The sequence below is a fragment of the Providencia sp. Je.9.19 genome, assembly GCF_051129765.1.
GTDB lineage: Bacteria > Pseudomonadota > Gammaproteobacteria > Enterobacterales > Enterobacteriaceae > Providencia.
This window is the reverse complement of sequence record NZ_JBCPSS010000001.1, coordinates 230,686-346,028: the sequence shown is the minus strand read 5'-3', so window position 1 is coordinate 346,028 and position 115,343 is coordinate 230,686. Positions and strand designations below refer to the sequence as shown.

The 115,343-nt window shown below is 37.3% G+C and carries 112 protein-coding genes, 2 pseudogenes and 1 riboswitch (2 of these 115 only partly in view); of the genes and pseudogenes, 53 read left to right on the top strand and 61 right to left on the bottom strand.

From position 1 onward, the window contains the following. From infC (AAZR93_RS01715) to AAZR93_RS01685, 7 genes are all read right to left on the bottom strand, one after another. A protein-coding gene (infC, locus tag AAZR93_RS01715; protein ID WP_294107862.1) for a translation initiation factor IF-3 crosses the window boundary here: on the bottom strand, positions 1-61 show its start. The gene continues 479 nt to the left of window position 1, outside the view; 61 of the gene's 540 nt are visible here — the first part of the coding sequence; the start codon lies at positions 59-61; its stop codon lies beyond the left edge, outside the window. A gap of 453 nt (positions 62-514) precedes the next feature. Continuing rightward, complete coding sequence (infC, locus tag AAZR93_RS01710) at positions 515-1,057, bottom strand: translation initiation factor IF-3 (RefSeq protein WP_434719614.1); 543 nt, start codon at positions 1,055-1,057, stop codon at positions 515-517. 4 nt (positions 1,058-1,061) lie between these two features. Then, the gene (gene thrS / locus AAZR93_RS01705; RefSeq protein WP_294107464.1) at positions 1,062-2,990 is read right to left on the bottom strand and encodes a threonine--tRNA ligase; all 1,929 of its coding nucleotides are present in this window, start codon (positions 2,988-2,990) and stop codon (positions 1,062-1,064) included. Positions 2,991-3,422: 432 nt separating this feature from the next. Then, entirely contained in the window at positions 3,423-3,623 is a 201-nt protein-coding gene (locus tag AAZR93_RS01700) for a hypothetical protein (RefSeq protein WP_294107465.1), read from the bottom strand. A gap of 98 nt (positions 3,624-3,721) precedes the next feature. Continuing rightward, on the bottom strand, positions 3,722-4,171 hold the full coding sequence (locus AAZR93_RS01695; RefSeq protein ID WP_294107467.1) for a methyltransferase family protein: 450 nt from the start codon (positions 4,169-4,171) through the stop codon (positions 3,722-3,724). Positions 4,172-4,262: 91 nt separating this feature from the next. Next, positions 4,263-4,673, bottom strand: a complete 411-nt coding sequence (locus tag AAZR93_RS01690; protein WP_294107469.1) for a hypothetical protein — start codon at positions 4,671-4,673, stop codon at positions 4,263-4,265. A 203-nt stretch (positions 4,674-4,876) separates the two neighbouring features. Further along, complete coding sequence (locus AAZR93_RS01685; protein WP_434718804.1) at positions 4,877-5,389, bottom strand: GNAT family N-acetyltransferase; 513 nt, start codon at positions 5,387-5,389, stop codon at positions 4,877-4,879. 451 nt (positions 5,390-5,840) lie between these two features. On the opposite strand from AAZR93_RS01685, the gene AAZR93_RS01680 reads away from it, so the two are divergent. Next, complete coding sequence (locus AAZR93_RS01680) at positions 5,841-6,545, top strand: MarC family NAAT transporter (protein WP_434718803.1); 705 nt, start codon at positions 5,841-5,843, stop codon at positions 6,543-6,545. Here AAZR93_RS01680 and AAZR93_RS01675 read toward each other — a convergent pair. Further along, positions 6,539-7,198 carry a transglycosylase SLT domain-containing protein gene (locus AAZR93_RS01675; protein ID WP_434718802.1) on the bottom strand — a complete coding sequence of 220 codons (660 nt, stop codon included), beginning with the start codon at positions 7,196-7,198 and terminating at the stop codon, positions 6,539-6,541. The genes AAZR93_RS01680 and AAZR93_RS01675 overlap by 7 nt on opposite strands. A gap of 297 nt (positions 7,199-7,495) precedes the next feature. Here AAZR93_RS01675 and AAZR93_RS01670 point away from each other — a divergent pair, with 297 nt between their 5' ends. The 4 genes from AAZR93_RS01670 to AAZR93_RS01655 are packed head-to-tail and all read left to right on the top strand — an operon-like array spanning position 7,496 to position 11,048. Further along, positions 7,496-8,407, top strand: a complete 912-nt coding sequence (locus tag AAZR93_RS01670) for a metal ABC transporter substrate-binding protein (protein ID WP_434718801.1) — start codon at positions 7,496-7,498, stop codon at positions 8,405-8,407. 1 nt (position 8,408) lies between these two features. Continuing rightward, entirely contained in the window at positions 8,409-9,299 is an 891-nt protein-coding gene (locus AAZR93_RS01665; protein ID WP_336430824.1) for a manganese/iron ABC transporter ATP-binding protein, read from the top strand. Then, positions 9,296-10,186, top strand: coding sequence for a metal ABC transporter permease (locus AAZR93_RS01660; RefSeq protein WP_336430825.1), 891 nt, complete (start codon positions 9,296-9,298; stop codon positions 10,184-10,186). The genes AAZR93_RS01665 and AAZR93_RS01660 overlap by 4 nt, the downstream gene beginning before the upstream one ends. Beyond that, complete coding sequence (locus AAZR93_RS01655; protein WP_434718800.1) at positions 10,179-11,048, top strand: metal ABC transporter permease; 870 nt, start codon at positions 10,179-10,181, stop codon at positions 11,046-11,048. The genes AAZR93_RS01660 and AAZR93_RS01655 overlap by 8 nt, the downstream gene beginning before the upstream one ends. Positions 11,049-11,143: 95 nt before the next feature. Here AAZR93_RS01655 and AAZR93_RS01650 read toward each other — a convergent pair whose 3' ends face one another. The 5 genes from AAZR93_RS01650 to AAZR93_RS01630 are packed head-to-tail and all read right to left on the bottom strand — an operon-like array spanning position 11,144 to position 21,369. Then, entirely contained in the window at positions 11,144-12,499 is a 1,356-nt protein-coding gene (locus tag AAZR93_RS01650; protein ID WP_434718799.1) for a hypothetical protein, read from the bottom strand. Between the two features lie 11 nt (positions 12,500-12,510). Further along, the gene (locus AAZR93_RS01645) at positions 12,511-17,772 is read right to left on the bottom strand and encodes an AAA domain-containing protein (protein WP_434718798.1); all 5,262 of its coding nucleotides are present in this window, start codon (positions 17,770-17,772) and stop codon (positions 12,511-12,513) included. A 21-nt stretch (positions 17,773-17,793) separates the two neighbouring features. Then, the gene (locus tag AAZR93_RS01640) at positions 17,794-18,879 is read right to left on the bottom strand and encodes a protein kinase domain-containing protein (protein WP_434718797.1); all 1,086 of its coding nucleotides are present in this window, start codon (positions 18,877-18,879) and stop codon (positions 17,794-17,796) included. A gap of 17 nt (positions 18,880-18,896) precedes the next feature. Next, complete coding sequence (locus tag AAZR93_RS01635) at positions 18,897-19,526, bottom strand: 4Fe-4S single cluster domain-containing protein (RefSeq protein ID WP_434718796.1); 630 nt, start codon at positions 19,524-19,526, stop codon at positions 18,897-18,899. A gap of 4 nt (positions 19,527-19,530) precedes the next feature. After that, entirely contained in the window at positions 19,531-21,369 is a 1,839-nt protein-coding gene (locus AAZR93_RS01630; RefSeq protein ID WP_294107484.1) for an AAA family ATPase, read from the bottom strand. A 278-nt stretch (positions 21,370-21,647) separates the two neighbouring features. Between AAZR93_RS01630 and AAZR93_RS01625 the strand changes: the two genes are divergently transcribed. Beyond that, the gene (locus AAZR93_RS01625) at positions 21,648-22,517 is read left to right on the top strand and encodes a fructosamine kinase family protein (RefSeq protein ID WP_434718795.1); all 870 of its coding nucleotides are present in this window, start codon (positions 21,648-21,650) and stop codon (positions 22,515-22,517) included. Positions 22,518-22,613: 96 nt separating this feature from the next. On the opposite strand, the gene AAZR93_RS01620 is transcribed toward AAZR93_RS01625, so the two are convergent. Beyond that, positions 22,614-23,153, bottom strand: a complete 540-nt coding sequence (locus AAZR93_RS01620) for a YniB family protein (protein WP_294107490.1) — start codon at positions 23,151-23,153, stop codon at positions 22,614-22,616. Positions 23,154-23,488: 335 nt separating this feature from the next. Between AAZR93_RS01620 and hxpB the strand changes: the two genes are divergently transcribed. The 3 genes from hxpB to AAZR93_RS01605 all read left to right on the top strand — a co-directional run bounded on the left by hxpB (position 23,489) and on the right by AAZR93_RS01605 (position 26,495). Continuing rightward, the gene (gene hxpB / locus AAZR93_RS01615; RefSeq protein ID WP_294107491.1) at positions 23,489-24,154 is read left to right on the top strand and encodes a hexitol phosphatase HxpB; all 666 of its coding nucleotides are present in this window, start codon (positions 23,489-23,491) and stop codon (positions 24,152-24,154) included. 193 nt (positions 24,155-24,347) lie between these two features. After that, entirely contained in the window at positions 24,348-24,923 is a 576-nt protein-coding gene (locus AAZR93_RS01610) for a metal-dependent hydrolase (RefSeq protein ID WP_434718794.1), read from the top strand. Between the two features lie 180 nt (positions 24,924-25,103). After that, positions 25,104-26,495, top strand: a complete 1,392-nt coding sequence (locus tag AAZR93_RS01605) for an L-cystine transporter (protein ID WP_294107495.1) — start codon at positions 25,104-25,106, stop codon at positions 26,493-26,495. A gap of 232 nt (positions 26,496-26,727) precedes the next feature. Here the strand turns inward: AAZR93_RS01605 and AAZR93_RS01600 are convergent, their stop codons facing one another. Next, positions 26,728-27,699 carry a fimbrial protein gene (locus AAZR93_RS01600; protein ID WP_434718793.1) on the bottom strand — a complete coding sequence of 324 codons (972 nt, stop codon included), beginning with the start codon at positions 27,697-27,699 and terminating at the stop codon, positions 26,728-26,730. Positions 27,700-28,215: 516 nt separating this feature from the next. Continuing rightward, positions 28,216-28,761, bottom strand: a complete 546-nt coding sequence (locus tag AAZR93_RS01595; RefSeq protein WP_336430826.1) for an NADPH-dependent FMN reductase — start codon at positions 28,759-28,761, stop codon at positions 28,216-28,218. Between the two features lie 563 nt (positions 28,762-29,324). On the opposite strand from AAZR93_RS01595, the gene AAZR93_RS01590 reads away from it, so the two are divergent. Next, a complete protein-coding gene (locus AAZR93_RS01590) occupies positions 29,325-29,711 on the top strand; it encodes a YkgJ family cysteine cluster protein (protein WP_294107500.1) in 387 nt (128 codons plus the stop codon). A 68-nt stretch (positions 29,712-29,779) separates the two neighbouring features. On the opposite strand, the gene AAZR93_RS01585 is transcribed toward AAZR93_RS01590, so the two are convergent. Beyond that, on the bottom strand, positions 29,780-30,784 hold the full coding sequence (locus tag AAZR93_RS01585; protein WP_434718792.1) for a luciferase-like monooxygenase: 1,005 nt from the start codon (positions 30,782-30,784) through the stop codon (positions 29,780-29,782). Between the two features lie 276 nt (positions 30,785-31,060). On the opposite strand from AAZR93_RS01585, the gene AAZR93_RS01580 reads away from it, so the two are divergent. Together AAZR93_RS01580 and AAZR93_RS01575 are read left to right on the top strand one after the other, a co-directional pair. Further along, positions 31,061-31,369 (top strand): hypothetical protein, encoded by a 309-nt coding sequence (locus AAZR93_RS01580; protein WP_434718791.1) that lies wholly within the window; start codon positions 31,061-31,063, stop codon positions 31,367-31,369. A 435-nt stretch (positions 31,370-31,804) separates the two neighbouring features. Continuing rightward, positions 31,805-31,993, top strand: coding sequence for a YegP family protein (locus AAZR93_RS01575; protein WP_294107504.1), 189 nt, complete (start codon positions 31,805-31,807; stop codon positions 31,991-31,993). A gap of 93 nt (positions 31,994-32,086) precedes the next feature. Here AAZR93_RS01575 and AAZR93_RS01570 read toward each other — a convergent pair whose 3' ends face one another. Both AAZR93_RS01570 and AAZR93_RS01565 read right to left on the bottom strand, forming a co-directional pair. Continuing rightward, on the bottom strand, positions 32,087-32,407 hold the full coding sequence (locus AAZR93_RS01570; protein ID WP_434718790.1) for an AzlD domain-containing protein: 321 nt from the start codon (positions 32,405-32,407) through the stop codon (positions 32,087-32,089). A gap of 2 nt (positions 32,408-32,409) precedes the next feature. Then, positions 32,410-33,066, bottom strand: coding sequence for an AzlC family ABC transporter permease (locus tag AAZR93_RS01565; RefSeq protein ID WP_294107506.1), 657 nt, complete (start codon positions 33,064-33,066; stop codon positions 32,410-32,412). Between the two features lie 80 nt (positions 33,067-33,146). Here AAZR93_RS01565 and AAZR93_RS01560 point away from each other — a divergent pair, with 80 nt between their 5' ends. Together AAZR93_RS01560 and AAZR93_RS01555 are read left to right on the top strand one after the other, a co-directional pair. Continuing rightward, complete coding sequence (locus tag AAZR93_RS01560) at positions 33,147-33,707, top strand: helix-turn-helix domain-containing protein (protein WP_294107508.1); 561 nt, start codon at positions 33,147-33,149, stop codon at positions 33,705-33,707. 85 nt (positions 33,708-33,792) lie between these two features. Then, entirely contained in the window at positions 33,793-33,969 is a 177-nt protein-coding gene (locus tag AAZR93_RS01555; RefSeq protein WP_434718789.1) for a DUF2526 family protein, read from the top strand. 125 nt (positions 33,970-34,094) lie between these two features. Here the strand turns inward: AAZR93_RS01555 and AAZR93_RS01550 are convergent, their stop codons facing one another. The 6 genes from AAZR93_RS01550 to dalD all read right to left on the bottom strand — a co-directional run bounded on the left by AAZR93_RS01550 (position 34,095) and on the right by dalD (position 42,750). Further along, positions 34,095-35,279, bottom strand: coding sequence for a M20 family metallopeptidase (locus tag AAZR93_RS01550; protein WP_294107511.1), 1,185 nt, complete (start codon positions 35,277-35,279; stop codon positions 34,095-34,097). Between the two features lie 95 nt (positions 35,280-35,374). Further along, positions 35,375-36,610: a Zn-dependent hydrolase gene (locus AAZR93_RS01545; protein WP_434718788.1), complete on the bottom strand. Its 1,236-nt coding sequence runs from the start codon at positions 36,608-36,610 to the stop codon at positions 35,375-35,377. 5 nt (positions 36,611-36,615) lie between these two features. Then, complete coding sequence (locus tag AAZR93_RS01540; protein ID WP_294107515.1) at positions 36,616-37,839, bottom strand: hypothetical protein; 1,224 nt, start codon at positions 37,837-37,839, stop codon at positions 36,616-36,618. Between the two features lie 639 nt (positions 37,840-38,478). Next, the gene (locus AAZR93_RS01535; protein WP_434718787.1) at positions 38,479-39,771 is read right to left on the bottom strand and encodes an MFS transporter; all 1,293 of its coding nucleotides are present in this window, start codon (positions 39,769-39,771) and stop codon (positions 38,479-38,481) included. A 111-nt stretch (positions 39,772-39,882) separates the two neighbouring features. Next, positions 39,883-41,349, bottom strand: coding sequence for a xylulokinase (gene xylB, locus AAZR93_RS01530; protein ID WP_434718786.1), 1,467 nt, complete (start codon positions 41,347-41,349; stop codon positions 39,883-39,885). A 12-nt stretch (positions 41,350-41,361) separates the two neighbouring features. Continuing rightward, complete coding sequence (gene dalD, locus AAZR93_RS01525) at positions 41,362-42,750, bottom strand: D-arabinitol 4-dehydrogenase (protein WP_434718785.1); 1,389 nt, start codon at positions 42,748-42,750, stop codon at positions 41,362-41,364. Positions 42,751-43,028: 278 nt separating this feature from the next. Here dalD and AAZR93_RS01520 point away from each other — a divergent pair, with 278 nt between their 5' ends. Further along, positions 43,029-43,979: a sugar-binding transcriptional regulator gene (locus AAZR93_RS01520; RefSeq protein ID WP_434718784.1), complete on the top strand. Its 951-nt coding sequence runs from the start codon at positions 43,029-43,031 to the stop codon at positions 43,977-43,979. Between the two features lie 66 nt (positions 43,980-44,045). Here the strand turns inward: AAZR93_RS01520 and crcB are convergent, their stop codons facing one another. The 6 genes from crcB to AAZR93_RS01490 all read right to left on the bottom strand — a co-directional run bounded on the left by crcB (position 44,046) and on the right by AAZR93_RS01490 (position 50,044). Continuing rightward, positions 44,046-44,426, bottom strand: coding sequence for a fluoride efflux transporter CrcB (crcB, locus tag AAZR93_RS01515; RefSeq protein WP_294107527.1), 381 nt, complete (start codon positions 44,424-44,426; stop codon positions 44,046-44,048). 112 nt (positions 44,427-44,538) lie between these two features. After that, positions 44,539-44,606: riboswitch (Fluoride riboswitch) on the bottom strand. Between the two features lie 117 nt (positions 44,607-44,723). Continuing rightward, positions 44,724-45,686 carry a sugar-binding transcriptional regulator gene (locus tag AAZR93_RS01510; protein ID WP_434718783.1) on the bottom strand — a complete coding sequence of 321 codons (963 nt, stop codon included), beginning with the start codon at positions 45,684-45,686 and terminating at the stop codon, positions 44,724-44,726. A gap of 166 nt (positions 45,687-45,852) precedes the next feature. Next, positions 45,853-46,506: a dihydroxyacetone kinase subunit DhaL gene (dhaL, locus tag AAZR93_RS01505; RefSeq protein WP_434718782.1), complete on the bottom strand. Its 654-nt coding sequence runs from the start codon at positions 46,504-46,506 to the stop codon at positions 45,853-45,855. Between the two features lie 11 nt (positions 46,507-46,517). Then, positions 46,518-47,519, bottom strand: coding sequence for a dihydroxyacetone kinase subunit DhaK (locus AAZR93_RS01500; protein WP_434718781.1), 1,002 nt, complete (start codon positions 47,517-47,519; stop codon positions 46,518-46,520). 15 nt (positions 47,520-47,534) lie between these two features. Continuing rightward, the gene (locus tag AAZR93_RS01495) at positions 47,535-48,803 is read right to left on the bottom strand and encodes an MFS transporter (protein WP_434718780.1); all 1,269 of its coding nucleotides are present in this window, start codon (positions 48,801-48,803) and stop codon (positions 47,535-47,537) included. A 128-nt stretch (positions 48,804-48,931) separates the two neighbouring features. Further along, positions 48,932-50,044 (bottom strand): MDR/zinc-dependent alcohol dehydrogenase-like family protein, encoded by a 1,113-nt coding sequence (locus AAZR93_RS01490; protein WP_434718779.1) that lies wholly within the window; start codon positions 50,042-50,044, stop codon positions 48,932-48,934. Between the two features lie 321 nt (positions 50,045-50,365). Here AAZR93_RS01490 and rpiB point away from each other — a divergent pair, with 321 nt between their 5' ends. Together rpiB and tkt are read left to right on the top strand one after the other, a co-directional pair. Continuing rightward, positions 50,366-50,818 carry a ribose 5-phosphate isomerase B gene (rpiB, locus tag AAZR93_RS01485; protein WP_434718778.1) on the top strand — a complete coding sequence of 151 codons (453 nt, stop codon included), beginning with the start codon at positions 50,366-50,368 and terminating at the stop codon, positions 50,816-50,818. A gap of 32 nt (positions 50,819-50,850) precedes the next feature. Continuing rightward, positions 50,851-52,857, top strand: coding sequence for a transketolase (gene tkt / locus AAZR93_RS01480; RefSeq protein WP_434718777.1), 2,007 nt, complete (start codon positions 50,851-50,853; stop codon positions 52,855-52,857). A gap of 214 nt (positions 52,858-53,071) precedes the next feature. On the opposite strand, the gene AAZR93_RS01475 is transcribed toward tkt, so the two are convergent. After that, positions 53,072-53,833, bottom strand: coding sequence for an SDR family oxidoreductase (locus AAZR93_RS01475; RefSeq protein WP_434718776.1), 762 nt, complete (start codon positions 53,831-53,833; stop codon positions 53,072-53,074). 497 nt (positions 53,834-54,330) lie between these two features. Here AAZR93_RS01475 and fetA point away from each other — a divergent pair, with 497 nt between their 5' ends. Beyond that, positions 54,331-54,966: an iron efflux ABC transporter ATP-binding subunit FetA gene (fetA, locus tag AAZR93_RS01470; RefSeq protein ID WP_434718775.1), complete on the top strand. Its 636-nt coding sequence runs from the start codon at positions 54,331-54,333 to the stop codon at positions 54,964-54,966. 12 nt (positions 54,967-54,978) lie between these two features. Continuing rightward, on the top strand, positions 54,979-55,755 hold the full coding sequence (fetB, locus tag AAZR93_RS01465; protein WP_294107531.1) for an iron efflux ABC transporter permease subunit FetB: 777 nt from the start codon (positions 54,979-54,981) through the stop codon (positions 55,753-55,755). Between the two features lie 85 nt (positions 55,756-55,840). On the opposite strand, the gene AAZR93_RS01460 is transcribed toward fetB, so the two are convergent. Then, positions 55,841-56,863 carry a LacI family DNA-binding transcriptional regulator gene (locus AAZR93_RS01460; protein ID WP_336430829.1) on the bottom strand — a complete coding sequence of 341 codons (1,023 nt, stop codon included), beginning with the start codon at positions 56,861-56,863 and terminating at the stop codon, positions 55,841-55,843. A 253-nt stretch (positions 56,864-57,116) separates the two neighbouring features. On the opposite strand from AAZR93_RS01460, the gene AAZR93_RS01455 reads away from it, so the two are divergent. Together AAZR93_RS01455 and AAZR93_RS01450 are read left to right on the top strand one after the other, a co-directional pair. Beyond that, on the top strand, positions 57,117-57,845 hold the full coding sequence (locus AAZR93_RS01455; RefSeq protein ID WP_294107535.1) for an SDR family oxidoreductase: 729 nt from the start codon (positions 57,117-57,119) through the stop codon (positions 57,843-57,845). A 41-nt stretch (positions 57,846-57,886) separates the two neighbouring features. Continuing rightward, positions 57,887-59,515, top strand: a complete 1,629-nt coding sequence (locus AAZR93_RS01450; RefSeq protein WP_434718774.1) for an FGGY-family carbohydrate kinase — start codon at positions 57,887-57,889, stop codon at positions 59,513-59,515. A 111-nt stretch (positions 59,516-59,626) separates the two neighbouring features. Here AAZR93_RS01450 and AAZR93_RS01445 read toward each other — a convergent pair whose 3' ends face one another. Continuing rightward, complete coding sequence (locus tag AAZR93_RS01445) at positions 59,627-60,016, bottom strand: hypothetical protein (RefSeq protein ID WP_336430830.1); 390 nt, start codon at positions 60,014-60,016, stop codon at positions 59,627-59,629. A 1,009-nt stretch (positions 60,017-61,025) separates the two neighbouring features. Here AAZR93_RS01445 and AAZR93_RS01440 point away from each other — a divergent pair. Continuing rightward, positions 61,026-61,322 carry a hypothetical protein gene (locus tag AAZR93_RS01440; RefSeq protein ID WP_294107540.1) on the top strand — a complete coding sequence of 99 codons (297 nt, stop codon included), beginning with the start codon at positions 61,026-61,028 and terminating at the stop codon, positions 61,320-61,322. Positions 61,323-61,449: 127 nt separating this feature from the next. Here AAZR93_RS01440 and AAZR93_RS01435 read toward each other — a convergent pair whose 3' ends face one another. Beyond that, positions 61,450-62,349 carry an endonuclease/exonuclease/phosphatase family protein gene (locus tag AAZR93_RS01435; RefSeq protein WP_434718773.1) on the bottom strand — a complete coding sequence of 300 codons (900 nt, stop codon included), beginning with the start codon at positions 62,347-62,349 and terminating at the stop codon, positions 61,450-61,452. Positions 62,350-62,638: 289 nt separating this feature from the next. Beyond that, positions 62,639-63,673 carry a LacI family DNA-binding transcriptional regulator gene (locus AAZR93_RS01430; protein ID WP_434718772.1) on the bottom strand — a complete coding sequence of 345 codons (1,035 nt, stop codon included), beginning with the start codon at positions 63,671-63,673 and terminating at the stop codon, positions 62,639-62,641. A 238-nt stretch (positions 63,674-63,911) separates the two neighbouring features. Between AAZR93_RS01430 and AAZR93_RS01425 the strand changes: the two genes are divergently transcribed. The 3 genes from AAZR93_RS01425 to AAZR93_RS01415 are packed head-to-tail and all read left to right on the top strand — an operon-like array spanning position 63,912 to position 65,935. Beyond that, positions 63,912-64,358 (top strand): PTS sugar transporter subunit IIA, encoded by a 447-nt coding sequence (locus tag AAZR93_RS01425; protein ID WP_294107544.1) that lies wholly within the window; start codon positions 63,912-63,914, stop codon positions 64,356-64,358. A 21-nt stretch (positions 64,359-64,379) separates the two neighbouring features. Then, the gene (locus AAZR93_RS01420; RefSeq protein ID WP_294107546.1) at positions 64,380-64,667 is read left to right on the top strand and encodes a PTS sugar transporter subunit IIB; all 288 of its coding nucleotides are present in this window, start codon (positions 64,380-64,382) and stop codon (positions 64,665-64,667) included. A gap of 11 nt (positions 64,668-64,678) precedes the next feature. Further along, positions 64,679-65,935: a PTS ascorbate transporter subunit IIC gene (locus tag AAZR93_RS01415; protein ID WP_294107548.1), complete on the top strand. Its 1,257-nt coding sequence runs from the start codon at positions 64,679-64,681 to the stop codon at positions 65,933-65,935. Between the two features lie 53 nt (positions 65,936-65,988). Here the strand turns inward: AAZR93_RS01415 and AAZR93_RS01410 are convergent, their stop codons facing one another. The 4 genes from AAZR93_RS01410 to AAZR93_RS01395 all read right to left on the bottom strand — a co-directional run bounded on the left by AAZR93_RS01410 (position 65,989) and on the right by AAZR93_RS01395 (position 69,718). Next, the gene (locus AAZR93_RS01410; protein WP_434718771.1) at positions 65,989-66,798 is read right to left on the bottom strand and encodes a hypothetical protein; all 810 of its coding nucleotides are present in this window, start codon (positions 66,796-66,798) and stop codon (positions 65,989-65,991) included. 246 nt (positions 66,799-67,044) lie between these two features. Further along, on the bottom strand, positions 67,045-67,548 hold the full coding sequence (locus tag AAZR93_RS01405) for a DUF523 domain-containing protein (RefSeq protein ID WP_434718770.1): 504 nt from the start codon (positions 67,546-67,548) through the stop codon (positions 67,045-67,047). 304 nt (positions 67,549-67,852) lie between these two features. Then, positions 67,853-68,794 carry an SPFH domain-containing protein gene (locus tag AAZR93_RS01400; protein WP_434718769.1) on the bottom strand — a complete coding sequence of 314 codons (942 nt, stop codon included), beginning with the start codon at positions 68,792-68,794 and terminating at the stop codon, positions 67,853-67,855. 186 nt (positions 68,795-68,980) lie between these two features. Further along, entirely contained in the window at positions 68,981-69,718 is a 738-nt protein-coding gene (locus AAZR93_RS01395) for an aspartate/glutamate racemase family protein (protein ID WP_434718768.1), read from the bottom strand. Between the two features lie 120 nt (positions 69,719-69,838). Between AAZR93_RS01395 and AAZR93_RS01390 the strand changes: the two genes are divergently transcribed. After that, positions 69,839-70,723, top strand: coding sequence for a LysR substrate-binding domain-containing protein (locus AAZR93_RS01390; protein ID WP_434718767.1), 885 nt, complete (start codon positions 69,839-69,841; stop codon positions 70,721-70,723). Positions 70,724-70,824: 101 nt separating this feature from the next. On the opposite strand, the gene AAZR93_RS01385 is transcribed toward AAZR93_RS01390, so the two are convergent. After that, entirely contained in the window at positions 70,825-72,108 is a 1,284-nt protein-coding gene (locus AAZR93_RS01385) for a dicarboxylate/amino acid:cation symporter (protein ID WP_294107558.1), read from the bottom strand. A gap of 311 nt (positions 72,109-72,419) precedes the next feature. Beyond that, the gene (locus AAZR93_RS01380) at positions 72,420-73,877 is read right to left on the bottom strand and encodes a PLP-dependent aminotransferase family protein (protein ID WP_434718766.1); all 1,458 of its coding nucleotides are present in this window, start codon (positions 73,875-73,877) and stop codon (positions 72,420-72,422) included. A 196-nt stretch (positions 73,878-74,073) separates the two neighbouring features. Here AAZR93_RS01380 and AAZR93_RS01375 point away from each other — a divergent pair, with 196 nt between their 5' ends. From AAZR93_RS01375 to fhuB, 5 genes are all read left to right on the top strand, one after another. After that, positions 74,074-74,505: a carboxymuconolactone decarboxylase family protein gene (locus tag AAZR93_RS01375; protein WP_294107563.1), complete on the top strand. Its 432-nt coding sequence runs from the start codon at positions 74,074-74,076 to the stop codon at positions 74,503-74,505. 270 nt (positions 74,506-74,775) lie between these two features. Beyond that, positions 74,776-76,860: a TonB-dependent siderophore receptor gene (locus AAZR93_RS01370; protein ID WP_434719613.1), complete on the top strand. Its 2,085-nt coding sequence runs from the start codon at positions 74,776-74,778 to the stop codon at positions 76,858-76,860. 61 nt (positions 76,861-76,921) lie between these two features. Beyond that, the gene (locus AAZR93_RS01365) at positions 76,922-77,698 is read left to right on the top strand and encodes an ABC transporter ATP-binding protein (protein WP_434718765.1); all 777 of its coding nucleotides are present in this window, start codon (positions 76,922-76,924) and stop codon (positions 77,696-77,698) included. Beyond that, positions 77,689-78,612: an iron-siderophore ABC transporter substrate-binding protein gene (locus AAZR93_RS01360; protein ID WP_434718764.1), complete on the top strand. Its 924-nt coding sequence runs from the start codon at positions 77,689-77,691 to the stop codon at positions 78,610-78,612. The genes AAZR93_RS01365 and AAZR93_RS01360 overlap by 10 nt, the downstream gene beginning before the upstream one ends. Then, positions 78,609-80,582, top strand: a complete 1,974-nt coding sequence (gene fhuB, locus AAZR93_RS01355; RefSeq protein ID WP_434718763.1) for a Fe(3+)-hydroxamate ABC transporter permease FhuB — start codon at positions 78,609-78,611, stop codon at positions 80,580-80,582. The genes AAZR93_RS01360 and fhuB overlap by 4 nt, the downstream gene beginning before the upstream one ends. A 64-nt stretch (positions 80,583-80,646) precedes the next feature. On the opposite strand, the gene map is transcribed toward fhuB, so the two are convergent. Both map and AAZR93_RS01345 read right to left on the bottom strand, forming a co-directional pair. Further along, positions 80,647-81,417, bottom strand: coding sequence for a type I methionyl aminopeptidase (gene map / locus AAZR93_RS01350; protein WP_434718762.1), 771 nt, complete (start codon positions 81,415-81,417; stop codon positions 80,647-80,649). Further along, entirely contained in the window at positions 81,410-81,616 is a 207-nt protein-coding gene (locus AAZR93_RS01345; RefSeq protein WP_294107574.1) for a ParD-like family protein, read from the bottom strand. The genes map and AAZR93_RS01345 overlap by 8 nt, the downstream gene beginning before the upstream one ends. 327 nt (positions 81,617-81,943) lie before the next feature. Between AAZR93_RS01345 and AAZR93_RS01340 the strand changes: the two genes are divergently transcribed. Together AAZR93_RS01340 and AAZR93_RS01335 are read left to right on the top strand one after the other, a co-directional pair. Next, entirely contained in the window at positions 81,944-82,369 is a 426-nt protein-coding gene (locus AAZR93_RS01340; RefSeq protein ID WP_434718761.1) for a universal stress protein, read from the top strand. 180 nt (positions 82,370-82,549) lie between these two features. Further along, complete coding sequence (locus tag AAZR93_RS01335; RefSeq protein ID WP_434718760.1) at positions 82,550-82,978, top strand: DUF5339 family protein; 429 nt, start codon at positions 82,550-82,552, stop codon at positions 82,976-82,978. A 43-nt stretch (positions 82,979-83,021) separates the two neighbouring features. Here the strand turns inward: AAZR93_RS01335 and AAZR93_RS01330 are convergent, their stop codons facing one another. Continuing rightward, positions 83,022-83,417 carry a GFA family protein gene (locus tag AAZR93_RS01330; protein ID WP_434718759.1) on the bottom strand — a complete coding sequence of 132 codons (396 nt, stop codon included), beginning with the start codon at positions 83,415-83,417 and terminating at the stop codon, positions 83,022-83,024. A 224-nt stretch (positions 83,418-83,641) separates the two neighbouring features. Between AAZR93_RS01330 and AAZR93_RS01325 the strand changes: the two are divergent. Further along, a pseudogene (locus AAZR93_RS01325) lies at positions 83,642-83,949 on the top strand (ABC transporter permease subunit); the annotation flags it as partial. Between the two features lie 47 nt (positions 83,950-83,996). Here AAZR93_RS01325 and AAZR93_RS01320 read toward each other — a convergent pair. Further along, positions 83,997-85,199 (bottom strand): nicotinamide mononucleotide deamidase-related protein YfaY, encoded by a 1,203-nt coding sequence (locus AAZR93_RS01320; RefSeq protein ID WP_434718758.1) that lies wholly within the window; start codon positions 85,197-85,199, stop codon positions 83,997-83,999. A 380-nt stretch (positions 85,200-85,579) separates the two neighbouring features. Here AAZR93_RS01320 and AAZR93_RS01315 point away from each other — a divergent pair, with 380 nt between their 5' ends. The 5 genes from AAZR93_RS01315 (at position 85,580) to AAZR93_RS01295 (ending at position 90,896) form a co-directional block, all read left to right on the top strand. Next, a complete protein-coding gene (locus AAZR93_RS01315) occupies positions 85,580-86,293 on the top strand; it encodes an IclR family transcriptional regulator (protein ID WP_434718757.1) in 714 nt (237 codons plus the stop codon). A gap of 78 nt (positions 86,294-86,371) precedes the next feature. Then, complete coding sequence (locus AAZR93_RS01310; RefSeq protein ID WP_294107600.1) at positions 86,372-88,000, top strand: OPT/YSL family transporter; 1,629 nt, start codon at positions 86,372-86,374, stop codon at positions 87,998-88,000. Between the two features lie 24 nt (positions 88,001-88,024). Beyond that, positions 88,025-89,224 (top strand): aminotransferase class V-fold PLP-dependent enzyme, encoded by a 1,200-nt coding sequence (locus AAZR93_RS01305; RefSeq protein WP_336430835.1) that lies wholly within the window; start codon positions 88,025-88,027, stop codon positions 89,222-89,224. Next, complete coding sequence (pepE, locus tag AAZR93_RS01300; RefSeq protein ID WP_434718756.1) at positions 89,221-89,946, top strand: dipeptidase PepE; 726 nt, start codon at positions 89,221-89,223, stop codon at positions 89,944-89,946. Before AAZR93_RS01305 ends, pepE begins: the two co-directional genes overlap by 4 nt. Beyond that, on the top strand, positions 89,946-90,896 hold the full coding sequence (locus AAZR93_RS01295) for a DUF1177 domain-containing protein (protein ID WP_434718755.1): 951 nt from the start codon (positions 89,946-89,948) through the stop codon (positions 90,894-90,896). The genes pepE and AAZR93_RS01295 overlap by 1 nt, the downstream gene beginning before the upstream one ends. Before the next feature lie 149 nt (positions 90,897-91,045). On the opposite strand, the gene AAZR93_RS01290 is transcribed toward AAZR93_RS01295, so the two are convergent. From AAZR93_RS01290 to AAZR93_RS01270, 5 genes are all read right to left on the bottom strand, one after another. Beyond that, positions 91,046-92,065 (bottom strand): ABC transporter permease, encoded by a 1,020-nt coding sequence (locus AAZR93_RS01290; protein ID WP_294350714.1) that lies wholly within the window; start codon positions 92,063-92,065, stop codon positions 91,046-91,048. An 11-nt stretch (positions 92,066-92,076) separates the two neighbouring features. Then, positions 92,077-93,633, bottom strand: coding sequence for a sugar ABC transporter ATP-binding protein (locus AAZR93_RS01285; protein ID WP_434718754.1), 1,557 nt, complete (start codon positions 93,631-93,633; stop codon positions 92,077-92,079). Positions 93,634-93,689: 56 nt separating this feature from the next. Further along, entirely contained in the window at positions 93,690-94,613 is a 924-nt protein-coding gene (locus AAZR93_RS01280) for a substrate-binding domain-containing protein (protein WP_434719612.1), read from the bottom strand. A gap of 441 nt (positions 94,614-95,054) precedes the next feature. Further along, the gene (fabV, locus tag AAZR93_RS01275) at positions 95,055-96,254 is read right to left on the bottom strand and encodes an enoyl-ACP reductase FabV (RefSeq protein WP_294107616.1); all 1,200 of its coding nucleotides are present in this window, start codon (positions 96,252-96,254) and stop codon (positions 95,055-95,057) included. Positions 96,255-96,380: 126 nt separating this feature from the next. Beyond that, positions 96,381-96,713 (bottom strand): DUF1090 family protein, encoded by a 333-nt coding sequence (locus AAZR93_RS01270; RefSeq protein ID WP_294107618.1) that lies wholly within the window; start codon positions 96,711-96,713, stop codon positions 96,381-96,383. Between the two features lie 313 nt (positions 96,714-97,026). On the opposite strand from AAZR93_RS01270, the gene aes reads away from it, so the two are divergent. Then, positions 97,027-97,995 carry an acetyl esterase gene (gene aes / locus AAZR93_RS01265; protein WP_434718753.1) on the top strand — a complete coding sequence of 323 codons (969 nt, stop codon included), beginning with the start codon at positions 97,027-97,029 and terminating at the stop codon, positions 97,993-97,995. Between the two features lie 61 nt (positions 97,996-98,056). Here aes and AAZR93_RS01260 read toward each other — a convergent pair whose 3' ends face one another. The 4 genes from AAZR93_RS01260 to AAZR93_RS01245 all read right to left on the bottom strand — a co-directional run bounded on the left by AAZR93_RS01260 (position 98,057) and on the right by AAZR93_RS01245 (position 100,808). Beyond that, positions 98,057-99,154 (bottom strand): alkene reductase, encoded by a 1,098-nt coding sequence (locus AAZR93_RS01260; protein WP_434718752.1) that lies wholly within the window; start codon positions 99,152-99,154, stop codon positions 98,057-98,059. Positions 99,155-99,207: 53 nt separating this feature from the next. Beyond that, positions 99,208-99,807, bottom strand: coding sequence for a TetR/AcrR family transcriptional regulator (locus AAZR93_RS01255; protein ID WP_434718751.1), 600 nt, complete (start codon positions 99,805-99,807; stop codon positions 99,208-99,210). Positions 99,808-99,985: 178 nt separating this feature from the next. Then, a complete protein-coding gene (locus tag AAZR93_RS01250; protein ID WP_434718750.1) occupies positions 99,986-100,201 on the bottom strand; it encodes a YccJ family protein in 216 nt (71 codons plus the stop codon). 454 nt (positions 100,202-100,655) lie between these two features. Further along, positions 100,656-100,808 carry a hypothetical protein gene (locus tag AAZR93_RS01245; RefSeq protein ID WP_294107627.1) on the bottom strand — a complete coding sequence of 51 codons (153 nt, stop codon included), beginning with the start codon at positions 100,806-100,808 and terminating at the stop codon, positions 100,656-100,658. 720 nt (positions 100,809-101,528) lie between these two features. Between AAZR93_RS01245 and tsgA the strand changes: the two genes are divergently transcribed. From tsgA to AAZR93_RS01220, 5 genes are all read left to right on the top strand, one after another. Then, positions 101,529-102,728, top strand: a complete 1,200-nt coding sequence (gene tsgA, locus AAZR93_RS01240) for an MFS transporter TsgA (protein ID WP_434718749.1) — start codon at positions 101,529-101,531, stop codon at positions 102,726-102,728. A gap of 588 nt (positions 102,729-103,316) precedes the next feature. After that, positions 103,317-103,682, top strand: a complete 366-nt coding sequence (locus AAZR93_RS01235) for a GtrA family protein (protein WP_434718748.1) — start codon at positions 103,317-103,319, stop codon at positions 103,680-103,682. Then, positions 103,679-104,617 carry a glycosyltransferase family 2 protein gene (locus AAZR93_RS01230; protein WP_434718747.1) on the top strand — a complete coding sequence of 313 codons (939 nt, stop codon included), beginning with the start codon at positions 103,679-103,681 and terminating at the stop codon, positions 104,615-104,617. Before AAZR93_RS01235 ends, AAZR93_RS01230 begins: the two co-directional genes overlap by 4 nt. Then, positions 104,610-106,211, top strand: a complete 1,602-nt coding sequence (locus AAZR93_RS01225; RefSeq protein WP_434718746.1) for a DUF6056 family protein — start codon at positions 104,610-104,612, stop codon at positions 106,209-106,211. Before AAZR93_RS01230 ends, AAZR93_RS01225 begins: the two co-directional genes overlap by 8 nt. Positions 106,212-106,818: 607 nt before the next feature. Next, on the top strand, positions 106,819-107,844 hold the full coding sequence (locus AAZR93_RS01220; protein WP_434718745.1) for a glycosyltransferase: 1,026 nt from the start codon (positions 106,819-106,821) through the stop codon (positions 107,842-107,844). Positions 107,845-108,244: 400 nt separating this feature from the next. Here AAZR93_RS01220 and AAZR93_RS01215 read toward each other — a convergent pair. Beyond that, positions 108,245-108,517 (bottom strand): annotated as a pseudogene (locus AAZR93_RS01215) (hypothetical protein); the annotation flags it as partial. On the opposite strand from AAZR93_RS01215, the gene AAZR93_RS01210 reads away from it, so the two are divergent. Then, positions 108,454-108,636, top strand: a complete 183-nt coding sequence (locus AAZR93_RS01210) for a hypothetical protein (protein WP_434718744.1) — start codon at positions 108,454-108,456, stop codon at positions 108,634-108,636. The pseudogene AAZR93_RS01215 and the gene AAZR93_RS01210 sit on opposite strands and share 64 nt — an antisense overlap. Then, the gene (locus AAZR93_RS01205) at positions 108,636-109,652 is read left to right on the top strand and encodes a tyrosine-type recombinase/integrase (RefSeq protein ID WP_434718743.1); all 1,017 of its coding nucleotides are present in this window, start codon (positions 108,636-108,638) and stop codon (positions 109,650-109,652) included. The genes AAZR93_RS01210 and AAZR93_RS01205 overlap by 1 nt, the downstream gene beginning before the upstream one ends. A gap of 296 nt (positions 109,653-109,948) precedes the next feature. On the opposite strand, the gene AAZR93_RS01200 is transcribed toward AAZR93_RS01205, so the two are convergent. The 5 genes from AAZR93_RS01200 to AAZR93_RS01180 are packed head-to-tail and all read right to left on the bottom strand — an operon-like array spanning position 109,949 to position 113,751. Beyond that, positions 109,949-111,259: a hypothetical protein gene (locus AAZR93_RS01200; protein ID WP_434718742.1), complete on the bottom strand. Its 1,311-nt coding sequence runs from the start codon at positions 111,257-111,259 to the stop codon at positions 109,949-109,951. A gap of 3 nt (positions 111,260-111,262) precedes the next feature. Further along, on the bottom strand, positions 111,263-111,985 hold the full coding sequence (locus AAZR93_RS01195; RefSeq protein ID WP_434718741.1) for an ETEC_3214 domain-containing protein: 723 nt from the start codon (positions 111,983-111,985) through the stop codon (positions 111,263-111,265). Beyond that, the gene (locus AAZR93_RS01190; RefSeq protein WP_434718740.1) at positions 111,982-112,992 is read right to left on the bottom strand and encodes a phage integrase; all 1,011 of its coding nucleotides are present in this window, start codon (positions 112,990-112,992) and stop codon (positions 111,982-111,984) included. Before AAZR93_RS01190 ends, AAZR93_RS01195 begins: the two co-directional genes overlap by 4 nt. An 11-nt stretch (positions 112,993-113,003) precedes the next feature. Then, on the bottom strand, positions 113,004-113,345 hold the full coding sequence (locus tag AAZR93_RS01185) for a DUF2511 domain-containing protein (protein WP_434718739.1): 342 nt from the start codon (positions 113,343-113,345) through the stop codon (positions 113,004-113,006). A gap of 37 nt (positions 113,346-113,382) precedes the next feature. Continuing rightward, positions 113,383-113,751, bottom strand: a complete 369-nt coding sequence (locus tag AAZR93_RS01180; RefSeq protein WP_434718738.1) for a helix-turn-helix domain-containing protein — start codon at positions 113,749-113,751, stop codon at positions 113,383-113,385. 60 nt (positions 113,752-113,811) lie between these two features. Here AAZR93_RS01180 and AAZR93_RS01175 point away from each other — a divergent pair, with 60 nt between their 5' ends. From AAZR93_RS01175 to AAZR93_RS01150, 6 genes are all read left to right on the top strand, one after another. Then, positions 113,812-114,003, top strand: coding sequence for a hypothetical protein (locus AAZR93_RS01175; RefSeq protein ID WP_115164233.1), 192 nt, complete (start codon positions 113,812-113,814; stop codon positions 114,001-114,003). 1 nt (position 114,004) lies between these two features. Continuing rightward, the gene (locus AAZR93_RS01170; RefSeq protein WP_115164232.1) at positions 114,005-114,208 is read left to right on the top strand and encodes a DNA-binding protein; all 204 of its coding nucleotides are present in this window, start codon (positions 114,005-114,007) and stop codon (positions 114,206-114,208) included. A gap of 13 nt (positions 114,209-114,221) precedes the next feature. Continuing rightward, entirely contained in the window at positions 114,222-114,437 is a 216-nt protein-coding gene (locus AAZR93_RS01165) for a hypothetical protein (RefSeq protein ID WP_434718737.1), read from the top strand. 135 nt (positions 114,438-114,572) lie between these two features. Beyond that, entirely contained in the window at positions 114,573-115,004 is a 432-nt protein-coding gene (locus AAZR93_RS01160) for a DUF5347 family protein (RefSeq protein WP_434718736.1), read from the top strand. 69 nt (positions 115,005-115,073) lie between these two features. Continuing rightward, complete coding sequence (locus AAZR93_RS01155) at positions 115,074-115,334, top strand: DUF2732 family protein (RefSeq protein WP_434718735.1); 261 nt, start codon at positions 115,074-115,076, stop codon at positions 115,332-115,334. Beyond that, positions 115,327-115,343 carry the start of a TraR/DksA family transcriptional regulator gene (locus AAZR93_RS01150; RefSeq protein ID WP_115164227.1) on the top strand. Its footprint extends 205 nt past the window's final position, so 17 of the gene's 222 nt are visible here — the first part of the coding sequence; it begins with the start codon at positions 115,327-115,329; its stop codon lies beyond the right edge, outside the window. The genes AAZR93_RS01155 and AAZR93_RS01150 overlap by 8 nt, the downstream gene beginning before the upstream one ends.

Below are 115,343 nucleotides of genomic sequence, written 5' to 3'. Positions count from 1 at the left end.
CACGAATTTCATCGTTAATACGATTCGGTCGTATTGTTGGGATTCTTTTTCCGCCTTTAATACTTTATTCCTCCAACTGGATAAAGAGATTTGCTACATTCTCTAAAAACAACGAACTGATAGTGACACAAATTACAACAGTAAAACGGCTACTAATCAAAACGCAATATTCATTTTGCTTTATCAGTTTTTTTGTTTCCAAACTTAATAAAGGGATTCGACCGCGGATTTTAATGCTTCTTAACGGATTACTCAAGCAGATATTGAAATTATTCGCAGCCAATCACTTGAAATCATAGTAAGTCGACTAACGATCGCCATTAAAGACAAACATTTCTAAGTTCACATTTACTGATTCACGTATAAGTATTTACAGGCCATCGGGCAAATCATTCTTACTATTCGTTTCCGTATTATTTTTTAATGCTATATTTTTTGTAATTTCAAAATAGAAAAGTAGCGCTCATTTTATTGAACGCTACTTACTGTCTATATATCTACTAACTAATTGTTTTTATATTTTTTTCTTTGGTGACAATACCATAACCATCTGGCGGCCTTCAATTCTTGAAGGATATGATTCAACAACTGCCAGTTCTTCCAAATCAGCTTTAATGCGATTAAGCACTTCTAGGCCAATCTGTTGGTGTGCCATTTCACGACCACGGAAACGTAGTGTAACTTTAGCTTTGTCACCCTCTTCCAAAAAGCGGATCAGGCTACGTAATTTAACTTGGTAGTCGCCTTCATCTGTTCCCGGTCGGAATTTAATTTCCTTCACTTGAACAACTTTTTGTTTCTTTTTTTGTTCTTTTTGAGACTTGCTCTTCTCATAAAGAAATTTACCGTAATCCATGATACGACAAACTGGTGGCTCAGCATTTGGACTTATCTCAACTAAGTCGACACCAGCTTCTTCTGCTTTAGTCAGGCCTTCACGCACACTCATAATTCCGAGTGGTTCACCCTCTAAACCAGTCACACGAATTTCAGTAGCACGAATCTCATCGTTAATACGATTTGGACGTGCCGTTGGGAGTTTTTTTCCGCCTTTAATAACCTTATTCCTCCATCTGATTGAGTTGACGACTGCGAATTTCTTCCAACAGTTTAGTTGTGAATTCGTTAACATCAAGGCTGCCTACATCTACACCACGACGGGTACGGACAGAGACTTTTCCTGATTCAACTTCTTTATCACCACAAACCAACATGTAAGGAACACGACGCAGAGTGTGTTCACGGATTTTGAAACCAATTTTTTCGTTTCGTAAATCTGCTTTCGCACGAATGCCAACACTTTGTAACTTACTGACTAATTCTTGAACATAATCAGCTTGGTTATCCGTTATATTCATCACAACAACTTGCTGTGGTGCTAACCACGTTGGGAAGAATCCTGCATATTCCTCAGTTAAGATACCGATAAAGCGCTCAAGTGAACCGAGCACTGCACGGTGGATCATGACTGGCGTAATACGCTCGTTATTTTCACCAACATATGAAGCAGTTAAGCGACCTGGCAAGAAGAAATCTAACTGTACAGTACCGCATTGCCATGCACGGTCAAGGCAGTCATACAGTGTAAATTCAATTTTTGGACCATAAAAAGCACCTTCTCCAGGTTGGTATTCAAACTCAATACCTTTACTTTTCAATGCATTTGCTAAGTCCGCTTCAGCTCTATCCCACATATCATCAGTACCGATACGTTTTTCAGGACGAGTTGACAGTTTAACAACTATTTTTTCAAAGCCAAAAGTTGCATAAACATCATAAATCATTTGGATACAACTGTTTACTTCACTCAAAATTTGCTCTTCTGTACAGAAGATATGCGCATCATCTTGAGTAAAGCCACGCACTCGCATCAAACCATGCAATGCACCTGATGGCTCGTTACGGTGGCAACTACCAAACTCAGCCATACGTAAAGGTAAATCACGATATGATTTTAAACCTTGGTTGAAAATCTGTACATGGCCAGGGCAGTTCATTGGTTTTACACAATATTCGCGATTTTCAGATGAAGTAGTGAACATCGCATCTTTATAGTTTTCCCAATGGCCTGTTTTTTCCCACAGAACACGATCCATCATAAATGGACCTTTAACTTCCTGATAATGATACTCTTTTAATTTAGTGCGTACAAAAGTTTCAAGTTCACGGAAGATTGTCCAGCCATCATTATGCCAGAATGCCATACCTGGCGCTTCTTCTTGCATATGATATAAATCTAATTGCTTACCAATTTTACGGTGGTCACGTTTAGCCGCTTCTTCAAGACGTAACAGATAAGCAGCTAACTGCTTTTTATCTGCCCATGCAGTACCGTAAACACGTTGTAGCATTTTGTTGTCGCTGTTACCACGCCAATATGCACCCGCCAATTTTTGTAATTTAAAATGGTGGCAAAAACGCATATTAGGTACGTGCGGACCACGACACATATCTACATATTCTTCGTGATGATATAAACCTGGGCGGTCGTCTTGGCTTATATTTTGATCCAAGATTTCAACTTTATAGTCTTCACCACGCGCCACAAATGTTTCACGAGCCTCGCTCCATGAGACACGTTTTTTAATCACGTCATAATCCGTTTTGGCAAGCTCAAGCATGCGCTTTTCAAGCTTCTCCAAATCTTCCTGGGTCAACGTATAATCAAGGTCAATATCATAATAAAAACCATTATCGATAGTTGGACCAATTGCCATTTTAGTGTTTGGCCACAATTGTTTAATTGCATGACCTAACAAGTGAGCGCAAGAGTGACGAATAATTTCAAGTCCATCGTCATCTTTACTCGTTATAATGGACAAATTCGCATCATGTTCAATAATTTCGCAAGCATCAACTAGCTCACCATTAACACGACCAGCAATACACGCTTTCGCCAAACCTGCACCGATATCGCGAGCGACATCCATGACTGATACAGCATGGTCAAATTGACGTTGACTTCCATCAGGAAGAGTAATAACAGGCATTAAAAAATCCTTATCCGCAGTGGTGACCCGCACGTAAGATCACTTGCTTGATTATTCCAAAGTTTGTATATCAATACGTTACATTCGATTTCTCACTTCACTATGCGAGATATGTACATACATCATAAAACGATTACGCACATCAAAAGTAACTCCACAGCAATAATAACACAGACTCATTTATTCGCGATAGAAAGAAGGTGATTATCTCCCCCACCTAAATTTAGCTTTTAAAACAATCTACTCTAAAAACCATCTATTCTTAAAATAATTTGCTTTTAAATAATTCACTAAACACAGATGTGATCTATTTATCGTATTCTTTTCATTAAATCGATTCGTTTTTAGTTATTAAAAATTCAAGTGAATACTTCATATGCACTGACATTATTGAGTTTAGTACTGGTTCAACTACTTAGAGTAGTAAATAACTTATTTTTTACCAAAAAACCAAATTAGTGCCCCACACAGCGCAATAAGTGAGCTACCAATAATATAGTTTTGCCTGTCAAATGCTAAACCCGCATCTATAATTTTTTCACCATACGACACGACAATACTCGCATCCATGCTGAAAGATGCAATAGCAGCGACAATACCAAGAAGAAAAAGAACGACGCCAAATGTTTTCATTCGTCACCACCTTAAGTTAATTTCACTGTTATATATTATATACCACTTTGATTTGTAAAAGATTGCGACCTACGACACAATCAAGAGAATCTTGACATCTATAACCAACGACGAGTGTGTTGGCTATACTGTTGCCATTCATCTTTAAACAATTCAGATAAATATTTTTCTTCTTGAGGGATGGTATAAAGATCTGTAATTAACCAAAACACGAGACCTGACACTAAAAAATAAGGGGAGTGCGTAAAAAATGAAAATGCTAAACTCATAGAGGTAAATGCTAGGTATAATGGGTTTCGAGATAAACGAAATGGCCCCCGAGTAATTAAATAGGCGGCTTTAGTGGCTGGATTTGGCGAGGTTTTATAACGCATAAAATAATACAGACTGGCTGATATCCATCCTAAACTTTCTAGTGCGATTAATATTCCAAGTATTCCCATCCAACCCGAGAAGCCCCAATAAAATGCATCTCGCAAAAAAAGATAATAAACAGCGAAGCCATTTAAAATTAGCCAATTTAACAATGGAAATTTGAAAATGCTCATCACATTACCCTGTAAATAAAATGACGTTATAAGCATATCATGAAAACGTAAAGATAATGGTGACCAATTATTTACAATTAAATAAGTTTAACTAAAACGTATTTTGATTTGGATGGCCTAATGTGAAAACACTTTTTAATCCTTCTAATCGTGCATATTCTTGTTGGCAAACAATATTGCGAACCTCTCCTGGCATAGTATCTACACGTGTTTGTATGCGAGCTAATTGATCATCCAAACTATTCATTCCTTTTACATCAACAATATCTTGGTTCATTTTCAAATACTCTGCAAAGCTGCGCAGGTTTCCCTCTAAGCTGGAGCAAGCATTATTCTTTGTCATCATTGAAGGCACAAAATAACTAACAGATTCAGGTAATATCTGAGAAATATTCGGGTATATATTTTGTTTCCACTGTTGAGGAAAGAGAATAAGCAACATAGCGATAGCTAAAATAATCAACATAAATGTACCCGCTAGTGTCGCTACTATATTTTTCATTGGCCATCCTATAATTCGTTTACTATTCGACTTCAATTGAAATTGAAACTAAAAATAGGATATACCGCATTGCGTAAAGTGATTTTTAAAATCCAAAAATCTATGTAAAGAAAACTCTAGCTTTATACAGCTATCTATAGAATTGACGGCAAATAAATAGAAATCAATCAAAAAATGACCTAATAATTAGTTACTTATTCAATCTAATCACAAAGTGACTTATAAAATATCGTCGTGCTTTCAAATTCATTCTTTTCATTTGTCACAAATTTAGGGATTTTACCAACCTCAATATACCCTTGTTGGCAATATAAATATGAAGCTACATCGTTAGTTCGTGTATCTAAGACTAACAATGACCGACGGTTCTCTAAAGCAAACTTTTCTGCAAACTCCAGTAATTGCCTACCAATACCTTGCTGACGAAAATCAGAATGAACCATTAATTTTTCAACATCAGCTCTATGTAATCCATTCGCTTTTTGGCAAAATGATAGTTGTAATGCCCCTGCAATTTGTTTTTCTACATAAAATACCAATAACTTCCTGCTTCCAGCCAGTAAATCTGTTTCCACCTGTTGCCAATATTGCTTTGCGTCATATTGCTGTAATGGCGCAATAAAACCAACGGATGCACCACTTTTAACACAATCTATTAATAACGATTCAAGTGACTCTTCTTCATGTTGTATGGTTGAAAGTAATTTAATTGGCATATATGCACCTTTACGTTTAGCTACACCCTATTTCTTTTAACGAATTTACATAAAATATCAGTAAACGACATTACAGTCAGTATAATGAGTCCATATCGACATTATAGACACCCTGCTAATAGATGCCTTTGACCTTTTTATGACCCCCATAAAAAGGTTTTTTTTTGCCTTTCATTTTGGACACTTTTAACCCATACCCTCACTGCCTTGTTATATAAGATAATATTCAGGTTATTCACAACTGAACCCGACGGTTATCCACAGTTAATGTGAACAACTTTATTCATCAGTTGAATGATTTTTCTCCACGTAAACACTTAATCCCCAACTTGCTCCAACAACCTTAATCTGTAACCACCATTTGCTAATCTACAGATTCATAACAATTTTTGTTATAGTCCCATACATATAGTTTTTACATCGCACTTATTGATATCTGGAATTATTTACTATGACAAATTTCCTAGAGCTTTTTCAAGCTGTTGGTATAGGGCTCGTTTTACTGCTACCACTCGCTAACCCTCTGACTGCCATTGCCGTTATGCTCAGTTTGTCAGCTAACATGACCAAAGAACAACGAAATCATCAAGCATTTCTCGCATCGATTTTCGTCTTTATTATTATGACTGTTGCTTTTTATGCAGGCCAACTGGTTATGAATACTTTTGGTATATCAATACCAGGTTTGAGAATTGCTGGAGGACTTATTGTTGCATTCATTGGTTTTGGCATGCTGTTCCCAAGTAATGATAATTCTGATGAAAATAACTCCCCTTCTTTAGATGATCCTAATGTCTCGAAAAAACGTCAAGAATCACCCAGCATTGCATTTGTTCCTCTGGCGATGCCAAGCACTGCCGGTCCCGGAACGATTGCAATGATTATAAGCTCCACAGCATCCTTACAAGGTGATGTTGGCTTTGCACCTTGGATACTCAAGGTAGCACCTGTTATTACTTTCGTGATTACTAGCTTAATTGTTTGGATAGGTTTAAGAGGAGCAACTTCAATTATGCGTTGGCTTGGAAACAGTGGAATTGATGCAATTGGCCGGGTGATGGGTTTCTTGTTGATTTGTATGGGAGTGCAATTTGTTATCAACGGTATCGTTGAAATCGTCGCGCAGCTCCCACACCTCATAATGGAATATCAATAGTTCACGGCTAATGCATTATAGGCATTTTTAACTTTCCATAAATAACGTGGAGCCTGTGATGCGGGGTGTTTAGCCTGTACGTGTTGATAAAACTCTTCAGGGGATAAATTATTAATCATAGCAATAGCTCTGCCTTTATCATTATCAAAAGTTCTTAATAACGCTCCAGCGCCATTTACGTATGCAACAACCGTTGCATAGTACATTGTTTGCGGATGATTAATGCCTGCTAAATGTTGCTCTTTTAAAATACGAATATAAGTAGTGCCAATATCAATATTCTTTCGTGGATCTTTTAAATCCCCAGAGGTAGGTTCGCCAGATTTACCATGATAACGATATGCATCGCGCCCTGCCGTAGAAGCTTTTATTTGCATTAGTCCTATCGCGTTAGATTTACTCACAACTTCTGGCCTAAAATTAGATTCGACTTCAATAATGGCTCTGATTAAAGTCTCATCAACGCTATAGCGGGAAGCTGATTCTCGAATGAATTCATCGAATGGAGTACGAGGAAATGCCGTATTTTGTGTTGTGATTGGTTGTTGATTAGTGTTGTCCAACATACGCTGTTTTTTCACGGGGCGCTCGGAGGTACTTGAGCAACCAGCAAGTAGCAGAAGCACAAAGGCACTGCTTATCATTTTTTTCACTGTAGTAACCTCTGCGAATCAAGAAGATGAAAGAATAACTAATCACAAGAAAAATAAAATAATTTTTACTTAACTTTTACTAAAGGACGTGTTTTAGTCATAGATAATAGTAATCATAACCATAGATGAAATAACAAATTTAAATAGATAAAATGCTCTTTTCCATTATTTATACTCATTTTTCACAAATGATATTGATAATCATTATCAGTTGAGTTATAAAATATATTGGTTACATAACCACAGTAACAATACAGTTAAAATAATACTAAGCCAATAATATCAGGGTCAATTTTTATGAAGAACAAATTATCGCGATTATCTGCACCTCTACGAGCCATCCTATTTACTTTAGCTGCCATTTTATTTGTCAGCCAACCTGCTTTTGCTAAAAAGTTCAAAGTAGTCACTACCTTTACGATCCTGCAAGATATGGCTCAAAATGTAGCTGGTGATGCTGCCATTGTTGAATCAATTACTAAACCTGGTGCTGAGATTCACGGATATCAGCCTACTCCTAAAGACATTATGAAAGCTTATGACGCTGATCTTATTTTATGGAATGGCATGAATTTAGAAGTGTGGTTCCAGCGTTTCTTTGAAAATTTTCAAAATGTGCCAGCCGTTGTGCTAACTGATGGCATTGAACCAATGCCTATCCGCGAAGGTGAATATAAAGATAATCCAAATCCACATGCGTGGATGTCACCTGCAAATGCAAAAATTTATATCGAAAACATTCGCCAAGCATTCGTTAAATATGACCCAGAAAATGCTGAGATTTATAATGCAAACGCCAAAAAATACGCACAGCAAATCGCAGAACTTGATGCGCCATTGCGTGAACGTCTAAATCGTATACCAGAAGATGAACGTTGGCTAGTTTCAAGCGAAGGTGCCTTTAGCTATTTAACTAAGGATTACGGATTTAAAGAAGTCTATCTATGGCCAATAAATGCAGAAGAACAAGGTTCTCCTCTACAAGTAAAAAAAGTCATAGATACCGTACGCAAGCATAAAATTCCAGTTGTTTTTAGTGAAAGTACAATTTCGGATAAACCCGCACGTCAAGTCAGTAAAGAAACGGGCGCTAAATATGGCGGTGTCCTTTATGTAGATTCCCTTTCTACCGAAAATGGCCCTGTACCCACTTATATAGACCTATTAACGACCACTGTAGACACGATTGCTAAAGGATTTTCACAGTAATATGAGTAACTCAAATCAATACCAAAATCCAAATCTAGTCGTTGATAATGCGACAGTGACTTATAACAATGGTCACACCGCCATTTATGATGCAAGTTTTAATATCTCTGGTGGATCAATTTGCGCACTTGTTGGCGTAAATGGTAGTGGTAAATCAACGCTATTTAAAACGGTGATGGGCTTAGTGACCCCATCATCCGGTAGTGTCACCCTAAACGATCAACCAATAAAAGCCGCTTTGAAAGAAAACATAATTGCCTATGTTCCGCAAACAGAAGAAGTTGATTGGAACTTCCCAGTATTGGTTTCTGATGTGGTGATGATGGGACGCTATGGAAAAATGGGTTTTTTCCGTATCCCTAAAAAAGAAGATAAAGAAGCCGTCAAAGTAGCATTAGAGCGAGTTGACCTTTCTGGGCTTGAAGACAGACAAATTGGTGAGCTTTCCGGTGGCCAAAAAAAACGGGTATTTTTAGCTCGAGCCCTTGCTCAGCAAGGTAAAGTTTTGCTACTAGATGAGCCTTTTACTGGTGTTGATGTCAAAACGGAAAATGCAATCATTGACTTACTGCGTAGTTTGCGTGATGAAGGGCATTTAATCTTAGTCTCTACTCACAATTTAGGCAGTGTGCCAGAATTTTGTGACCAAGTTATTTTGATTAATCGTACCGTATTGGCAAGCGGTCCAACAGAGACCACATTTACACAAAGAAATTTACAACAAGCCTTTGGTGGTGTTCTGAGACACATTAACCTGTCAGGTCAAGAACTACATGACGATGATGATCCACGCTCAATTACCGTTATTACCGATGATGAACGAGCAGCTGTTTTCTATGGTCACGACCATGATGCACCGGTTAGGAAAAACCAGCCTAAGGAATCAGAATGATTGAGTTGTTACTACAGCCTTTTGAGTACAACTTTATGGCGAAAGCTATCTGGGTCAGTGCCATTGTTGGCGCAGTGTGTGCTTTTCTTTCGGCTTATCTGATGCTCAAAGGCTGGTCATTAATGGGAGATGCGCTCTCCCACTCGGTTGTTCCGGGTGTTGCAGGCGCCTATGCATTGGGCTTACCTTATGCCGCAGGGGCATTTTTTACCGGTATTCTGGCTGCACTTGCTATGACATTAGTTAAACATTTAACTCGTTTACGTGAAGATGCGGTCATTGGTTTTATTTTTTCGACTTTCTTTGCCGCCGGACTGTTAATTGTTTCGCTAAACCCAACTTCAGTAAATGTACAAAGTATTATTTTTGGTAATATTCTCGGAATTGCAGACGCCGATGTTCTGCAAGTCGAGATCATTATCGCTGTGTCGTTCGTGGTATTAATGTGCTTATGGAAAGATTTATTAGCTGTCTTTTTCGATGAAAGCCATGCCCGCTCGATTGGATTAAATCCGTTACGCTTAAAAATAATTTTCTTTACCTTATTAAGTGCCTGTACCGTTGCTGCATTACAAACTGTCGGAGCAATATTAGTCATTGCGATGGTAGTAACCCCAGGTGCAACCGCTTATTTGCTAACTGATCAGTTTAAACGTTTACTGATTATTTCGGTCACTATTGGCACAGTAACCAGTGCTGTTGGTGCTTATGCAAGTTACTTCTTAAATGGCGCGACGGGTGGCTTAATTGTCACATTGCAAACTGTTATTTTCTTACTTGCATTCTTCTTTGCCCCTAAACATGGTTTATTTGCTTCTCGCCGTAAGGCTCGAAAAGAAGTCGCAATCTTGCACCAAGAAAAACAACAAGGAGCCTCAAATGAGTGATTTTATTGACTTGTTGATGGCACCCTTTGCATTTCCATTTATGCAAAAAGCCTTGATTACCGCCATTGTGACAGGTACTGTCTGCGCCATATTGTCTTGTTTTTTAGTTTTAAAAGGTTGGTCTCTAATGGGAGATGCGATTTCTCATGCAGTGCTTCCCGGAATTATTCTTGCCTCTTTAATTGGGATACCTCTCGCCATTGGTGCATTTGTGTCAGGACTTTTTTGCGCAGTCGCAACCGGATACCTAAAAGAAAATAGCCGAATAAAAGAAGATACCGTGATGGGTATTGTCTTTTCGGGTATGTTTGCTATTGGTCTGGTTATGTTCGCAAAAATCGATACCGCACAGCATCTTACTCATATTTTGTTTGGTGATATTTTAGGTATTACCGATGATGAATTTAAGCAAATTTTATTATTTGCTGGCATCACAGTAGCTATCATTTTATTAAAACGAAAAGATTTCATGCTGTACTGTTTTGACCCTAATCAGGCTCGTGTCATCGGCCTTCCTGTCAAATTAATTCATTATGGATTACTTTCACTACTAGCCTTAACCATTGTGGCTTCGTTGCAAGCAGTTGGGATCATATTAGTCATTGCAATGCTAATATCCCCCGGCATCATTGCTTTCGTTCTATGTCGTAGCTTTGGCTGGATGCTGATTATTGCGGTAATTGCCTCTGTCACATCGAGTGTAATTGGGACTATTTTAAGTTTCCATATTAATGCAACCACAGGGCCGACTATCGTCGTGACTCAAGCGGTCTACTTTATTGTTGCATTAATATATAGCAAGTTAGTTTTAGCCCGGAAAAAATCAAAAATTTCGACTAATAATAAATTGCACGCTGCTTAAGATGTTATAAAAAATAGAACTAAATAAAAAAGGCCGAGTCAGGATATTTACCCTATTCGGCCTTTCTATTTGTCATTATCGTACTAGTAGTGAATTTATTTACTCATCGTACGAGGGCGGTTATATAGCACCTTATTGTGACTTTGATTTTGTTCATTCTGATTTTCATACACTTTCATTTCGCCACTGCCGGCAGCTAGCGCACGTTCAACAACTAATTCCCCGTCTGATGTACTAATAATTTCTTGCAACTGTTGATGCTGGCTACACCATATTGCATCTACATCTTTGTCTCGGTTAATATCTCTATCAGCTGAAAAAGCCACTGTACGTGTTTGAAAACGCGTTTGAGTTCCCCCTAATTCCAATCCATAACCTGGAGTTGAAGGATGTGTCACAACCACTTTTCCATCATCTAGCCATGACTTAACTGCATTATCGTTAACTTGATAACCTAATTGACTCAGACCATCTAATACCGTTTTTCTCTGCGCTTGAGCAATGATTTCCTGTTCCGCTTGCTCAATAATTATCTCAATTTTTTCAATCATTTGTGTATATTGAATCAAGGTACCACTATTCATCAGTTTTAATGCATCCTCAATCACTGTACGGTCTGCATTTTCAAAAATAGCTAATTCATCAATTAATTGTTCAATTCTATCAACTAATTCTATTTTTTGCTGACTCTCTCTCAGTTGAGAAGCCATTGTTAATAGGAGTGAATCTGCACGCAAATGACGTTTTGAGCTTTGTTCCATTGCCTGAATCAAATTAAGCTGTTGCTCACTACTTTGAACTTCCTGAGTTGTACCAATTTGTTTTAGTTTTTCAATCATCAGTGCAATTTGTTCGCACTGTAAAGAAAATGGACTTTGGGGTGCACCACTATGCCAGAATTGCTTAACCTCTTCCGATTGCGCTTTTAATTCGCTCAATAACTGCTTTTCAACATCAGTTGGTTGTGTCGAATTAATTTCTAATACAGAAAGTGCGCGGAAAACTAACAGATTCATCTGCTCGACACTTAAACTACTCGCTTGTTCTAGCGCTGAAATCAAATCCGTTTCTGTTGGTAACTGCTGGCGAAGAAGTGCAATGAGCTCAATATAATTACGTTGTCGATATATCTCAGTCCTTGCGTTTAACGCTTGTTGATCAAGCCTTTTTTCCCTGACATCACGCATTTCCTCCATCAAGACTACAGTAAATTCTTTTACATCTTTATTGAGTTGTACTAAATGACGAGACGTCTGTTTTGCAATTTCTAGGGCATCCCTCTCAATTTTTGTATATATCGTATTGAGTTGTGAAATTCGCTTTTCGTTATAGTTTCCCTGTTGACTCAATTTTTGCCATTGTTTGAACAAACGATTCATCACCGCAAGCTGGCGACGACATTTGATTTCATTCATTTCTCTAACGGTAATGCGGTGAACGGATGAACTCATCTCTAAGCTACCTAACTGTTTTGGTTACAAATGCTCGTCATTGACGTCTTTGTGGTGGATGAAAGTAATAAAGCTTGATTCACAGCCTCAAATAAACGTTGTTGTGCCATAGTGCGGTCATAATACCATTCCTTGATGGAGACACGATGACACACTGGAACCACTTGTTTTAGCACCATTTTACGCCATAATTCTCTTGCTCGCGCATTTTTCAATAAAGGATGAAAGGGCATATCGCACTCAATACCAATTAGAAAATTGCCGCTATTTTCATCCTCAATTAAGCAATCAAAATAAAATAAATCTGTCTGCTTTGATTGAGCAATTTTCCAGCCATTTAACTGAATAAATGCTTTAACAGATTCAATAAATGCATCTTGCTGATGATAACTAGATTCAATCGCAGTCTGAGTATGGCACATACGATTAAGCAAACGTTCATTCTCTTTTTGCATTAATGGGTTACATGCATTTGTCGCATAGGCTAAATAGCCTTGAAGATAATCGCGAGGGATATCAGGCTTTCTAAAGGTATTCAATAAGTCAGAAATTTCATCAATTGGCATTGATGACATAATAATGACTTGTTGACGGGCTCGCGTAATCGCAACATTTAAACGACGTTCCCCTCCTGTTTGCCCTAATACACCGAAATTTCGTCTAAATGTCCCTTGGGCATTTCGTCCAAAAGTGGTCGAGAATAAAATAACGTCCCGTTCATCACCTTGTACATTCTCTACATTTTTCACAAAAAATGACATGTCCTCATCATTTTTCTGCCGCTGGTTTTCTTGCGTATAAGCTTGTAAGAAATACTCATCTTGTTGCGCTTTAGCTCGAATATGTTGATTAATTAATAGTGCTTGCTTTTGATTAAACGTTACCACACCAATTGAAGGACGTTTTTCGAACGGCATTTGCCAAATTTTTTCTAGATGCTCAACAACTGCAATAGCTTCCGCTTCATTACTTTGATTAATATAAGTACCACCCACGGAGATTAAATGTAGTGGTTTTATTTTATTAATGGCGGTTGTTGAAAGCTGCGCTGGAATATTGAGACGATTTTCATAGAAAGCAAAATTTGAAAAATTAATTAGCTCTCGATAAGCAGAACGATAATGAATATCCAAAGTATGTACTGGTAATACAGTTCGGGCTAAATGCAATAAGTCTGGGCAATCTGTGATTTGACGATAGTCCCATTGAGCATCAGCTTGATCTTGCTGCTCATCAAATTCTTCATCATTGTCCTCTTCTTCTATCTGTTTACCCGTAAAAAACTTAGAAGGTGGCATCTGTTTTTCATCGCCACTTACAATAGCTTTTTTTCCTCTAAACAGAGTCGAAAGTGCAAACTCAATTGGCATTTGTGAAGCTTCATCATAAATTACGCTATCAAACATTGCCGCTTTAAGCGGTAAGACTTGGCTTGCAACATCAGGTGTCATCAACCAAATTGGGCGTAATTGCATTAATCCCATTTGGCTCCCTTCGCTAATAAATTCACGTAAACGCCTAGCACGAGGTCCAGCCAAACGCGTAATCTCTTCCCAATCCCGTCTCGACGCTAATTTCTCAATTTCAATATTTAGGGGAAGCGCTTGTTTATTAAAATCATGTAATTGCTTTTGAGCGTCTGTTAGTTGAGCCACATCTGACATAAACTGTAAATTATCCATTGCTAAAGCCGGTCTTTGCACTTCAAATTGTCTTTTTACGTAGATAAAAAATTCATATTTAATGGATTGAATTAATTCGTCAACCCAATCGCTTTCAACATAAGATGCCGTATCACCAAGCTTAGAATGCATTAAAGACAAGAAATACCAATGGCTATCAGTAAAATGCGCAATTTGCTCTCTAAATAGTTGAAATTTAGCTAGTTTAGGTAGCTCATCATTTAATTTCTCAAGCTCATTTGCCAGCGACTGTCCTAAATCGATCGCTTGACTAAATTGTTCAAAGCTCTCTTCTGTGAATGCATTTTGTAATACATGTAATAACCGTAAACTTTTTGCCTGCATTGTCGCTTTTAAAATAGCAGATTTAATTTCTAAGCATTGCTGAGTAAATATAAGCTGAGTAAATTCAGCCTGTGGCTGATTGGTTATCCCATTGATAATATGCTCCTGCTCGGGATATTGAGCTAATATCACCGCTGAGGATTCAACCTGTTTTAATTGTCCAATCAAAACATGCAATGCTTGCCGCCATTCACCATTTTGGGTATTAGTTTCAATGGACAATTGTTGATAAAAAGGTAAAAGCTCTTGATATAACAAGCGCCACTGTTGTTCAACTTTGATATTTTTAAGTAAAACAATGAGTTTTTCTTTATCGCCAAACATTCCACTGGAGGCGATAAAGTTATTTAATCGACCTAGACGCTGATAATAAAATGGATTGATGAAACGGAAGAATGAACCTTCGAGTTTATCGGTAATAGCCCATGATAATTGTGCTAAAACTTGATTATTTATTGGTGCCAATAATTGAAATAATAAAGGATCGCAACCTAAGTCATCAATGGCTAATAATCGTTGATTTAATTGTTCGAGTTGAGCAATTAGACTATTTTCCACCCGCTCATCATCTCTCCGATTTAGAAACAGTACTAACCATTTCGATAAACATTGCCACTGTTCCACTGATTGTGATAACAAATGTTCTTCACATTGCTTAATCGCTTGCTCATGATTAGTTAACTGTGTAATCGTTATTTTGTTATAAGCAGAAGCATAAGCCTGTTCACGTTCCTTTTCTATTTGGATAAATGGCACAATATATTGATTAACTAATTCATATTGCAGATCATTGACTGAAAATTGTGCTAACTTTCTTAACGCACTATTTTCATAGTCAAGTTGCCACCATTGTAGGCCATGTTGTCTTAAATCTTCGGTTAATACCTCAAGACTGTGTTTATTTAATAAACATAAATGTTCGGTAATTTTTTCGTTATCAAAATAATAATGTGATTTTTGCTCTAATTGAATTAGCCCTGTGAGCGCCTCTTTATATGACAACTTATATGTATTATCGACCTGATACATTGATTGATAATAATGGTCTAGTTTTTCTTCAAAACGTTGAACACGAGAAACAAGGTACAAACGCTGTTCTAGCCAATTTTTTTCATTACTTTCCTTTGCCCATATCTGCTCAATTTGTTCTCTAACCGCTAAAATAATCTCTCTGCTTTTTTGGTTCTGATTAACCATCAGCACTCTGTCTGATAAACCACTCGCAACCAACCGCTTATAAACTACCTCTAATGCAGCAGGTTTTTGGCAAATCACTAATGCTGTTTTTTGTAAACCAATTGCATCTGCAATTAAACTCACAATAGTTTGGCTCTTTCCTGTTCCTGGCGGCCCTTCAATCAATAGCCCAGTATTGGTACGAGCGGTATTTACAATTTGTTCCTGTGAAGGATCGAGTAATGAAAGTGTGAATTGATTGATTGTAGATGCGTCAAAATGGACATCAGTCGAGCTGGATTTTTCGTTATCGCTAGAATGTAAAGGCAAGTTCAACATTGTGGCTAGAGCGGTTTGGTTAATCGGCAATGAGGCGATTTGCTGTAAGTCACTGCTCATTGCTTGACCAATAAATGAAGTATGGAACAACACCGCCGAACACACAATTTCAGCACTATTATCGGCGATTGCGTCGTCAATTATCGGTAACGGGGTCAAAATTGATTGTTTTACAGGCAATAAAGATGACAACGTATCCATAATATCTTCAATACTTAACCCTGATTTCGATAGTAATTTATCTAATACTTTTTGCCATTCATTGACAGCAGGGATCCCCACAAAATTAGCTAACGCCGGATTTAAACGAATTGCTGCTCTTTCATTATCGAAACTTAATTGAATTGGACGATTTTGAGCAATTGATGACAACAATGATACTGGCCACAAAAATAACGGGGCAATACGTGGTTTCACAAGATTCGGCTGAGTGTTAATCAATAAGAATGGAAAGCCAAGATACATGCCATTAATACCAGTATCTCTTTGATATAACTGCGTATTAGACTGTAGAATACGTAAGCGATTATTGACACCACTGCGTTGTAATAATAAGTCACTATCAATAGATACGCCGCTTTTTTTTCGGTTAATAATATGTTCGAGTAACACACTAGCACTATGTGCTGATGAACTATGCAAAGAATTATCACATTCGGTTAGATCAACTCTGCCTGTATTTTGCGTTAAACGCATACGAACTAAACTACCGCGTTGGGTGACAGAAATGAGTTTTTGCGAGAAAAAATATAATACTTCTAAGATATATTTTTGTGACTCCGGAACTTGCCATTGATTTATAGGCACAGCCAACATCACTAATATTTTATTCAATGGTAAGCGACGAGTTAATAGATATCGTTCAGACCAGCTATCTAATTCTGCAATTCCAATTCTTTTAAAATCACTCAAACATTCACTCAATAATGAATATAACTCATTGCGAGGTAATAAAAGCTGCTGTCTCGCACTATCATCATTAAAATTATCAACATCATGTTGTTTCGCTAATACTGATGCTTCATTAATGATAGTTTCGAGGGATATTAATTGACCAATATCTGCACTTAATAACAAAATATAATCGACATCTTGTTTATTTTGACGATCAAATAGCGCTTGTAAACTTTCATTATGTGAATCAGGAAATTGCTGGTGAATAATATCCCAACGGGCTGCTAATTGGCTTATAGATGTAATCAGTAAATAAAGCCGTAAGCTTTGTTCACTCAATAATATATTTTGTTGTTGTGCCCGCTGACGAACTTGATTTTGGCGATAATACAGCTGAACCAACCAATGCTGAGCATCAATCGCTTGTATATATTGACTTAATGGTTCACAAATAAGTTGATAAGCTAATGAAGGATTATCAAGTAACCATGATGGTGTAATAATCTCGCCACGATAGACAAATGGCATATTAGGATTGAGTATCTTCAACGCCAAAGTAAGTCTAATACTGTCGTCCATATCTTGATGAACTTGCATATCAACCAAGTTCTGTAATTGCTTAATCACCTGATTTGCATTAGTAAATTTAGCGACCCATGAGCTAATTTCACCACGCATCAATAATTGAACAGCCTCATCCCAATGCTTTTTCTCACCCGCCACCATCGCAAATGCATCGAGTTGACTGAACTGAAAACTAGCAAATTGGATTTGATGATTTTGTGGTTGAAAATTCTCGATTGAAGATTCAGGAGCCTGGACAGGATGACCTTGCAACCAAGCAGAAACTTGTGGCCACTACCAACGCAAAAAGCGATCGCGACACAATAACCCACGAAGTAACAATTGTATATTGCTATCAATATCATCAGGTAAATCAATACCATTGGTCATAACTTGAATCAAAAAGGCATTATCTTGAATATGAGCAAAGCACTCACCTTGAGTCAATTGCTCAAGTAAAATAATCCCCAAACTCCACCAATCTGACGCTGCACTCACTCCCCCAGCCAATGTTTCAGGCGCGCTATAACGGGAAATATCTAAAGGAGATACAATATCAAGATCAAATTCAGATAAGCATGCAGAACTATATTCAATCACAACAATATCAAGAGGATCACGACTGCGGATCAATAAATTTGATGGACGCAAGTCGCGATGCCGCAATCCGTGTTCAGTAAAAGCAGCAATCGCTTGACCCATTTCTTCAATTAATTTTGGGATCTCAGTGGGCTGCCAAAAGTCACCTTGTTCGATAAATTGGCTCAATGAACCACCACTAAGGCGTTCAGTGACATGCCAAGCCCGTTGTTGCCAGCGACCAATTTGATAAAATTCAGGAACATGGTCGGTAGGAATTAATTTTAGTACTTGATAAACAGCAGGATCGGGTTCTTCACCTTTTTGATAAAGCGTGAGAATGCCACATTGCCCTGTCGTTATATGGTTAACCAGATAGCGTTCTCTTGTACTATCAATCCCATTAATACGCTGCTCTAATTGCCAATCACCAATAATTTGTTTTGGCGATTCAGGAGCAAGCACGTCTGTGTTTTCGTGTACATGGGATGGTGCAGCGTCAGCGCCACAAGTAAAGCAGATGAAATCACCGTCGTTCATAGGATGACCATTGGTACAAACAAGCGATGATAACGACGGATTATCTGTATTTATTGATTCCGTTTCAACAACTGGTATGTCAATAAGACCAACACTTTCACCAGTTAATGGTCGCCAACCGGACTCATGAATAGGCTCAAGCGTTAAATCCCAGCCACAGGTTTTACTGTTATTTTGTTCAAGATTAATCATCCCTGCGCAAAAAATTTCAGTTAAAGGGCGTTCTGTATGGCAATGGGGGCAAAAGCGTATCATGGTCATCCGTTGTTCCAATATCGTTATTTTTTTAGTTGTTTTAATGATTGTTCTTGCTGCTCAAGTAATAATCGTAAACGCTGCATATCATCACGCTGAGGTATACCGGTTAGAAAAATCCGTCCCGTTTCATCAACCGATAAATCCAAAATTTTATCTTTTGTAGTCATCGTTCTTTCGTACTGCTCAAAACGTTTTCGACCTAGCGCTGTTAACATATGTAATTGTTGGTTATCACTACCTCTGAGTATTTTAGTTTGTGTCGCTTTAACTTGAAAAGGCTCGCTGATCAGCGCATCTATTAATCCTTTCATAGCAGAAACTTGCGACTCAATTTTATGCCACTCATAACCGCTATAAACTAAAATATCTCCTTGAGAAATTTTGCGTATTGCAACTAACAAAGAATGCAATGCCTCGGGTTGCTCAAAGGGTTCTCCTCCAGAAATAGTGATACCATCGGCAAAAGGCAACCAATCTTTCATTTGTTCAACCAGTACCTCAACCGTGATGCCATTATTTTTTACAGACCAAGTATCCGGCGATAAACACCCTTTGCAGCGTAGAGAGCAACCTTGCATCCAAATACCAATACGGTTACCTGGCCCTAATGTTGTGACTGGAAAATGCATACGAGACAAACTAATTTCCATTACATTAATTCACCACAGGAGATAACGAAATTTGAGTAGTTCCGCCAAGAACAATATCAGTGATTTGATAAGCAGTACCGACTTGTAAATCGTTATCAAAAATTGCACGGGACAATGGATTAATTAAATGAGTTTCGAGTTGGTTGCGAATACCGCGCCCACCATTGGACAGGTCAGTTAAACAGCAGTTATTGAGTATTTGCTTAGCGTTATTTGATATCGATATAACCAATCCTTGCTTCTCTATACCTAAAAGAATACTACTCACCATTTGCTCGAAAATTTGTTCAGCAACATCAGGACGAATAAAATCAAAAACAATAATATTCTCACCAATACGATTAAGTAATTCAGGGCGATTCAACACTAATTTAAAATGACGTTCTATCTCGCTTTTAACATTTCGAGTCACGGTTTCAAAAGGTTCATGAGGCTGTACGTTGGCAACTCGTTCCCCATTACTATCAAGTCGATAGATACCTAAATTTGAAGTAAAAATAATTAAAGATTCAGAGAAATAAACACGGTCGCCTCGTCCCGATGTTAAAACACCATCGTCAATAATTTGAAGAAACTTATCCATTAAATGAGGATGTGCTTTTTCAATTTCATCAAATAGAACAACACTAAATGGCTTTTCTCGAATTGCATTAGTCAATTCACCGCCAGAATCATAGCCAACATAACCTGGAGGAGCACCAATTAGCCGTTGGTCAGCATGTTCGGCACTGAATTCAGACATATCGAAGCGGATATACGCATTTTCATCACCAAAAAGTAATTGCGTAACCGTTTTTGCGAGCTCTGTTTTACCAACCCCTGTAGGTCCTGCTAAAAATACCACGCCTCGGGGACGCCCGCCTTTATTGCTTCCCACGCCAGTCATTGCGCGTTTAATAATATCTAATAAATGGGTGACCGCATGTTGCTGGCCTTTAACTCGACGTTGAATAACGTCTGGCGCATGATGGATTTTTTGTTTATCAATTTTCTTCCAAGGGTCTTCGGTGATCCCGACTTTATAACGACGGACGGCATCACCGATTCGAATAACATCTACGTTTTCAATTCGTGCCAATTGGATAATTGCTGTTAAATCAAGTAATAACAATCCTTCTGTCTCATCGATAAAGTCATTTAAAAGACTTTCTTTTTCTGGCTCGCTGATTTGAGTAAAACCAGATAATGATCCTAACAATGTAGGCGCAAGTATACGCCGTATTTGACTATCCGGTTTTGCTACTGGAATTGCACGGATGCGTGGGTTATTCACCAAAAACCAATCAGGTAAATCCGTTTCTTTTTCAACAATCCAAAATAATGAATTATAAAACGGTAAGTTATTCTCTCCAGCAGGACGAGCTTTCACTTGGTGTGAAGCCACTAATGCGCGCGTAAACAAGCCGTGTTCTGCTGGTGTTAAGTTATCTCGATGAGAAATTAAACATGAGGCAAAATCAATACAAAGTGCAATAGGTTGCTCTTTATAGTTTACAAATTTATCTAATATGTGATTGAGCATATCAATGCCACCTGCCGCTTTATCATCTGTGGTATTAAGGCCCAGATTTTGCATCAGCAAAGCGCCCTCTTGCGCATTATGCGCTAGGTTTGGTACCCATTGAAAACCCAACAATGGCGTATAGGTAATGATATGCGTATAACCAATTTCAAATAAGCTATTAAATAGCGATTGATTAAACGGTAAAGGCGTCACAATATTTGGTGCTATTTCACTGGCTTGTAAATCTCGAACATTACCAAATAAAACAAACTGGCTTTTCAATGGAATAAATCGAATTAAATCTCTTAACCAGCGTGGTTTTTCAAAATCAGCGCCCATATCATCCCTTATCTCAATCTTGATTTTGTTTGTCAGTTTACCTTAGATTGTGAATCAAAAGCTCGCTGATATTGTTTTGTATCCAGATTATCTGAACATTCTCAATTTAGATAAATTGTGATGTACTTCATTTACTGTGTCTTAGATTTATATAAAGACAAAATATCCTGCCAGTTATTTCGTGATAGGCTCTTCTTTTTATACAATTATCACTATTAATTCCTAAACTGTCGCTATAGTATTGTATTAATGAAGACCAAAGCAAAGCGAGGTGGATCATGTGGCAAGCAATGTGTCGTTTATTAAGTGAACACTTAGGTGAAGCGGAGCTGCGTAATAAAGTCATGCTATCAGGGGGTGACATTCACCATACATTACGCATTGACTACGGTGAACACACCGTATTCATTAAGCAAAATCGACGCGAGTTTTTGCCGCTGTTTAAACAAGAGGCTGAACAGTTAGAAATATTAGCAAAAAGCCAGACCGTCACTATCCCTAAAGTGTATGGTGTTGGTAACAATAAACATCATAGCTTCCTCCTTCTTGAATATTTCCCATTAAAACCCTTTGACGCCACAAACGCTTGGCACTTTGGTCAACAACTTGCTCGCTTGCATCAATGGGAAGAACAACCGAGTTATGGTTTTGATTTTGACACTATGCTAAGTACCATCACCCAACCAAATGGCTGGGAAAAACGATGGAATTCATTTTTTGCAGAAAAACGCATTGGATTACAATTACAGCTTGCCTCTGAAAAAGGGATGGTATTTGGTGATATTCAATTGATTGTTGATATTGTTAAAAACCGTCTTTCGGGACATCAACCTCAGCCGTCTTTATTACATGGCGATTTATGGCCAGCTAATTGCGCAGTAACAAATCATATTGACGGTGTTCTCTATGATCCTGCCTGTTATTGGGGAGACAGAGAATGTGATATTGCTATGTTGCCTTTATATCATGAGCTACCAATTCAAATTATTGATGGCTATCAAAGCGTATGGCCGCTACCTAATGGTTTTTTGGAACGACAACCGATTTATCAACTTTATTATTTACTCAATCAAGCCAATATTTTTGGTAATGAACAAAGTTACCTGCAAGCAAGAGCGATCATCGATAAATTGATTGAAACACAATAAAATACTGCGCTAGCGTAATGCCGAATCACTTAACTTTTTAAGTGATTCGGATAACTTATTAGACTCAATAACTATAATTTCTACGGTTAATAGAACCTACCAATTTAAAAAATTCAACATAAAGAAAATACCAATTCCTAGCACAACTGGCCAAAAATATAAAATAAAGAATTGTGTAAAAATAGTGTGTCGAGGGATAGTCACTTTAGCTTCTAATTCTTCTTTTGAAATCTCTATACCTTTGGCTTTTTCCAAAATTACGTGATCTTCAAGACTTTCACGAATAAACTTAATTTGTCTGTACATCCGCAATCCTGAAGCACTTAAAGCAAGCCCAACAAATATAAAAACAAAAATTACCGTAAAACTAATATTGTTAGCAGATAAACCATCTGCGGCATGAGGTATTGGTGAGTTATTCCAAAAAATATTAAGGAATGCGGTACTTTGACGAGTCATTTCGGCCATCAATTTTATAAAATCATTCGCGACCGCATTAATCCCTTCACCTTCTAATCCTTTTATCGCTGCTAGTTTAATTAAAGAAGCTAACGTAGAAACTAACGCCACAAGAAATACAACCCACCCCAAAATACGTTTACCAATAGCGATATAACTAGCATTGCGGAAATTCATTGCAACTATTCCTTAACAATATTTATTTTTGTCACCCAATTTTCCTATTAATAATAGCTGAAATTGCCCATCCTCTACAAATTTCCATTTAGAAATGATAGTTTTGTTATCACTTTCAGATTATTCAAGTGCCCTATGCACTAATGGGTTCAATATTAGCGCTAGCTGTATATGTCTAATCGGGTGCTGACTTGCTACAATGCATCACTCAAAGTAGGCGCTAACACTTTCAAGTTGCCAATCACAATGAGAACACTGTCTATTGTGATGTTTTATTTAGATTCAATCACTTGAAATCTGGCAAGAATACACTCATACATGAATGGAGTTTTGACATGTACCATAAATTACCTATCCAATCCGTTATTTTTGATATGGATGGCTTGCTAATAGACTCAGAGCCTTTTTGGGCACAAGCAGAACATGAGGTTTTCTCACAGTTGGGGCTTGATCTTTCTATCGCTGATTCACTTCCAGACACACTTGGATTACGTATTGATCACGTTGTTGAACTTTGGTATCAAGCTTCACCTTGGCAAGGTTGTAGCCAAGAAGAAGCGAAACAACGAATTATTGACCGCGTTATTGGTCTAGTTGAAGAAACTCGTCCTGTTCTTCCTGGTGTCGAACATGCAATGGAATTATGTCGCTCTTTAGATTTAAAAATTGCCCTAGCCTCTGCCTCGCCGATGTATATGTTAGAAAGAGTTCTAGAGCTGCTTAATATTCGCCATTATTTTTCAGCGGTAGTTTCTGCGGCTGATTTACCCATGAGTAAACCGCATCCTGAAGTTTATCTTAAAGCAGCGGCACAACTGTCGACAAAACCAATCCATTGCGTCTCTTTAGAAGATTCATTCAACGGTATGATAGCGGCAAAAGCGGCAAGAATGCGCTCTATTGTGATACCGGATCGTCAACATTTCAACGATCCTCGTTTCGGATTAGCTGATGTGAAACTGGCATCACTCAATGACTTAACTGCTGAATATTTACGCTAATCATTGCCTCATAAATTAATAAGTGCGCTCCCCTATCCACTTTCGATAGGGGAATTTGCATCAGAGAATAAAATTCTTTTGTTATCTGCTAATAAATAAGAGTTTTTTTAACTTACTCCCTCTATCATATTCTTTTTAAACGTTTTATACTGCCATTTAACTGTATAGATAAACAGATGGTATTTTATCCACCATGACTGCTGAAGGGCATCTGCTTTTTTCCGTCGCCTCGTTAATAATGGCTCATAAATTACAATTAACGCCTGAGCTTGCTCAAGGTGATTGGCTGCACATGATCCCAGGAACGTTATTAGGTGCATTACTGCCCGATATTGACCACCCTTCATCTATCCCTGGGCGTCTGTTACGTATAGTCTCCCTTCCGATATCAAAACTCTGTGGCCATCGTGGCTTTACTCATAGCTTAATAGCATGGCTTATATTAATGATTTCCTGCTATCAATGGTTACCTGTTGATTGGGGTATTCCCAGTGATTTAATTCAAGCTTTTTTATTAGGTTATCTGAGTCATCTTGTCGCCGATATGCTCACTCCATCAGGGGTTCCTCTTCTATGGCCTTTACCTCAACGTTTTTGCCTACCATTATTACGCAGTAAAAATAGCAAACGAGGTGAGCGTTTTATTTCTGTGTTTTTGACTGTTTGTGCATGTTTGTTACCGGCAGGCTACCAGTTGGATTTTTACTTTCAAATTGAGAGCGCAATAAAATATATTCATAATCAAATGGATATACACTTGTCTACATAAACGCCGCTTTTGTAATATACTGTAAGCATGAATAAAACTATCTTATTACTTTTCATTATAAGAAATGTGTTTTATCACCTGATAACATATAACCAATTGTTAGAAGAAATATAATCCTTATAACCATGAAGGATTAAATAACAAGCAACGTAATTTAAAATCAGCGATTTGGAGTCCGGAATGAATATTCCTCTAATTATAAATTTACTCGTTTTTGTGGCATTACTAATACTGCTAGCAAAACTTGGTTCAAAAGGCTGGAGCCTGTCTAAAAAAGTATTGGTTGGTCTCGTTTTCGGTGTTGCTTATGGTGTCGTACTACATTTAGTGTACGGCAGCGGCCACCAAACAGTAAAAGACTCCATTCTTTGGTTCAATATCGTAGGTAATGGTTACGTTCAACTATTACAAATGGTCATTATGCCATTAGTTTTTGCCTCTATTTTGAGTGCGGTAGCAAGGCTACATAAGGCCTCATCACTAGGTAAAATTAGCTTTCTAACAATCGGCACGTTGTTATTCACTACGGCAATCGCTGCATTGGTTGGTATATTAATTGCCAATATGTTTGGGCTGACAGCTGAAGGCTTAGTTCAAGGCCAATCAGAAACAGCACGTCTAAGTGCTATCCAAACTAACTATATTGGTAAGGTTTCAGATTTAACGGTTCCACAACTGATTTTATCATTTATCCCTAAAAACCCGTTTGCTGATTTAACTGGCGCAAGTCCAACTTCTATCATCAGTGTTGTTATCTTTGCTGCATTCCTCGGTGTAGCTGCACTGCAACTATTTAAAGATGATAAAGAACGCGGTGAGAAAGCATTAGCGGCTATTGATGTGCTACAAGCGTGGGCAATGAAATTAGTGCGTTTAGTTATGCGTTTAACCCCTTATGGTGTTATGGCGTTAATGATAAAAGTCGTTGCGAGCTCTAATCTTGCAGACATCATTAACCTAGGGACATTCGTCATTGCATCTTATGTCGCTATTGCCATTATGTTTGTTATTCACGGCATATTAGTCGCGTCAACAGGTTTGAACCCTATTACCTTTTTCAAAAAAGCAGGGCCTGTACTAACTTTCGCATTTACTAGTCGTTCAAGTGCCGCAAGTATCCCGCTAAATATCGAGACACAAACACGTCGTTTTGGTATTCCTGAGTCGATTGCGAGCTTCTCTGCCTCTTTTGGTGCAACTATTGGTCAAAATGGTTGTGCGGGTATCTACCCTGCAATGCTTGCAGTTATGGTTGCACCGACAATGGGAATCAATCCATTTGACCCTCTGTGGATAGCAACGTTAGTGGGTCTGGTGACTATCAGCTCAGCAGGTGTCGCAGGTGTGGGTGGTGGTGCAACATTTGCAGCGCTAATCGTGCTACCTGCAATGGGACTGCCCGTCACACTTGTTGCTCTATTGATTTCCGTTGAGCCACTGATCGATATGGGCCGTACAGCACTTAACGTCAGTGGTTCTATGACAGCAGGTACTGTAACAAGCCAATTAATGGGCGAAACTGATAAATCAGTTTTCAATCAAGAAAATGATACTGAATTAAAACATGTTTAATTATTAGTTCAGCTAATAGACCTGCCTTCTTAGGCAGGTTTTTTTTGCTTTAAATTATTGATTCTTAGTGACTATATACAAAAAAGGCCACACAATGCGCAGCCTTTGATTAAATTGATACAAGTAAAGCTTAAAAATGAAACTAAAGCTTATTTAAAATACCTCACATATACTTTTGATTATTTTATCATCTTTCTATTTTCATCAACAATATTTGAAAACTATGTTTCTATTACCTATATGAGAATAAAACATTGACTGTATTACTAAAGGGGCCTTGTTTAATCGTTGAATTATTTTCTTTAGATAATTCCGCTGAATAAAGGTAATTACCCGGTTTTTGCTGAGAAATAACACCTTTATAATATTCTTGATCAAAGCGAATTTCTTGCCCTAAACTTCTGTCTGTAATCGCCATCTGTAAGCCATTATCAAAAACTAAATATTTATTATTGACTACGCCTTTATTACTTTGAAATTTAACACTAACTTCCAGTGCGGCTTCACATGTTGAAACAGGCGTTAATGTTAAATTAAAATTTTCTTTTACTGTTTTATTATTTTCAAATTGGTCTGTCGTCAGCTCTTTAAAATCGACCACCTCATCACTCATCGTAACAATAGGTGTCGGGCAATAGTTAACTAATGTTCCTACCAGACGGATAGTGTAATTATCACCAATACGATTTCCCACACCATCTGTGTGATAACCGAGAGTAAAATTACCTGTATCAAATGATTTTAATGGTCCCGCTCCGCGCTTTATAGTAAACGTATGCCACAAAGCTATTGAATAATTACCTGTATTCCAATACCCAACCATTAATCTAGGTGTATTCGATGCTGTAATTTCTACTTCATTAGTGCTATAAGCTGATTGATAAACTCTAACGCCACTAGAGAGAAGATAAGCTTTAGTTGATGCGGGCGTTTGATTGTAAAACCAGATAGTTCTATCCGCTTGAGATCCTGAAAAATTACAATTCCATGATATAGCTGAAAAACCACTACCTAATGTTGTTCCAGCAGGGATATTTCCTGGTATTGTATTCATATCAATAGATAGTAATGGCAAAGGGAACCACGCTCCTAGAGGAGTACATGTAACACCGGCATAAGAAAGCGCACTGAAAGTCAGTAATAACGAACTAAACACCCCTTTCTTAACTCTATTTTTTATTGTTTTGTTCATAAGGGATTTCATTTAAGTGTTCCTTAGCAGTTTTTATATATCTCACTGATATTTAGTAGGTTTGCATACTTTTTATCATTGCCATGTTAATGCAAATGCTAAATTTCACCTTGAACACATTTGCAATAATTTATTCTTAGCAAAATTGCATTCATGCTTTAGTAAACTTATAGTCACCAGTCGCTCTTCCATACTATTTTAGCTGTTTTAAATAAACATGCGTTGTTGGCTACGAAGAATACTACTCAGGTGGTGAGTAAATTGATATTCATAAGTTATTAATTTCGTCTATAGTGTGTAACTAAATATATTAACTGTATCAATACATATATCGTCTATATTTTCTATTAACGTTTCTTTAACTGGTCTAAATACTAACTCTGTTAATATTTGCATTATCAATTCCTCAGAAAACAGAAAATCCCGCGTTAAGCGAGGTTTCAATCTATAAATTATGTGGTAACCCATTAATTATTATCTAAATTTTTAATTAGTAATTTTGATAATGCAACGTTTTGACTTTTATTCTCAATAAGAATGAATATCATGCATCTGATTCATTGCCATTATAAGATTGTCTTCATAATGATAAAGGGATTCAGGGTAGTTAGTGACATCTTCAGACTGAGAAAATTTAATTTCTGAGAGTTTTATTTCTAAATTCGTATCAGTCACATTCATGTGAATTCCTTCCAGAACTTGCTGTAATTGATGTGCAGCTTTACCCCCTCCTCTATTTGCGTAGCTGACCATCATCGCCGGTTTTTTATTCCATTCTTTATACAAATGATCTATAGCATTTTTCAATGCCGCTGGGTAACCCCAATTATACTGTGGAAAAACGAATATATAGGCATCTGCTTCTTGAATTTTTTTGCTCCACGCAATTGTATGCTTATGCATATAAATACCTTCAGCAGGCAATCCAGGTTCATCATCCATTGGTAAATACCAATCTTTTAAATCAATAATTTCTGTAGAGTATTTTTGGCTTACCACATCTTTAACCCAGCATGCTATTTGTGGCCCAATACGCCCCTGACGAACACTACCAATTAAAATCTGAATATGCATACTTCAACACCCATAATTTTTAGAAATTTCATATCGTCAATAGAGATTTCCAGTAGAAAATAAGAACAGAGGCCAGCAACTGAATGAAAGCCCCCTGCATATAGTACAACGTCAAATGTCAGTCTTGTTTCTCTGTCATATAAATCTATGTTAAATGAAGCTTTAAAGTTTTGGTTGATTATTATGCATAACTACACATGCAATAAAGATCATTATCAAAAAAATTGTATCGATATCAAGGTATAAATACTCAAAAACTACTGGATCACAGTTCACAACAATTGACAGATAATTATGACGATGACCATAGAAAAGAATGGCAAATTGATGTAATTTTAATAGTCTACTTTCTGTACTATTTTGAGGGTGAATTTCGCTAAGGTTTTGGGTAACTTTTTTAGCTTCAAAGATAAATAAGCATATAGGATTATTTTTTACTTAAAAAGTAATACTGCATAACTCAGCAATAAAATACAATAGACTAGCCATCAACACTAAACAATTTAATTGCAGTTAATATTAATATTTCTAATGATTTTATAAATATGGACTCCTGTAATTATATGACCAATATTCATATACTAGAAACTAATTCCTCAAATAACCCTTGTATTAGCTGCGGTGCTTGTTGCGCCTATTTTCGTGTTTCCTTTTATTGGGCTGAAGCGCAAATAGGTGGCGGCACTGTACCACAACATCTAACAGAGCAAATCACACCATTTATGAGTTGTATGCAAGGAACTAATCAAAAACAAAATACACGCTGTACTGCGCTTAAAGGGAATATTGGGGAAAATGTTTCTTGTGCAATATATCACCAAAGACCAACGCCTTGTCATGAATTTGAGCAATCTTGGCTTAATGGGATACATAATGAAGCTTGCGATAAAGCTCGCGCGGCTTATGGATTAGCACCACTCGAGCCAAATCGACCGCAAATTGCTTGTTAATCGTCAATGACCCAGAGCGTTTCTGGGTTATCTTCCAAGCTAACTCAATTAGTATTGCAATCAACTCATCATGAGATTTCATTCATCACTTGCATTGCCAATTCAAATGAATATAACCGTGCTTGATGATCAAATATTTGTCCATTAACCATAATTTCATCAGCTTGCGTTTGACGTAATATCGATTCAAATCCATGATGAATTTTAGCTTTATCGCCGACCAAAGACATAGCGAGTGCCTGCTGAACCCCAAATTGTTCTGCTGGAGACCAAATAGTTTCCATATTTTCGACTGGCGGTGGGAGTTGAGAAGTTTGTCCACGACGCAACATAACAAAAGCTTGTTGCATAGACGTAAATAGAAACTCTGCATCACGATTGCTATCTGCGGCAATAATATTAATGCATACCATTGCATAAGGCTTAGCTAGCCTATCTGAAGGTTTAAAGTTAGCACGATATAATTCCAACGCTTGTAATAACAAATCGGGGGCAAAATGTGATGCAAAAGCAAAAGGTAATCCCATTTCAGCCGCAAGCCTTGCACTATATAAACTGGAACCTAATAACCATACGGGTACCTTTTCACCAAATCCAGGAACTGGACGCACGGCAGGATCAGGATCGGTCGCATCAAACCAATTCACTATTTGAGCAACATCTTGGGGAAAGTTATCGATATCATTATTCATATGGCGACGCAATGCTTGCATCGTTTGCTGATTACTGCCCGGAGCACGCCCTATTCCAAGGTCAATACGTTCAGGATACAGTGTATTTAATGTACCAAATTGCTCAGCAATGACCAAAGGTGAATGATTTGGTAGCATAATGCCACCAGAACCTAAACGAAGTGTGCTTGTATTCGCCGCAAGGTAACCAATCAAAACGGACGTAGCCGCACTCGCAATTCCCGTCATATTATGATGTTCTGCTAACCAATAACGATAATAGCCTTGCTTTTGTGCCATTTTCGCTAAATCTAGAGAATGAGAAAATGCCTCTTTTGCAGTCGAACCTTGAGTAATCGGCGCTAAATCGAGTAAGGAAAGTGGAATTTTTTTATCTGACATGACAACTCACTTAGTTAGTTTTTTATTAACTCTATAGCCATCCTAGACGATAACCTCCCTGTTCACCAGCTATTGGAATGTGCTCAGCACAACTGGACTAAAACTTAATATTTTGACTTTTAATCGGTACAGAAATAGCGAATAAATAGCAATATGAGCCAAACATGAATAAAAAGTGCAGTAATTATGAAGCTTCAGTCAACAGAGGTAAAAGCGATTGCGAGAAGAAATGAATTCATCGAGTATCTAGTTATCGAAAACATAGAGGGATAGATGATGAAAAAAATTAATTCAGGTTTACTTGCTTTAGTCTTAATGTCAGTAGGGTTTGTAGCAGTCGCTAACAGTGCGAATAATAACCATACTCCGCGCCAACATATGGGAAATCACCATAACATGGTGTATAGCGTAACTGAACAAACAACTACACCTAATGAAACAATAAAAAAAATAGCCAATAATGTGCCAAAAATTGAAGATGGTAAACGCTATATCGTTAAGGTTGCAGTAATTGAAGTTCCTGAAAATTCGAATAAATATACGATGCCTGCACCACTGCCAGTGAACAAACCCGTAACACAATAATCTGATTGTATTGGTGAACAAATGGTTGAATATAATTTAAGTGTTCGGTAATACCTTTCACAACGATATGTATAACCGCATAGTATCTATTGCCAATAAAATATATGTTAATCAGATAATAAAAATTTTATATATATCCTACGATTGCCTCTGTTTACAGAGGCTTTTTTTTGTACTTAATCCTAATTACTTTTTAAGCACTGGTAAAAATACATTATTACGACTAATCTTTAAATCGAAGTAACTAAAGATAATTTGTTGTAAACGTAATTTCCATTAATAGTATCTATAAAAGTTATTGATAATATTCCATTTTCTCATATAACTTGAATTACCTTATATATTGAATACCTTATACAAACTGAAGTTTTTATATAGATTAAATTTCCAACCTCAATCAACCTTAATATAGTTAAAATTATTTTGGAGCTAACCATGGGTTATTTTGAACTAAAAAAATCGACCAAAGATGTGGCTCAGCCTTATTACTTTGTTTTAAAAGCTGCAAATCATGAAATCATTGCGACAAGTGAAATGTATGCATCAAAACAATCAGCACTAAAAGGCATAGCCTCTGTCCAGAAAAATGGTTCCACCGAAACAATAAATGATTTAACTGCTTAAATGTCTGTTCCCTACCGATAAGGTAGGGACAGCTTTGACAATATCTATTTTAAAACCAAATGGTTATGATTACGCTATATCTCGATGTTACTACTAAAGAATCCAACGTAGCAACGCGGTTACCGCCGCCGCAGATAACACAATCAAAATAAATGGTTTTTTAAACCACGTTAAAATACCAGCCACCAAAACACCAACGACTTTAGGTAAATCAGACAGGTGACTTCCATCAAAGATTGTTGAAGTCACTGCAACAGAGAATAAGATCACAATCGCCGCCGCTGAAAATAGAGCCTGACTGTTGTCGGATAAAACTATTTTATCTTTTAGAATAGCGCCAGATGCGCGCATCAAATACGTACCAATAGCCAATATTAAAATACCCGCTAAAATAAGCCATGGATTATCCATCATAATTATTTCCTTATATAAATAACTAGGCTCAATAACGCGAGCAAAACGGGTATTCCCGCCGGTAATACTGGAGTTACAGCAACAGCAATCACAGCCCCAATAATTGCAGTGATCCTCAAACGTTTATCTTTTAGCGCCGGTAATGATAATGCTAAAATGATCGCGGGAAACATTGCATCCATTCCCAACACATGAGTATCATTAATGAAGCTACCCAGCGCCTCACCAATCAAAACACCTGCAGGCCAACAAATTAAGATCCCTATCCCACATAACCAAAATGCAGCACGTTTTTCTGTTTTATTTTCTTGTGCTAAACCAAATACGACACTTTCATCATTCATAATATGATATCCCAGTAGTGCTTTTGGCCCCTTTCCTGCCAGTTCGCTGACAGCAAAGCTAAATGGAATATGTCGCGAGTTTACTAATAGCCCCGCTAATGCCGCCGAAATAGGGCTTCCTCCCGTAAAAATAACACCAATAAATAAAAATTCTGATGCCCCAGCTAAAACTAAAATAGACAGAGTCAGGGGCACCCATAAATCAAATCCTTGCGAATGAGCCAGTGCCCCATACGAAATTCCAACAATAAGGTCTGCAATACACACCAGTGTAATATTTTTCACTGTGTTATTATTAAGTGTAGAAGTTAGCATAATTCAACCGTTCGATATATAATACGTTCGTTCATTATGTCGATGATTATCGCTAAGTCAATCAAAATAGGATATTAAAATTGAGCTTACTTTCGCCCCCTATCGAACTGATATCAAAAGCACTCGCCCGTGAGAGATTAAAAAGCGGGTTATCTTTATCTGAATTATCTCGTCAGGCAGGGATCGCTAAATCGACTTTATCCCAATTAGAATCAGGCCAAGGTAATCCCAGTATTGAGACGTTATGGGCACTTTGTATTGCTTTAGATATTCCATTTGCTCGTCTCATTGAAGATAAACGAGAAACAGTAACGGTGATCCGTCATGGTGATGGTGTCCAAATCAGTGCTGAACATGCTAATTATTTAGTTTTTTTACTTTCGTCGGCACCCTCTGATTCACGACGTGATATTTATACCGTGGTTGCTCAACCAGGTCGTGACCGCATTTCAGAACCCCATATGCACGGTGTGAGTGAACATATTATTTTGATGTCAGGTAGAGCCTTAGTCGGCCCGCTTGATAACCCAACAGAGTTACACCCCGGCGATTATATTCATTATCCTGGAGATGAACCTCATATTATGCGGGCACTTGAACCTGATACGATGGCTGTAATGGTTATCGATAAACAAAATTAGCACTTAATTAGATATAATTATCGATAATGCATTTAATATTTTCATATCTTATAATTTGACCTTTAAATTTACAGGACGATGCGCAATGACACATTACGAAGAAATAGTTAAAAAAGTTGATTTAAAATTAGACGAAAATATTGTTCATAACATGAATGAATTGCTCACACAGTTATCTCATGATGCGGGATTAACAGACGAACAGAGGTTTGAGCAGCAGCAACGTTTAAGAGACGCCATTTTTGTTCATCATAACCAATAAAGATTATTAGGGTTTCCACCCTAATAATCCATTAGCATCGTTTAAACAAAAAGCGCTGGCAATAGGGTTAACGCTAATCCTGGTATAGGTAATAATATCAATCCGAAAGCCATAATAGAGATCATTTAAAAGTTCTCTTGCTGTAAATATGACCAGGCGTACTGTGCATAAAGCTCTGCACCTGTTGCCATCGCGTCTTCATCAACATTAAAACAACCATGATGATGCGCCCATTGGGTATCTTTTTCTGCATTACCTGAACCTAATAAAGCAAAACAGCCCGGTATATTTTCGATATAGAAACTAAAATCTTCACCGCCCGGTGTCGGTTTTTCAAACATTAACGTTTCTTCGCCGAAAGCCTGTTTAATCACAGATTGTGCTAGCAGTGCACTACGTTCTTCGTTGATAACTGGTAATGTTCCATAAATGTAATCTACTTCTGCCGTTGCGCCATACATTGCAGCTGTATGCTCTGCATAACGACGAATAGCCGCTTCAATGCGGGTACGAGTTTCTAGATCAAAACAGCGAACAGTCCCGTCTAACACCGCATTTTCTGCAATAACATTAAAGCGGGTACCCACCTCCATTTTTCCGATGGTGACAACCGCAGAATCAAGTGAGGAAGTTTCACGGGAAACTATCGCTTGTAAGTTCATCACAAAGGAAGAGGCAACAATAGCTGCATCAACGGTAGCTTCAGGCATCGAACCATGTCCACCGCGACCTTTAAATTTTACAATAAGTAAATCCGCAGAAGCAAAAGTTCCGCCTACATTACAAGAAACCTTGCCTGACGCCGTAGTAGACCAAATATGCATACCAAATACGTTATCCACGTTTTCAATTGCACCTTGTTTGATCATTGCGCTTGCGCCTTTCGCGGTTTCTTCAGCCGGTTGAAAAATCAACCTAATATTGCCTTTTAGCTGGTCACGCACTTCATAAAGTGCTTTTGCGGCAGTCAGTAGCATTGAAGTATGCGCATCATGTCCACAAGCATGCATTTTACCTTTGATTGTCGATTTATACTCTAATGAATCATTCAACTCTAAAACAGGTAATGCATCGATATCCGCTCGCAATGCAACGGTTTTGCCTGGTTTACCGCCTTTGATTTCAGCAATAATTCCCGTTGGCTCGGTAAGTCGATATTCAATGCCAATTTTTGCCAGCTCTTGGGCGATGCGCTGGGTCGTTCGTACCTCTTCCCACGATAACTCAGGGTTTGCATGGAGCTCACGACGAAATGCAATCATATCTTGTGTATGTTTTTTGATTGCAGCTGCAATTGTTGTATTGACCATTTTTTACCTTTTGCCTTTTTTGCAAACACTTTAATTGAAATTTACTTTTTACAATTTAGTTATATGCAATTTATTGTTCTAATAATTTATAATGATTAACATTCAGTCAGCGATTTTACTGTAGCAAACATCAGATCCACACCGCGTGCGATTTGTGCATAATCAGTCCATTCATCAGGGTGATGACTTAAACCGTTACGGCTAGGAACAAAAATGAGTCCTGTCTGAGTAATGCCTGCAAAAATCATCGTGTCATGACCTGCACCGCTCACCATGGTACGAAAACGTAAATTTTGTGCACTGGCGTGCTGTTTCATTAATTCACAAATATCACTATTCAATACTGTCGGCTTCACATACAAAGGCTGAGCAATAGCGCTAGTAATATTGAATTTTTCACTTTCTTGCTCTGTTAATTCAATAACTTGCTCAATGACCTTTCGTAACGCAACATCATTTTTTGAACGAATATCGACACTAAAAATAACTTCACTTGGAATAACATTTGCACCATTAGGCATCACATTTAAGCGCCCCACCGTCGCTACCGTATTATCGCCCGCAGCTTTAGCAAGCACGGGTATATGACTAATAATATGGCTAGCACAAACTAATGCATCAGCACGCATATTCATTGGCGTAGTACCTGCATGGCCTGCTTTGCCCTGAAGTTTTATTTCTAATTGACTAATACCAACAATGGTATCGACAATTCCAACATCTTCATTGGCTTGCTCTAATACAGGACCTTGCTCAATATGTAATTCTAGAAATGCTTTCACCGACTCTGGTTTCAGCACCGCTTCATGGGCTTTATCTGCATTGAAGCCTACTGTCGCCATACGCTGCGCGGCACTAACACCTTGTCTATCTTTTAACTGATGAAGTTCTTTACTACCAATCAGTCCGGTTATCACACTAGATGCCATCAAACCACGACCAAAGCTCGTTCCTTCCTCTTCAACCAGTGCGATCACCTCAAGTGGATAACGTGGCTGGAGGTTTTGCTCACGCAGACGCGCGACCACATCCAATCCAGTGATAATACCTGCAGGGCCATCAAAAGCCCCACCATTAGGCACCGAATCAAAGTGAGAACCAATAATCACCGCCGGAAGCTCAGGCTGTTGTCCTTCTAATCGACCATAAATATTACCAATCGCATCTTCACGGACAAGCAAACCTAATGCAGTCATTTCCTGTTTTAAGTAAGCACGAGCTTGACTATCTTGCTCGCTATAGCTCATGCGCGTAGTACCTTGCCCAGGTGTTAATGTATATTCCGCCAATTGCTCTAAATGACGTTGTATTCTAGAAATACTTGTTTCCATAATAATTACCCTGCAACCGGAACAATGTAAGCAACCATAATTCCAGCTAAGACCACTGAAACCATCGTAACTGAAATGAAGCCACCGACTAACATAGGCCCTAACATGTGACTTGTAAGTATTTGACGCTCTTTCTCATCTTTGGTTAAGGCATTAATCGCTTCATTAGTGATAATATAATCTGCTGGAAAGCCATACAACGCTGTTAATGAAACCGCAAAAGCCATCTCTTTGGAAACACCTAAAATTCGACCTACTATCCATGAAGCAATATACATACCGATAACAGCGGCGACAATTAACACGACCATCGGATAAACAAGGCGTAATAGCATATCGGGAGTTGCATGATTTAATGTATCAAAAATAAATAACATTAATCCCATGATGGCAAAACCAAAGCCATTGGCTTTTTGCAATGGTTGTCTTTCTAAAAATCCAGCCGACGATGCAATAACACCAAATAATAAACATAATACAAATGGGCTAATGCTAACGTATGGCGCGGCCCATGAAGAAACAATGTAAGCGATATACCCCACAGCCGCTAATCGTAAAAATTTAAAGTAGCTAGTATTATAATGAGAAGGTATTTTTTTAAACATACGCGGCATTTCATCTTCTGAAACCAACGTTTTAACTTCAACATCATTAGCCCCTTCCGCAGCTAATGATTCATGCCATTTCCCACTACGATACTGCTCTAAAACACGACGCCCTTCTCTTTTTAACATAACTGCTGTTAGTGGATATCCCGCAAAGCCTTGCATTACATAAATTAAGATGGCAAAAACAGAAAGATCAACAAGACCCGCTTCCGCCGCACCCTTTGACATAATTAATGAAGAGACAATGCCGCCCACCAGCGGTGGTATTGCAACCAATACGGTATTTAAATCAAACAGTGCCATCCCGATGATATAAATAAAGACGATGATGCCTAAAATACCGGATAAGGAAATTAAAATTGTTTTCCATTGTCGCAGTAATTCCTTAAGCGATAATAAGGTTCCCATATTGGTTATCAATAAATACATCAGTGATACAGCAACAACTTGTGGAATACCGGCAATGCTGACAATATCTTTTGGAAATATAGTCCAATAGCCAACCAAAAATAAAACAGCACAAACGAAAACCGACGGGATCCATGCTTTGGTCCTCACCGCTATCGCATCGCCGATATACAATATCCCCACTATAAGAAACAGCGCTAACATCTGTGACATGACTTTTTCCCCGAATGTATCTTTTTTTAATTGTTTATTTTTAGTTTTACAAACTTTTTATCTTACATTGAGACAGATTAAAATTTTGCTTATGAATGTTATACAACCAATATTAAGAGTAATTATCTGTACTTATACAAAAACGCAACAAATTTCATAATATCATTGAAAATCCAGATGTATAGGTCACAAAACCAGGATGACAGAGATAGGAATAATCAGAGATAATAAATCTTATAGTCAGATATAATAAAGCTTAGCTATATACTTCCCACATCCTCTAATAATCCAATAGAGAATTAGTGTTAAATTCTTATTTATATATTTTTTTTAACGATATAATCTTCAGGTTAATTTTTAAACCATGAAATTATATTCTATTACCTAGGCTTATATTTTTAATTACACATGACAACAATCTAAAAAAGACACAACAATAACAATGAATTTTTTCTTTGAACCATATATTCTACTTTTTTATATTTTTGAGTTATTTCCCTTTCAACATAAACATAAAAGGCGTAAATATCTTTAAATGTAATAAATAAAAAAACCTCACAAATATATTAAATATCGATGAGGTTGTTTGAATTCGCAAAATCAGGTTTACGGCATTATTTGAGTTTAATCCCTAATACATTACTGATTTGCAGCTGACTGCTCTGATGAAACAATCACATTTTTAATTTTACGGTTATTTTCAAATCCAGGTTGTGGCACTTTAATAAAGAAAGTTAAAACGCCCGCAAATATATACAAACCAGTGTAAGCCCAAACAACACCGACAATATCAAAAAAAGGAAGAAATAAACTCGCAATAGCCGGCGCAGCAAAATTACTAAGACCAGCAGATAAGTTGTAAATAGATACCGCAGCACCTTTATGATGAGGCTCTATACTTGGGAATACTGCCGTCATAGGGACAAATGCGGCAACAAATATTCCTAACATAATGGCTGGAATTAATGCAATCGCGAAATTATGACCAAAATATACGGGTAGGTAATAAAACATTAAACTCGATACTGCCATACCTAAACAACCAAACCATCTTACTTGACGGATCCAGCCGATATGTTCTCCAACAATACCCCAAAAAATATTGGTGAAAATAGTCACAAAAAAGAACACTGCCCAAATTTGTAGCCACTCAGAAATAGTAAACCCTAATCTATCAACAAATAATAATGGCATAATAATCGCAAATCCAAATAGCGAAATTGTATTAATTATACGAATGATACTTGCCATAAGGATATTTTTATTGGTAAATAAAATTGTCGCAGCACGTGACAGCTCGGACATTTTATCTTTCATCGGTAAATTTACTTTCGAGCGATCAACAGGCACATTACGGAGACTAAAATAAGCAATTGCCCCCCCAATGGCAACCCAACCTATCGCCATCCAAAGTGTTCCCGTCTCCCCCATATATGGGATGGAAAAACTCGGTAAATAGCTACCAATAACACCGATACCCACTGAATACATCGCCCAAAACCACCCTGTCGCTGCTGCTAAATGCGCGCGAGGAATAACTTGAACCAACATCATCATAAATGAATAGATAAATAGTGGATAAGCCAAACCACGGATACCATAAAATAACAGCATCATTGAATAGCTTTTCATTCCGAGTCCAAATGCCATGAATAAAACATGCATTACGATCCACAACACGAAACCTATCATCATGGCTTTCAATGGAGTGATAATTTCAGCAACAACGCCCGACGCCCAAGCCGCTACCGCAGCCATTAATCCATATACAGTGAAAACCATCGCAGATTGTGTCGGTGTAAAGCCAAGATCAGTAATATGTTTAGATAGAAAGGCCATTTCAAAACCATCACCGCTCATAAAAATAGCGATAGCGATGAAACCCCAGAACAAATGCTTAGGTAATCCAAGCCAATACTGCTTTTGCTCCATTGCAGTTTCCTCTTTTTTAAATTGTAGTTTTATTAATTAAATGTTTTTTAAATCGAAAACACATAAAGTAACGACGGCTTGTAGGGTAAATAACCGCCGTTACTGGTCCTATCACGGCATTAATGCTCTTGCTTGTTTTTGCTGTTGATACAATAATCTAAACACATCTAAACGTTGCTTAAGCCAGACTTGGTTATCTTTACAAGGCAAAAAAGTGCTCAGAACATCGGGTTTACGGCACACCAGCTCTTCAATTCCACCATCCGCTAACCAAGCTAGGCGCGCAGCACCGAGTGCACCAGAAGAGCTCGCAGGATGGGTAACTATTGGAATATCAATTACATCCGCAATAAGCTGTGCCCAAATAGGACTCCGAGCCCCTCCTCCTGTTAAGCTACAACAGCTGACTTGTGTTCCTGTTTCTTTAAGCACCTGCATGCCATCTGCAAGTGCAAAAGTAACGCCTTCAATAACAGCAAAACCCAGCTGTCCACGAGTCGTTTCATTTTTCAGTGCAAAAAATGATCCTGTCGCAAAAGGGTCATTATGAGGCGTCCTTTCCCCTGAAAGATAAGGCAAAAATACGGGGGATTGTTTTTTCTGTTCTTCACTCAATTGACCAACTTCGTCCATCAATTGATTTTCTGTTGTCGACAATAGCTGGCACAGCCAACGTAAACAATTTGCTGCACTCAACATCACACTCATTTGATGCCAACGGTTAGGTAGTGCATGAGCAAAAGCATGTACCCCCTTATGTGGCGCGGCTTGTAATTGATTGTTAACCACAAAAATCACACCAGAGGTACCCAATGAAATTAAAGCATCGCCTTCATTAATCGCGCCAACACCAACCGCAGAAGCCGCATTGTCCCCCCCACCACCAGCGACGATGACATCTGCACTTAGCCCCCAATGCGAGGCAAGATCAGCGCTTAATACGCTACTTTTCTCAGAACCCTCCACTAATGATGGCATTTGTTCACGAGTCAAATTTGTTGCAGCCAATAATTCATCAGACCAATCGCGCTTTGCGACATCTAACCATAAAGTTCCCGCAGCATCAGACATCTCGCTAACAAACTCACGAGTCATCTTCCAACGCAAATAATCTTTCGGTAGCAATACCTTTCCAATTTGGCTAAAAATCTCAGGTTCATGACGTTCAACCCACAATAATTTAGGGGCAGTAAAGCCTGGCATGACCAAGTTTGCCCCTATGGTCAAAAATTGCGGGTAGTTTTCCATTAGCCAATTACATTCATTCGCACTACGGGTATCGTTCCAGAGGATGCAATCACGTAGCACATTATTTTTTTGATCAAGTAAAACAGCACCATGCATCTGCCCAGATAAACCGATAGCTTTTATCGCCGCCCATTCTTTAGGCGCCTTTTGTCGTAATGTTGCGGCAACCGCATTGGTCGCTTCCCACCAGCTATCAGGAGATTGTTCTGCCCACTGCGGATAAGGTCGTTGTACAGTTAAAGCCATATGACTAGACGCAACAATTTCACCGTCTCCATCAATCAATACCGCTTTAAGTTCTGAAGTGCCAAGGTCAATTCCGAGATACATGACAAATCTCCTTTACAATGTCTGTTCTGGCGATTTAAGCCAGTTTTCAATATTTGCCACGGTATTTATCATTAATGTATGAAATTCAGCCGAATTGGCTAATGAGCCAAATAACGTTTCATCTGCAACAAATTTATCGAGCGCATTATCAGCGTTCATCAGCGTTTGGTAATAGGCCACATCCAAAACACCATCTTGGTATTCATAAGGCAACTTTCCTTGCGCCCAACGTTTAAGGAATACAAAAAATAGTGCGGGTAGTACCGCTGTCGCACTTGGCGTTTGTTGTTGTGCATAACGTTCTTGCAATGTCGGCGTAATGAATCCTGGGATCTTAGATAAACCATCCGCGGCAACACGTTGATTTGTATCTTTAATATAAGGGTTACTAAAGCGCGCTAATACCACATCGCGATACTGTTCTAAATCTAACGGACTCGGAGACAATGACGGAATAACATCTTGGGTAACATAATTCCAAGCCATTTGTTTGATAGGTAGCTCACGGGTGCTGTCATCGATAAAGTTCAAGCCAATCAACGTTCCCGCCCAAGCGATACAGCTGTGGCTCGCATTTAAAATACGAATTTTGGCTTCTTCCCATGGCAATACAGAATCCACCATTTCTACATCAACTTTTTCCAGTGCAGGACGCCCATTGATAAAATCGTCTTCTATTACCCATTGAATAAAAGACTCTCCCATAACAGGGGCTTTATCATCCCATCCCGTATGTTGCTTCACACGCTCAGCAACATCTGGCGTTGGACGAGGTGTAATTCTGTCAACCATAGTATTCGGTGAACGAGTTTGATTTTTTACCCATTCATATAATTTGATTTCGCCCTTTAATTGTAGAAAAGAGAGAAAACCATGTCTAAAGCGTTCACCATTATGGCGTAAATTATCACAATTAAGTAAAGTAACCGCTTCCCCATGAGCCGCTAAACGTGCTCGTAAAATATGTGCTAGTGTGCCGTAAATAGTACGCAACTCACCTTTCAAATCTGCTTTAATATCAGATTGTTCACTATCTAATTCATGTTGAGGTGTTAAATAATAACCGCCTTCAGTCACAGTAAAAGCAATAACGCGAGTTTCTTTTTCACAACCTTGCTTAACTAATTCTGTTAATTTTTCGTCCCAATGCAAAATTTTACGCACCGACGTGATTTTTTCATATTTGCGTTCACCTTCAGGTGAAACCGTTTCAAGTGTGTATTCACCATTTTGTTTTGCTAAGTTGTCTAATAGTGTGTTGGCATCGTTACGAATATTCCCCAGCGCAATCGACCAACTATCATCCCCTTGCTGAATTAAACGGTGTAAATACCAAGCTTGATGCGCACGATGAAATGAACCTGCGCCGATATGCATCCACACCGATTTTTGTTTTAACATTGTGACTCCTCAACCTGAATTGGATATTTGTTTATTTATAGGGCATATGCCCATTTGTTATAGTTTAGTTTCAATAGCATTAATATTACTGCGATAGCGCTCACAGTATTAACTTTTGCCCTTTTAATAAACATTTGCCCAAAACTACAATAATCGCCATAATTAGGCTGAAGATAAATAATGGCTCATATCTCTTGTTCACTGACTCATAGTTCATTGACTAATTAATCATCCGTCCATGGCTCATAAACACAATAATAAAAAGTGGGGAAATACGAATGCTGCGAGAAATGAAAAAAATGGAGCAAGCCGCACGCGCAGCTTGGCTATATTTTGTTGCTGGCAAAACACAGCAAGAGATAGCCCATGAATTAGGATTATCAAGGCAGGTCGCTCAGCGCCTAATATCGCTAGCAAAAGAACAGGGAATGGTACATGTTCAGATAACGCACCCAATAACTGAATGTTTAAAGTTAGCCACTGAAATACAGGAAAAATATCAGCTAACACACTGTTATGTGGTTCCTTCGGGAGAGCTTGATGCAGAGTCAGTATTAGATATGATAGCTGTCGCGGGTGCAGAGTTGATGGAACAACTTATTGATAAAGAAGAGCCACAGGTGATTGGTATTGGATCTGGCCGAACTTTGCGCCATATTATTGATGCATTGCCCAATTTAAACACTCCTCAACATCAATGTGTTTCATTAATTGGTGCCATTGCACGAGATAGCTCTGCAACGCGTTATGATGTTCCCCTCAGTTTTGCTGAAAAATTACATTGTCGGCACTACATCTTACCGGTGCCATTATATGCAGATAGTCCTGAAGATAAAGCAATGTGGTGCCAACATCGTGTTTATAAAGACGTGACTGAAAAAGCTATCAATGCTGATATTACCTTTTTAGGCATTGGTGAGGTTGGTATTGGCTGCCCTTTGAATTCAGAAGGTTTTATTACTGATAAGCAAGTTGCAATGCTACTTGAAAAAGGCGTTGCAGCAGAAATGCTTGGGCATTTTATTCAAGCCAATGGAGAGCGACTGTCTACCGAACTTGATGATACACACACCAGCGTACCGCTAGAAGCACAGACAAAAAAGCCTGTCATAGCCTTTTCCGGTGGCATGCATAAATATAAAGCCGTTAAAGCTGTGCTTAATGGCCGTTGGATATCAGGGCTCGTCACCGATGAAGCCACCGCCCGTAAGTTACTTACAGATGCCTAACTCCATAGTTTGAATTAATTCAAGCGGTAATAGATTCAATCGCTTGAGCTAATTCAATTAGGTTATTTAGCCTTGAGCTAGCCAGTTATGACACAGCATTCCAAGTAAAGTAAAGAGTAGAGCACCGATAACATGAATGGCTATCGTGCTAAAAGCAAAGGCTAATTTTCCTTCTTGAATGAGCACCAAAACTTCCAACGAAAAAGTTGAGAAAGTCGTAAACGCACCACAAAAGCCTGTCACGATAAATAATTTATAGGTTGAACTGATATTGGCACTTGCAAAATAAGAGATAGCAAATCCAATAATAAACCCACCAATTAGATTAACAAATACGGTTCCAAGAGGAATATTGGGATAAAAGTGATTGAGTTTCAAACTGACAAACCATCTTAGCCATCCCCCTAAAACTGAACCGACGGCAATAGCGAAAAGCGCTGCATACATAGATAATTCCCTTAAAACATAACGGGGGAATAAATGAAAGGAAAAACCTTGAGATACATTTATGCCCTAAATTTAGGGCACATAATACCTACGTACCCTATCGATTGAAAAGGTTAACGTAGGCATCATCAGCCACAATGGGCGGTTTATCACAGGAGGAATGCCATCTCCCTAAATATTATTACCACAAAATAATATGGCAAATCATGAGTTCATGTAAACTTATTTCAACGTGTTCTCTAAAACACCACAAATATACTTATCTTACTCAGCTTTTAAAATATAATAGAAATCTTCTTATTGCGACATTTTTAAAATCGTACGTACATTACTCGCACTAGTTGCGATAATATCAATCGCACCAGTACGTAGTGCCCCCATTATTGCCATCGATTTTGAGGGTTCAGAAGCAATCGCTATCACACAAGGTATTTGTCTTAATTCATCAATGCTTAAACCAATAACACGATCATTCATTACCGTATCAACATGTTGCCCTTGTGAATTGAAAAAATCATATCCAGCAATATCACCTATGACACCTTGATTTAAACTTGCATCGACAATTTCACGCGGTGTAAACCAGCCTAATTTGACCATGTAACTATCTTCATTCATGTCACCAATACCAATCAACGCAATATCCGCTTTACGCGCTCGGTCAAGCGTTTCTTTAATTGTACCGTTTTTCATAAATGATTGCTTAAGCTCATTATTCTCAACATAAGCAGGTGCATACAGTGTCTCACTAGTACCACCAAATTTTTTAGCTAATCGACGGCTGATGTGATCAGCATTAATCGAATCACCAGGGCGATGAGTCCCGCCAATCCCACAAATAAAACGACAATCTTTCTCGGGTACCGCGCCCCCACTATCTGCAACAACAGCAACATTCCGCCCTTGTCCTACAGTCACAATCATGTTATCTCGCAATGTTGTCGAAAGATAATTGGCCACTAATGCACCGACCTGATAACGTTGTTCCTCTTCATCAGGATGATCTAAAGCAATCAATGCTCGGGATATAGGGAAGCGAGAAAGAAGCTGTTGTTCCAGTTGGGTACTAAATATAGGGTGGTAACGCACGTTAATTTCAACAATGCCTTCTTCTTTGGCACGTTTGAGTAAGCGTCCCACTTTGATGCGTGATATACCAAATTTGTTGGCGATCTCTTCTTGAGTAATTTCATCACGATAATAAGCTATCGCAATTTCAGTGAGCAGCTCGATATCGGAAGATGCTTTTGATCTCTCCATAAAGTAATGAATTCCTCTAATTGGTATTTATCGCAACAAGATTAAATAAGATTTCAGTATAGCGTTTCTAGCGCCAATTAATAAGTGAGTTATAAAATCAAGTTGATGCATACCCGCATTCATAGCATGGTATGCAGCAACATAAGTAATCAAATAGAATTAAGTGTTAAACATTAATTAACACATTTTGTTTTTCAACACTATCAGCAAGTTGGCATAACAATAAACAACATGAAGTCGCCCCCGCACCTAAAACACCACGAGAACGTTCACCTAATCGACTAGCTCGACCAATTTTAGCGACCAAATCAAGCGTAGAATCACGTCCTGCAATAGCGGCAGTTTGCATAGAATTAAGAGATTGTTTAAAATCATTACCTGCTAACATTGACGCTTCAAACGCATTAATCGCAGGAATGAGCGTATCCATCAAACACTTGTCCCCTACATTTGCACTACTGATATCTTGTAATTCGATTAATCCATTGTTTAGCATAGAGAAAAAATCTTGCTGTGTTAAGCAGGCTTTATCGGCAATACTGTCAGACATTCCCATAAAGAAACTACCATAAAGTGGCCCCATAGAACCGCCGATTCCCTCCATTAGCGCGTCAGATATCTCTTCAAAACCTTCACTTAATGATATTGTGCGCCCTTCGATCGCTTTAGCGCATAAATTAAATCCTTTCGCCATATTTATACCATGATCACCATCACCGATTGCTCCATCTATTTCGCTAAGATACTCACGGTTAGCCAAAATGATGTTAACTAAATCGAGCGTAATTTTATTCCCATAATCCGTTGAAATAATCTGCATAGCCAGCTCCTTTACTTAACTTGTGTTAAACCTAATGAATACGCAGGAACATCCATCAAATCTTTAAGCTCTTTATCTAATTTCATTAATGTCAGTGTCACGCCCATCATTTCAAGTGAAGTAAAATAATTACCGACATAATTACGTGCGATACGGACACCCTGCTCACTTAGCTGCTTTTCAACTTCTGCGTAATAAATGTAGAGCTCCATTACGGGAGTCGCGCCTAAACCCGATACCAGTACGACAACTTCATCATCCAATTGAACCTGCATGTCAGCTAATATAGGTTTTAGCATTGTAGCCGCCATTTGGGCAGCAGATTGTATTGGCATGATTTCAATTCCAGGTTCTCCGTGATGCCCAATGCCTAATTCCATCATGCCATCTTCAATGTGAAAATTAGGATGCCCAACCGCAGGGATAGTGCATGACGTTAATCCCACACCAATTGAATGACAGTTATTAATTGCTTTTTGCGCAGCGCTAATAACACCATCGAGGTCATACCCCTTACTTGCGGCTGCAGCGCCAACTTTCCACATTAATATTTCACCCGCAACACCACGGCGTTTTTCTTTTTCATTAGCAGGAGCTGAAGCCACGTCATCTGTAGCAACAACTGTTCTAATTTTCATGCCTGCTTTTTCGGCTTTTTTTATCGCTATTTTGACGTTCATGTTATCGCCAGCATAGTTACCATATAGGCAAGCAACACCAGCACCACTGTCCGCAGCTTTAAACGCATCTAAAAAAGAACCCGCTGTAGGTGATGAAAAAATTTCACCAATCGCCACAGCATCTAACATATTTTCACCCACATACCCTAAAAATGCAGGTTCATGCCCTGAACCACCGCCGGTCACAATACCAACTTTTCCTTGAATAGGTGCTTTCGGATACTTTAATACCCGAGCATTTTCCGTTTCAGCAAAATAAGTAGGATGTGCCTTCAAATAACCTTGAATAGCATCTTCAACAACATGGTCAGGTTCATTAATGATTCTGTTCATAATTCCCTCTTTTTATTAATTTTCTGGTGTTAGCTGCATCTGTTCAGACTGCTCAAGAAGTTCTTTTGGTACAGTAATAAATCTCATCAATATTGCACTAAGCAAGTAAAGTCCAGAGAAGATCCAAATCACCCCAAATGCGCCGAGGCTACTTATAAATAAGCCCACAAGTGCAGGACCAACAAAAGTACTAAGACCTGCACCTAAATTTAGAATGGACATAGCCGCACCTTTATTTTCAGGGGCAAGGCTTGGCATGATGGCTGATAACGGAACATAACCTGCTAGGCAAGCGCCGAATAATCCCGCTGCAATCATCATCAGCGAATAATTATGACCAAAATAATACGGTACGTAATAAAACATAAGTGTACAAACCATACAGCCCACACATCCGAACCAAATCACAATATTGCGCCAACCAATACGGTCACTGACTACACCAAAAATAAGATTAAAAGCAATATTGACCGTCCACAAAGTAGCATAAATATGTAACCATTCCGTACGTGTATAGCCAAAGTCCGCGAGGAACATTGGCATAAAAATAACAAAACCATAAGCTGCTGATGTATTAATGGTTCTAACGATCCCCCCCAAACCAATTTTTGGGTTCTCAAACGCAATAGTTATGCCCTTAAATAAATAACGAATGGAGACTTTTTCTTTTGGTTTTTCATTTGGGTAGCCAGCAGCGTGACGATTGAGCGCAATCGCAATAAAGGCCCCAATGGTGACAAAAATAAGCCCGCTCCATAATGTTGCCATTTCCCCCATCATCGGCAATGCATAACTGGAATACATCACACCAAGTACACCCAATCCACCACTGTACACAAACCAAAATATTCCCACCGCAGAACCGAGTTTTTTAATTGGTGCCTCATAAGCAACCCAGACTAGGAAGCCGTAAGCAAACATTGGATAACCAAATCCGCGCAAAGCGTAGGTAGGGATCATGATAGACAAGCTGTTACTTGGCAAACCAACAGATAGGAATATTATCGAACCTATAACAAACATGACAAAACCAAAGATCATCACCTTACGCGCGGTATAAACTTCGGCAAGAACTCCCGATAGCCAAGCTGCAACCGCGGCACAAAAGCCATAGACACTGAATAATAAGGATGACTCTTCAACCGTCATACCACGGCTAATAATAAAGGGAGATAGCCAGCCTTGTTCTAGCCCTTCCCCCATCATGAAAATAAGTACGCCAAAATAGCCAAGTAGTAGTTTGGGTGAAAAACCCGTTACTTTAGACAGTTTATTGATTATCATACCGTTAACCTCAGTGCTTGTTCGCTGGGTTTGGACCTGAGTAGGATGCCTTTGGTCGGGTAAAATTATTCAGGTCCAATTTTATAGTTTTATTTTGAATCCATGCTTACGTTGAGCCCACTACTGCATTACAGGTTTGGATCAAGAACCACTTTGATATGCGGGTCACCTTTGGCCATCATCGAAAAGCCTTCTGCAAACTGTTCTAATGGCAAAATATCGGTAACTACACCTTTTGTTGGAAAATCACCATTGCCAATTCCTTCAATAACGAGTGGATAGCAATATGGGCCAAGATGCGAGCCTAATAGGTCAAGCTCTTTACGGTCACTTATAATGCTCCAATCTACCGTTACGGGATCTTTAAATACGGAAAACTCAACAAAGGTTCCTAGCTTGCGAATCATTTTAAGCCCTTGTTCTACCGACTTTGGCGCACCTGTTGCTTCAATATAAATATCGCAGCCATAACCTTCCGTCATTTCTTTTACGATTTTATCGACATCATCACGCTTTGGATTCAGCACAATATCGGCTCCAAATTCTTTCGCCAATTCGAGTCGTTTATCAAACAAATCCAGTACCACTATTTTGCCTGCACCTGATTTTTTAATTGCACCGATCATACCTAGCCCCAATGTACCCGCACCGGAAAGCACAACCACATCACCTAATTTAACGTTGGCCCGTTGAACTGCATGTAATGAACATGCATAAGGTTCGATCAATATGGCGTCTTTAATTGGCATATCAGCAGGAACATGATAATTAATAGCTTCTTTTGTGAATCTCATATACTCCGCCATCCCCCCATTCACATTTTTTTGAAAGCCATATAAATCATGCTTTTCGCACATCCAATACTCACCCCGCTTGCAAAAACGACACGCCCAGCAAGGGACTATTTGCTCAGAAATAACACGGTCACCTAATGTAAAGCCTTCAACCTTTGAGCCTAAACCAACAATATGCCCAATAAATTCATGGCCTGGGATCATTGGTGCTTTAATGTAAGCAGGCTGCTCCGCATTTCCCCAAAAACTAGGAGCACCTTCAAAAGCCTTCACATCGCCTGCACAAATTCCACAAGCTTCGACTCGTATCAGTATCTCTTCTTCGCTGATCGTGGGTACATCAACCGTTTCTAACCGGTAATCTTTTGGTGCATAAGCGACAACAGCTTTCATTTTGGTCGGGATGCCTTCGCTCATAATTACTTTTGAATCACATTGTTCACACATAATGCTATCCTCAGAGGTTTTTTGGAATGAACATAAGTTCAACATCGATACAAATAAACCATACCCTCTTTTAATAATGATTGCCCATCACTAGATTCTCAAAGTGTGATTTAGTGCAAATATTCTCATTAAAGCATCATAAAATGACTAATAATTAAATTTATCGATAAGAAAGGTCAATTTAAGGTCATATATCACAAATTTGAACACTTTAAATCTAAAAACATTTGTACACCTATTGATTATTTGTTCATTACATCTTATTTTTAATGACAGCACATATGATTAATCAACGAACAAACGTTCAAAAGGAACTTACTCATGCTATCTATTGCTATTGGTGCCGATGATGCTGCATTTGAAATGAAAGATTTAATCAAATCTCATTTAGAGGCACTTAATTTTGAGGTTACCGATTATTGTTTAAATACAGGCGTTACAGATGAAATGTACCCTGATGTTGCACATGCAGTTGCGACTGCAATTCAACAAGGAAAGCATCAACGTGGGATTTTGATTTGTGGTACAGGCATTGGTATGTCGATAGTTGCCAATAAAGTTACCGGGATACGAGCGGCTCTTTGCCATGATACCTATTCTGCACAACGTGCTCAAAAAAGTAACAATGCACAAATTATTACCTTCGGTGCCCGAGTTATTGGTACCGAACTCGCAAAAGCTATTGTTGATGCTTGGCTCACATCTCACTATGAAGGTGGACGTTCAGCGCCGAAAGTAGCTCGGATCTGTGAATATGAAAATAGAGAGCGTTAATTCGACATACTGAATATTTTCAGGAGCTAGAGATGACCACACAAACACAAAATAAACTCGCAAATGCAATTCGTTTTCTTTCCATTGATGCGATTCAACAAGCCAATTCAGGGCATCCAGGCGCACCTATGGGAATGGCCGATATTGCTGAGGTGCTTTGGCGCGATTATTTAAAACATAACCCTATCGAGCCCAGTTGGCCAAACCGCGACCGCTTTATTCTATCAAATGGCCATGCATCAATGCTGTTGTATAGCCTACTGCACCTAAGTGGCTACGATTTATCTATTGATGATTTAAAACAATTCAGACAATTACATTCAAAAACACCCGGTCACCCCGAATTAGGCTATACACCAGGAATAGAGACAACAACAGGCCCCCTTGGACAAGGCATTGCCAATGCAGTTGGAATGGCCATTGCAGAAAAAACACTTGCAGCAACCTTCAATCGTCCCGGCTTTCCTATTATTGACCACTATACCTACGTATTTCTCGGTGATGGCTGTTTAATGGAAGGCATATCTCATGAAGTTTGTTCTCTAGCAGGAACATTAAAACTAAACAAACTCATTGTATTTTATGATGACAATCAAATATCAATAGATGGAAATACTGAAGGTTGGTTTACCGATAATACCGCAAAGCGTTTTGAAGCCTACGGGTGGCATGTGATTAAGCGTATTGATGGACATTCACGTTCCGCAATCAAACAAGCTATTGAACAAGCTCGCTTGCAGTCATCAAAACCAATCCTCATTATTTGTCGTACACAAATTGGTTTTGGTTCTCCAAATAAAGTCGGAATATCCAGTTCACATGGTTCACCATTAGGCCATGATGAAGTTGCACTAACACGTAAAAAATTAGATTGGATGCATCCGCCTTTTGTCATTCCTAACGATATTTACCAATCGTGGAATGCGCTAGAAAAAGGAGCTGAAGAACAATTACTTTGGGATCAAGCTCGACGAGAATACGCTAAACAGTACCCTGAGCTTTCCGAGCAATTAGAACAGCGTTTATCTAATCAATTACCTGACTCGTTTATGATTGAGCTCACCCAATACATTAATAACTTAAATGAAAATCCTGCAACGATTGCAACACGTAAAGCCTCACAAAATACGTTAAATATTTTAGGCCCATTACTACCCCAATTGATTGGTGGTTCGGCAGATTTAGCGCCCAGTAACCTTACTCACTGGCAGGGTTCTAAACCCATTAATTATGATCCGACTGGAAATTATATTCATTATGGTGTTCGAGAATTTGGCATGACTGCAATTGCCAACGGTATCGCATTACATGGCGGTTTTCGTCCTTACACCGCGACATTTTTGATGTTTTATGAATATGCCCAAAACGCAGTTCGTATGGCAGCATTAATGCATGTCCCCCAAATAATGGTGTACACCCATGATTCAATTGGGCTAGGGGAAGATGGTCCTACTCATCAACCAGTAGAACAACTGACATCATTACGCTCCACCCCAAATCTATCGGTATGGCGACCTTGTTGCCAAGTTGAAACGGCAGTAGCTTGGCAACAGGCGATACTGAACCAAAAAGACCCCACGGCCTTGATACTGTCGCGCCAAGAACTCAAACAATATCAACGATCATCAACTCAACTAGCGAACATTAAACGCGGTGGATACATTTTAAGAAGTAATAGTCATGAACCTCAATTATTATTAATAGCAACTGGCTCAGAGGTCACATTAGCGATAGAAGCTTGGCAACACCTAACAAATCAAGGTTATCAAGTTAATGTTATATCAATGCCATCAACTGAGCTTTTTGATAAACAGCCTGATGAATATAAACAACAAGTTTTACCCAATTATATTCGCCATAGGATTGCGATTGAGGCATCATTAGGCGATTATTGGTACAAATATGTTGGTCTCGATGGTTTAATTATGGGAATGAATGGTTTTGGTGAATCGGCACCTGCCGAAGTATTATTTAATCATTTTGGTTTCACTGTCGAAAATTTAATTAATATGTCACTTTCTTTATTACAGCCTAAGTAATTAAATTCATTATTCTACTTAGTAATAACCATATTATAGCCGAATAACGGAATAATTATTCGGCTTTTTTCATATTAAAAAACACAGCATAAATATAATGAAAATTTTCTACACAGTTTTAATGTAGACCATATAAATAAAACTCATCCTAGCATAGGATGAGCTAAAATAAATAAAACTAGCATCGTAATGGCACAAATTATAATGAGGATAATTATTGAATACTATACCCCCCATCAATAACTAAATTATGTCCCGTGATCATATCAGAAGCCTCACTCGCTAAAAAGAGTGCACACGCCGCAATTTCAGAGGGGTCAGCGAAACGTCTTGCCGGAATTTTATCTTTCATTTCATCACCTTTGTCGCCTTCCCACGCTTTTTTACCAAGCTCGGTTAATACTATCGTGGGTGAAATCGCATTCGTTTGTATTCCTTTGGGGCTCCACTCAAGCGCTAGAACTTGAGTCAAACCAATAATTGCAGCCTTACTGGCACAATAAGCTGCATGTTGCTCCAATGCAATAATACCCGCCTGAGATGCCATATTGATAATTTTACCTTTCCCTTGTTTTATCATGAAGTTACCTGCGCATTGGCAGACAAGGAATGTACCTTTTAAATTAACATTCATGGTTAAATCCCAATCATTTTCACTGAGCAATTCCGCAGGAGCTAAAGCAACGATGCCTGCACTATTAACGGCAATATCAAGACAACCGTAATGTTGAACCACCTTCTCAAACATCTGCGACACTGAAGGCGAATGAGTAATATCACATTGGATACCGATTGCATTTTTTAAATTATTCGCTATATCACAAACCATTTCTGATTTATCAATTAAAGCAACTTTAGCGCCTTTCTCAATAAACAATTTAGCAATAGCTAAGCCAATACCAGCAGCGCCTCCAGTAATCAGTGCAATTTTTCCTTCAAGCGAAAAACTTGTATTATATCCATTAAATGGTTTCATTTTTAAATCCTTAGTTTCATGATGAAATATTTACCCTGTAGAAAAAATAATAAAAAATGATATTAATAACACTTAAAGTACGAATTAGATGTCATTTAAATATAACCAAATGATTAGTTCATATCTACACTATATTTACACTACGTTTAAAATAGATGACTCATATCTCATATTAAATCACATAAGCAATTGCAAAAGAACATTTGTTCATAATTAAATTTAATGTGAATATTTGTTATTTTAAAAAAAGATTAAATAAATCCTCACCATTTATAGGAATAATCATTTGAATATAAATCATGTCTCCTCATCCTATTTCTAAATATAATATTGATAATAATACTCCATATCTCGACGATAAGATAAGCTGTCGCTATCACCTACATGCATCTTGAATTCTTTTGTGTATAATTAGTTATATCTAAGTTGACATAAAACAACGCACAAAATTAGATAATAGGATAAAACGAGTCAATACCTAACATGGATAAAAAAACGTGCTTTTACAACTGACAAATATTGGCTATCAAATTGATAAAAAAACCATTCTCGATAATGTGCAGATTGACTTAGCGGCAGGTGAATTCAAATTAGTTACTGGTCCTTCAGGCTGCGGTAAAAGCACATTATTGAAAATAATCGCTTCATTGATTCCACCGAGTAGTGGAAAAATTATTTTCGAAGGGCAAGATATCGATACCATATCACCTGAAAACTATCGTCAGCAGGTATCTTATTGCACTCAAACTCCGGCATTATTTGGCACCACGGTCTATGACAATTTATTTTTTCCTTACCAAATTCGCCATTTACCACTCAATAAAAGTAAGATTTTAGATGACCTGCACTACTTTTCGCTATCTGAAGATATTATTCATAAAGGCATAAATGAACTTTCAGGTGGAGAAAAACAACGAATATCATTAATTCGAAATCTACAATTCTTGCCAAAGATCCTCTTATTGGATGAAATTACCAGTGCTTTAGATGAAGACAATAAAACTAAAGTAAATGAGTTAGTTCATCAACTTGCTGTGCAAAATAACATTGCAATACTGTGGGTAACTCATGACCAAAATGAGATATCTCACGCTGATGATATTCTTGTTCTTCCCGTCCATCATATTGAATAATAGGAAATAACCGTGCATCAACCGACTATCTCAAATGAATCGCTTGGTTTTTCTATCATGTTAGTCTTAGTGGCTATTTTTATTAGCCATAAAGAAAAACTGTCACTGGAAAAAGATATTATCTGGAGTACCTGCCGAGCCATTATTCAGCTACTTATTGCAGGCTATATTTTAAAATACATATTTAATGTCGATAATAAAATTTTGACCATCGCACTGGTTATGTTTATTTGCTTCAATGCTGCGTGGAATGCGAAAAAAAGAAGTAAATATATTGATAAGATATTTGTAACGGCATTGATTGCGATTACCTCTGGAACCTTTTTAACCTTACTTGTTTTAATTGTGAGCGATGCTATTGCCTTCACCCCAATGCAAGTCATTCCGATTACAGGCATGATTGCAGGTAATGCAATGATTGCTGTCGGCTTGTGCTTTAATAATCTTGGGCAACGTTTTAGTAGCCAACAACAACAAATTCAAGAAATGCTCAGTTTAGGAGCCACACCAAAAATTGCTTCTGCCACCATTATTCGAGAAAGTATTAGAGCTTCGTTGATCCCAACAGTCGATTCAGCTAAAACCGTCGGTCTTGTTAGCCTTCCAGGGATGATGTCTGGTTTGATATTTGCGGGCGTTGACCCATTAGAAGCCGTAAAATACCAAATCATGGTCACTTTTATGCTATTAGCCACTGCTAGCCTTTCAACAATCTTAGCCGGCTATATGACGTACATTAAATTTTATAATCAACGCCATCAACTGCTTATCGAAACATTGAATAAATAATACCTCATATTTACCGCTTGGATTTTCCTATAACTCTGCATTAAATAAAAGGAAACCCTCAAGCGGCATATAAATATACTAATATTCATTGAGTTTTGCAGACCGCAATAGGTGAGACCTCAATAAGCTGTAATTTATTATTTTCTTCGTCAATCAGCCTGAAAATGTGATCCAACATAGTAGGAACATCTTGTTTCACCATTTCAATATCATTGCCCAATAAAGCGACAAATGGGTCCCAATCAAAACACCCCATTACCGGTTGGCGTGTGCCTATTAATGACATTTTGAGCAATCCGCTCATGACTCCTTCTAAGGAAATAGTAGAGTTGACAAATAAACCGCATTGCTCAATTTTTTGAATATTAACAAAGTTATATAATGCTTTCTCTGCTTTTTCTGCCGCGTAACCGCAAGTCAAAATATGTTGTTCAGGAACGATAATGCCTAACTCTCTATGTGCATCAATAAATCCACGAATACGTTCACGGGTGTTATGATCGCGTTCCCTCCCCCCAATAAAAATAAGGGATTCTAACGATGCCTTTTTATTCATTCTATTTAGCAAAATACGTTGGGTTAACGCTTTAGCACCACTAAAATTATCAGAAATAATTGATGAAGCTAGCGTTCCCGGTAAATCTAAGTTCAAAGTAGCTACTCCAGATGCATGGCATACCTCAGTAATTTTATCTGGATTAGTTGCCCCTGTTGATATAAGCCAATCAACTTGATGAGAAATCATTGTTCGAGCCGCTTCTAGCTCTAACACAGGATCACGTCGAGTACAGGTAATAATTGGAAATAATCCCCGTTCACGCGCCATTTCTTCAAAATGTTCAACAATTGAACCAAAGTAACGGTTATCGTATTTAGGCACTAGCATGCCGATAATTTTTGATTTATTACTGCGCAATAAACTCGCTTGTTTATTGACTGCATAATTTTGTTCCTGTGCGATACGAATTATTTTTTCAGCCAACTGCGCGCTAATACGCCTTTTTTGCCAATTACCATTAAGCACAGCGCTTACTGCACTGGCTGAAACGCCTGCCAGTTCCGCAAGGTCATAGATGGTTGTTTTCTTATTTTGTCTGATCTTTGTCACAAATATCTATCTCCATTTTTTGCTAGCTTGACACCAAAGATGAAAACTCGCAATACTGCTACATCGATTGAGCAAGGTTGAAATTGATGAAATGTTGAGTTGATATCCTCGTATTAGCTATTTCTAGCGCTATAAATAAATGTCAACACGTCTTCATAACAATCAAGCCAGCTTATGAATCATTTTCATTTCCTTGAATTCATCAAATTTTATTTTTATCTCTTTTTCTAAATAACCGATTGGAGTAATCATAATGGCCATATCACTTGAAAATAAAGTTGCAGCAATTACAGGCGCAGCTTCCGGCATAGGTCTTGAATGTGCTAGAACCCTTCTTAAAGCAGGTGCAAAAGTTGTTTTAATTGACCGCGCAGAAGAAAGACTTAATCAACTAGTCGCAGAGCTCGGTGAAAATGCAATTCCATTAGTCATTGATTTAATGAAACCCGAGCAAGTCGATGGCATGTTAGATGCTATTATTAAAAAAGCAGGCGGTTTAGATATATTTCATGCCAATGCAGGCGCATATATTGGTGGTCCTGTTGCAGAAGGTGATGCTGACGTTTGGGATAAAGTTTTAAATTTAAATATCAATGCGGCATTTCGCTGTGTTCGCACTGTGCTACCACATTTTATTGCTCAAAAATCAGGTGATGTTTTATTCACCAGTTCAATAGCTGGCGTAGTGCCTGTCATTTGGGAACCAATCTACACCGCTTCAAAATTTGCCGTTCAAGCATTTGTCCATTCAACTCGTCGCCAAGTTTCAGAACATGGTGTTCGCGTTGGTGCTGTATTGCCAGGCCCTGTTGTGACTGCTTTGCTCGATGATTGGCCAAAAGAAAAAATGGAAGAAGCTTTAGCGAACGGTAGCTTAATGCAACCAATTGAAGTCGCGGAAGCCGTATTGTTCATGCTAACTCGCTCGAGAAATGTCACTGTACGTGACCTTGTTATTTTACCAAATAGTGTCGACCTCTAGTTTTACTTTTTAAACGCTGAGATAAATACTCAGGAGGAAAAATGAATAGCCCAAAAGAACAACAAATAAAGAGTGATAAAGTGGTTATTGGCATTGATGTCGGCACAGGTAGCGCACGTGCGGGCATTTTTGATATGACAGGCAAAATGCTTGCATCAGCTAAACAAGATATTACTCTTTACCGAGACAGTGCTCATTTTGCAGAACAATCAAGTGATGAAATATGGGAAGCTGTATGCCATTGTGTCAGGCAAGCCATGGCCTCGTCTCATACTTCTGCACAACAAGTTTCAGGTATCGGTTTTGATGCGACTTGTTCACTTGTCGTACTTGGCCATGATAAACAGCCTATTTCTATTAGCCCAAGTGAAGACCCAAATCGTAATATTATTGTTTGGATGGATCATCGAGCAACCGAACAAGCTGAACGTATTAATAAGTTAAAACATCCTGTTTTAAACTATGTGGGAGGTAAAATCTCCCCTGAAATGGAAACACCTAAAATTTTATGGCTAAAAGAAAATCGTCGACAATCCTATGATAATACATGGCAATTTTTTGACTTAGCCGATTTTCTAACTTGGAAATCCACTGATTCATTAGCTCGTTCAACCTGCACAGTAACCTGCAAATGGACTTACCTTGCTCATGAAAAACGTTGGGATGCAGATTACTTCCAACAAATTGGTTTATCAGAACTCGCCGATGAAAAATTTGCACGTATTGGTCAACATATTGTTGAACCCGGCACACCTTGTGGCCAGGGTTTAACCCTGCAAGCCGCGCAGCAAATGGGACTTTTAGTAGGAACCCCTGTTGCCGCAGGGATGATTGATGCTCATGCAGGTGGAATAGGCACTGTCGGAGTAAATGGAGATGCCACAGCAAACATGGCTTATGTTTTTGGCACTTCATCTTGCACCATGACGACAACTCAAGAACCAGTATTTATACCTGGCGTTTGGGGACCTTATTATTCAGCCATGGTGCCAGGTATGTGGTTGAATGAAGGAGGCCAAAGTGCAGCAGGAGCTGCTATCGACCAACTACTTTCCCTGCACCCTGCCGCAATACAGGCAAAAGCACTGGCTAAAGAACAACACAAATCACTCCCTGTGATGTTGGCCGATATGGTACTGCAACAAGCTACCTCGCCCTCTCAAGCAGTGGAATCCGCTAAGGGTATCCATATAGTTCCTGAGTTTTTAGGCAATCGAGCTCCTTTTGCCGATCCACATGCACGCGCTGTTATCGCAGGTCTTTCAATGGATAACAGCATTGATAACTTATTATCATTCTACATTGCGGGCATTTGTGGGATTGGATATGGATTAAGACAAATTATTGAGGCTCAAGCACAATCGGGAGCTTCAATTGAAAATATCGTAGTTAGTGGAGGCGCAGGACAGCACCCGTTGGTACGTCAATTATTAGCCGATACATGCAGTGTGCCGGTCATTTCAACCCAAGCAAGTGAACCTGTTTTGCTTGGCTCTGCCATACTTGGCGCCGTTGCAGGTGGCCTTTGCAATACTGTAGCACAGGCAATGGATCAATTTTCAACTATTGATCTGACTTACCAACCCAACGGCGATTACCAAGAACAACATAATATTCGTTTCACTTCATTTTTGAATCTGCAGCAATGTGCAAGAGAACTAAAAGGTTAAGCACATTAAAAATAGAGAAAGCCTACTCAGGTTTTCTCTATTCTCACAATGGTTATTTTCAATTCTAACTAAGCACGTATCTTCCCAAAAGACACAAACTAATGACAAAAATCATTCACAATATTTATGCCACATCGACTCAATCATTTCCATCGGTAATAAATCATAATCACCTTCAACTAATGGTATTGATAGCGATACTCGCCCATCAAGATTATTATGCACCTTAACGATAAATTTTTTATACCCTTCTAGTTTCTCATTATTGACCCGAAATACTTCACCGCAAACATATCCCAGATCACCTTTATCTGATGTTTGGCGAACAAAATTATATTTAACATTTTTAAATGAAGCAGTTTCTGGATAGGATAAATAATCCTCAACAGTAATTTTTGCTAAGCTAACCAAATCAGGTTTAGGTGCATAGTTAACTGTAACTCCCAACAAAAAGGCACATCCTGTTAGCAAAAGGATCGTGAGCAATTTTATTATATTCATATATTAAGCTCTCATAAAACTAGGTTTTACACCAATTGCAAAAATCCAATACGATTATCGTAATAAGATAATAGTTAATCCCTATGTCAAATTTCGATATTTAACTTTAAAAAATCATCACTTACTTAAATATGTTTTATAAGCGATGGCCCATACACTAAAACTATCGTGCAAAGAGCTAACACTAATTAAAACAAATAGACATAATTAATAAAACGCTAATATTGAGTATTTATACAATTTTACCTATAAGGGGAGTAAGTATAACAGCATCACTAGTATAATATAAATAGCAAACAAAAGATTAACTATTACCAGTTGTATTTTTTATCTTAGAAATATTTCAACTCTTACAATATTAAATATAAAAACTTACCTTAACTATTAAACACACCTTAATTTTCCTATAGTTTTGGCATTATAAAACATAATAAATTAAGAATAAACATTTCCAATTGTTAATAAACAACCAACAATGGTAAATAAACTCAGCCAGAGAGTAAAATGTATTTTATACAAAAAAATTAAATATTAGTAATTTTAGAAAAAAACACAAAAATCACAATAATTCTTATTATTCATCATGATACAAAAGTAACTCTACTTTATTAAAATATAAAATCACATAATAAAAATATAAGAGCCATCATCCTAGAAAATCCATCTCTTTATTTTTCAATCAAGAAATTCACGTATCTCATTGATATTAATTAATTATATTCAGAAGGGAAATATAAAAACACCTTTAAACACCCACAACTTCGTATTTTTAACAAAAAACATACAAACTAAAAAATATAAGATTCTTTAATGCTATTTTTCTCACTTATCGTTTCTACACAACTTAAATTAAGAATTATAGATAGTTACAGAAACCATAATTCAAAAAAATTACAGAATATTCCTATCTAATATTAGGTAAAACGCAAATATAAAATTATCCGACTAATAATGATAAAAAAAAAAATTAAAATCGTGTAGCATTTGTTCTCAATAAAAAGGGTAAACCATGACAAATATTCAATTATTATTACTTGCAACCAATAACATAAAACAAAACATTAACTTAAGTCACTCACAGGAATCTTATGTATACCAATATTACCATGCCAATATTGCCAGCAAATACTCCAGTGTTAAAAGTTTCTTAGAAAATTTCATCCAACAAACAGCACACACACTAGAAAGTAATCCTGAATTAAGCCAGCAACGCCTTAAAATCTATAACGAAATTGAAAATTATTTGAATGCAGCTGAAGCTCGTTTTCTAAAGCGTCAAAGTCTTTTGCAAAATACTAATAAATAAAAAAAGGCCTCATAATAAGAGGCCTTTAAACATGAAATTTAAATACACCGAGTCAAAACAATTTCCAGCTCTAACTTTCCCTTTAAAGCCACATACTCTTTTTTATTGTAAATATCGATTCAATTTTTTATTGCTCTTGTAATTCTAGCTCAACAATAACAGGCAGATGGTCGCTTACACCTGACCATTGAAAATCTTTACTGTCCGTTGGGATCTGCATATTTTTAACATCCCACACTTGCCCCTTAAAGGTGAAAATATGGTCAATATCAATAGCTGGGTTTACCGCTGGCCAAGTACGATAATCAACACCTTTTTTCAGTACTGGATTCCATAAGTAATTAATTTCTTGGGTCGGTAATTCATTAGCCGTTGAATTAAAATCTCCTGCCAAAATTTTAATTGAAGCCGCAATATTATCAAAATCGGTCGAGGTATCACCAATACTTGCATCTAAAATATGACGCACTTGACCAATACGTACCGTTGGATCTTTCTGCCAATCCAAATGAGTCCCCATGATAATAATCGGTGTATCAAAGCCCGGCTTGGTGATTTGAGACAACAAAACCACACGTTGTTCAGCCTCCCCTGATGGCAAATTAATAACTTGAGATTTTTCAATTTTATATTTTGATAAAATACCTACGCCATACTCACCACCATCAAAATCTAAAGCTTTACCAAAAGCAAAATGCATTTTATTTGCTTTTGCGATTTCTTCTAATTGGTGTACTTTTTTACTCCGTGCCGTCTTATTATCTATTTCTGTTAATACAATGACGTCTGCATCTATTTTAGCGATAGCTTTATTCAAGTTGGTTAAATCAGCCACATCTCCTGAAAGCTCATTTTTACCTATATTATAAGTCGCTACTTTGATCGTTGGCTTATTCGCGGTATACACCTTATTTGGTGTTCCACCATTTTGAACCACAAGAACTTCAGAGCCCGTAGTTGCTGCTGTCGCACCACAAGAAACTAAAATTGCGGCTGAAACGAATGCTTTTAATAGTTTTATTTTCATAATTTCCCCTGTAACCATTTCACATGATTATATTTCCTAGCAAAATGACGTTAACGCGCCATAACGTAATGGCAAAAATCAACCATCTTGATACGCTATCATGAAATAGAAATGATGCAGTGACTCAGCTAGCAAACTTATTTTTAGACAAAAAAAAACAACCTATTTTATTATCATAAAGTGAGTCAAATCACTTTATGATGAATCATATTTAGATATTTCAAGATTAAATGTGAAGCTAAAATGGGCATCACAGATTCTCCGAAACTAAACCAGTAAAAATACCACGTTAGGCGCTTTGCCTTGCTTCGAATTTATAAGGGAAAACAATTTCTTCATGTAGAGCTTCAACATCACAATCGACATCTACCAACCATTTCTGTAATCTTTTCGCTGTTTCCCGCGCCATTTTACTGTAATCAATTCGCACTGAAGTCAAAGACGGATGAATATGATCGCAATTTGAAGAACCTTCTACACATGCTATCGCAAGCATTTTTGGTACTTTGATTAATCTTCTTTGACACTCAAAAATCACACCAAGTGCAATCATTTCATGGCTACAAATAACGGCCTCAAGCTCCGGCTGTCGCGTTAGCATTTCACTAATAGCTTGGCGACCAAAATCCATAGTCGCAATATAAGGCGTTGTAATACTTTGCTCGGCACTGAGATTATGGTTAAGCATAGCTTTATTCCAACCACTTAACTGCTGACTTTGCATTTTATTGTCCATTTGAGCACCAATATACCCAATTTTTTTATGTCCTTTTTGTAACATATAGTGAGTAAGAAAATTAACCGCATCACCAATATTACTTTTAATATTTAAAGCAAAAGGATGTATTGATTCCCCTGCTACACCGAGTACAGGAATATCAAGATTTAGAAGAGTGTTAAATACACTTTCAGAATTAATTGCGCCAAAAATTATCAGTGCTGCTGGGTTACTTTGTAATAACGTGAACAACACTTCTGATTCTTTTTTTTGCTGATAATCATGGCTACCAATAACAACCTGGTAATTATTTTTGTTTAACACTTCTTGTAATGATTGCAGGAATACTGAACTGGCGTTATCGCGAAGAGAAGGAACCAACACGGCAACAGTTCTGCTCTGCCCTGATGCTAAAATACCCGCCGCAGAGTTTGGGATATACCCTAGCTCCTCAATAGCTTCATTGATCTTCTCTCTAAGCTTATCTGAAACCAATTCAGGCGTACGCAAAGAACGAGATACCGTCATTGATCCCACGCCTGCATATTTTGCAACGTCTTGTAATGTCACTCTTCCTGTATTTTTTCTTTTTCGTATTTTTTGCATAGAATATTTTTTAGTTTCTCTAAAAGTATTGCCTATCCCGCCTAACTTACCACAGGTTGGATTTGTTAATTAACCGGCAATCATGCTTCTTTTCACTTTATTGTCTATATTTACCTAAAATGATAGCGCTATCACGAAAACGACAAATACTGCTAGATAGCGCTACCATAGATCACTACTATTCGTTTCATTAATAGAAAAGCTAAAAAGAACTGTAACGATACCAGGAGTAAGTTTTATGTTGACGACATTACTAACACCAAACGTCATCCAAGTCGTAAATAGCGCCACTGACTGGCGTGACGCGATAAAAATAGCCTGTACCCCCTTAATTAATAATAAGTTCATCGAACCACGATACATTGACGCCATAATTCAATCGCATGAAAAAATAGGCCCTTATTATGTATTAGGCCCTGGTATTGCGATGCCACACGCGCGTCCTGAAGATGGTGTAAACCAATTATCTCTTGGACTTACCGTGATTAAACAAGGTGTTGAGTTTGGCTCTGATGGAAATGACCCAATCAAATTGCTCATTGTTCTTGCTGCTACAGATAGTAATAGCCATATCGGCGCTATCGCTAAGCTTGCCGAGCTATTTGATAATCAAGAAGATATTGATAGCATCATGCAATCAGAAAACGTAGATGACATTCTTAAAATCATCGCTAAATATGAATAATTGGGTATTAAGGTAAATATTATGAAAATTACTGTTGTTTGTGGAAATGGTCTTGGTACGAGTCTAATGATGGAAATGAGCATTAAGACAATATTAAAAGATCTACAAGTTAATGCAGAAGTTGACCACGTTGACCTTGGCTCAGCAAAAGGTACCGTGAGTGATATTTTTGTTGGCACAAAAGACATCGCAGAACAACTTGTTGCTCAACAAGTTGATGGCGAAATCGTTGCACTCGAAAATATGATAGACAAAGTGGCGATGAAAGATCGCCTCAGTGCTGCGTTAATTAAACTCGGCGCAATGTAAGCGGAGGCAATATGTCATTTTTTCGTTTTCTGATGCAAGATGTTTTATCTGAACCAGCAATTTTGGTCGGTCTGATCGCATTAATTGGTTTGATTGCTCAAAAAAAACCCGTTACTGAATGCATTAAAGGTACTATCAAAACCATTATGGGTTTTGTGATCTTAGGTGCTGGTGCAGGCCTAGTTGTCAGCTCTCTAGGTGATTTCTCTGCTATTTTCCAACACGCATTTGGTATTAATGGTGTTGTACCGAACAATGAAGCGATTGTTTCTATCGCTCAAAAAAGTTTCGGTCGTGAAATGGCAATGATTATGTTTTTTGCGATGTTAATCAATATTTTGATTGCTCGTTTAACACCATGGAAATTTATCTTCCTTACTGGTCACCATACATTATTTATGTCCATGATGATCGCCGTTATATTATCAATGGCAGGAATGGAAGGAACAGCATTAGTTGCACTCGGTTCAATCATTGTAGGCGTTTGTATGGTCTTCTTCCCTGCCATCGCACACCCTTATATGAAAAAAGTAACTGGTTCTGATGATGTTGCTATCGGTCACTTTTCGACTATTTCATATGTATTAGCCGGTTTCATTGGTAGTAAATTTGGGAATAAAGCGCATTCAACTGAAGATATGAATGTACCAAAAAGCTTGTTATTCCTACGTGATACTCCTGTTGCTATCTCTTTCACTATGTTCATTATTTTTATCATTACCTGTTTATTTGCAGGCGGTGATTATGTTCGTGAAGTCAGTGGTGGCAAAAACTGGTTCATGTTCTCATTAATGCAATCCATTACTTTTGCTGCGGGTGTTTACATCATATTGCAAGGTGTGCGTATGGTAATTGCAGAGATCGTACCTGCATTTAAAGGTATCTCAGATAAATTAGTACCAAATGCAAAACCTGCATTGGATTGCCCAGTTGTTTTCCCTTATGCTCCGAACGCGGTTTTAGTTGGCTTTTTGAGTAGCTTTGCAGCAGGTGTCATTGGTATGTTTATTCTCTATGCCTTAAACATGACCGTGATTATCCCAGGTGTTGTCCCACACTTCTTCGTTGGTGCTGCGGCTGGGGTCTTTGGTAACGCAACGGGTGGACGTCGTGGTGCAATCTTGGGTGCCTTTGCTCAAGGTTTATTGATCACATTTTTACCTGTGTTCTTGCTACCTGTTCTTGGGGACATTGGTATTGCGAATACTACCTTCAGTGACGCGGACTTTGGTGCCATCGGAATTTTATTAGGTATTATTGTTCGTTAATCATCAAGCTCTCCGTTAGCACAAGCTTACGGAGAGCTAAAATATAAATAAAACTATTTTGAAATCCAAGCTCCATCTCTAAACAGAAACTCTTGTAACAATGCTAAATCATCAGGCGTTACATGGATTACGCCTTCCCCTGGAATATCAATCTCAGCAATCATAAATAATGCCAATGTCGTTAATGACGGTAAGATTATTATCAACCAATTCTTTCCTTTCGTTCCTCGAATGTTATAGCCGATTAAAATATTTGAACAAATCGCAAAGAAAATAAGTAAAAACCACGTTGCATTAGGTATTTGATGACGCCAACTAGCCATAGTTTTTTGCTGGGAGAGATATAAATCACTAAATGACGATAATACAGAGGCAACAATAGGATTCGGAGATTGATTTGCTTCTTTTACTGCAATATTCCACAGTTGGCTTTGTTTATCGAGAGATATCATTCGCCATTGATTATTTTCATCACTGACCCCTGACTTAAAAAACTCAATACGAGCTTCTAGATACTGTTGTAGTAATTGTGAAGCTTCAGCTTTATCAGTACTATTATTTAATAGTTGAGCTCGTTGATATGCAGTACCTATTGCTATTGCTTCATTTTCCTCAGTTTGTTGTCGATTATTGTAACCATTAATAGATATCGATAGCACAAAACCGATGAGCAAGCCTAGCAACGATAAAATAGCACCTAGAATAATTTTAGCTTCGTCATCTGATGCTTCTTCATTTGCCGCTTTGCGTTTAAAAATATACTTACCAATATAAGCGGCCAGCACTAATAAAATAAAAGTAACAACAAACAACAAAATTGAATCAATCGGTGAATCATTAATTAATTCAGAAATATTAAACATAGAATATACCCGCAGAATAGATTTTCCGATGATATACCATAATACTAATATAATTATCTAGTTATTAAGTAGTTACAGGCTCATTTCAGATATTATATCCAAGATTATATCTTTTAATGATGAAATACAGGTCGGCTACATATCCATATCCCATTAATATAGTATAAATGCGCAAAATATCAGATAAGTACTATTATGCTTTAGCTAAAAGCAATATTGGTATAAAAACGACCAATCTAAATATTATCATCCATTATCAACAATAGTAGTATTACGAATAAGATAATGGTGAATAATATCACTTAAAGTTGGGTTATTTTCATCGATAACCTCGATACCGTGCTGTTTAAAAAGTGCAGTACAAACGCCCATACCTACCTTTAAAGTCCCATCAAAATGACCACTATAGATATACTGACTTCCACATGAAGGACTATTCGCTTTGAGAACTACTAAATCTATTTTATTTTCTTTTAGCATATTTAGGGCAATATGAGCACCTTGAATAAACTGCTCAGTCACATCATTTCCTAAACTCTCTATGACTTTAGCGTTACCAGCTAAAACATCGTCACCATTTCCACCTATAATTTCTGCTGATGGTCTCGGAGTAGGTAAACCGCCCAGTACTTCAGGGCAAATACCGATAACTAAACCAAGATCATAAAGTTTTTTCAATGGGGAATATAATTGATGTTTACCATCATATCTAACGCAATAACCAAGTAGGCAGGAACTTACTGCTATCATTAGCAACCTCAAAGACTTTATCTATATTTATCGTACAGAGGTAAATTTTAATTCTCAGTGTAGACAACCAATTAGAGAACTAGCGCATTTATCTTCATACCAAAAAACCGCCAAAAATACTCTTTGCATAGTATCTATAAATAAAAGGCTAAACACTAACAAATTTATTAAATCATTATGATTACTATAAATAAAAAATAGCCCACTCTATTACTAGGTGAGCTATTTTATTCACTATAGTTTAAATTGATAACAATCTGCTATTAACTAAAGTAAAATTATAATAATAAACAAAATGTTATGATTAATTACTACGCATATCCATAATCATCTTACCATCATAATCTGCACCCACAACAATATTAGGGACTTCACCTTTATATTTTTGCGCTTTTATCTGTTCTATTTCCAATCTCTTCCAATTAATCATTTCTTGTGTAATTGTACGTTGCAATATGGCGTTTGATTCCGCTTCTTTTTGTGCTGCATATAATTTTGCATCTGCTTCTTGGCGCATAGCAAATGAACTTGCTTGCGCATTACGTTCTCTAGCAATAGCTTGTTGTTCTGATGATTCTCTTTCCGCCTCAGCTATTACTACCTTTTTCTGTGCAAGTTCACGCTCTTTTTCTGCTTCTGCTTTCGCTTGATTGATTTGCTCTTGGCGCATTTTTGTATTAACGACCTGCTCTTGAACTACCTCAGGTAAGGTAATATCTTGGATCATAATTTCTTTAATAGTATAGCCATAAGGGGATGCATAATTTTGAATAGCATCACGAATAGATTCTTGAAGTTTTCTTTGAGTATCAGCGGTATACAAATCCTGTGCATTAGCAACATCTTTACCAAATTCTAAAATAGTCGATATTAATTTCTGGCGAACATATTTATCAAGAGCTTCGCTTTCCGTTCCTCCATTAATTCGTAACATAGGCGCTTTTGCACCATCAAATTGCAACATAACAGTAATATCAACTATCGATTTTAATTTATCCTGCGAAGGCACACGTAATTCTTTTAAAGAAACTCGGATATCTTTTGTTGAGTAGGTATCAAAGTTAGTAAATGGATTAATTGGAAAATGTAGTCCTGCATCATAAGCCACAGGATCAACTTTTCCTAAAAAAGTTCCTACTTTAACTGAGCCATCTTGTACAATCGTATACGAATTTATACTTACCAATCCTAAAACTAATAATATAGCAGCAGCTATAACTAATTTTATCATCGATTTAAACTGCATCTTCTTATCCCTATCTAGTTATTGTCATTATAATAAAGCGCTTATTGTCCTTACTATAAAAATAACTACAAGTGTAACAATCCTAAAATAAATATTTTTAGCCATTGCAACGATGCGATAATTTTTTTTGATAAAGTAATAACTGTCTATTTAATAATCAAATATTTCAAGATAATTGTATAGATTTCATAATGCAGAAGATAGTTTATTATCTTCCGTTTCATTTACTATATTAGTTAGATTATACCAGCTCACTGTTTCCTTAATAAGTTCTTCAGTAGCATCAATAAAGTCATCGGGTGATTTAATTGATAACTCATTCAATATGATGGGGAGCTCGGTACATCCCATTATAAATTTATTCATACCTAATGATTTAAGTTGGTTAACATAAGGAAAGATTAATTCTTTAGCCAACTCCAGATCTCCTGACTTATATGAAATAATACTTTGCATTACCTTATATTGATTAACTTCATCTGGTACAAAGCATTCAATTCCATAATTTCTTAGTTTTTCTTGATATAATTTTGTATAAATAGTCGCGCTTGTTGCTAACAAAGCAACTTTTTTAATACCTGAGTTAATAATTTTATTACAGGCAGCATCAATAATACTAATAAAATGAATATTAACAATTTTCTTTAGATCTTCATACCAATAATGTGCCGTATTACAAGGCATAATAATACAAGATACACCTGCATTTTCGAGCAATTTAAGTGAATCTATCATTGCAGGTAAAGGTGATAATCCTTGATGAATAATATTTTCTGTTCTATCTGGAATATCAGGAATAGAAACGATAATAATAGGAATATGATCTTGGTCTTTTTTAGCATGTGTATTAGCTATCAATTTTGAAAAAGCATCAGCCGTTGCACCAGGTCCCATTCCACCTAGCATACCTATTATTTTTTTCATATACCCTCCTTGAAATTAAATATATTTTGACACAATGCTGCCTTTCAGTAATTGCAGAGTTTCGCTAAGGTATGCTAAATTTGCATAATAAATTAATAACTAAAATAATTTGGTGGAACAATGATCAGTAATTTAGAAATAAAATGGCTACATGATATTGTCGTATTAGAAGAATATCGAAGTTTCACTTTAGCAGCAGAAAAACGAAATATTTCTCAATCCTCTTTTAGCCGACGCATTCAATCTATTGAGTCTGCCGTAGGTTTTGAAATATTTGATCGAAATACAAATCCGCTTCAACTTACACCCCAAGGAAAAAACTTTATTGTTTATGCCAGAAACTTACTTGATGATATCTATTTCCAAATAAATAAAATTAAGGGCGTAGATAATAGCAAACAACGTATTAATATATCAGCCGCACATTCACTTTCTGTTTTTTTACTACCTGATTTTATTTCTCAGTTTTCTCATGATACTGACAAAATATTTTTTGTTGAATCTATCAATGTTGACGAAGCTGTTCACAAATTAAAAGATGGACAAAGTGATTTTATTCTTTCATTTTATAATGAAGAGCTCATGTCATCTCCATTCTTGCATGCGAAAATACTCGAAAGTCGCTTACATTTAGTCTCTTTGTGTGATGTCCATAAGCAACCTATTTTTAAATTAGGTGACCCATTATTACCCTTAATGAAATATACCGATGAAAGCTATATGGGCCGACAAGTTAATCAATTAATGAGTAAACTAGATAATTTGTCTTTTGAATTATCATTTGTTTCTTCTATGAGTGATGTATTGAAACGTATGGTACTCAATGGGAGTGGTGTTGGTTGGTTACCTGATTATTCAATTAAGAATGAAATTGAAAAAAAAGAATTATCTATTTTAGACGATCAACTTTCTATCACAATGGGAGTTTATATTTATCGTACCGAGGCGAGGCTAAATGTTTCTTCTGAGCGCTTTTGGCAATTTATGCGCAACCAAAAATTATAAATAATACGATTTTTATTACCCTCTTCCTTCTTGCGTAATTATTCACCTAATTCATTACGCTAAGAAGGAAGCGGTTTTTAAAGCGCTATCTAATATTGGAGTTATGATGTTGTGGTTACTTTTTCATTTAAAGTAACGTCAGGTTCTTCATGTAAGTTCCCTTTTCTCTCTTCTAATCGAGAGATCACAGCGGTTGAAATACTGTTGCCGACTACATTTGTTGCAGTTCGTCCCATATCAAGGAACTGATCGATACCAAGTAACAATAAAATTCCCGCTTCTGGCAAATTAAACATTGGTAAAGTTGCAGCGACAACCACAATTGATGCCCTTGCGACCCCTGCCATTCCTTTACTGGTAACCATTAAGGTTAATAAAATCAAGATTTGCTCAGTAATACTTAAATCTATGCCGTAAGCATTTGCGATAAATAAGACAGCAAAAGATTGATACATCATCGAGCCATCAAGGTTAAATGAATAACCTAAGGGTAAAACAAAACTAGTAACTTTCTTAGGCACCCCATATTGGTTCAATGCTTCCATCGTTTTCGGATAAGCAGACTCGCTGCTGGCAGTAGCGAATGCAAGAGCAACAGGTTCTCGAATTAATTTACCTAAATTAAAGACTGATTTTCCTAAGAAGAAATAACCCGCACTAAATAAAACCACCCATAATAAAGCAAGCGCCACATAGAATAGGCCAATTAACTTACCATAGTCATATAGTAACCCTAAACCTTCTACTGTTACCGCAGAGGCAATTGCTGCAAATACCGCGATAGGTGCAAAACTCATGACGTAGTCAGTCACGCGAAACATAATACGAGACAAATCTTCAATTAGTGTCACAATTGGGCTTTTTTTATCTTTACAAATAAACGCTAATCCTGAACCAAAAAATATTGAGAAAACTAATATCTGTAAAATCTCATTATTCGCCATTGCTTCTGCAAAACTTTTCGGAAAAATATGCGTAATAAAGGCTTTTAATGTAAATCCTGAAGTATTTAATCCACTATCAACCGCGACTGCTGGTACAGCTAAATTAAGCCCTACGCCTAATTGGAATACATTAACAAAAATCATACCAATCGCTAATGAAATAATCGCTGCGCTAATAAACCAAACCATTGCTTTAATTGTTATGCTACCTACGGAAGATGAGCCCCCCATAGAAACAAGACCTGAGACAATAGTCGCAAATACAAGTGGAGCAATAATCATTTTAATTAAACGCAAAAATACATCTGTAATAATATTCATATAAGAAGCAATATTTTTTGCCTCTTCTACCGATGCGGCGTAATTATGACATCCCCAACCTAATATAACGCCAAGCCCTATTGCAATAATAATTTGCTTCATCAATTTTTGTCTATTCATTCGGACCCCTATTGTATTTATCTAAAGTCTTTGATATTAACAAGACCCTTTTATTGAGGCGACTCTTGAGCCTAAAATGGATAGTTACATTTTTTTAACTTAAAGAGAAATGCAAATGGACGAAATAGTATGCAAAAAACGCATAGCCATCCAAGTAATTACAACCAATTGAATCATAACGAAATTAATAAAATTAATTTAGCATCACATTTTAATATTCAATATTTTTATCAGTTTTATTTAATTATCTTAATTGACGTTATGCTTTATTTTCTTAATTTAAAAATCAATCTTAAGCTAAATTACTCATTTTAAATTAACATTTTTGAACTTATTTCCCTTAATTGCTTACAGTATTGGTCAGCGATAGCCTCATTCTTAATATTTGTAAATCCTAGCATGAGTATTTGCTTATTACTGCTATTCATACTCCACTCATCAAGTGATTCTAGACCAAAACCATTTTGATTCGCGACTGCTGCAAATTGTTTTGATGATTGGCCATTAATAATTTTCACGACAATATGCATACCACCCGATTGCATTTGAATTTCAAAAATCTCTGATAGATTATGTACTATTGCATCAATCAAATATTGTCTTCTTTGACGATATAAATTTCGCATTTTACGTAAATGCCGAGCAAAATGCCCATCATGAATAAATCGATGTGTAATTTCTTGCTGCCAAATAGAACTTTGATTACTTATAATTTTAGCAACCGAATAAAACTGAGCTATCTGTGAGTTAGGAACAACAATATAAGATAATCGTAATGCAGGAAATAGCGCTTTACTCATCGTACCGCAGTAAATAACTCGCTCATGTTTATCTAAACTTTTCAATGCCGGTAATGGACGACCTTGATAACGAAATTCACCATCATAATCATCTTCGATAATCCAGCTTTGGTTACTATCAGCCCAATCAAGTAATTCTATTCTTCGAGCTAACGTTAACGAAACATTTGTCGGGCTTTGATGGGTCGGTGTAACTAAAGCAAATCTTGCTTTTGGCGCTACTTTTTCGCCCTGTTTAACAACTATACCGTGACTATCAACCTCGATTGGTGTCAATTTCATGCCAATATGCTGTAAATATGAACGCGCAATATGATAGCCCGGTTCTTCAAACCAACCTATGTCCCCGATTTTAAATAAACTTTGCATAATTAGCGTTAAGCTGGCGCAATAACCCGCACTAATAAATATTTGGTCCGGTGTACAATTGATCCCCCGAGACATAACTAAATAGCGAGCTAGATCTTCACGTAAACTGAATAAGCCTTGAGGGTCTGGGTAACTTAGCTGTGTTGTACTCGCTTCTCGTAAAATACTTGCTGATAGCCTTGACCATAATTTGACAGGAAATACATCTAATGCAGGAATTCCTAATTTAAATGGAGCAATATTTTGTGGATACTCGGTTATATTATACTGTTGCTTATTCTCCTGCTTTTGATCTTTTTTTTCTGATACGACAGCATCTACAACATGATATTTATTAGTCTGATGGTCTTGTATATTTTTCACCGACTGAGCAATAAAGGTTCCCTTAGCACCTTTAGCCACCAGCAATCCTTCACTAATCAGCAACTGATATGCGAGTTCTATCGTTCCTCGAGCCACATTTAATTCACTCGCAAGAGCTCGTATTGAAGGAATACGCTGGAAAGCCTGTAGCTGCCCATTATTTATTCCTTCATGAAAACGTTGATAAACTTGCAAATAAAGTGGTGTATTAGCTGCTGTATCAATTTGTAGAAACATTTTTAACACATCTTGTCCTAGTGATATTTTTTATTCTTGCCCCTTTATTATAGGCCAAGATGCTTTAATATGCGCTACAGTTATTTAAATGTGCTAAAACAGACAAAACAAGAATGTGTAGTATATAGACACCCACACCAATGAAGACAATAAGCTGCATATTATCTTGATGCTTTAATTATATGAGGAATTAGTTATGAGTACGTTACGTCTAGCCTACAACATACTGTCACCAGAAGCCTACAAAGGTTTAATTGATTGCAAAAATGCACTAGAAAAAAGTGGATTAGGTAAAGAACTCATCGAGTTAGTTTATCTTAGAATTTCTCAAATTAACGGCTGTGCTTTTTGCCTTGATATGCATGCCACCTCATTGCGCGCTGCGGGTGTTAGCAATAAGAAAATTGATACCTTAGCGGGTTGGCAAGTCAGCCATCATTTTACTGAAAAAGAACGAGCTGCATTAGCTTGGACGGAATCTGTCGCAAATATTGCACAAACAGTGGCTCCTGACTCACTATTTAATCATGTAAAACTTCACTTTAGTGACGTACAAATTTCTGATTTAACCCTTGCGATAGGCTTAATGAGTGCATTCAATCGTGTCGCAATTGCATTAAGACAGTAGCCGCTTTACGTTAAATTAACGGCAATCACTAAAAATAAAAAGGAGGTCAAATTCATGGCCTCTTTTTTGATATAGACGTTAATCAACTGATTAATTTTAATTTTTTTACTCGTCATACCATCTGTTACTTTTCAAATTCATGATTTTATATCCTGCAAAACTCTCTATTTCTCATCATTTACATAATAATTATGTCACTTAATACAATTATTAGTAATAATAGTCATTACTATTATCATTCTCTATTCGGATTTATACACTGTGAATAACATGACGCCTTTCAAACAACACCCGCTAACACCCGTTTTATTAAGTGCCATTGCCGCATCATTTTCAATTTCCAGTGCTTTTGCAGAAACGCCGAATAGTGAGAAATCTGACACCTTAGTCGTCAGTGCTCAAGCTCTTAAAGTGAATACATCACTACAAGAAACCCCTAAATCCGTTTCAGTGATCACCCAAGAAGAGCTAGAAACACGCGCACCACAAAAGCTTGATGAGGCGTTACGTTATACTTCTGGCGTAGTTTCACAACCTTACGGCGCCGATAACGATACCGACTGGTTTAAAGTACGCGGGTTTGATGCCGCAACTTATTTAGATAACAGCCGCCTATTTCGCGATGGTTATTACACTTGGCTATTAGAGCCTTATGGCTTCGAACGTATTGAAGTGGTTAAAGGGGCTTCTGCCGTTTTATTCGGTGAATCAACACCCGGTGGCGCAGTAAACGTCGTGACTAAAAAACCGTTATTTACCCCCAAAGGCGAAGTTTTCCTTGAGACGGGAAATAATGACCAACGAGGATTCGGTTTGGATGTCGCTGGTAATGCCAATGATGAAGGCAATGTACGCTACCGTCTTGTTGGAACAATGAAAAAAAGTGATGGTGAACTAAAAGGCACAGATAATGAACGTGTTTATATCGCCCCGAGCTTAGCCATTGATATCTCTGACGATACGATGCTGACATTAATGGGTACCTATTTACATGATGATGGTACTCCCACGAATCCATTCTTCCCTGCCGCAGGCACAACTATCAAATCACCTTTTGGTAAAATTAAACCATCAACTAATTTAGGTGAACCCGATTACGATAAATATAAACGTAGTCAATTATCCGCAGGCTATCTACTTGAACACAGTATTAATGATTCATGGCGCTTTTCTCAACGCTTAAATTACGGCTACAATAAATTAACCTTGCGCAGTGTTTATGCATTCCCTAATGCGGATACCTCCGTCAGTGAACTAAGCCGAGGTGTAGTATTTCGTGACGGTAAAAATCAAAGTATAACTTTTGATAATAATATTGTTGGTGAATGGGATTCTGAACGTTTCGAACATACCCTGTTGACTGGTGTTGAGCTCCAATATCACCAAACCAAAGGGGATGAACAAGACAACTATAATTTTGACAAAATTAATCCTTGGAACCCTATCTATGGTAAATACACCCCAATTGACCCTGCGAATAACATCAATCGCACCATTGATAAAACACAATCGAGCCTCTACTCACAGTACCAAGTGAAATTTGACAGCCAATGGATAGGTGTTGCTGGCCTTCGCTATGATTGGGTTAAAACTGAAAATAAAAATAAAACTCAGCAAATTAATAAATCACGTAATGATGGTGAGTTTAGCTTGAATACCGGAGTGATGTATTTAGCTGATAATGGACTTTCTCCTTATGCAAGTTACTCACAATCATTTGAAGTGCTAAGCACCATTGACCCAGAAACAGGTAAACTCTATGACCCACTAAAAGGTGAGCAAGTTGAAGTGGGTGTAAAATATACTCCAAACTATTTTGATGGATATATCAATGTTGCCTGGTTCGATATTGAACAAAAAAATGCGTTGGTGACTAATCCAAAAACATTTGTATCCACACAAACAGGAAAAGTAACCTCAACAGGTATTGAAACTGAGGCTATGGTGCAGCTAACGGACAATTTCAACGTTCAAGCCGCCTATACCTATACCAACGCAAAAACAGATAACACGGGTGACCGCGGCAAAAAGCAAGCAGGACTAATCCCTAAACATATGGCCTCTGCTTGGGCAAATTACACTATCCCACTGACAGATACCCAAGAAATCACATTAGGATCAGGCGTTCGATATTTAGGTCAGTCAAAAGATAATCCAGCTAATTTAGCCAGTAATATTACAGTACCGAGTGCCACACTTTGGGATGCCGCAGCAACCTATAAACTCAATAAACAATGGCAGTTACAGGTGAATATCAATAACCTACTCAATAAAGAATACGTTTCTGCCTGTGATTATTACTGCTATTACGGTCAGTCTCGTTCCGTTCTTATCCAAACAAAATACAACTGGTAATCTGCTTCGCTCACGCCCTATCATTTAATAGGGCGTAGTTTTTTTATTTGAGAAAATTTTTATGTTTGAACTTCGTGATATTCACATTGTACGAGATGGACGCCCGATTTTATCGATTCCATCACTAACGCTACCGACGACTGAATTAACCGTTGTATTGGGGCACAATGGCTCAGGCAAATCGACACTCGTTAATTTACTTGCAGGTCAAGCAGTACCAGACCAAGGCACCGTTCATCTTGATGGCAAAAACCTTGCACATTACAATAAAAAAATGCTCGCAAGGCAACTGGCTTTTTTGCCACAAAAATTACCTGCATCCGCAGGTTTATCAGTACGCGAACTTGTACGCTTAGGCCGATTTCCTTGGCGTGGCGCCTTCGGTCGCTGGCATCAAGATGATAAAACTATTGTCAGCCAAGCTATGGATAAAGCCGGTGTCTCTTTTTTTGCGGATACTCTCGCCGATAATTTATCCGGCGGTGAGCGGCAACGCGCTTGGGTTGCCATGTTACTGGCCCAGCAATCTCCTGTTTTAATATTGGATGAACCTACATCAGCACTAGATATTCATCACCAATATCAATTAATGAATTTACTACGTGAGCTCAATAGAACCCAAGATGTCGGTATTATCGTCATTTTGCATGACTTAAATTTAGCCTTACAGTATGCCTCGCATATTGTTGCATTGAAGAATGGTCAAATAGCATTTGAAGGTCCTGCAAACTTATTAAATGATGAACAACGCCTATCTGATTTATATGAAACGCGTGTTCGGTTAATCGAACATCCTGAAGGCCCTAAAGGCTGTAAAGTGGCGGTGATATGCGATTAATTCCGTTGCCATTTACGCATTTAATTGTGCTGTTTTCACTACTGTTCAGTTCTCTAAGTTTTGCTGAAATCACAATTAATGACGATAGAAGTACTCAAACCTTTATCACTTCACCTGAACGTATTGTGGTACTTGATTGGGATTTATTAGAGCAAGTTTTATCTCTTGATATCATTCCGGTCGGTGCAACCGAAATTAATAGCTACAATCAATGGGTTGTTATGCCAGCAGCGCCTGAGTCTATTGATGAAGTAGGTACTCGTGCAGAGCCTAATCTTGAAAAAATCGCCTCGTTAAAACCTGACGTGATCCTTGCGACTAGCGCACAACAAGATTTAATTCCGTTATTACAACGAATTGCACCGGTGGTCTATTTAACCAATTTTTCGGCTCAAGATGATGCAGCAATTGTTGCTATCCGTCATTTTAAAACTTTGGCGACATTGTTTAATAAACAACAACAAGCAGAAAAACAATTAGCCCAGTTAGATAAACAGTTTGAGTTATTACGCGCAAAACTAGCACAAGTCTATCCTAACAATACTGAAGTCACCGTCATCCGATTTTCAACGCTGACCTCGGTATTTCTGCCAACGGAAAATGCGAGTATCAATTATGTTTTACAACGCTTAGGACTGAAACCTGCCGTAAAATTACCAGCACGACCTTGGGGGATCACTCAGCGCCGTATTAATGAACTTAGTCGTATTGATGATGGCTATGTTTTATTTCTACGTCCTTTTCCTGATGAAAAAAAACTTGCCGATGCTCGTTTATGGCAAGCGATGCCGTTTGTACAAAAAAATCAGGTAAATGGGGTCATTCCTGTGTGGAATTATGGCGGTGTCTATTCGCTACAACGTATGGCGCAAGCGATCACCGATAGCTTACTGGAGATTGCACCAGCACCATGAAAATAACCTCCTTATTCGGTTTTATTTTATTGCTCTTGGTATTAGCCATTGGCAATCTTCAATTAGAACCTGGGCTCTCTATTAGCCAGCAAATTAGTCTTATTTTTTCGCCACAATCAGCACAAAATTTTTCAGAAATTTTTTATCTTTATGGGCAACTACCTCGCTTAGTGATGGCGTTATTAGTGGGTGCGACATTGGGTTTAGTTGGCAGCTTAATGCAGCAACTAACACAAAATAATCTCACCTCTCCACTGACTTTAGGAACATCTTCTGGTGCTTGGCTTGGGCTGGTTATCCTATCGATCAGTTTCACTGATTTAAGTGCGGATTTTGCACCACTAGTCGCAATGGGTGGTGGATTATTAGCGTTTGTACTTGTTGTGACGATCACCGGACTACGTAACATGACAGGCCTACCTCTCATTGTTTCCGGCATGGTTGTTAATATTCTTCTCGGCGCTATCGCAACGGCGCTTATTACGCTAAACAGCCAATTTGCTCAAAATATTTTTATGTGGGGTGCCGGTGATTTAACACAAGATGGTTGGTCGGCAGTCATTCGATTGCTGCCACAATTATTACCTGCGTTATTTATTATTATTGCAGCCCCTCGAATTTTAACTGTCTTACGCCTTGGACATGACGGCGCACAGGCAAGAGGATTATCAGTTTTACCCATTTTTATTTTATTTATGGTTGTTGCTACATGGCTAGTTGCTGCCGTAATAAGCACTATTGGTGTGATTGGCTTTATTGGTTTATTAGCACCAAACATTGTCAGAGCTTTTGGTGCAAGAACAGCGCTGAGTGAATTGTTAGCAAGTGCCTTATTAGGTGCATTACTTCTGTTATTCGCTGACACTTTAGCCATTGCCATAAGCCAATGGTTACATTCCGTAATCCCAACAGGCGTCATGGCCGCTGCAATCGGAGCACCAGCACTGATTGCTTTTAGTCGCAGAACCTTTAAAGCCCAAGATAGCCTCACCCTACTATTAAAACCCATTATTCGCCCACAATGGTTGTACCGTGCAGGCGGCTGTATCATATTTTTACTTGCAGTAGGAATGACGCTCTCTGTTTTTTTACAAAACTCAGAACATGCCTTAGTTTGGCAATTACCAGAAGCATTTCAATGGGCACTTCGGTGGCCACGATTGCTAACAGCACTAATAGCGGGTATCGCTCTTTCTGTCGCGGGTACATTATTACAGCGCTTAATCTACAACCCTCTTGCAAGTCCAGATATTCTTGGCGTCTCTTCGGGAGCTACTGTAAGTTTGATTATGGTAAGCATGATTCTAGGGACAACCATACAAACTTCATTATGGGGAGTGGCTTTATTAGGCAGTTTACTGGTGTTAGCCTTGTTACTTTTATTAGGCCGACGACATCAATTTGCACCTGCGAGTCTGATATTGATCGGGATTTCGCTAACCGCCTGCCTTGAGGCCTTTGTCCAATTTTTCCTCGCTCAAGGAACGCTCAGCAATTATCGTATTCTATTGTGGCTTTCTGGTTCAACCTATCGAGTCAATGATCAACAAGCCATTCTATTCTCAATCATTGTTGTATTACTTGTTATTGTCACATTATCGCTAAGTCGCTGGTTAACATTGTTGAGTATTGGTCGTGCATTTTCCCAAGCTCGTGGATTACATGCGGGGAAAGCGACAATGTTACTGCTAGGATTAGTTGCTCTACTATGTGCTTTAGTAACAGCAACTGTAGGGCCTTTGGCTTTTATTGGGTTAGTCGCGCCTCATATGGCCGCACTGTTGGGGGCTCAGAAAGTGAAATCACAACTGATTTTGGGTAGCCTACTTGGTGCAACCTTAATGGTTTGGGCAGATTGGTTAGGACAACTCATTATTTATCCGTCCCAAATTGCAGCAGGGACTTTAGTTGCCATTCTTGGGGGTAGCTATTTTCTAGCCTTAATGGTGATCAATCGGTTCCGTACTTAATACTCATATTCATGCCTTCAGCTTGCATATAGAAGGCATGAATATTATTTCACTTTAAGCTGAATTACTTTTCTTCATCACGTAAAGTCAACACTTCATAACCATCTTTAGTCACTAAAATGGTATGTTCCGATTGTGCCGACAGCTTTTTATCACGAGTAACAACGGTCCAGCCATCTTTTTTAGTTTTGATTTTCATGGCACCTTGGTTAATCATTGGCTCAATCGTAAAGGTCATGCCCTCTTTAAGTACCACCCCTTTACCACGAATTCCATAATGTAATACTTGCGGGTCTTCATGCATTTCACGACCAATACCATGACCGCAATATTCACGGACAATACTGTAGCCATTGGATTCTGCATGATGCTGTATCGCAGAGCCAATATCCCCTAATGTAGCACCCGGCTTGACCTGCTTAATCCCTTCCCACATAGCGGCATAAGTATCTTTAACCAGTTTTTTTGCTAATGGGGATGCTTCAGGCATCGCATACATTTTGCTTGAGTCTGCAATAAAACCGTTTTTTTCGAGTGTAATATCGACATTAATAATATCTTTGGCTTTCAAGTACTCATCATCTTTGGGCACACCATGACAAACCACTTCATTAACGGACGTATTTAATACATAAGGATAGTCATATTGCCCTTTACTTGCCGGACGCGCTTGCAACTCATTGACGATATAACTTTCAACTTTATCGTTAATTTCCATGGTCGAGATACCCGGCACCATAATAGAATCTAACATGTTGAAAACACGTGCTAATAATCGGCCTGACTCACGCATCAGCTCAATCTCATCAGCTGTTTTGATGGTAATATTATTCATGCGTTTTTCCTTTTTGTTCAATAACTTCTTTTTCAAGCATTTCATTAATTAACATGGTAAATGTTTTATTTGGATTCAATTCAGCCTGCATACCTATTTTGATCCAAAACTCCGCTTGTGAATTGATTGAGCGCGACATGACCTGACTCGCATATCGCAAATAATCATGCAGTTCATCTGAAATTTTAACTATTCCCAAAATCGCACCCTTGAACATACAAAATATAGTTGTTTCATATATAGATCATATACCAACGAGGTTATTGATAAAAGTCATCAAGTAACTGATAGCACAAATCAGTCATCTAATTCGTCAATTTAGCCCTTATATCTTTCCTAAGATGAATACACCGTCAAAGTATTTTTTATTTGAATCCGTTATCCTAAATGTCGGGACGATATCGCCTCCCGTGATTTAGAGATATTTATTAATATTATGGGTATCTCTTATTTTATATACCCTATATCGCTAAAAACTTATAATTCAATACAGCATGGACTCAATAAATGAGAGCTGGAGAAAAACATGTATAACAAAATTTTAGTCCCTATTGATATTACAGAGAAAAGCTTGGCACATTTAGTTCTATCTCATATTCAATATCTTGCTGAATATGAACATGCTCATATTCATTTTCTAGCCGTGATCCCAACAATCCCGTTCTATACCACAATGGGATTTGGTTTCGCAGAAAAAGCGGATAGCGAGCAAGAAAATGTCACTAAAAAATTAGCTGAAATAATTAATGAATTTAAAATTCCAGCAAGCAAATATAGTGCTCAAGTTGTCATGGGAACGCCAAGAGATGAAATATTGCGTGTCTCTGAAGAAATTTCTGCGGATTTAATTGTGATTGGTTCAAGACGCCCAGGTATGTCAACCTACTTCCTAGGCTCAACTGCATCCATGATCATCCAAAACTCAAAAATATCGGTATTAACCGTTCGCTAATTCTCCCTTTAAATCAAATAACAAGAAATCTACCTCAGTGGATTTTTTGTTATTATTTTATTTTTTCACTAATAATTCCCTATCCTCCAAAATATTAGATTGTATTTATACCTAAATCCATGCACATTATCCTTATTTGATAATTAACCTAACATCCACACTTTTCCCTCTAGGAATCTAATGAAAAAATATTTACTTGGTATCAGCATCGCAGTAAGCGTGGTATTAGCAGCACTTCTGATTGTTGCCGCTATCATGTTTTACAATATGAAAGACAAAGCGATTGAGATCTTAGAACAAGTAAAATCAGGTGATTATGCTGAATTAGTAAAACAAAATACTCAAGATTTAGTACCTGAATCATTGAAAAATTTACAGGCAATAACTATTGAAGGCGATCAATGTGAATATTTTTATCAAAAAGTGGATTCTGTAATTGCTTACTTAAATGATAACCCTGAGATTACGGGCTCAGAAATATATTCAAACCAACTTTCAACGCTTAAAAGTACGATTGAAAAAACACCATCCACATTCAAAAATGCAGCCTGTGAAAAAGGGATATCTAGTTTGAATTACATTATTAATACAGTATCCCCCAGCCAATAAAGCTCAACGGGACTAACCCATAATAAATTGATGACCTTCATTGCTATAACTCCACATTGTCATAGCACAATAATTTACACCACCATTTGGGTGCTAAATCTGTAAATGAATGGTATTCGAGTTCTAAATCGTGACTAGATAAATTATCCATCACACCAGTTAATAATGCGACTGTAGGTGCGTCATCAATAGCACCTATAGAGCTACCGCACTGTGGACAAAAAGCACGGCTTGAATATTCGGATGAGCGATAAACAGCAGGCTTCCCACCTTTACCTATCCATTCAACACGGCTTGCCGGAAATTCAATCCATACCGCCATTTGTGCGCCTGTATGTTTTTGGCAAATATCACATGAACAAGAATGCACATTCGATGGCTCAAATGCACGAAACTGAATATGACCACATAAACACCCACCAGCAATAACCTTATCCATTGCAAATACCTCAAAATAAAACAATAACGCTACCACAAGTCAATATAAATACGATTAATTTAAGCTTAAATATGTGGCTTTTTAAATATAAAAATAAAGCTCTCCAAAATAGAGAGCCTTAATGATTAATAGACACACTTATACTATTGAATACTTTTACCCTGAATGTTTTTCGCTGCTGATTAATATCTTCAAGTAGTGCATTCACTTGTTCTGAGGTAAATGCCCTTTATGCCTTATTTAATAGGTTAGGCCAATATATACCGATGATCGGGTTGAATACCCACGGCGGTATCATTTTCGCTTATTTAGGCGGGATTGCACTCCATGTATGGACGATTAAAGGTTATTTCGAAACGATTGATGGCTCACTAGAAGAAGCCGCAGCATTAGACGGTGCCACACCTTGGCAGGCATTCAGACTGGTTTTACTGCCGCAACAGTGTTATCCGCAATTCCAATTACTATTGTATTTTTACTAGCACAACGCTGGCTGGTTAATGGGTTAACCACAGGTGGCGTAAAAGGCTAAAACTGACAATGATTGCTCCCCTTATCAACCAAGGGGAGCAACAAAAATTACTCACTTACCCAAGTTTCTGATTGTACCAACCACTCATATTGTCCTATCACATCCCGTTGATTTAGCCAACGTGACAGCATATCTAACATCAACATTACACTGACGTCTTGTTTCTCTTTTAGGCTATGATTAGTTGGTAAATACTGCACTCGCTGGGCGTAACTTTTATTTGGCGTATGCAGCGCTAAAGCCAATTGTCCATCGTCAAAACACCCTATTGCTAATCCAATAGCGACATTTTGCTGAGCTGATATCTGCTTTGCCTGTTTGGCAAGCTGTTGCAGCGTTGGTTGAGCGTCTCGCTCAACCACTTCGCTTGGCGTAAATAGTCCATCAACTGAACGTAATATCCAACTCAATAAGCCTGCACTAAATTGTTCACTCACTGCCACTTGTAGCTGTTTTTCACGCAATTTTCGGCTAATCGCACTCGGTAAACCTTCGGTTCCTTCAAAAACAAGATTATCGCCAACCCCTTGTTTAATCACTTGCCAATGGGCTTCCATCTCATCACGCATTGACGCAGGACCTGTAAGTTTTAACTCTATAATCGGCATTGAAGAGCGATACCCCAAAACACAATTTTGAGGATGAGTTAGGCTATCAAACTGCTTTGCTAAACTGCTTTCGCTGCGACCAAAACTGGTTAATCGTAAGCAAATTGGAGGCTCAGGTAATGTAAAACGTTGTTGTAAACGAGGTAGGATCTGTTGGTTAATCATTACTTTGAATTCAGAAGGTACGCCCGGTGTAAAAAATAGCAAACAGCCATTGATCTCGACAGAAAACCCGCAAGCAGTACCCACAGGATTATCGATGAGCTCTGCATTTTCAGGTAATAACGCCTGCTTTCTATTCGTTTCAGGCATTACCCGCCCGCGAGCAACGAAGTAGCGCTCCATAACGTCAATCCACTCAGAATGCTCGACTAGTGGCACACCTGCCGCTTTTGCGGCAGCTAATGCACTTAAATCATCACTCGTCGGCCCAAGTCCACCATTTACAATTAAAATATCTGCGTGGAGGCTACGCTCAAGAAATATTTCAACTAAATGGGCTAGTTCATCACCAACGGTTGTTCGGCAACTTAAAGGAAGACCTTGCTGGAAAAAGCAATCTGCAAGCCATGCAGCATTTGTATCTATAATCTGCCCATGTAGCACTTCATCACCGGTACTTAGCATCTCAACAACTAACATTACGCATCCTTGGCTTATCCATTCATTATTTAACTAAACTACCCCATTATCACCATCACTAAAATCAATATTTAAACATAATAAATAATCGCCAAATAAGTAAAACGCAGTTACTGAGCAACTGTTTCGCTAGTAGGAACAGACGAAAAAACAAATAAAACAATAAAAATCAATATCTTAATCTTTAATTAATATCTATCCCTAAAATTTTAAAATCAATTCAGTGACCAGTTTAACAAAAATGCAATAACTCATTTACTTTATCAATCAATTCATCTAAATATAGTCATATTACGAAATGGAACACTGTTCCTTATAAGGGAACAATGAATATAACAATAATCCCATTTTACTTATTACCTTTGCATTCAGGGGGCATCATGAATAATCGGCTACAATCAGCAGGATTTGTTTTATTACTACTTAATTATTTTTCATTAAAAAAACCTGTTTGGGGTGTGCGCGAATTAGCTCGACACATAGATAAGAGCCCTTCTGTTGTTCAGCGCGGCTTTAATATTTTAGAAGAACAAGGCTTTTTACAAAAAAATAAAAATAAAGAATATCTACTAGGTTTACGTTGTATTGAATTAGGTCACCTAGCTAATAATACGCGCCAATTTTCACAATTAGCTACTGACTATCTACGCCCCTTATCAGAAAAAACGCATGAAACTGTATTTATATATCGGCGATATGATGATATCGCTATTTGTAATTTTATTTTAGAAAGTGACCATTTTATTCGTTTTACATCAACTGAAGGTGAAGCATTATCACTTCATGAAGCACCTTTTACTCAAGTCATTCTTGGTTCTATGAATACATTATATATTCAAGACTATTTGATAAGACATAATTTACAGGATGACTTAATTTTAAAAACTAAATTACAACATTATGCAAATGAAGGTTATGCCTATTCAAAAGAAGCATACCTTGCAGGAACTCAAGGTTTATCTGTTCCTATTTTCTCATTTGAGAAAGGGGTATTAGGTTCGTTATGTATTGCAGCATCAAGCCAAAGTAAAGATTTAACTGAATATTATCCATTATTAAAATCTACAGCATCCCAGCTATCCGCCATATTTTAATTGTTGTTTATGGCTAAATAAACCATCGAAAATATACGATGGATATATATTAAAAATATAAAAAAATAGGTAATCTCTATGAATGTATCTCAACATAAAAATGATACAGAGGTACGTGTATCTATATTTTCACCACCATTATTTATCGCAATAATTATATTATCTTTTGTGGGTGCCATTATCGGTATCCAAATTATCGTCACACTCGGGATATCAGCTAATACCTCAATTATTGGTGCCGTATTAGCCATTTTATTATCTCGTATTCCCATATCTATATTTTCATCATTTCGATTTATAGACGCACAAAATTTAATTCAAACCAGTATTTCAGCCGCTACTTTTGCAGCCGCCAATGGGTTAATGATTGCGATTGGAGTGCCTTGGGTGCTTGGAATGCCTGATTTAATTTGGCCAATGATGGCTGGCGCATTTATGGCAATCATTATTGACGGCACTATTTTGTATGGCTTGTTTAATACCAAAGCGTACCCTGCTAGCGCATCATGGCCCGCAGGCGTTGCAACAGCCGAAACCTTATGGGCAGGTAATAAAGGTGGAAAACGACTAGGTGCATTGCTTGCCGGCTTCACCTTTGGCGCCGTTGGTGCCGGATTCGGAATTCCAATGGCATCCGCAGGTATTGCCTTAATTGGCAGTATTTTCGCTTTATTCATGTTTGCAATAGGTCTACTTATTCGTGGTTTTTCTGAGTCTGGCTTAATTCCCTATAACCTATATGAACACTATGTACCTCACGGTGTCATGATTGGTGCGGGCATCGTGGCATTAATACAAATTGGTTTTATTGTTTTTCGTAAAAAGAAAGATGATAACCAACAAATTGAAGAAAGTGATGAATTAGCTCAAAGCAGTAGCCGAATTAAAAAAACACTCCTTAAAGGCGCTTTCTTTTATTTTCTCACTGCGCTCACGCTAACTTTTATTAGCCAGATATTTGTCACGATGACATTACCGCAATTAATTGGTTTCTTGATTTTTGCGACTTTAACGGCATTAGTTCAAGAAATGATAGTTGGTATGGCTGCGATGCATTCCGGTTGGTTCCCTGCCACAGCGGCTGCTTTAATTTCCCTCATGATTGGCGTCTTATTAGGTTTTCCACCTGAAGCACTTGCTGTTTTAGTTGGATTTTGTGTCGCAACTGGACCTGCGTTTGCAGATATGGGCTTTGACCTTAAAACCGGATTTATGATCCGAGGCTATGGTAAAAATCCAAGTGCTGAAATTTATGGGCGAAAACAACAATATTTTGCTGCTATCGTCGGTTTTTTCTGTGCCTTAGTGGTCGTTGCATTAACTTACGATTTCTATTTTGAACAAGATAAAATTGTACCTGCCTCACGTTTATACGCGGCAACAATCCAAGCAGGCAGCTCATCAGAAGTTGCCATGATGCTACTTCTATGGGCTGTTCCTGGGGCAATCATTCAACTTATTGGCGGCGCCAAACATCAAATTGGAGTGCTGTTCTCTACAGGCCTAATGATTAACTACCCGATTGCAGGCTGGACCGTATTAGTTGCTTTAGCTATACGCATCATTGTGGCCCGTTTCTTTAATGTCAGTTCAGACAAAATTTCTACTTTTGCGGGCGGACTCATTGCCGGTGATGCCCTTTACTCTACAGCAAAAGCCTTTCTACCGACAATCAAAGCAAAATTGCTTTCACTGTTAGCTCGCTAGTTTTGCACTAGGAAAACAATAATCATGAATATATGGCAACAAGTCTACCAAGATACATTAGTTTCCCAGCATTATGCTTATTTTGATACAGGTGCTGCGGCACCACCACCAAAACCGGTTATTGATGCGGTTAAAACATATTTGAATAAAACTGCCGAACGAGGAATTTATTTACCTAGTTTTCGCAAAGAAACCTATCAACGTGTAGAAAACTGTCGTCGTAAACTGGCTCAGTTTATCGGTGCCGATGAAACTGAAATCGCATTTACAAAAAATGGTACTGAATCCATTTGTTTAGTTGCCCGAGGAATTTCTTGGCACTCCGGTGATGAAGTAATTCTGCCTGATACCGAAATGCTCAGTAACATAGCGATCTGGCAGCTTTTAGCCAAAGAAAAAGGCATAAAAATAGTAACAGTTAAAGCAGATAACCAAGGTGTCATCTCACCTAAAACTATTGAACAAGCCATAACTTCAAAAACAAAATTAGTGAGCTTTGTTGCCCTATCAAATATTACAGGTGTCGTACAACCCGTTCAGTCAATTTGTGAGATAGCAAAACAACATGGTGTTCTCACCCACGTTAGCGCATCTCAAGCCCTTGGCATGTATAGCATTAACGTACAAGAGTGGCAGTGTGATTTTTTATCGTCTTGTGGTCGTAAAGGATTAAGAACAATTGAGGGAATTGGTATTCTTTATGTACGCAACGCATTAATACCCACTCTTACACCGATGTTAGCTGGCTGGTGGAATTGTAATGTTGATGCAAACTCTGGAGATATCACATTACCCATCACCGCCAAACGATTCGAAGCAGGTTGCCCTAACATCCCAGCCATTATCAGCCTCGATGCAGCATTAGATTATGCACTCAATATTGGGATGACGCAGATTGAAATACGTAACCGCCAATTAACTGAATATGCGATGAGCAAATTATCGTCAATACCTAATATCGCAATATATGGCCCAACAAATAGCCATCAACGTCTTGGTATTATCCCATTTAATATTAAAGGAATATCTTCTGACATCTTAATGCAAACACTAGAAGCTAAAAATATCATTATTGAATCAGGTCATTTTATGGCAACTGCTATTTTACAATTTTATCAAATTGAAAAAATGGCACGACTTTCGCTACATTATTTTAATCAAGAGTCAGAAATTGACCAATTAGTTAATTGTATTCATGAAATCATTATGGAGTATAAAAAATGACAAATGCATTATTAATGAGTAGCTCACGTATGGGCCAACAAGGTTATTTATCCCATGCTCATGAACAAATTCATCGTTTATTACAGCATAAACACCAAGAAATATTATTTATTCCTTATGCTGCTGTTTCATTTAGTTTTGATGAGTTCGAAAAAATTGTTCAGCCAGTTTTTGAATCTCTTGGCTATACGCTTAAATCTATTCATCATTTCAGCGATCCTATTGCCGCGGTTAATCAAGCCCAAGCTATTGCTGTCGGTGGTGGTAATACCTTTGCACTATTAAAACGCCTTTATGATGCACAATTAATTGATTTAATATCACAGCGCGTCAAACACGATAATTTACCCTATATAGGTTGGAGTGCAGGCAGTAACATTGCAACGCCAAGCATACGAACAACTAATGACATGCCAATTGTACAACCGCCATCATTTCGTGCACTAAATCTTACTCCATTCCAAATTAATCCACATTTTATTTCAGGAAAACCTGTTGGTCATAATGGAGAAAGTCGTGAGGAGCGCTTAAATGAATTTTTGACATTAAATCCGAATGAAGAATTGCTCGCTTTATATGAAGGCACTGCATTGTTAATTGAAAATGATCAGGCAACTATTTTAGGTGATAAAAATGCCTTATGGTTTAAAGCACCAAATCAGATAGATGAAATAAAAACCAATCAACAATTTCCATTAAATATGATAAAAGGAGTTGAATAATGTCATTAAAATATGTCAGTCAATTCTATGAACTACTCGATAATCCGCATATTAATGGGCAAAAAATTGTTAATATATTAAAATCAGTCAGCCCACCGAATGCTGAAATTATCCTCAATTCTGTTCATTATGAAGAGCCTGAAGATACCAGCCAACTTTGTGACTTTATTAAAGTTATTATTCCTGGCACTAATGGAAAATCACAAGGCGGTCACTATCCCACATTAGGTATTATTGGTCGTTTAGGTGCACAACAAGCTCAACCAAACCGTATCGGTTTAGTGTCAGACGCTGATGGCTCCATAGTGGCTTTCGCAAGTGCGATGAAGTTATTAGAAATGGCCTCAACCGGAAGTCGACTAAAGGGTGATGTTATTATCACCACGCATATTGCCACCCATGTTTCAATTACCCCTCACGAGCCGGTAGATTTTATGGGCATGCCTGTATCATCAACCACCATGAATCAATATGAAGTCGATGCCCAAATGGATGCTATTTTATCCATCGATACCTCTAAAGGTAACAGTATAATAAAGCACAGAGGAATTGCCATTTCCCCCACCGCAAAGCAAGGCTATATTTTGCGCGTTGCCCCTGATTTAGTGCGTTTATTAGAGTATGCAACAGGAAACATGGCCAAAACCTTCCCAATTACCACACAAGATATTTCACCCTACGATAACGGTGTCTATCACTTTAACTCCATCATGCAGCCTCATGTTGCAACAGATGCTCCGGTCGTGGGACTCGCAATCACGGCGAATACCATTGTTCCCGGCTCTGAAACTGGAGCAAGTTATGAAAATGAACTTATTGATGCAACTCGTTTTGCCGTTGAAGTTGCTAAACAATTTTGTTGGAATAAAATCAAGTTTTATCAACAAGATGAATATGATGCCCTGTATAACCTCTATGGCTCTTTAGCTCAAATTCAGGGAACAAAATAAATAATAGTTTAATTCATTGTTATTCCTGAAATTTTTTGTGATTAAACCATTTTAGAAAAAAAGTATAATTTAAAAATAATATCCAATAAAAAACGCCTCGCTATAACCAACAATAGAAAGGCGTTTTATTTTATCTTTGAAATAATAAACTAATTTGCGCCACGACGATTCTTAGCATAAGTATCAAAAGCAACAGCTAGAATAATAATTAAGCCTGTAATAATTTGTTGATAGTAGGCTGAGACATTCATTAACACTAATCCATTAATGAGTAGCCCCATAATAATCGAACCAATAACAGTACCACCAATTCGTCCATAACCGCCCATCAATGATGTTCCACCAATAACAACCGATGCAATGACTCGAAGCTCAAAGGTAAAACCTGCTACTGCTTCTGCGCTGCCTAAGCGAGCACTTAAAATAAAGCCGGCAAGACCTGCCAAGCAACCAATAACCACATACACACTGACTAAAACTCGATTAACATTCACACCAGCAAGTCGAGCAGCTTCGCGGTTACTGCCGACGGCATAAACAAAACGTCCCCAACGACTTTTATGCAATGCAAAGAAGCCAATCACAGCAACAATAGCAAAAATCCAGATAGGAATAGAAACACCAAGTAGCTCACCTCTACCCCACCAGCGATATCCTGCGTCGAAACCTGAAATAGGTGCGCCATCATTGATCACTAAAGTCACACCACGCCAAATTGTCATACCGCCAAGTGTGACAATAAAAGGAGGAATATTTAAACGCGTCACACCGAGACCATGTAGAAAACCGATAAAGGTACCGACCGCTAAGCAAATCACAAGTCCCACTAGCCAACTCATGCCGCCCCATGCTGCTGGGTCAATACCGACAAGATTATCGCCTTTAATCACAAAAGCGGCGGTCATTGCACAGACGGCAAGTATTGAGCCTACGGATAAATCAATTCCAGCGGTTAAAATAACTAATGTCATGCCCACCGCCATAATGCCGTAAATAGACACTTCGGTCAGAATATTGGTGACATTTCGCTCACTAATAAAATTACTGTTTTGCGTTTGAAAAAATAAAATCAATAACACCATGAAAATCAATACGCCAAAACGCTCAAAAAAGGCGATAAAATCAATTTTTTTACGGCCAACTGCCGCAGCTGATTGTTGTTGTGACATAAAAGCCTCTCTTATACGGCAGCGCTTGCTTGCAAACTGTGATGGCAAATTGCCATCATGGTCATTAATTTCTCTTCCGTTGCATCATCTCCTTGAATTTCACCCGTTAAACGACCTTCGCTAATGGTGATGATACGATCAGAAATCGCCATTACTTCAGGTAAATCAGATGAAATGACAATCACTGCAACGCCTTTTTTTGCCATCTCAAAAATAACTTGATGTACTTCAGACTTAGTCCCCACATCAATTCCTCGAGTTGGCTCATCAACAATTAATATTTTAGGGTTCATCGCCATACAACGTGCCAATATCACTTTTTGTTGATTACCACCTGAAAGTTTGCGTACTTCTTGTTCACTATTAACCATTTTAATTTGCAGTGCTTGCCGATAGCTCTCAATCAAATCATTTTCTTTACGAATATCAACCATCCACCCCATTTTCATTAGGTTCGCGAGCCCTGATAACGACAGGTTGTAACGAATTGACAACCCAAGCGCTGCGCCTTCTTTTTTTCTATCCTCTGGCACTAAAGCAATCCCTTTCTCAAGGGCATCCATCGGATTAATCGGCTGATAAGACTGTCCATCAAGGGTAAACTCACCTTTAGCATATTTATCTGCACCAAATATGCACCGAGCGATTTCAGTTCTGCCCGCCCCCATTAAGCCTGCAATTCCTAAAATCTCACCTTCATGGACTTCAAAATGAATATCGTGAAGCGCAATGCCGTGCGGATCGAGAGGTGGTTTCTCTTTACACAGTCCATTCACCGAAAAACGAACAGGTTTATCACGATGATAAGTTTCGCTATAAGGTCTTCTTTCAAAAATCACATTGCGTCCCACCATCATGCGAATAATGTCTTGAACTGTGGTTTTTGCGACTTCCCCTGAGCCGGTATAGCGCCCATCTTGAAATACCGTAAATTTGTCACAAATTTGAAAAACTTCATGTAATCGATGTGTCACATAAATCACACTCACACCCCGATTTTTTAATTCGCGAACAACTCTATGCAAACTTTCTACTTCAATATCACTCAGTGCCGCAGAAGGCTCATCCATCACAATTAATTTGGCATTGAGCGTTAATGCACGAGCAATTTCAATCATTTGCTGCTGAGCAACACTCAACCTTGCGACTTGCGTGGTCGGTGAGATAGATAATTGTAGATAATCCAATACGGCTTTAGCTTCTTGATTTACTACGCGTTCATTGACCATCCACTTCATATTAAGCGCTTCGCGACCGAGAAACATATTTTCCGCAACAGTCATATTCGGCAGTAAATTAAACTCTTGATAAATAGTGATAATGCCTTTTTGTTGACGAAATACAGGCGAATCATTCCCACCAAGCATTTCACCATTAAACCAAATGTCACCACTTGTTTGCGGTTGAGCGCCCGCTAACGCTTTTAGAAATGTGGATTTACCCGCGCCATTTTCCCCTAATAAGGCATGAACTTCTCCTTGCATCACGGTCATTTGTGCATCACTCAGTGCCCATATACCGGAAAAACTTTTGGTCAGATTGGTAATTTTAAGTAGCGGCTCAGACATAAAAACTCCTTTTCAGGAAAACAGGGCTCAAAGAGCCCCGAATAAAAGGCACTGTTTTATTTTAATTCGCCAATACGTTCAGCTTGGTCAATATTGGCTTTGCTAATTACTGCCGGAGGGTAGTCTGCACCTGTAATGGCTTTTTTATCTCGAATATTATCAACCAATTGTCCCATTGCTGTTTTCACTGCATAACCGGCACGCTGATCTGCCGTAACGGACAACCAACCATCTTGAATGCGACTTAATGCTTCAGGACTTGCATCAAAACCCGTCACCATAATTTCACCGGGTTTCAAACCTTGTGCTTTTAATGCCTCGATAGCACCCAGCGCCATATCATCATTTGCAGATAAAATAACATCTGGCTTTTTCGGCAATGATGGCAGCAAACTTTCAACGATCCGCATTCCTTCTGCACGCATCCAGTTACCATTTTGATCGGCAACTAAACGATATTTACTACCGCCTTCTTGCAAACTATCGCGAATACCTTTCGTGCGTTCAATATTCGAAGAAGAACCCGGTTGCCCTGTAATTAAAATCAAATCAGCACCATCTGGAAATTGCTGTTTCACATATTCCGCAATGGCATAGCCACCTTTATAGTTATTGGCACCAAAATGTGGAACCGCTTTTTCTGCATTAATCGTGCGATCAAGGGTTACAACAGGCAGGCCTGCATTTTGAATTTCTATCACGGCATCAGCGATGGCATTAACATCATTTGGCGAAACAATAAAACCTTGAGCACCCCGTGTAATGGCGTTTTCAATATCGGCAACTTGTTTAGGAGAACTTCCCTGACCATCTAACACTTGAATATTAACATTCTGCTCTTTTGCTGTTTTTACCGCTGATTTTTGCATGTGAACTTCAAATGGCGTAGATAGCGTTGGTAAACTAAATACAATTTGCTCTTCTTTTGCCATCATTGGGTTAGAAAAACCCAATACAGCAACCAGCGCGGTCAATCTCATTATCTTTTTCATTTCACTTTTCCCACTGATTATGAATGCATGTTGTGTTTTCATTCCATCAACATAAGTAACATGTCGATAACATAGATATACATTAATGAAATATATATTCCATAATTTTTTATATGAAAGTTTTATTTTTGTTGTGTGGTTAACGAAATTTAACTGTAGACCAATGATTAGCGTAATAGAGATCACACTCCATCTTTATATTTTGCTATATCTCACTGGCCTATGAGGAAAAATGTAATGAAATGATTAATTATAAATATCGATTAAAGTTCCTTTATCTAATGATTAAGAAATATTTATTTCATTAGCTAAATAAGATAGATAAAGAAAAATGCCCTATTGAAGCTGACTTATTGATTTTATTTAAACACAAAAAAACCCGCACTTTAGGCGGGTTTCTCATCAAACTAACTCATCGTATTTTGGCGTTTAAACTAATTCAATCACTTCAAACTTAGCTTCACCGCTTAAATCGGCATCATAATCAACACCCTGTAGACCAAAACCAAACAGGCGCAGGAACTCAGCCTTATATCCTTGATAATCAGTTAATTCGTTAATGTTGTTATCATTAATTTGTTTCCAAATTTCGCGACATGTCTCTTGGACATCATCACGCAATTCCCAATCATCTAAACGTAGACGATGTTGCTCGTCAGTATCCGGCATAGCGCCACTATATAGCTTAGTCGAGAACAAGCGCTGGATTTGCTCAATACAACCCTCGTGAATGCCTTGCTCTTTCATGATTTTAAACACAATAGAGATATACAAAGGCATAACTGGAATAGCAGAAGATGCTTGAGTGACTACAGATTTCAGCACGGCAACATAAGCTGAGCCACCTTTTGCTTTCATTTTCTCATTGATAGCATGAGCTGCGCGATCCAAATCTTCTTTTGCTTTACCTAAGGTTCCGTGCCAATAAATTGGCCAAGTCAAATCGGTTCCAATATAAGAATAGGCAACAGACTGTGCGTTATCTGCCAGAACGCCTGCTTCATCTAAAGCATTCATCCACAGTTCCCAGTCTTGACCACCCATAACTTTAATTGTATCAGCGATTTCTTGTTCGTTAGCAGGTTCCACAACCGCTTCCACTAATACGTCTTTATTCGTATCGAGGGCAACCGATTTGTAGGGTTCGCCAATCGGTTTCAACGCAGAGCGTACCAATTCACCCGTTTCTGGCATTTTACGTACTGGAGAGGCAAGAGAATAAATAACTAAATCAATTTGACCTAGGTCTTGTTTAATCAGATCAATAACGGTTTTACGGCATTCATCAGAGAATGCATCGCCGTTAATACTTTTTGCGTACAAACCTTCTTCTTTAGCCGCTTTATCAAAACCAGCAGAGTTATACCAACCCGCAGATCCTGTTTTATTTTCACTGCCAGGTTTTTCAAAAAACACACCGATAGTTGCCGCACCGCTGCCAAAAGCAGCATTGATACGAGAGGCTAAACCGTAACCAGTAGATGCCCCAATAACCAAGACCTTTTTAGGACCATTTTTTAATTCGCCACGAGATTTAACATAAGCGATTTGTTCACGAACGTTGGCTTCGCAACCGGCCGGATGAGCTGTAGTGCAGATAAAGCCACGAATTTTAGGTTTAATAATCATAGTTATTCTTTCTTGGTAGTTAACAATTACATCTAATATACCTGATAATCTCCGTATACTTAAGACAGAGCGGAAATAAACCTACAAAACAGACCAGTTATTTACCGTACCTGTTCTATTTTTGCCCTATTTTAAGTCGTTTAGTGCATCAATCACTCGCCTTAAAGACTCTAACTCTCTTTCCAACTCACTTGATTTTTGTTGAGGATAATAACCACGTATTTTAGTTGCCCCTGAGCGACTGTCATAGCGATTATATCGGTCATAACAATCAAACCGTGTTTCGTGTATTTTTTTCTTTAATTTAGCAACTTTATGTCTATTTCCATGATGGATAGCGCTGTAGAGCTGGCTTTCAAGCTTATCTACTTTCTTTTCACAACCATGATTTTTTGAACCCGCCTGTGAAGATAATGGAATCAACATCACCGCCAGTACCAGCAATACTGCCTTATTCATAAAACTCTCCGAATACACCTCAATATAATTTAATGCCTATATTCCACTATCTATGAATACGCCTTCTAGTAGATTTATCTTAGTTAAAAGCACATCGCAATTTATGTATAAAACAGCAAGGGCATAGACTATGTATTAATCAACTGGCTATAACTCTCTATTTATCTATCTTATTTTTAACTACGTTATCTAAATTGTGGATCATCTTTAATCTAATAAGACATTATCTTACTTTGTTTAATATTGGCTAGCAGGGTCACAGCTAAATTATGACCTCTTTTTACAATGATGTTTATTGAATAGGGAGTATGAAATGAAAACCGAAAATAAAATAAAAGTACTTGATCTTATTTCCCCTGAAATGGGTGAAGTCATGAATTTTTACGCAAGTTTAACACCAGCAGAGCCATCAGATGGGAGCTATCAAGCCATTCGAAAAGCGTATAATGAAGATAGAAAATATTGGAATGAGCATGCTCCAAATATGCATAGAATAGAAGATGTTTTCATTCCAACGACCCATGGTGAGATTCTAACGCGAATCTTGCAACCTACGAAAAAAAGTCCAGCAACATTATTTTATCTACATGGTGGTGGGTTTATTGTCGGAAACTTAGATACCCATGACCGTATTATGCGTTTATTGGCGTTATACACTGATTGCACAGTGATTGGTATTGATTACTCTTTATCTCCTGAAGCCCCCTATCCACAAGCCATTCAAGAAATATCCGAGGTTTGTCAGTATTTTTATCAAAATGCAAAGCAGCATGATGTCAATATGAACCAAATTGGCTTTGCTGGGGACTCTGCCGGTGCAATGCTATCACTCGCGACAACACTTTGGTTACGGGATAATCAGATACATTGTGGCAAGATTAGCGCTTTATTACTTTGGTATGGGCTTTATGGATTACAAGATTCGGTAAGTCGCCAGCTATATGGCGGAGATTGGGATGGGCTCAGTCAACAAGACCTAATCGATTATGACAATGCTTATTTAACAGAGTCAGGTAGTCGGGAAGCACCTTATTATTGCCTCTTTAATAATGACCTAACTCAAAATATCCCACCTTGCTTTATTGCCAGTGCTGAATATGACCCTCTACTGGATGATAGTATTGCACTATACCGCACATTCGAGGCACACAATATTTCCCATGAATATAAAATGTACTCCGGCACATTACACGCCTTTTTACATTATTCGAGAATGATGAAAACAGCGGATAATGCCATTCGCGATGGGGCTAATTATTTTATTAACTGTTTACCCCAGTAAGAGGAGTATCTGTATTGATAAATATCAGGCGGTGATATTCCACCGCCAAATATTCAAATAATTATAATGAAGGGTAATCCGTATAACCTTCTGCGCCACCACCATAGAAGGTCTCTGGGCGTTGAGGATTAAGTGCAGCCTTTTGGCGTAAACGCGCCACTAAATCAGGATTAGCAATATAATCCCGACCAAAAGCCACTGCATCAATCAAACCTCTACTAATTAAATCTTCCGCTTTTTCTACTGAATAAGCGCCTGCACCGATAATCACACCCGGAAAACGCGCGCGGACTTTCTGACGAAAATCATCACTATAGGGCTGACCACCCGCCCAGTCGGGTTCAGACATATGCAGATAACCAATGCCTCGTTTCGCTAATTGTTCAATTAGATACAATGCATCAGCTTCTTCATTTGGTCCATTATCCATATTTTGGAATGAACCAATCGGAGAGACACGAATACCGATTCTTTCTGGCGCCCATTCTGCGCTCACTGCATCAATCACTTCTAATACTAAACGTGCGCGGTTTTCAACACTACCACCATAACTGTCAGTACGATGATTAGCTGATGGCGATAAGAATTGATGCAATAAATAACCATGTGCGGAATGAAGCTCAACCATATCAAACCCTGCTTCACGTGAATTAGCGACGGCTTGACGGAAATCATCAACAATCCCAGGAATTTCATCTAATTCCAAAGCTCTCGGCATTGAAGTGTCAACACGTGTTGCATGACCATTTTCATCTCTCAGTGACGTCCGAGTGCCCGCGCTAATCGCAGAAGGCGCAACAGGTGCTTGTCCATTAGGTTGCAAACTCGCGTGAGAAATTCGACCTGTGTGCCAAAGCTGAACCGCGATGCGGCCATTTTCAGCATGAACACCCTCAGTTATTTTCTTCCATGCAGCGATTTGTTCTGGGCTGTGTATGCCCGGTGCGCCAGCATATCCTTTAGCTTGAGCTGAAATTTGAGTGGCTTCAGAAATAATCAGACCTGAACTTGCTCGTTGACGATAATATTCACCCATTAGTGGCGTAGGAATATCGCCCGGTTCAATACTACGCATACGAGTTAAAGGCGCCATAAATATACGATTTGGTGCTGTGATTGCCCCTACTTTTAAAGGCGTAAAAATTTTTTCTTCTGACATATCGGTTCCTTAATAGACCGGTCGATTAGTAACTATCGAAATAAAAACGCCAGCTAACAGTTTGGCGTATAAATTATTGTTTTTACATGTAACATAGCGCTTTCTAATGGTGCCAGACTACGGGTAATTTTAGCTTGTAAGTTAGCCCCTAGCCATAAAGAATAGAGTACTTGCGCATTGGTTATCGTATCACCAACAAACGTTAGTGTTTTTTCTTCACGACCTTTATCTAGCGTCTGTACCAACAGAGCAATAATCTGTTTAACACCCTTATCCATTGCAATATTCATATCTTCAGAAAGATCGCACACTTCGGCAGAAAGCTTGACCGTTAAACAACCATTAATATGCCCATTGAAATTAGATTGCTCTAACAGTCCACCATAATAGGCTAAAATGCGATCACGATAATTACCCTCACCATGTTCGAAATAAGCAGCTAGCTGCTGATGGTATCGAGCATAATAACGCTCTAGCATTGCGACACCAAATGCCTCTTTCGAACGAAAGTAATGATAGAACGAACCTTTTGGCACTTCTGCGGTTTTAAGCAGCTCATTGAGCCCCATTCCGGTAAAACCACGATGCAAACAAAGACGTTCGCCAGTGATTAAAAGGTGTTCTTGTGTATCATGCTCTGTATTTCTGTTCATATTCTCACTGTAATAGACCAATCGGTCTAATGCAAGTATTTCTCTTGTCTATCTGTGCTATTAAACACTTTAAAAGACACCGCATACTTTATTAAATATATTTATTCTTTTGATTTATAACAATAAAAATGAATAATAGATTGCCCTATATTATTTAATACAGGGCATTATATGTTATTTAAACATTTTTTCTTTCAATTGTTTCTTCACCCCAAAACAATCTGTCTGCTTTAGTTTTAGAAAAGGCTAAAGGAAGAATCTCATCAGATCCTTCTTCCCAAATTTGTTCAGCGAGCACTTCATCATTATTTGCTAATTCAAATATAGCCTGAGCAATTTCAATCGACGTTTCTCTCACTTTTGCCCACTCAGTAATATCGTGCAGATCTTTCATTTTAGCTCCTTAATTATAATGGCAATAACTCAATAACTAATCGTGATGACCAAATAATAGCATGAGAAAATAATCCGAGTGTTAGGGTACAATGTCAATGGTTATTATGACTTGAGATGTCAATTCCCTCAGACCCCATCATTAATCTTTCGATATCTACGCGAAAAGAGTATAGCAAGTATTCTACCCATCATTTGCTTCATTAGATAACTACCAATCAAAAGGCTATCAGAAGATAAATTCAACATATTGTAAAATAAAAATATAACCAAAATTACTACAATAATTTATCATAATAATAGTCATTCTGATTTTTTGATGTGAATAAAAATGGGGCATTTAAATGCCACCGTTTTTATTGATGAAATGCTATTTGAACTGTTCAGATTCGTACTTTTATACTTGAATGTTAAGTGTTCACATTCATACTTCAAATTTATACTAAAGCTACCCGTTAAGTGTCTTTATTTTCCTGCGATTTTATTTCGGCTAAAACCATCTCTTTCATCCAATCAGCAAGCAGCGGTTTAGTTTTCACTGAATCAAGTAAAGCACGTTCTTTTTTGGTCAAACGAATGACCACAACCTCTGTTTTCATCGTAGACATATCTGTATCCTTCTAATAAAGATAGAATACTGACATAAAATTCTGATAGAACGGTCTGAATTACATATTTTTACATAAAAACATACGCAATAACAAAACAATAATCTACTTTAAAAAATAACTTTCCATATATCTTACTTCTATTAAGTTTCTTAAATACAACTAAGGCCAAGAGGTTAGTAGTAACTCAGATAAAAATAATATTTTAATTGGCTACATAACAACCACAATCTTAATGATAGCGAGTCTCACTTGTTTAACATCTAATGATAAGATCTGAATTTCTCACATAAATTGATTGAATTTTAATCTAATTATAACAACATATTCCATAATCTAAACAATAATGAGTCATACAACAACCACATCATATAATTCCAATTTATTGGTAATAAATATAATAATTAGTATCAATCTATAACTATTAAATGCTTACCGTAAACGATTGCTTTATTAATTATTAATAGTAATCGATTGCATATTCAATAAACTAAAAACATAAGATAAATTTTCATTATAATTTCAGCATGTACTGCGACTAATAACATTAATAACACTTAGAGACAAAACTCAAATTAAAACCCATTATCAATAAATCCTAGAATAAAAATAAATTTATTTTAATAACAAGCAATTTATATTATAGATTTAGTATATCAATTACTGTTACTATGCTCATTTGCAGTAGTAGTAATCAATTCAAGTTTTTCTGAGGGAAATATGAGCAACAAAAACATTCAGCGGCTATTTGCTATTAGCTGCCTATCTTATTCATTTACTGGTGCTTTAATTATCGTAACCGGTATGGTAATGGGCGATATAGCTCAATACTTTAACGTTCCAATAACAAGCATGAGTAATACTTTTACATTTCTTAATACTGGTATATTGATTGCCATATTTTTAAATGTTTGGTTGATGGAAATATTTTCAATTAAAAAACAATTAACATTTGGCTTTATTTTAATTATATTAGCTGTGGCAGGTTTATTTTTAGGTAAATCATTAGTTATTTTTTCTGCCTGTATGTTTGTATTAGGTACAGTCAGTGGAATAACTATGTCAATTGGTACATTTTTAATCACTCAGCTGTATGAAGGCAGACAACGTGGTGCCCGCTTATTATTCACAGACTCATTTTTTAGTATGGCAGGAACCATTTTTCCCGTCATTACAGCAGCAATATTAACTCGACATATGGGCTGGTATTGGGTTTATGGTTGTATTGCTTTAATCTATTTAGGCATTATAACCCTGACGCTACTTTCAGATTTTCCTACCATTGGTAAAAAAGTCTCTACAACTGAAACTCAAACTCATATAGCACCCGAAAAATGGGGCATAAACATTGTGTTATTATCAGCTGCGGCACTTTGTTATATTCTTGGTCAACTTGCTTTTATTCAATGGGTTCCAGAATATACCACTAAATCTTTAGGAATGGATATCGGTGAAGCGGGTGTGCTTGTTAGCTATTTCTGGACATCATATATGGTCGGAATGTGGGTCTTTAGCTTTGTTATTAAGTTCTTTGACTTACAAAAAATTGTCGTCTTTCTTGCTTGCTTAGCAACTGTCGCTATGTACAGTTTTGTGAATACTGACCAAACCCATTTGTTAAAATATTTCATATTTGGCTTAGGCTTTGTTTCAAGTGCAATTTACCCAACCATTATCACTTTAGGTTCCCAGCAAACCAAAATATCTTCACCAAAATTGGTCAATCTTATTCTAACCTGCGGTACTGTTGGTACTATGCTAACTTTCGTTGTCACAGGCCCCATTGTTGAACATTATGGTGTACATGCCGCATTAGTTACAGCCAATGGGCTTTACTTAGCCGTTTTTGCTTTTTGTTTTATTCTTGGTTTCTTTAGTAAACACAAGCAACACAATTTAAAAACTGCAAAATCATCTTAAAATAGATTTAATCTGTGGTTCTACTCATTAATTCAATTTAAATAAGAGTAGTGCCGCAGATATAATTAATAAAATGTAATTTAAAATCGATAAGTAAAATTACAATTCGAACCTGCTTGAATCCAACTTATTTTATATATATCATAGTGTTATAAGCTATTTAATGCCTCGTTCTGCGTTTTAACTTCATTACGCCTTCTTTTTAACACTCCTATCGACCCATTGAATATCCATTTCCATCAGCACATCTACAGAGCCAACATTCAAACATTTACATATAGTCAGGATCTTTAAAATCGAATAGAAGCATAATTTAATATTATTCTTTATTACATGATTTAAAATAAGTTCTAAAGAATACTAACAAGGCTCCTGCTAACTACATCTTATAAAGATAAATTTCGTGCTGTAAATTTAACTGAATTTAATACCTGATATGAGACTTCAGCCGATGTCTTGAGCAATTGTTAAAATTATCATCTGATGGCTTTAAACAAACAAAGATGGTTAGCTAACTCAGTATATTTACTGTATTTATAAACTTCTTTTGGTACACTAGCCCCATAATTTTTACTATGAATAATTGAAATGATTAAGTTATTTACAAAGTATTTTTCAGTTGGAATTCTGAACACACTAATACATTGGTCTATTTTTGGATTACTCACAGTATTTCTTTCAACTTCTCAAGCGATAGCTAACCTAATAGGCTTTATCGCCGCTGTAAGTTTTTCCTTTTATGCTAATGCAAAATTCACCTTTAAGGCCAAAGCTACAGCAGCACGGTATTTATCATTTACCATTTTTATGGGGGCCCTAAGCTACTTAACTGGCTATATAGCAGATCAGTTACTACTGCCTCCATTAGCTACATTAATTATCTTCTCTGGCATTAGTTTGGTGCTAGGCTTTATCTATTCAAAAGTCTTTGTTTTTAAGGATACTCAACAATGAAGATATCATTAGTAGTACCGGTTTATAACGAAGAAGAAGCTATTCCTATATTTTATAGGTCAGTAAGAGAGCATCCAATTCTTAATCAATATGATATCGAAATAATCTTTATAAATGATGGAAGCAAAGACAACACTGAAAATATCATCAATGCGTTAGCTATTGCTGACCCTTTAGTTATCCCTTTGAACTTCAACCGAAATTTTGGAAAAGAGCCAGCTTTATTTGCAGGGCTCGAACATGCTAACGGTGATGCTGTGATTCCAATCGATGTTGACCTTCAAGATCCTATTGATGTTATTCCGTTATTAATTAAAAAATGGAAACAAGGTGCAGATATTGTTCTAGCTAAAAGGTCCAATAGGTCTAGTGATACATGGTTAAAACGTAAAACAGCAGAGTGGTTTTACAAACTTCATAATAAAATTAGCTCCCCTGAGATTGAAGAAAATGTCGGTGACTTTCGTTTAATATCACGTCAAAGCGTTGAATATATAAAACTATTACCTGAACGTAATTTGTTCATGAAAGGGATTCTTTCATGGGTAGGCGGAAAAATTGATATAGTTGAATATAACCGAGCTGAAAGATCCGCTGGTGAAAGTAAATTTAATGGCTGGAAATTATGGAACTTAGCCTTAGAAGGTATTACAAGTTTTTCTACTTTCCCATTGCGTGTTTGGACTTACATTGGTTTATGTGTCGCACTTGTATCTTTTATCTATGGCGGTTGGATGATGATAGATAAATTAATTTGGGGCAATCCTGTTCCTGGCTACCCTTCTTTACTTGTTTCGATTTTATTTTTAGGTGGAATACAACTTATAGGCATAGGTGTGTTAGGTGAGTACATAGGTCGTATCTATACCGAAAGTAAGCAAAGGCCTAGATATATATTAAAAAACAAAACACATGTAGAGAAACCACATGAATAAGTATATTAAAAATTTTAACATACAATATTTGACCTTATTTATACCGTTCATTTTGATCTTTATAGTTGAATATTTAACACCAATGCAATCTGATGATTTCGTCTATTACATCAAAGGCAATTCCCTCCCTGTCCATTTGGATCATTACTTTTCTTGGAGTGGACGTTTCGTTTCCGATTATTTCAGTACATTAATTCTTAGCACTGATTCCCAGCTATTAAAATCAACTGTTATTGCAGCTATTTTAACTGTTACTTTATTTTTAATTACTAAAATTGGCGATTGTTTTACAGCATTTAACGAGCGATTTTATCTTCAATTTCTATCTTTATTTTTTATTTATTGGATTACAAGCCCTAATGTCGGCCAAATTGTTTTTTGGGTTGTTGGTGCAGGAAACTACCTTGTTACTAATTTCTTTGTGGTTCTCTTCTTTTATGCATTGATGCAATATATAAATAAAACAAAAGGTATTACCCTGCTTTTATTTGTTTCGTTTTTCGCTGGTTGTAGTAATGAAAATACGACTTGGATTGTGCTGTTAATATCCTTAATAACGTCATGTTATTTTTTTATTCGAGAAAAGAACAAGGTATTATTTCTATCTACATTACTCGTTTTAATTGGTTTTTCAGTGTTAATCTTTAGCCCTGGTAATTTTCATCGAGCAGCATTAGCTACTGAATTTTATGAGTTAAGTTTACTTGAAAAAACCTGGTTATTCTTATCTGAAAAACTACCTTATGCCTTGAGTAAAACATGGATACCTTTACTTGTCTCATTGGTTTTATTAACCACATTTATTAATGCAAAAAAATGTAAAAACTTTTATCTTTCTTTATTATTTATTGTACTAGGGCTATTAAGTACAATATCAATGATAGCATCTCCTTCTTTTCCAACAAGAGCTCTCAGTGGTCCTCATCTGTTTTATATTATCTCTTGTTCTTTTTCGATCAGCTATACCTTCACGTCGAAAAATATAAAGTCTCTATCAATTTTATTCGTAGTTAGTACGCTAGCTCTAATTAGCTTCATATTTTCATATATCCAAATTATTTTTTCATATAATTCTGTTAAGGCTCAAGAAAAAATAAGAAACTATGAAATACACAAAGAATTAATTACAAATGAGCAAAAAAATGTAATCCCCGCATTTTATTACCCTAAAACATTGAGGGCGGGTGATTCCATTGATTTATACCATGATGCTGGAGCTACCGGTAAATATTACAAGCTATCACGTCCAGTTGATGTATACCCTATCAAATACAACTATGCAGTTATTGTTAACGGCGAAAAAATAGCACTGCCTGATAGTAAAAAAACAGGCCTAAGTAATATTTTTATTGGTCGTGATACATTTTTCAAAGGCACATCTATAGCGATACAACTTGATAATATTAATGATGAAGTCAAAATCACAATAAAAACCAAGAATAACAAAATTCATGAAATTAAAGAATTAAATATAAACTCGTTGTATGGTATGAACTTGATTGGATTTACTGTACAAGCTTTGCCTTCAGAAATAGATTCTATTATTTATCAATCACCACAAAGTGAAGCTCTAAGTATTAGATTGAACATGTAACAATTTCTCTACTTTCACATTATATATTGTATGATGTGAAAGTAGTTATAAATTAAGATTTTTAATGCACAACTAAATGTATTTGCACACCTAACTCGTTGATATTTTTTTCAAAATTTTAAAAAAAAGTAAAACATAAATTTTACTATTTTTCCACGTACACGTAACGTTAATTATATCATTGAATACTACTTACCTTCATCCCTTGTTTTTGTGCATAGTTATGTGCGACACGAAAATGACTCATTAATTATCTCTCTCCTTCCTGTATCACAAGTAATCAATGATGCAAAAAATTATGACAACTCCCCCGATCTAGTCAAAAAATATTTGATGAGATAAGAAACCACAGTAATACTACTTTACTTCTTTTCGATAAAGTTACCGTCTGATAGAATTAATGCATGGCAACTCATCTGTTCTGATAGCTTGAACACCAATAATTTTTCTCTATGGACAGAAAAACTAAGCATATTGCTAAAAAAAGCGACCAGTGTCGATTTCGCAATCACTATTAGCATTTATATATATAAACAAACCGAATTTCGGCGCTATAATCACTCTATTGTATAAATTTACCTTTAATCACACAAAATTGGGTCTATGAATGAATTTTTTTGAAAACGTCATAAAGGAACAAACATCATTCCTCTACGAGGATAATAATAAAAATATACAGGATGAGAAGTTTAATATTGCATATGGCGCTGATAAAAACTTTTTATTTGGTACTGGTGTCTCTATTGCTTCGGTTCTATTGAATAACAAGGATATGAGTTTCCATTTCCATATTTTTACCGATTTTTTAAGTCACGAAGATAGTAAGCTATTTAACGAAATCAGTAAGCTTTACAATACATGTGTGACTTTATATACACTAAATATGGATACACTAAAAAAGCTACCAACAAACCAAGTATGGTCTCATGCTATTTATTTTAGGCTTATCATAGCTGATTATTTTTATCAGAAATGTGACAGAATTTTGTATTTGGATTCTGATGTAGTTTGCACTGGAAATATCAAAAGCCTTAAAAACCTAGATGGTTTAACTTCTGCACCAGTAGCTGCTGTTATGGATATCAGTGAATCTCATTCTATAGAAATGGCTAATTTATTTAATATTGAAGGGATTAAAAAAGGGTATTTCAATTCTGGAGTTATGCTGATTAATACGGAAGAGTGGAAACGTAGACAATTAACTGAAAAATCAATATCTGTATTTTCCGATGAAAAATTACAGCCCTGTATCAAATATTACGATCAAGATGCGATAAATATCGCTGTTAATGGCGATTGGATAAAATTAGATAATAGCTTTAATCATAGAATAAATTTAAATGATAAATATAAGAATAGGGAAAACAGCAGTACTTCTAATGCTGTTTTCGTTCACTTTATTGGGTTAACTAAACCTTGGCATAATTGGTCTAAGTATTATCACGAGGCTAATTGCTTCTTAAATGCAAAAGAAAAATCACCATGGAAAAATATAAATTTAATGGCACCCCAAAATATCGCGCATCACAAGTATGCATCTAAGCATTTAAAATATAAGAAAAAATATGTACAATCACTTTTTCATTACTCCATTTACACTATACTGAAAATAAAAAATAAAGTAAAAATATAGAATGGAATGTTTGGTGTTTTTGTTTCATTCAAACAAAACACCAAACATTATTTTTATAAAATAGAAAATTTACATTAATTCCGTCCAAATACTAACACCGCTACTCTCTACGCCACCCGAATAATTAAACTTATATTTGGCACCAGGAGGTACAATAATTGTTGTCTGAGGTTTAGAGTTCCCTCCGTATCCTACAGAGCTTGCAACTAATACATCGTTCACATATGCATCTCATCCCACATAAGTATCACGAACACCATTAGTTGTTACAGAAACAAAAATAGGTTTGTTCGTTGCATTCATGTAATTAGTACCAATTACACGTGAAGCTGTTACATTTTACCATGTTTGCCCATACCCCAACCCACTCACTGCTGAAAGTTTGTTATCAATTTCCGCTTTTGTATATCCACTCAATAAATGTTGTACCCACTGGCACCTGACCGTCCATGGATGCCCTTGTACCGGCATCCATTTCATCAATATCAATATCAATACCTAACTCTTTCCACGATTTAAGGATAAACGTTTCGGTTGAACGACACCCCCAGTGTATTTTACCTGGGACTTGTTTGTGCGGAACCTTATGACCAATAGGCTTCCCCTCAAGTGTATACTTCAATCGGTCACGAACAATGCAATATTTCGACGTTTTACTATCGAGCGTCGATAACTATTGCCGACAATCAATCAAATCCTTATCCAAGAACAACTTGGGGACATTTCAATAGTCCATTAAATAAACGTTTCCAAGCGCCCGCATCAGAAGAGCCTGATTTCGGAGCGATGTAATGGGACGTAAACGTAAAAATCCTGCGGATAACTGGATGCCTCCACGAATAAAACGTGGGCGTTCCGCGTATGAATTTATGTCACCAGATAATAGAACAATTAAACTTTGTGAATTCACTGCAACACAAGCTGAGGTTTGGGTTGCCTATGAAAAATTAATTCATGAACAAAAAGATGAAAATACACTGAATGCTTTAATCGATAAATTCTTTTTTTCAGCAGACTTCACCAATCTCTCTATCGCATCACAAAAGGACTATAGAAAATACTCTAATAAACTATTACCCGTATTCGGCAAAATGTTACCGGACAATATTAAACCCGAGCATATTCGCAAATATATGGATAAGCGAGGTATAAAAAGCCAAACCCAAGCAAATAGAGAGAAAGCATTCTTATCTCGATTGTTTAGCTGGGCATACGAACGTGGAATGGTAAAAGGAAATCCATGTAAAGGAGTCAGACAGTTTAAAGAAATAGCGCGTGATAGATATATCACTGATGATGAATATAATGCGCTCTACTCTATTGCTCCCGATATGGTAAAAGTCGCTATGGAGATTGCTTATTTGTGTAGTGCTAGACAAGCGGATGTTTTAACACTGACTTACGCTCAATTATCTAACGATGGAATATTTATCGAACAAGGTAAAACGGGTAAAAAACAAATTAAAGCTTGGACTGATAGGTTAAAAGCCGCAATTGAATTAAGCAAAACATTACCCCTTAGTTCAGGGATTATTAGTATCTATGTTATTCATCAATCTAAAGGCTCAAAATATACGCGTGACGGATTTAATAGTCGCTGGCAAAAAGCCAAAGAAGAAGCCGTAAAGAAATTTCCATATTTAGATTTTAATTTTACGTTTCACGATTTGAAGGCAAAAGGAATATCAGATTTAGATGGTACGCTTAGTGAAAAGCAAAATATCTCTGGCCATAAAACACCATCGCAGACAGCTAGGTATGATAGAAAAATTGCCATCGTTCCGACCGTAGGTGGACAGAAAAAATAAACGAAATGATAAAAATATAGTGACAGGATATAGTGAAATAATAGTGAAAGGTGATTTTAATCACAAAAAAAGCCACCTAAAAGGTGGCTTCTTCGTTACTCTAACTTGTTGATTACTCAGTCAAGTTTTATTTGGTGCCCAGGGCGGGACTTGAACCCGCACAGCCTAAAGGCCGAGGGATTTTAAATATTTATCAACACACATTAAAATCAATAACTTATTGTTTTTAATTGCTAATTTTACAATTAATATAAACTAAAATACTCATATATATTTCTATGTCGCCAATTTATATATTATACGTAATCTTGTTTCCAAGCTGGGATAGAAGGATCTATTGATTTATCATTACAGGGAAACAAAAGCGGCTCCATTAATAGACTAAATGATGGATCTAATCTATGAAAATCATCTACAGTTTCATCAATTAACCATGCTTTAGACTCGCTAACTCTAGGCATAATATAATGTAAATAAATAGATATAATCTTAGAGTCAAAATTAAAATTTTTTATATTAATAATATTATTTTTTTGCTTTAAATCTGCAGCATCAAAATCTAAGGGGCATGTTAGCCCTATATGGGCAATAGCTAGTGATGAAAGAGCTAACTGCTCATCAATGTTTTTTAATTTTGATCTAATATGTCTAGCTTTTTTATCTATTGCTACAGAAGCTTTACTAGTCCATGTAAATGAGCTTGCATAATAAATTTCTTCAATAAATCTGTTACTTCTTTCATCAGGTTTACCTATTATAAGCGTATGATAATCATTTTTAATCCCTGTCAGTAATCTATTTAACTTAGGCCCATAGAGTAAGCTGCTATCATCTAATTCTTTAATAACATTATCTAATTTTATTATTTTTATTTCACCATTGCCAAACTCATCATTCCAGATAGAAATCCTAGAATTAATAAAATTATAAACATGCTCATATATATAATCTTTAGGAACATTCATTAGCTCAGATGTAGAATCAAAGTGAATATGCAAGTTTAATTTAGAAGAAATAATTAAATCTCTAACATTGTTAAATAAAGTCTCAGTAGAATTATATTCTTTTTTTTCATATTCAGACTGAGAAAATAATTTACACTCAACATTAATATTCATTTCATGATAGCTAACATTTAAATCAGCCGTTCTAACATTTGATTCTTTGATAAAGTCAATATCATATCCCTCATCAATATATTTTGCCATCACAGCCAACTCAAATAAATAATTCTTAGGAGTTATTTTAGGATTTAATAATCTTTGTATACGTTCTTTAATATTATTCCTTTTTTTAATTTCATTTACTACTAGTCCTATTCTTTTAAAATAAGCTATCACTTCTGTACCCAATTCAAGATCAAAATACCTTCTATCACCAAGTAACGCCTCTCCCTGCATAATATAAAAAGCGATAAGATCATCATTATATATCAATTGATTAGCAGTAGGCCAAATACAACCATCAGAATGGGATTTTTTGAAATAATACTCTGCTGCAAAATCAACCCTAGCTTTCAATTCACTTTCACTTTCAGCACAACTATATAACCATGAGATAGTTCTTTCTATGTCAGCATCATTATCTACTGGATTATTTTTTCTCATATTTTACTCTCTAATATTCAATGATTCAAAATAGTTAATGCCTAACCCAAATTTTGATTCTAATTCAAAGTTTTCCGTGCTAATAGTAAAGGAATTCGGGGCGCTATTTATTCTAAAATCAATAATTTCATCTTTTGGTGGTGGCTCGTTATAATCAGCATAAAATCCACCAATTAATCCATTATCCATATAATCCACACCAGATTGATTGTATGATAGAAACAAATAATTATAATTACCAGGGAATGCCAAATATTCACCTTCTATATAATAAAAAAGCTTAGATGACATTCCAGAAACATAATACTGTAGATCTCCATAATCTTTATATGGATATCCTAATGCTATATTTATATACGGAACAACAGGATGAAAATCTTCACTCTTACTTGTAACTGTATATTGTTTAACATGCTCATTTTCATCTAAAATATTTTGAATATAAAAATATTCAAATGAAAAAACCATCTCTGTTTCATTTTTGTTAGTATTAATGTATATCGGTTCACCTAATTTAGATTTAATATAGCCAAGTGATTTACCTATGTAATTTGCTTGCGCTAATTTCATTTCATTTTTATATTCAGATTCTTCCTCTGATGGTGTGGATAAATTATTATAGAGTTCGAACCCTTGATTTATTAAACCTGTAGTACTAGCTAAATACGTAAGCCCTACGCCTAATAAACCTAATATACTAATCCACACTTTTGTAAATTTTTTCATCTGTTGTTACAATCAACCCTATCAAATGGATTCAAACTCACAGCGGCGTCTAAATGATCTGGTGCGAAGTGTGCGTATCGCATTGTCATTATGATGGTACTGTGACCTAATATTTGCTGTAGTACTAAAATATTGCCGCCGTTCATCATAAAATGGCTGGCGAAAGTGTGCCGTAGAACGTGGGTTCTTTGGCCTTTGGGTAAATCTATACCGGCTTTTTTTAATGCGCCTTCAAATGCATCATAACAACTTGAAAATAGCTTTCCGCGCCGTTTAGGAAGTAATTCAAATAGTTTTTGTGAAATTGGTACTGTGCGGTTTTTATTGCCTTTAGTCTGAGTGAATGTCACTTTATAAGGCATGACTTGTGACTGGCTTAATGATTCAGCTTCACTCCATCTTGCACCGGTTGCAAGACAAATGCGGACCACATTACCGAGATCTTTATTTCTTGATTCATCGCAAGAGTGCAATAAGCGTTTAATATCTTCTTGATATAAAAATGCGAGCTCTTGGTCACCCTCTTTAAATTGTCGAACACCATCAAGAGGGTTATCACCTTCCCATTCACCAAGACGCTTTAATTCTGCGAATACAGCATGTAAATATGATTGCTCACGATTTACAGTTGCTTGTTTCGGCGCTGCCTTACCTTTTGCATTCCATTTACCGTTAAGTCGATTTTCGCGATAAACAGCAAACATATTTTTATCAAATTCATTTATATAGGGATCGCCTAAACGCCAGCAAATTGCATCTAGTTTCGATTTTCGAGAATCGCCAGAACTTAGTGTTTGGCCGTGCATTTCATACCAACGCTCGACCAATTCACTCAATTTCAATGCTTGCTTTGTTGATCCCTTAGCTGATTCATTCGGCTGTAATTTTCGCTCAAATGATAGTGCTTCACCACGAGTCGCAAATTGTTTACGAACACGGGCACCATTACGCCCATTTGGGTAGCATTCACAGATCCATTTACCCGAAGGTAATTTTCTAACTGCCATTATTCTTTAATTCACTTATCACAAAGCGCTAATGCGTCATTAATAAATGGACCAAGGCTAATTTTAGCGCCCGGCAACTCTGGATTTTCTTTCCAAAAAGATGAACCGTTAATATCTTCAGCCGGATATTTACCCGATTTCGCTAGTTGATTCGCTAAACCTGTTATTGCATAAACCGCATTTGTATCGTAATCCATAACAAATGCGCCGCCATTTATACATTGCAGTTGGACTTCACCACTGTTGAATGCCCACTTGTTGCCGTAGTCTTCTTCACTAACAGCCTTTAATGGCACTGCCGCTGCAATCGCTGAAATGCAAAATATAAATCCACCTAATAGTATTTTTTTCACAAACATTCCTTATCAAAGTTAAATTAGTGGTATTTACTTATTTATTGCCTACTTTTTTTACAGGTTCCGATTTCGCGAACGCAGCACCAACCGCCTGTACGTTTAAACGTGCCGCCTCATCCATAGAGCGGTAATTTTCAATAAGCTTCTGCTCTTCCATAGATATATTTACAGGTGCAGTTTTTATGCCAGTTAATATATAGTTAGTATCGAAACTATATATATTTGATAGCAACGCTAATATAGCGGCATCAGGAACTGTTTCCCCTCGTTCATATTTTCCCCACGTCCTTGTAGATACACCTAAATTAGTGGCTATAACTTCTTGGCTAATGCCAGAATCTTCCCTTTCTTTCCTTAAACGCTGGCCTATCAGGAACAATAGTTCCGATTTTTCTATTGACATAGGAATATTTCTTCCTTAAAGTGTTCTAAACAGGAACTTAGTGGATCACAATATAACATTATGGCACAAGAAAAAAATATAACGCGATCGCGTTTACCTCGAACGGAAGGTAATAAAAAACTAATTCCGATGCGCTTATTCGAGACAGAAAATAATGCACTGGAATTATTAGCGGAAAAAGAAAGTCGTTCTAAGTCAGCAATGGCAAGAATGATATTTTTGGAAGGCTTAAAGTCGTTCAAAGGGAATTAATATGCAAAAGATTACTATTAATTTTTCAGTAGGCTCACCTTACGTTTCTATTGATGAATATTCACGCTTGAGTGGAATACCTTTGAATACTTGTCGTGCGATGGTTAATAGAGGTCAGATTATTATTCGACCTAAACAGGCGGCAAAAGAAAAAATTCAAGTCAATATGATTGCCATGTTGAAAGATGCAATTGGAAATAGTTGATAAGGGTTATTTTATGATTAAGCAATTATCAACTCATAGTTTTAGTTATCGTTATTTTCAAATTATCAAATTACCGGCTAAAGCCATGAATCCAGTCATTCGCTATAGCGTTCAGCGTGATGATAATTCATATGGGTTATTTGATTCGATGAAAGAAGCCACACAATATATTGATTCTTTATATGGTGATAAAAATGTCTCAATTACATTTACAACAGTACAAGCATAAATTAACGGGTTCATCTGTAAATAATTTCAAGAACGATAAGACAAAGCGCAAGTTATCAATCGTGGATAAAATATTTCTTTGTGCTGGTGCTTTATTTTTCTTATATCTACTCACAATCGCTATTCGATAAATACCATGAGAAGTTCAGCGGCTGAATTAGTTAAAACTGAACAGCTAATTAAATTACTCGAAAACGTAAAGCAAGATGAAAGACCCGCTGATGCAATAGTTCAGCAAGCAAACATCAAGTTTTATCAAAATCAAGGTGCAACCCTTGATAGTCGTGTAAATGGGTTAAATCAAGCCGCAAAGTTAAGAACATCAGTATTTCATTTTGATAAAAGTAATCCAGATAATAGTGAGTTAATCGGTTTTATTGAGTATTTAAGATTAAATGATAAACGGGTGCTAAATATGCTTTTTTATTTAGCTGGAATTAAAAGTGAACAACATCACTTAGGTTTTGATGAATTCAATAAAGATGAAAAGCAATCCATTATTACTGCGATTAATCAAATTAAAGCATTAGCGGCGTTACTACCAAAAAATATCGCCATGCCTATTTAAATCAAAGCATAAAAATTAATGACGTTAGTACTTCAGGGATTTCTACATTCTAAATTTGAGGGTTTGATAATGAGAAATAAAGAAATAAAACCAATTTTAATCGGTGTTGATGCTGCATCCGGTGAACGTGATTACTCTGCTATTGCCGTGAGTATCACAGCGATTAGGGCCGATGAACGTAAAATATTACTCGATAAGTTCTCATCCCGTCTTGATGCCATCGCCTGTAAAGCACTGAAAGAAAAAATGTCTTATGAGCAAATCCATCAGCTTTTAGTTGATGAGTCCGTGCATTTATCAAATCAGGCTGCGGAGTTGGATCATGTCTAAAAATCTTGA

Excerpts from the sequence above, each read along its gene's own strand:
- thrS (WP_294107464.1), bottom strand. The coding sequence starts at position 2,990 with ATGCCTGTTATTACTCTTCCTGATGGAAGTCAACGTCAATTTGACCAT.
- AAZR93_RS01700 (WP_294107465.1), bottom strand. The coding sequence starts at position 3,623 with ATGAAAACATTTGGCGTCGTTCTTTTTCTTCTTGGTATTGTCGCTGCT.
- AAZR93_RS01695 (WP_294107467.1), bottom strand. The coding sequence starts at position 4,171 with ATGAGCATTTTCAAATTTCCATTGTTAAATTGGCTAATTTTAAATGGC.
- AAZR93_RS01690 (WP_294107469.1), bottom strand. The coding sequence starts at position 4,673 with ATGAAAAATATAGTAGCGACACTAGCGGGTACATTTATGTTGATTATT.
- AAZR93_RS01685 (WP_434718804.1), bottom strand. The coding sequence starts at position 5,389 with ATGCCAATTAAATTACTTTCAACCATACAACATGAAGAAGAGTCACTT.
- AAZR93_RS01680 (WP_434718803.1), top strand. The coding sequence starts at position 5,841 with ATGACAAATTTCCTAGAGCTTTTTCAAGCTGTTGGTATAGGGCTCGTT.
- AAZR93_RS01670 (WP_434718801.1), top strand. The coding sequence starts at position 7,496 with ATGAAGAACAAATTATCGCGATTATCTGCACCTCTACGAGCCATCCTA.
- AAZR93_RS01665 (WP_336430824.1), top strand. The coding sequence starts at position 8,409 with ATGAGTAACTCAAATCAATACCAAAATCCAAATCTAGTCGTTGATAAT.
- AAZR93_RS01660 (WP_336430825.1), top strand. The coding sequence starts at position 9,296 with ATGATTGAGTTGTTACTACAGCCTTTTGAGTACAACTTTATGGCGAAA.
- AAZR93_RS01655 (WP_434718800.1), top strand. The coding sequence starts at position 10,179 with ATGAGTGATTTTATTGACTTGTTGATGGCACCCTTTGCATTTCCATTT.
- AAZR93_RS01650 (WP_434718799.1), bottom strand. The coding sequence starts at position 12,499 with ATGAGTTCATCCGTTCACCGCATTACCGTTAGAGAAATGAATGAAATC.
- AAZR93_RS01640 (WP_434718797.1), bottom strand. The coding sequence starts at position 18,879 with ATGACCATGATACGCTTTTGCCCCCATTGCCATACAGAACGCCCTTTA.
- AAZR93_RS01635 (WP_434718796.1), bottom strand. The coding sequence starts at position 19,526 with ATGGAAATTAGTTTGTCTCGTATGCATTTTCCAGTCACAACATTAGGG.
- AAZR93_RS01630 (WP_294107484.1), bottom strand. The coding sequence starts at position 21,369 with ATGGGCGCTGATTTTGAAAAACCACGCTGGTTAAGAGATTTAATTCGA.
- AAZR93_RS01625 (WP_434718795.1), top strand. The coding sequence starts at position 21,648 with ATGTGGCAAGCAATGTGTCGTTTATTAAGTGAACACTTAGGTGAAGCG.
- AAZR93_RS01620 (WP_294107490.1), bottom strand. The coding sequence starts at position 23,153 with ATGAATTTCCGCAATGCTAGTTATATCGCTATTGGTAAACGTATTTTG.
- hxpB (WP_294107491.1), top strand. The coding sequence starts at position 23,489 with ATGTACCATAAATTACCTATCCAATCCGTTATTTTTGATATGGATGGC.
- AAZR93_RS01610 (WP_434718794.1), top strand. The coding sequence starts at position 24,348 with ATGACTGCTGAAGGGCATCTGCTTTTTTCCGTCGCCTCGTTAATAATG.
- AAZR93_RS01605 (WP_294107495.1), top strand. The coding sequence starts at position 25,104 with ATGAATATTCCTCTAATTATAAATTTACTCGTTTTTGTGGCATTACTA.
- AAZR93_RS01600 (WP_434718793.1), bottom strand. The coding sequence starts at position 27,699 with ATGAAATCCCTTATGAACAAAACAATAAAAAATAGAGTTAAGAAAGGG.
- AAZR93_RS01595 (WP_336430826.1), bottom strand. The coding sequence starts at position 28,761 with ATGCATATTCAGATTTTAATTGGTAGTGTTCGTCAGGGGCGTATTGGG.
- AAZR93_RS01590 (WP_294107500.1), top strand. The coding sequence starts at position 29,325 with ATGACCAATATTCATATACTAGAAACTAATTCCTCAAATAACCCTTGT.
- AAZR93_RS01585 (WP_434718792.1), bottom strand. The coding sequence starts at position 30,784 with ATGTCAGATAAAAAAATTCCACTTTCCTTACTCGATTTAGCGCCGATT.
- AAZR93_RS01580 (WP_434718791.1), top strand. The coding sequence starts at position 31,061 with ATGAAAAAAATTAATTCAGGTTTACTTGCTTTAGTCTTAATGTCAGTA.
- AAZR93_RS01575 (WP_294107504.1), top strand. The coding sequence starts at position 31,805 with ATGGGTTATTTTGAACTAAAAAAATCGACCAAAGATGTGGCTCAGCCT.
- AAZR93_RS01570 (WP_434718790.1), bottom strand. The coding sequence starts at position 32,407 with ATGATGGATAATCCATGGCTTATTTTAGCGGGTATTTTAATATTGGCT.
- AAZR93_RS01565 (WP_294107506.1), bottom strand. The coding sequence starts at position 33,066 with ATGCTAACTTCTACACTTAATAATAACACAGTGAAAAATATTACACTG.
- AAZR93_RS01555 (WP_434718789.1), top strand. The coding sequence starts at position 33,793 with ATGACACATTACGAAGAAATAGTTAAAAAAGTTGATTTAAAATTAGAC.
- AAZR93_RS01550 (WP_294107511.1), bottom strand. The coding sequence starts at position 35,279 with ATGGTCAATACAACAATTGCAGCTGCAATCAAAAAACATACACAAGAT.
- AAZR93_RS01545 (WP_434718788.1), bottom strand. The coding sequence starts at position 36,610 with ATGGAAACAAGTATTTCTAGAATACAACGTCATTTAGAGCAATTGGCG.
- AAZR93_RS01540 (WP_294107515.1), bottom strand. The coding sequence starts at position 37,839 with ATGTCACAGATGTTAGCGCTGTTTCTTATAGTGGGGATATTGTATATC.
- AAZR93_RS01535 (WP_434718787.1), bottom strand. The coding sequence starts at position 39,771 with ATGGAGCAAAAGCAGTATTGGCTTGGATTACCTAAGCATTTGTTCTGG.
- xylB (WP_434718786.1), bottom strand. The coding sequence starts at position 41,349 with ATGTATCTCGGAATTGACCTTGGCACTTCAGAACTTAAAGCGGTATTG.
- dalD (WP_434718785.1), bottom strand. The coding sequence starts at position 42,750 with ATGTTAAAACAAAAATCGGTGTGGATGCATATCGGCGCAGGTTCATTT.
- AAZR93_RS01520 (WP_434718784.1), top strand. The coding sequence starts at position 43,029 with ATGCTGCGAGAAATGAAAAAAATGGAGCAAGCCGCACGCGCAGCTTGG.
- crcB (WP_294107527.1), bottom strand. The coding sequence starts at position 44,426 with ATGTATGCAGCGCTTTTCGCTATTGCCGTCGGTTCAGTTTTAGGGGGA.
- AAZR93_RS01510 (WP_434718783.1), bottom strand. The coding sequence starts at position 45,686 with ATGGAGAGATCAAAAGCATCTTCCGATATCGAGCTGCTCACTGAAATT.
- dhaL (WP_434718782.1), bottom strand. The coding sequence starts at position 46,506 with ATGCAGATTATTTCAACGGATTATGGGAATAAAATTACGCTCGATTTA.
- AAZR93_RS01500 (WP_434718781.1), bottom strand. The coding sequence starts at position 47,519 with ATGAACAGAATCATTAATGAACCTGACCATGTTGTTGAAGATGCTATT.
- AAZR93_RS01495 (WP_434718780.1), bottom strand. The coding sequence starts at position 48,803 with ATGATAATCAATAAACTGTCTAAAGTAACGGGTTTTTCACCCAAACTA.
- AAZR93_RS01490 (WP_434718779.1), bottom strand. The coding sequence starts at position 50,044 with ATGTGTGAACAATGTGATTCAAAAGTAATTATGAGCGAAGGCATCCCG.
- rpiB (WP_434718778.1), top strand. The coding sequence starts at position 50,366 with ATGCTATCTATTGCTATTGGTGCCGATGATGCTGCATTTGAAATGAAA.
- tkt (WP_434718777.1), top strand. The coding sequence starts at position 50,851 with ATGACCACACAAACACAAAATAAACTCGCAAATGCAATTCGTTTTCTT.
- AAZR93_RS01475 (WP_434718776.1), bottom strand. The coding sequence starts at position 53,833 with ATGAAACCATTTAATGGATATAATACAAGTTTTTCGCTTGAAGGAAAA.
- AAZR93_RS01455 (WP_294107535.1), top strand. The coding sequence starts at position 57,117 with ATGGCCATATCACTTGAAAATAAAGTTGCAGCAATTACAGGCGCAGCT.
- AAZR93_RS01450 (WP_434718774.1), top strand. The coding sequence starts at position 57,887 with ATGAATAGCCCAAAAGAACAACAAATAAAGAGTGATAAAGTGGTTATT.
- AAZR93_RS01445 (WP_336430830.1), bottom strand. The coding sequence starts at position 60,016 with ATGAATATAATAAAATTGCTCACGATCCTTTTGCTAACAGGATGTGCC.
- AAZR93_RS01440 (WP_294107540.1), top strand. The coding sequence starts at position 61,026 with ATGACAAATATTCAATTATTATTACTTGCAACCAATAACATAAAACAA.
- AAZR93_RS01435 (WP_434718773.1), bottom strand. The coding sequence starts at position 62,349 with ATGAAAATAAAACTATTAAAAGCATTCGTTTCAGCCGCAATTTTAGTT.
- AAZR93_RS01430 (WP_434718772.1), bottom strand. The coding sequence starts at position 63,673 with ATGCAAAAAATACGAAAAAGAAAAAATACAGGAAGAGTGACATTACAA.
- AAZR93_RS01425 (WP_294107544.1), top strand. The coding sequence starts at position 63,912 with ATGTTGACGACATTACTAACACCAAACGTCATCCAAGTCGTAAATAGC.
- AAZR93_RS01420 (WP_294107546.1), top strand. The coding sequence starts at position 64,380 with ATGAAAATTACTGTTGTTTGTGGAAATGGTCTTGGTACGAGTCTAATG.
- AAZR93_RS01415 (WP_294107548.1), top strand. The coding sequence starts at position 64,679 with ATGTCATTTTTTCGTTTTCTGATGCAAGATGTTTTATCTGAACCAGCA.
- AAZR93_RS01410 (WP_434718771.1), bottom strand. The coding sequence starts at position 66,798 with ATGTTTAATATTTCTGAATTAATTAATGATTCACCGATTGATTCAATT.
- AAZR93_RS01405 (WP_434718770.1), bottom strand. The coding sequence starts at position 67,548 with ATGATAGCAGTAAGTTCCTGCCTACTTGGTTATTGCGTTAGATATGAT.
- AAZR93_RS01400 (WP_434718769.1), bottom strand. The coding sequence starts at position 68,794 with ATGCAGTTTAAATCGATGATAAAATTAGTTATAGCTGCTGCTATATTA.
- AAZR93_RS01395 (WP_434718768.1), bottom strand. The coding sequence starts at position 69,718 with ATGAAAAAAATAATAGGTATGCTAGGTGGAATGGGACCTGGTGCAACG.
- AAZR93_RS01390 (WP_434718767.1), top strand. The coding sequence starts at position 69,839 with ATGATCAGTAATTTAGAAATAAAATGGCTACATGATATTGTCGTATTA.
- AAZR93_RS01385 (WP_294107558.1), bottom strand. The coding sequence starts at position 72,108 with ATGAATAGACAAAAATTGATGAAGCAAATTATTATTGCAATAGGGCTT.
- AAZR93_RS01380 (WP_434718766.1), bottom strand. The coding sequence starts at position 73,877 with ATGTTTCTACAAATTGATACAGCAGCTAATACACCACTTTATTTGCAA.
- AAZR93_RS01375 (WP_294107563.1), top strand. The coding sequence starts at position 74,074 with ATGAGTACGTTACGTCTAGCCTACAACATACTGTCACCAGAAGCCTAC.
- AAZR93_RS01370 (WP_434719613.1), top strand. The coding sequence starts at position 74,776 with ATGACGCCTTTCAAACAACACCCGCTAACACCCGTTTTATTAAGTGCC.
- AAZR93_RS01365 (WP_434718765.1), top strand. The coding sequence starts at position 76,922 with ATGTTTGAACTTCGTGATATTCACATTGTACGAGATGGACGCCCGATT.
- AAZR93_RS01360 (WP_434718764.1), top strand. The coding sequence starts at position 77,689 with ATGCGATTAATTCCGTTGCCATTTACGCATTTAATTGTGCTGTTTTCA.
- fhuB (WP_434718763.1), top strand. The coding sequence starts at position 78,609 with ATGAAAATAACCTCCTTATTCGGTTTTATTTTATTGCTCTTGGTATTA.
- map (WP_434718762.1), bottom strand. The coding sequence starts at position 81,417 with ATGAATAATATTACCATCAAAACAGCTGATGAGATTGAGCTGATGCGT.
- AAZR93_RS01340 (WP_434718761.1), top strand. The coding sequence starts at position 81,944 with ATGTATAACAAAATTTTAGTCCCTATTGATATTACAGAGAAAAGCTTG.
- AAZR93_RS01335 (WP_434718760.1), top strand. The coding sequence starts at position 82,550 with ATGAAAAAATATTTACTTGGTATCAGCATCGCAGTAAGCGTGGTATTA.
- AAZR93_RS01330 (WP_434718759.1), bottom strand. The coding sequence starts at position 83,417 with ATGGATAAGGTTATTGCTGGTGGGTGTTTATGTGGTCATATTCAGTTT.
- AAZR93_RS01320 (WP_434718758.1), bottom strand. The coding sequence starts at position 85,199 with ATGTTAGTTGTTGAGATGCTAAGTACCGGTGATGAAGTGCTACATGGG.
- AAZR93_RS01315 (WP_434718757.1), top strand. The coding sequence starts at position 85,580 with ATGAATAATCGGCTACAATCAGCAGGATTTGTTTTATTACTACTTAAT.
- AAZR93_RS01310 (WP_294107600.1), top strand. The coding sequence starts at position 86,372 with ATGAATGTATCTCAACATAAAAATGATACAGAGGTACGTGTATCTATA.
- AAZR93_RS01305 (WP_336430835.1), top strand. The coding sequence starts at position 88,025 with ATGAATATATGGCAACAAGTCTACCAAGATACATTAGTTTCCCAGCAT.
- pepE (WP_434718756.1), top strand. The coding sequence starts at position 89,221 with ATGACAAATGCATTATTAATGAGTAGCTCACGTATGGGCCAACAAGGT.
- AAZR93_RS01295 (WP_434718755.1), top strand. The coding sequence starts at position 89,946 with ATGTCATTAAAATATGTCAGTCAATTCTATGAACTACTCGATAATCCG.
- AAZR93_RS01290 (WP_294350714.1), bottom strand. The coding sequence starts at position 92,065 with ATGTCACAACAACAATCAGCTGCGGCAGTTGGCCGTAAAAAAATTGAT.
- AAZR93_RS01285 (WP_434718754.1), bottom strand. The coding sequence starts at position 93,633 with ATGTCTGAGCCGCTACTTAAAATTACCAATCTGACCAAAAGTTTTTCC.
- AAZR93_RS01280 (WP_434719612.1), bottom strand. The coding sequence starts at position 94,613 with ATGAGATTGACCGCGCTGGTTGCTGTATTGGGTTTTTCTAACCCAATG.
- fabV (WP_294107616.1), bottom strand. The coding sequence starts at position 96,254 with ATGATTATTAAACCTAAAATTCGTGGCTTTATCTGCACTACAGCTCAT.
- AAZR93_RS01270 (WP_294107618.1), bottom strand. The coding sequence starts at position 96,713 with ATGAATAAGGCAGTATTGCTGGTACTGGCGGTGATGTTGATTCCATTA.
- aes (WP_434718753.1), top strand. The coding sequence starts at position 97,027 with ATGAAAACCGAAAATAAAATAAAAGTACTTGATCTTATTTCCCCTGAA.
- AAZR93_RS01260 (WP_434718752.1), bottom strand. The coding sequence starts at position 99,154 with ATGTCAGAAGAAAAAATTTTTACGCCTTTAAAAGTAGGGGCAATCACA.
- AAZR93_RS01255 (WP_434718751.1), bottom strand. The coding sequence starts at position 99,807 with ATGAACAGAAATACAGAGCATGATACACAAGAACACCTTTTAATCACT.
- AAZR93_RS01250 (WP_434718750.1), bottom strand. The coding sequence starts at position 100,201 with ATGAAAGATCTGCACGATATTACTGAGTGGGCAAAAGTGAGAGAAACG.
- AAZR93_RS01245 (WP_294107627.1), bottom strand. The coding sequence starts at position 100,808 with ATGTCTACGATGAAAACAGAGGTTGTGGTCATTCGTTTGACCAAAAAA.
- tsgA (WP_434718749.1), top strand. The coding sequence starts at position 101,529 with ATGAGCAACAAAAACATTCAGCGGCTATTTGCTATTAGCTGCCTATCT.
- AAZR93_RS01235 (WP_434718748.1), top strand. The coding sequence starts at position 103,317 with ATGATTAAGTTATTTACAAAGTATTTTTCAGTTGGAATTCTGAACACA.
- AAZR93_RS01230 (WP_434718747.1), top strand. The coding sequence starts at position 103,679 with ATGAAGATATCATTAGTAGTACCGGTTTATAACGAAGAAGAAGCTATT.
- AAZR93_RS01225 (WP_434718746.1), top strand. The coding sequence starts at position 104,610 with ATGAATAAGTATATTAAAAATTTTAACATACAATATTTGACCTTATTT.
- AAZR93_RS01220 (WP_434718745.1), top strand. The coding sequence starts at position 106,819 with ATGAATTTTTTTGAAAACGTCATAAAGGAACAAACATCATTCCTCTAC.
- AAZR93_RS01205 (WP_434718743.1), top strand. The coding sequence starts at position 108,636 with ATGGGACGTAAACGTAAAAATCCTGCGGATAACTGGATGCCTCCACGA.
- AAZR93_RS01200 (WP_434718742.1), bottom strand. The coding sequence starts at position 111,259 with ATGAGAAAAAATAATCCAGTAGATAATGATGCTGACATAGAAAGAACT.
- AAZR93_RS01195 (WP_434718741.1), bottom strand. The coding sequence starts at position 111,985 with ATGAAAAAATTTACAAAAGTGTGGATTAGTATATTAGGTTTATTAGGC.
- AAZR93_RS01190 (WP_434718740.1), bottom strand. The coding sequence starts at position 112,992 with ATGGCAGTTAGAAAATTACCTTCGGGTAAATGGATCTGTGAATGCTAC.
- AAZR93_RS01180 (WP_434718738.1), bottom strand. The coding sequence starts at position 113,751 with ATGTCAATAGAAAAATCGGAACTATTGTTCCTGATAGGCCAGCGTTTA.
- AAZR93_RS01175 (WP_115164233.1), top strand. The coding sequence starts at position 113,812 with ATGGCACAAGAAAAAAATATAACGCGATCGCGTTTACCTCGAACGGAA.
- AAZR93_RS01170 (WP_115164232.1), top strand. The coding sequence starts at position 114,005 with ATGCAAAAGATTACTATTAATTTTTCAGTAGGCTCACCTTACGTTTCT.
- AAZR93_RS01165 (WP_434718737.1), top strand. The coding sequence starts at position 114,222 with ATGATTAAGCAATTATCAACTCATAGTTTTAGTTATCGTTATTTTCAA.
- AAZR93_RS01160 (WP_434718736.1), top strand. The coding sequence starts at position 114,573 with ATGAGAAGTTCAGCGGCTGAATTAGTTAAAACTGAACAGCTAATTAAA.
- AAZR93_RS01155 (WP_434718735.1), top strand. The coding sequence starts at position 115,074 with ATGAGAAATAAAGAAATAAAACCAATTTTAATCGGTGTTGATGCTGCA.